General features: G+C 70.7%; 93 protein-coding genes and 1 pseudogene (1 of these 94 only partly in view). 37 read left to right on the top strand and 57 right to left on the bottom strand.

Going from position 1 to position 115343, the window contains the following annotated elements; genetic code table 11:
- Positions 1–265 precede the first annotated feature (265 nt).
- The 7 genes from CF165_RS13215 to CF165_RS13190 form a co-directional block, all read right to left on the bottom strand.
- Positions 266–538, bottom strand: a complete 273-nt coding sequence (locus CF165_RS13215) for a hypothetical protein (RefSeq protein ID WP_143268562.1) — start codon at positions 536–538, stop codon at positions 266–268.
- Positions 539–541: 3 nt separating this feature from the next.
- Entirely contained in the window at positions 542–916 is a 375-nt protein-coding gene (locus CF165_RS13210; protein WP_093947787.1) for a peptidoglycan-binding domain-containing protein, read from the bottom strand.
- Positions 917–1008: 92 nt separating this feature from the next.
- Positions 1009–2436, bottom strand: coding sequence for an LGFP repeat-containing protein (locus CF165_RS13205; RefSeq protein WP_093947786.1), 1428 nt, complete (start codon positions 2434–2436; stop codon positions 1009–1011).
- Positions 2437–2623: 187 nt separating this feature from the next.
- Positions 2624–3535 carry a LysR family transcriptional regulator gene (locus CF165_RS13200; protein ID WP_158226771.1) on the bottom strand — a complete coding sequence of 304 codons (912 nt, stop codon included), beginning with the start codon at positions 3533–3535 and terminating at the stop codon, positions 2624–2626.
- A gap of 121 nt (positions 3536–3656) precedes the next feature.
- A complete protein-coding gene (locus CF165_RS50150; protein ID WP_143268560.1) occupies positions 3657–4142 on the bottom strand; it encodes a hypothetical protein in 486 nt (161 codons plus the stop codon).
- A 21-nt stretch (positions 4143–4163) separates the two neighbouring features.
- Positions 4164–10562, bottom strand: coding sequence for an SDR family NAD(P)-dependent oxidoreductase (locus CF165_RS13195; RefSeq protein ID WP_093947784.1), 6399 nt, complete (start codon positions 10560–10562; stop codon positions 4164–4166).
- A 19-nt stretch (positions 10563–10581) separates the two neighbouring features.
- Positions 10582–12738, bottom strand: coding sequence for a DUF6351 family protein (locus CF165_RS13190; protein ID WP_093947783.1), 2157 nt, complete (start codon positions 12736–12738; stop codon positions 10582–10584).
- A 164-nt stretch (positions 12739–12902) separates the two neighbouring features.
- On the opposite strand from CF165_RS13190, the gene CF165_RS13185 reads away from it, so the two are divergent.
- Entirely contained in the window at positions 12903–13952 is a 1050-nt protein-coding gene (locus CF165_RS13185) for an LD-carboxypeptidase (protein WP_093947782.1), read from the top strand.
- Positions 13953–13982: 30 nt separating this feature from the next.
- On the opposite strand, the gene CF165_RS13180 is transcribed toward CF165_RS13185, so the two are convergent.
- A complete protein-coding gene (locus tag CF165_RS13180) occupies positions 13983–14906 on the bottom strand; it encodes an NADP-dependent oxidoreductase (protein WP_093947781.1) in 924 nt (307 codons plus the stop codon).
- Positions 14907–15011: 105 nt separating this feature from the next.
- On the bottom strand, positions 15012–15377 hold the full coding sequence (locus CF165_RS13175; RefSeq protein ID WP_093947780.1) for a MerR family transcriptional regulator: 366 nt from the start codon (positions 15375–15377) through the stop codon (positions 15012–15014).
- Positions 15378–15580: 203 nt separating this feature from the next.
- On the opposite strand from CF165_RS13175, the gene CF165_RS13170 reads away from it, so the two are divergent.
- Together CF165_RS13170 and CF165_RS13165 are read left to right on the top strand one after the other, a co-directional pair.
- Positions 15581–16186 (top strand): TetR/AcrR family transcriptional regulator, encoded by a 606-nt coding sequence (locus CF165_RS13170; protein ID WP_093947779.1) that lies wholly within the window; start codon positions 15581–15583, stop codon positions 16184–16186.
- Between the two features lie 205 nt (positions 16187–16391).
- The gene (locus tag CF165_RS13165; protein WP_093947778.1) at positions 16392–17084 is read left to right on the top strand and encodes a LuxR C-terminal-related transcriptional regulator; all 693 of its coding nucleotides are present in this window, start codon (positions 16392–16394) and stop codon (positions 17082–17084) included.
- 139 nt (positions 17085–17223) lie between these two features.
- On the opposite strand, the gene CF165_RS13160 is transcribed toward CF165_RS13165, so the two are convergent.
- Together CF165_RS13160 and CF165_RS13155 are read right to left on the bottom strand one after the other, a co-directional pair.
- The gene (locus tag CF165_RS13160; RefSeq protein ID WP_205660839.1) at positions 17224–18048 is read right to left on the bottom strand and encodes an ABC transporter permease; all 825 of its coding nucleotides are present in this window, start codon (positions 18046–18048) and stop codon (positions 17224–17226) included.
- The gene (locus CF165_RS13155) at positions 18048–19064 is read right to left on the bottom strand and encodes an ATP-binding cassette domain-containing protein (protein ID WP_093947776.1); all 1017 of its coding nucleotides are present in this window, start codon (positions 19062–19064) and stop codon (positions 18048–18050) included. The genes CF165_RS13160 and CF165_RS13155 overlap by 1 nt, the downstream gene beginning before the upstream one ends.
- Positions 19065–19305: 241 nt before the next feature.
- Between CF165_RS13155 and CF165_RS13150 the strand changes: the two genes are divergently transcribed.
- The 7 genes from CF165_RS13150 (at position 19306) to CF165_RS13120 (ending at position 39395) form a co-directional block, all read left to right on the top strand.
- The gene (locus tag CF165_RS13150) at positions 19306–24564 is read left to right on the top strand and encodes a non-ribosomal peptide synthetase (protein WP_158226770.1); all 5259 of its coding nucleotides are present in this window, start codon (positions 19306–19308) and stop codon (positions 24562–24564) included.
- On the top strand, positions 24548–31744 hold the full coding sequence (locus CF165_RS13145) for a hybrid non-ribosomal peptide synthetase/type I polyketide synthase (RefSeq protein WP_093947774.1): 7197 nt from the start codon (positions 24548–24550) through the stop codon (positions 31742–31744). The genes CF165_RS13150 and CF165_RS13145 overlap by 17 nt, the downstream gene beginning before the upstream one ends.
- Positions 31741–32898, top strand: a complete 1158-nt coding sequence (locus tag CF165_RS13140) for an acyl-CoA dehydrogenase family protein (RefSeq protein ID WP_093947773.1) — start codon at positions 31741–31743, stop codon at positions 32896–32898. Before CF165_RS13145 ends, CF165_RS13140 begins: the two co-directional genes overlap by 4 nt.
- Before the next feature lie 43 nt (positions 32899–32941).
- Positions 32942–35974, top strand: a complete 3033-nt coding sequence (locus CF165_RS13135) for a thioester reductase domain-containing protein (RefSeq protein WP_093947772.1) — start codon at positions 32942–32944, stop codon at positions 35972–35974.
- Positions 35971–37032, top strand: a complete 1062-nt coding sequence (locus tag CF165_RS13130; RefSeq protein WP_093947771.1) for a class I SAM-dependent methyltransferase — start codon at positions 35971–35973, stop codon at positions 37030–37032. Before CF165_RS13135 ends, CF165_RS13130 begins: the two co-directional genes overlap by 4 nt.
- On the top strand, positions 37029–38489 hold the full coding sequence (locus CF165_RS13125) for an amino acid adenylation domain-containing protein (RefSeq protein WP_093947770.1): 1461 nt from the start codon (positions 37029–37031) through the stop codon (positions 38487–38489). The genes CF165_RS13130 and CF165_RS13125 overlap by 4 nt, the downstream gene beginning before the upstream one ends.
- 108 nt (positions 38490–38597) lie before the next feature.
- Positions 38598–39395, top strand: a complete 798-nt coding sequence (locus CF165_RS13120) for an AfsR/SARP family transcriptional regulator (RefSeq protein WP_093947769.1) — start codon at positions 38598–38600, stop codon at positions 39393–39395.
- Here CF165_RS13120 and CF165_RS13115 read toward each other — a convergent pair.
- The 3 genes from CF165_RS13115 to CF165_RS13105 are packed head-to-tail and all read right to left on the bottom strand — an operon-like array spanning position 39359 to position 42271.
- Positions 39359–39655, bottom strand: a complete 297-nt coding sequence (locus CF165_RS13115; protein WP_093947768.1) for an acyl carrier protein — start codon at positions 39653–39655, stop codon at positions 39359–39361. The genes CF165_RS13120 and CF165_RS13115 overlap by 37 nt on opposite strands.
- Positions 39639–41144 carry an amino acid adenylation domain-containing protein gene (locus CF165_RS13110; RefSeq protein WP_240521567.1) on the bottom strand — a complete coding sequence of 502 codons (1506 nt, stop codon included), beginning with the start codon at positions 41142–41144 and terminating at the stop codon, positions 39639–39641. The genes CF165_RS13115 and CF165_RS13110 overlap by 17 nt, the downstream gene beginning before the upstream one ends.
- A complete protein-coding gene (locus tag CF165_RS13105) occupies positions 41141–42271 on the bottom strand; it encodes an acyl-CoA dehydrogenase family protein (protein WP_240521566.1) in 1131 nt (376 codons plus the stop codon). The genes CF165_RS13110 and CF165_RS13105 overlap by 4 nt, the downstream gene beginning before the upstream one ends.
- 130 nt (positions 42272–42401) lie before the next feature.
- Here CF165_RS13105 and CF165_RS13100 point away from each other — a divergent pair, with 130 nt between their 5' ends.
- Together CF165_RS13100 and CF165_RS13095 are read left to right on the top strand one after the other, a co-directional pair.
- Positions 42402–43742 (top strand): NAD(P)/FAD-dependent oxidoreductase, encoded by a 1341-nt coding sequence (locus CF165_RS13100; protein WP_093947766.1) that lies wholly within the window; start codon positions 42402–42404, stop codon positions 43740–43742.
- Positions 43743–43927: 185 nt separating this feature from the next.
- Positions 43928–44773, top strand: coding sequence for a ketoacyl-ACP synthase III family protein (locus CF165_RS13095; RefSeq protein ID WP_093947765.1), 846 nt, complete (start codon positions 43928–43930; stop codon positions 44771–44773).
- Here CF165_RS13095 and CF165_RS13090 read toward each other — a convergent pair.
- Positions 44751–45281, bottom strand: coding sequence for a class I SAM-dependent methyltransferase (locus CF165_RS13090; RefSeq protein WP_143268559.1), 531 nt, complete (start codon positions 45279–45281; stop codon positions 44751–44753). The two genes, CF165_RS13095 and CF165_RS13090, sit on opposite strands and share 23 nt — an antisense overlap.
- A gap of 199 nt (positions 45282–45480) precedes the next feature.
- Between CF165_RS13090 and CF165_RS13085 the strand changes: the two genes are divergently transcribed.
- Genes CF165_RS13085 through CF165_RS13075 form a run of 3 tightly spaced genes read left to right on the top strand, consistent with a single transcriptional unit; the run spans position 45481 to position 49565 of the window.
- A complete protein-coding gene (locus CF165_RS13085; protein WP_093947763.1) occupies positions 45481–46734 on the top strand; it encodes an NAD(P)/FAD-dependent oxidoreductase in 1254 nt (417 codons plus the stop codon).
- Positions 46731–48026, top strand: coding sequence for a cation:proton antiporter (locus CF165_RS13080; protein WP_240521565.1), 1296 nt, complete (start codon positions 46731–46733; stop codon positions 48024–48026). Before CF165_RS13085 ends, CF165_RS13080 begins: the two co-directional genes overlap by 4 nt.
- 21 nt (positions 48027–48047) lie before the next feature.
- Positions 48048–49565: an alpha/beta fold hydrolase gene (locus tag CF165_RS13075; RefSeq protein WP_158226769.1), complete on the top strand. Its 1518-nt coding sequence runs from the start codon at positions 48048–48050 to the stop codon at positions 49563–49565.
- On the opposite strand, the gene CF165_RS13070 is transcribed toward CF165_RS13075, so the two are convergent.
- Positions 49555–49806 (bottom strand): hypothetical protein, encoded by a 252-nt coding sequence (locus CF165_RS13070; RefSeq protein WP_093947761.1) that lies wholly within the window; start codon positions 49804–49806, stop codon positions 49555–49557. The two genes, CF165_RS13075 and CF165_RS13070, sit on opposite strands and share 11 nt — an antisense overlap.
- A 155-nt stretch (positions 49807–49961) precedes the next feature.
- Here CF165_RS13070 and CF165_RS13065 point away from each other — a divergent pair, with 155 nt between their 5' ends.
- Positions 49962–50393, top strand: coding sequence for a hypothetical protein (locus CF165_RS13065; RefSeq protein ID WP_093947760.1), 432 nt, complete (start codon positions 49962–49964; stop codon positions 50391–50393).
- A complete protein-coding gene (locus CF165_RS13060; RefSeq protein ID WP_093947759.1) occupies positions 50390–50713 on the top strand; it encodes a winged helix-turn-helix domain-containing protein in 324 nt (107 codons plus the stop codon). Before CF165_RS13065 ends, CF165_RS13060 begins: the two co-directional genes overlap by 4 nt.
- Positions 50714–50780: 67 nt before the next feature.
- On the opposite strand, the gene CF165_RS13055 is transcribed toward CF165_RS13060, so the two are convergent.
- The 7 genes from CF165_RS13055 to CF165_RS13025 form a co-directional block, all read right to left on the bottom strand.
- Complete coding sequence (locus CF165_RS13055; RefSeq protein WP_093947758.1) at positions 50781–51176, bottom strand: thiol-disulfide oxidoreductase DCC family protein; 396 nt, start codon at positions 51174–51176, stop codon at positions 50781–50783.
- A gap of 6 nt (positions 51177–51182) precedes the next feature.
- Positions 51183–51857, bottom strand: coding sequence for a LuxR C-terminal-related transcriptional regulator (locus CF165_RS13050; RefSeq protein ID WP_093947757.1), 675 nt, complete (start codon positions 51855–51857; stop codon positions 51183–51185).
- A 14-nt stretch (positions 51858–51871) separates the two neighbouring features.
- The gene (locus CF165_RS13045; protein ID WP_093947756.1) at positions 51872–52408 is read right to left on the bottom strand and encodes a hypothetical protein; all 537 of its coding nucleotides are present in this window, start codon (positions 52406–52408) and stop codon (positions 51872–51874) included.
- Positions 52405–53427: an alpha/beta hydrolase gene (locus CF165_RS13040; RefSeq protein WP_093947755.1), complete on the bottom strand. Its 1023-nt coding sequence runs from the start codon at positions 53425–53427 to the stop codon at positions 52405–52407. The genes CF165_RS13045 and CF165_RS13040 overlap by 4 nt, the downstream gene beginning before the upstream one ends.
- A complete protein-coding gene (locus tag CF165_RS13035; RefSeq protein ID WP_093947754.1) occupies positions 53427–55205 on the bottom strand; it encodes an ABC transporter ATP-binding protein in 1779 nt (592 codons plus the stop codon). Before CF165_RS13035 ends, CF165_RS13040 begins: the two co-directional genes overlap by 1 nt.
- A 21-nt stretch (positions 55206–55226) precedes the next feature.
- Complete coding sequence (locus CF165_RS13030) at positions 55227–56051, bottom strand: HTTM domain-containing protein (protein ID WP_093947753.1); 825 nt, start codon at positions 56049–56051, stop codon at positions 55227–55229.
- Positions 56052–56129: 78 nt separating this feature from the next.
- Positions 56130–56390 carry a hypothetical protein gene (locus tag CF165_RS13025; RefSeq protein ID WP_093947752.1) on the bottom strand — a complete coding sequence of 87 codons (261 nt, stop codon included), beginning with the start codon at positions 56388–56390 and terminating at the stop codon, positions 56130–56132.
- A gap of 277 nt (positions 56391–56667) precedes the next feature.
- On the opposite strand from CF165_RS13025, the gene CF165_RS13020 reads away from it, so the two are divergent.
- The 3 genes from CF165_RS13020 to CF165_RS13010 are packed head-to-tail and all read left to right on the top strand — an operon-like array spanning position 56668 to position 59709.
- Positions 56668–57063, top strand: a complete 396-nt coding sequence (locus CF165_RS13020; protein ID WP_093947751.1) for a hypothetical protein — start codon at positions 56668–56670, stop codon at positions 57061–57063.
- A gap of 43 nt (positions 57064–57106) precedes the next feature.
- Positions 57107–58387 (top strand): M16 family metallopeptidase, encoded by a 1281-nt coding sequence (locus CF165_RS13015; RefSeq protein WP_205660848.1) that lies wholly within the window; start codon positions 57107–57109, stop codon positions 58385–58387.
- Positions 58384–59709, top strand: a complete 1326-nt coding sequence (locus CF165_RS13010) for a M16 family metallopeptidase (protein ID WP_093947750.1) — start codon at positions 58384–58386, stop codon at positions 59707–59709. Before CF165_RS13015 ends, CF165_RS13010 begins: the two co-directional genes overlap by 4 nt.
- A gap of 26 nt (positions 59710–59735) precedes the next feature.
- On the opposite strand, the gene CF165_RS13005 is transcribed toward CF165_RS13010, so the two are convergent.
- The 5 genes from CF165_RS13005 to CF165_RS12985 form a co-directional block, all read right to left on the bottom strand.
- Positions 59736–60110, bottom strand: a complete 375-nt coding sequence (locus CF165_RS13005) for a hypothetical protein (protein ID WP_093947749.1) — start codon at positions 60108–60110, stop codon at positions 59736–59738.
- A 331-nt stretch (positions 60111–60441) separates the two neighbouring features.
- Positions 60442–61194: an ATP-binding cassette domain-containing protein gene (locus CF165_RS13000; protein WP_093947748.1), complete on the bottom strand. Its 753-nt coding sequence runs from the start codon at positions 61192–61194 to the stop codon at positions 60442–60444.
- Complete coding sequence (locus tag CF165_RS12995) at positions 61191–62168, bottom strand: ABC transporter permease (RefSeq protein ID WP_240521564.1); 978 nt, start codon at positions 62166–62168, stop codon at positions 61191–61193. The genes CF165_RS13000 and CF165_RS12995 overlap by 4 nt, the downstream gene beginning before the upstream one ends.
- Positions 62169–62173: 5 nt before the next feature.
- On the bottom strand, positions 62174–63235 hold the full coding sequence (locus CF165_RS12990; protein ID WP_093947747.1) for a sugar ABC transporter substrate-binding protein: 1062 nt from the start codon (positions 63233–63235) through the stop codon (positions 62174–62176).
- A gap of 104 nt (positions 63236–63339) precedes the next feature.
- A complete protein-coding gene (locus CF165_RS12985) occupies positions 63340–64230 on the bottom strand; it encodes a hypothetical protein (RefSeq protein WP_093947746.1) in 891 nt (296 codons plus the stop codon).
- A gap of 158 nt (positions 64231–64388) precedes the next feature.
- Between CF165_RS12985 and CF165_RS12980 the strand changes: the two genes are divergently transcribed.
- On the top strand, positions 64389–64886 hold the full coding sequence (locus CF165_RS12980; RefSeq protein WP_093947745.1) for a SigE family RNA polymerase sigma factor: 498 nt from the start codon (positions 64389–64391) through the stop codon (positions 64884–64886).
- A 32-nt stretch (positions 64887–64918) separates the two neighbouring features.
- Entirely contained in the window at positions 64919–66838 is a 1920-nt protein-coding gene (locus CF165_RS12975; protein WP_240521563.1) for a S53 family peptidase, read from the top strand.
- A gap of 9 nt (positions 66839–66847) precedes the next feature.
- On the opposite strand, the gene CF165_RS51145 is transcribed toward CF165_RS12975, so the two are convergent.
- On the bottom strand, positions 66848–67129 hold the full coding sequence (locus CF165_RS51145; protein WP_158226768.1) for a hypothetical protein: 282 nt from the start codon (positions 67127–67129) through the stop codon (positions 66848–66850).
- A 76-nt stretch (positions 67130–67205) separates the two neighbouring features.
- Between CF165_RS51145 and CF165_RS12965 the strand changes: the two genes are divergently transcribed.
- Both CF165_RS12965 and CF165_RS12960 read left to right on the top strand, forming a co-directional pair.
- Entirely contained in the window at positions 67206–67625 is a 420-nt protein-coding gene (locus tag CF165_RS12965) for a nitroreductase family deazaflavin-dependent oxidoreductase (RefSeq protein ID WP_093947742.1), read from the top strand.
- Positions 67626–67678: 53 nt separating this feature from the next.
- On the top strand, positions 67679–68167 hold the full coding sequence (locus tag CF165_RS12960) for a MarR family winged helix-turn-helix transcriptional regulator (protein WP_093947741.1): 489 nt from the start codon (positions 67679–67681) through the stop codon (positions 68165–68167).
- A gap of 31 nt (positions 68168–68198) precedes the next feature.
- Here CF165_RS12960 and CF165_RS52550 read toward each other — a convergent pair.
- The 3 genes and pseudogenes from CF165_RS52550 to CF165_RS52545 form a co-directional block, all read right to left on the bottom strand.
- Positions 68199–68332 (bottom strand): annotated as a pseudogene (locus tag CF165_RS52550) (carbohydrate ABC transporter permease); the annotation flags it as partial.
- A gap of 37 nt (positions 68333–68369) precedes the next feature.
- Positions 68370–69188 (bottom strand): helix-turn-helix domain-containing protein, encoded by an 819-nt coding sequence (locus CF165_RS12950; protein WP_093947739.1) that lies wholly within the window; start codon positions 69186–69188, stop codon positions 68370–68372.
- The gene (locus CF165_RS52545) at positions 69181–69507 is read right to left on the bottom strand and encodes a carboxymuconolactone decarboxylase family protein (protein ID WP_338023417.1); all 327 of its coding nucleotides are present in this window, start codon (positions 69505–69507) and stop codon (positions 69181–69183) included. Before CF165_RS52545 ends, CF165_RS12950 begins: the two co-directional genes overlap by 8 nt.
- A gap of 408 nt (positions 69508–69915) precedes the next feature.
- Here CF165_RS52545 and CF165_RS12940 point away from each other — a divergent pair, with 408 nt between their 5' ends.
- The gene (locus CF165_RS12940) at positions 69916–71037 is read left to right on the top strand and encodes an epoxide hydrolase family protein (RefSeq protein WP_093947875.1); all 1122 of its coding nucleotides are present in this window, start codon (positions 69916–69918) and stop codon (positions 71035–71037) included.
- A 24-nt stretch (positions 71038–71061) separates the two neighbouring features.
- Here CF165_RS12940 and CF165_RS12935 read toward each other — a convergent pair whose 3' ends face one another.
- Both CF165_RS12935 and CF165_RS12930 read right to left on the bottom strand, forming a co-directional pair.
- Entirely contained in the window at positions 71062–72192 is a 1131-nt protein-coding gene (locus tag CF165_RS12935; RefSeq protein WP_240521562.1) for an epoxide hydrolase family protein, read from the bottom strand.
- Positions 72182–72805: a TetR/AcrR family transcriptional regulator gene (locus tag CF165_RS12930; RefSeq protein ID WP_093947737.1), complete on the bottom strand. Its 624-nt coding sequence runs from the start codon at positions 72803–72805 to the stop codon at positions 72182–72184. The genes CF165_RS12935 and CF165_RS12930 overlap by 11 nt, the downstream gene beginning before the upstream one ends.
- A gap of 306 nt (positions 72806–73111) precedes the next feature.
- Between CF165_RS12930 and CF165_RS54075 the strand changes: the two genes are divergently transcribed.
- From CF165_RS54075 to CF165_RS12900, 6 genes are all read left to right on the top strand, one after another.
- Positions 73112–73318, top strand: coding sequence for a YciI family protein (locus CF165_RS54075; RefSeq protein WP_439098503.1), 207 nt, complete (start codon positions 73112–73114; stop codon positions 73316–73318).
- Entirely contained in the window at positions 73315–74547 is a 1233-nt protein-coding gene (locus CF165_RS12920; protein WP_093947736.1) for an RNA polymerase sigma factor, read from the top strand. Before CF165_RS54075 ends, CF165_RS12920 begins: the two co-directional genes overlap by 4 nt.
- Positions 74544–75413, top strand: a complete 870-nt coding sequence (locus tag CF165_RS12915) for a carboxymuconolactone decarboxylase family protein (RefSeq protein ID WP_093947735.1) — start codon at positions 74544–74546, stop codon at positions 75411–75413. Before CF165_RS12920 ends, CF165_RS12915 begins: the two co-directional genes overlap by 4 nt.
- 79 nt (positions 75414–75492) lie before the next feature.
- Positions 75493–75834, top strand: a complete 342-nt coding sequence (locus CF165_RS12910; RefSeq protein WP_093947734.1) for a VOC family protein — start codon at positions 75493–75495, stop codon at positions 75832–75834.
- A gap of 15 nt (positions 75835–75849) precedes the next feature.
- On the top strand, positions 75850–76437 hold the full coding sequence (locus tag CF165_RS12905) for an alpha/beta hydrolase (protein ID WP_093947733.1): 588 nt from the start codon (positions 75850–75852) through the stop codon (positions 76435–76437).
- 74 nt (positions 76438–76511) lie between these two features.
- On the top strand, positions 76512–78113 hold the full coding sequence (locus CF165_RS12900) for a long-chain-fatty-acid--CoA ligase (RefSeq protein ID WP_093947732.1): 1602 nt from the start codon (positions 76512–76514) through the stop codon (positions 78111–78113).
- Here the strand turns inward: CF165_RS12900 and CF165_RS12895 are convergent.
- From CF165_RS12895 to CF165_RS12865, 7 genes are all read right to left on the bottom strand, one after another.
- Positions 78085–81156: an NACHT N-terminal Helical domain 1-containing protein gene (locus tag CF165_RS12895; RefSeq protein ID WP_093947731.1), complete on the bottom strand. Its 3072-nt coding sequence runs from the start codon at positions 81154–81156 to the stop codon at positions 78085–78087. The two genes, CF165_RS12900 and CF165_RS12895, sit on opposite strands and share 29 nt — an antisense overlap.
- A gap of 78 nt (positions 81157–81234) precedes the next feature.
- Positions 81235–82065, bottom strand: a complete 831-nt coding sequence (locus tag CF165_RS12890; protein WP_093947730.1) for an LLM class flavin-dependent oxidoreductase — start codon at positions 82063–82065, stop codon at positions 81235–81237.
- Between the two features lie 85 nt (positions 82066–82150).
- Positions 82151–83128: an Lrp/AsnC family transcriptional regulator gene (locus CF165_RS12885; RefSeq protein WP_093947729.1), complete on the bottom strand. Its 978-nt coding sequence runs from the start codon at positions 83126–83128 to the stop codon at positions 82151–82153.
- Positions 83129–83486: 358 nt separating this feature from the next.
- A complete protein-coding gene (locus tag CF165_RS12880; protein ID WP_093947728.1) occupies positions 83487–84464 on the bottom strand; it encodes an alpha/beta hydrolase in 978 nt (325 codons plus the stop codon).
- Positions 84465–84477: 13 nt separating this feature from the next.
- A complete protein-coding gene (locus CF165_RS12875; RefSeq protein WP_093947727.1) occupies positions 84478–85563 on the bottom strand; it encodes a DUF1648 domain-containing protein in 1086 nt (361 codons plus the stop codon).
- The gene (locus CF165_RS12870) at positions 85560–85961 is read right to left on the bottom strand and encodes a GntR family transcriptional regulator (protein ID WP_093947726.1); all 402 of its coding nucleotides are present in this window, start codon (positions 85959–85961) and stop codon (positions 85560–85562) included. The genes CF165_RS12875 and CF165_RS12870 overlap by 4 nt, the downstream gene beginning before the upstream one ends.
- Positions 85962–86035: 74 nt before the next feature.
- Positions 86036–86473 (bottom strand): winged helix-turn-helix transcriptional regulator, encoded by a 438-nt coding sequence (locus CF165_RS12865; RefSeq protein ID WP_093947725.1) that lies wholly within the window; start codon positions 86471–86473, stop codon positions 86036–86038.
- A 98-nt stretch (positions 86474–86571) separates the two neighbouring features.
- Between CF165_RS12865 and CF165_RS12860 the strand changes: the two genes are divergently transcribed.
- Positions 86572–87429 carry an alpha/beta fold hydrolase gene (locus CF165_RS12860; protein ID WP_093947724.1) on the top strand — a complete coding sequence of 286 codons (858 nt, stop codon included), beginning with the start codon at positions 86572–86574 and terminating at the stop codon, positions 87427–87429.
- 4 nt (positions 87430–87433) lie between these two features.
- Here the strand turns inward: CF165_RS12860 and CF165_RS12855 are convergent, their stop codons facing one another.
- The 7 genes from CF165_RS12855 to CF165_RS12825 form a co-directional block, all read right to left on the bottom strand.
- On the bottom strand, positions 87434–88288 hold the full coding sequence (locus CF165_RS12855) for a dienelactone hydrolase family protein (RefSeq protein WP_240521561.1): 855 nt from the start codon (positions 88286–88288) through the stop codon (positions 87434–87436).
- Between the two features lie 97 nt (positions 88289–88385).
- Positions 88386–90347 carry an RICIN domain-containing protein gene (locus tag CF165_RS12850; RefSeq protein ID WP_093947722.1) on the bottom strand — a complete coding sequence of 654 codons (1962 nt, stop codon included), beginning with the start codon at positions 90345–90347 and terminating at the stop codon, positions 88386–88388.
- 10 nt (positions 90348–90357) lie between these two features.
- Entirely contained in the window at positions 90358–92490 is a 2133-nt protein-coding gene (locus tag CF165_RS12845; RefSeq protein ID WP_093947721.1) for a beta-galactosidase, read from the bottom strand.
- 26 nt (positions 92491–92516) lie between these two features.
- The gene (locus CF165_RS12840; RefSeq protein ID WP_167441434.1) at positions 92517–93383 is read right to left on the bottom strand and encodes a carbohydrate ABC transporter permease; all 867 of its coding nucleotides are present in this window, start codon (positions 93381–93383) and stop codon (positions 92517–92519) included.
- Positions 93380–94333 carry a carbohydrate ABC transporter permease gene (locus CF165_RS12835; protein ID WP_205660838.1) on the bottom strand — a complete coding sequence of 318 codons (954 nt, stop codon included), beginning with the start codon at positions 94331–94333 and terminating at the stop codon, positions 93380–93382. The genes CF165_RS12840 and CF165_RS12835 overlap by 4 nt, the downstream gene beginning before the upstream one ends.
- Positions 94330–95709 carry an ABC transporter substrate-binding protein gene (locus tag CF165_RS12830; protein ID WP_093947719.1) on the bottom strand — a complete coding sequence of 460 codons (1380 nt, stop codon included), beginning with the start codon at positions 95707–95709 and terminating at the stop codon, positions 94330–94332. Before CF165_RS12830 ends, CF165_RS12835 begins: the two co-directional genes overlap by 4 nt.
- Positions 95710–95808: 99 nt before the next feature.
- Entirely contained in the window at positions 95809–96882 is a 1074-nt protein-coding gene (locus tag CF165_RS12825; RefSeq protein WP_093947718.1) for a LacI family DNA-binding transcriptional regulator, read from the bottom strand.
- A 192-nt stretch (positions 96883–97074) separates the two neighbouring features.
- On the opposite strand from CF165_RS12825, the gene CF165_RS12820 reads away from it, so the two are divergent.
- From CF165_RS12820 to CF165_RS12800, 5 genes are all read left to right on the top strand, one after another.
- Entirely contained in the window at positions 97075–97446 is a 372-nt protein-coding gene (locus tag CF165_RS12820; RefSeq protein WP_205660837.1) for a GntR family transcriptional regulator, read from the top strand.
- Entirely contained in the window at positions 97443–98324 is an 882-nt protein-coding gene (locus tag CF165_RS12815; protein WP_093947717.1) for an ABC transporter ATP-binding protein, read from the top strand. The genes CF165_RS12820 and CF165_RS12815 overlap by 4 nt, the downstream gene beginning before the upstream one ends.
- Positions 98321–99016 carry a hypothetical protein gene (locus CF165_RS12810; RefSeq protein ID WP_093947716.1) on the top strand — a complete coding sequence of 232 codons (696 nt, stop codon included), beginning with the start codon at positions 98321–98323 and terminating at the stop codon, positions 99014–99016. The genes CF165_RS12815 and CF165_RS12810 overlap by 4 nt, the downstream gene beginning before the upstream one ends.
- 86 nt (positions 99017–99102) lie before the next feature.
- Positions 99103–100209 (top strand): endo-1,4-beta-xylanase XynA, encoded by a 1107-nt coding sequence (gene xynA / locus CF165_RS54070; protein WP_276209727.1) that lies wholly within the window; start codon positions 99103–99105, stop codon positions 100207–100209.
- Positions 100210–100242: 33 nt separating this feature from the next.
- A complete protein-coding gene (locus CF165_RS12800) occupies positions 100243–103896 on the top strand; it encodes a glycoside hydrolase family 3 C-terminal domain-containing protein (protein ID WP_093947715.1) in 3654 nt (1217 codons plus the stop codon).
- A gap of 75 nt (positions 103897–103971) precedes the next feature.
- Here CF165_RS12800 and CF165_RS12795 read toward each other — a convergent pair whose 3' ends face one another.
- The 9 genes from CF165_RS12795 to CF165_RS12755 form a co-directional block, all read right to left on the bottom strand.
- A complete protein-coding gene (locus CF165_RS12795; RefSeq protein ID WP_500676258.1) occupies positions 103972–104601 on the bottom strand; it encodes a glycoside hydrolase family 43 protein in 630 nt (209 codons plus the stop codon).
- Positions 104602–104801: 200 nt separating this feature from the next.
- On the bottom strand, positions 104802–107849 hold the full coding sequence (locus tag CF165_RS12790; RefSeq protein WP_093947713.1) for an RICIN domain-containing protein: 3048 nt from the start codon (positions 107847–107849) through the stop codon (positions 104802–104804).
- 226 nt (positions 107850–108075) lie between these two features.
- Entirely contained in the window at positions 108076–109158 is a 1083-nt protein-coding gene (locus CF165_RS12785) for a 3-deoxy-7-phosphoheptulonate synthase (RefSeq protein WP_093947871.1), read from the bottom strand.
- 107 nt (positions 109159–109265) lie between these two features.
- A complete protein-coding gene (gene dpgD, locus CF165_RS12780; RefSeq protein WP_093947712.1) occupies positions 109266–110075 on the bottom strand; it encodes an enoyl-CoA-hydratase DpgD in 810 nt (269 codons plus the stop codon).
- A complete protein-coding gene (gene dpgC, locus CF165_RS12775; protein ID WP_240521560.1) occupies positions 110072–111376 on the bottom strand; it encodes a (3,5-dihydroxyphenyl)acetyl-CoA 1,2-dioxygenase DpgC in 1305 nt (434 codons plus the stop codon). The genes dpgD and dpgC overlap by 4 nt, the downstream gene beginning before the upstream one ends.
- Positions 111373–112029, bottom strand: coding sequence for an enoyl-CoA-hydratase DpgB (gene dpgB / locus CF165_RS12770; RefSeq protein WP_093947710.1), 657 nt, complete (start codon positions 112027–112029; stop codon positions 111373–111375). The genes dpgC and dpgB overlap by 4 nt, the downstream gene beginning before the upstream one ends.
- Positions 112023–113123, bottom strand: coding sequence for a 3,5-dihydroxyphenylacetyl-CoA synthase DpgA (dpgA, locus tag CF165_RS12765; protein WP_093947709.1), 1101 nt, complete (start codon positions 113121–113123; stop codon positions 112023–112025). Before dpgA ends, dpgB begins: the two co-directional genes overlap by 7 nt.
- Positions 113124–113314: 191 nt before the next feature.
- Positions 113315–114673: a cation:proton antiporter gene (locus CF165_RS12760; RefSeq protein WP_093947708.1), complete on the bottom strand. Its 1359-nt coding sequence runs from the start codon at positions 114671–114673 to the stop codon at positions 113315–113317.
- A 63-nt stretch (positions 114674–114736) separates the two neighbouring features.
- Positions 114737–115343, bottom strand: the 3' portion of a protein-coding gene (locus tag CF165_RS12755; RefSeq protein ID WP_093947707.1) for an alpha-hydroxy acid oxidase. The gene runs 470 nt beyond the window's last position; 607 of the gene's 1077 nt are visible here — the last part of the coding sequence; its start codon lies beyond the right edge, outside the window — the gene reads right to left on this strand; the stop codon is at positions 114737–114739.

Below are 115343 nucleotides of genomic sequence, written 5' to 3'. Positions count from 1 at the left end.
CGGCGCAGGCCATCAGCCCGTCCGGTGCCTGGCAGATGGCGGTGGGCCGCCGCGACCGAAGGTGCCGTGGCTGCGGATCGTCTTGAATTTCAGAGAGCACAAATGGGAACGTTCCGAGTGCGCCAACAGCCCTTCTACGGTTGCCTCTCGCCGGCGAGCACGGCCAAGGACATCCCGACGACAGCGCCGATCATCGTGAACACACCCACGCGGTCAGAAGATGTGACTGTCCAAAATCGACACGCTCGCGACCGGGCAAATTGGCCTATTGCACCCGTTGCTTGAGGCTCTCCAGCTCCCGGCGCAGCCTTTCCTGCTCCTGCCGCAGCTTGGCGGCATCGTCGCCCAGGTCGTTCTCCTCGAGGCATTTGATGAGGAACCCGAGCGCCACCAGCAGCGCCGCCCACGACAGCCACATCCTGAGCGCCAGCAACGGTTCGAGCGGCGGCGCCACAGCGCCGAACGCCACCCCCGGAGTCGCGGCGATGGCGTTGCCCAGAGCGACGGCGGCACCTACCTTTTGAATTTCACAAGCCACGGCTTACTCCTCCGGAAGGTGTTCTTGGACCGACTTGTCTCCGACCGACGTGATTCCCAGGTCAGCGAGGTAGGCCTCGAGGTCGCCCTCTGCTCCGTGATTGGCGGCGAGGGAGATGGCCGGGAAGTCGGCGAGGTCGATGGAATCCTCGACGGTTGCTTCCGGGCCTTCCATGACTGCCCAGGTATCAGCGCTGACGACGCCGTCGACGGATAGCCCGACGTTCGCCTGGAGTTGCATGACAGCATCCATCGTTGTTTGACCGAAGGATCCGTCGACAGCGTCGGCAAAACACCCGACGACAGTCAGATCCTCCTGGAGCCTGGCCACCGCGGGGCCGCTGTCGCCGATTTGAAGATCTGGTTGATCGAACGGCATCTGCGATCGTCTCCTCAGAATTCAGGTATGCGCATGTCCTCGGTTCAGTCGTAATTAGCTCGGCAACCCGCCCATCAGTTACGTGACAACTCTTAGACGAAGTCGACGTCGAAGTACGCCTTGTATGATCCTCCGTCCGCTGAAAGCAGTTTGGTCGCCAGGTTGAATTCCACATCGCGTTCGCGTTGGAGTTCTGCTCGTGCGAGCTCAATGAGGGACTTGGGGGCCAAGGGGAAGACGTCGGTCCCGATCAGGTCGTCACCGGAGCCGATGGCGCTGTTGATGGCGTTGGCGATGGGGCCGGCGCCTGCATTGGCCAGGGCGAGAGCGATGCCGCTGACAGGGAGCCCGACACCGGTTGCCGCGATGGCCCCGGCGAGGCCGTTGAGGGCCAGGCGCACGCCGCCTTCGATCTGCGTCCGGTACTGGTCGGGGTTCCCCGCGTCGTGTTCCATCATCGTGACGGCGAGCGCGCCGATGCCGGCGGGCGCTCCGCTGTACAGGACCAGGAAATCCGGGTATGAGCCGCCTCCGTTGACGTCGGCGATCGACGTGGTCGTGGACTTGATTGTTTCCTGTGTTGGACCGACCGTGCTGGCGACGATGTAGGTCTCGTCCTCGGCGGAGATCTCGTCTGACTCCCCGAAACAGTTCTGGCCTCGGTAGCGGACCTGGATTCCGGCGACCTCGACAACACCGGTGTCGGGCCAGAAGTAGAGATCCCCTCGCTCGAAGGTGTTGACCTTCCCGTGGTCCGCTCGCTCGTCCAACTCGTTGCTGGTCGGGTAACCGAGGTCACTGCGAGGCCCACCCCGTTCGAGCCAATGCTGACGGATCAGGCCATGCACCTCACGGGCTCCTGTAGCCTCGGTGGCGTACATCGTGCCGTTTTGAAACTCACTGACCGTGCCGCGGCCATCGGGCACGTTCTCCGTGTCGCCCACGGGACGACCAAGCAGCCCACCGACGCCGCCGAGCCGCTGGTACTCGGCGTGGATCGGTGCGTCCACCGCGAACACCGCGTCGGGGGGCAGCTCGTGGTCCGCTGGTCGCTGCACATAGATGGCCCGGCCACCGTTCCATTCCTGCCAGTACCACCCCGATCCATGGATCGGCCCGGCAGGCTGGTCGAAGTGCGCAATCTCCAGAGCCTTCGTCGCGATGTCGTCGCGCACAACCCGCGCGGTGAGCAACCCGTCCTGCTGACCCTCGCCCCAGGCGTTGGCCAGGTCACCCGGCGGGTGCGGGTTCGGCATCGGGTCGATAGTGCCCTCGTGTTGCAGGCCTTGCGTGATACCCCGCGCGTAGCCCTTCTGGTACGCGCGGAAACGACGTGCACCCGCGACGAAGCCCTCTTTCCAGGCGTCAGACTGTGGCCCCGCCGGGAACGGCGATGGTTTGTCCGCATCATGGGTACCGAAGGCCGCCTCTCGATAGCCCGCCTCGTAGGCCTCCGCCAGATCAGGGTCGTCCGCATGTGGATTGTCGAAGTCGGTCAGGTGTTCTCTCGGCATCGCCATCGCCTTCCACCTTTGTTCATTCGCGTTTGCCGAAATGTCAGTCCGCGCAGATCAGATGGCATTGAAGTACTCGATACTAATCGCCCACAAGCAGATCAGATCAGATCATGTTCAGGAAATGGCCAATTTGAGCAAGGATCATCACCGCAACTAATAACGGCGACAATGACGGGTGCTCATCACCTCATCACGTGGTTCGGTCGGACGGTTGCAGCCAGCCCAGATCTTGCGAAAGGGCACGGGCGCCGACGATCACAGCGCGCACGTACTCGGACCGTTCACCGGCCCGCCACAGCACCGACCAGGGATAAAGAGATGTGGGCGTGGTCAGCGGCCGCCACACGATGTCGTGAGTCGTAGACACGCAGGACTCCGGGGCGCACAGCACACATCGACCCTGTGCCACCAGGTCAACTGCGGCTCGGATGCTTTCGACGGTTCCGCGATGGACCGTCGGGAGGAAGCCGACCGACCGGCACAGCTCAACCACGAAATGGTTGAACTCCGGAGCCCGTTCCTCCTCACCGAGCAGCACCGGCACGGTGGCCAGAGCCGGAACCGGCACACGGGGCAATGCGGCGAACCGGTGCTCCCGCGCGACCAGCACACCGAGCGGATCCAGCCGCACCAGCTCGAAGTCCACCTCGGCCGGGGCCAACGAGGCTCGCCCGAATCCGACGTCGAGCCGACCGTCGGCGAGCAGCTTGAACTGTTCCGGCACACCCACCTCCACCTGGTGAATCTCCAGATCGGGATGGCGCTGCTGAACCTGCTGCAGGATCTGAGGCATCGAGTCATAGCCGGCGTCGACGATGCCCACCCGCAAAGTCGGCGCCGAGACGGCGGCCCGCTGTGCCGTGATCGCGGCCCGGCTGGCGTGAGCGAGAATCTGTCGCGCCTCGACGAGAAACGCGCTGCCCGCACGGGTCAGCCGAACATGGTGGGTGGTGCGCTCCAGCAGAAGCACCCCCAGCTCCCGTTCCAACCGAGCCAGCTGCTGGCTCAACGCTGACTGGACGATGTGCTCGCGCGCCGCCGCCCGGCCAAAATGTAGTTCCTCCGCAAGAGTGACGAAGTAGCGCAGCTGCCTGAACTCCATGCCCTCCACCTCACTGGCGACGGTCGGCGACTCGGCTCCGGCCAGCCTCCCAAGCATCAACCCGTTCGTCCATATGGCGGTGTCCACCAACGGATCGTTACCGTGAGCGATCAGCTGACACCTACCCCCTCAGCGCGAGACCACTACCGCTCATTGCGGCCGGGGTTTTGGCAGTTCTGGCTGCCGCGCTCGGATTTCTCGCCTGTTCCCCAAATTTCTTGGAGATTTCCACCTGACGAACGTGCCGAGCAACACCTTGTCCGTGGTCATTTCGACTGCCCTGGACATCGGAGTAGGCCTCTGCCTGCTCGGATCTCGGACAAGATCGGCCGGAGCCGGTCTGCTGCCGGGTGTCGTGGCCACCGCGCCCACCGGCCCCATGTACGACATCAACTTCCTGATAACCGGGAAATACGGCGAGGCCGGCGCCGGCCTGTGGCTGGACCTCATCGCCACCATGATCCAGATCATCGCGGCGGCCGTAATCGTCGTCACGCTGGTCGGAAGGGGATCCGTTCGCTTCACGCTTCACGATGCCGGTTTGGTTTCCTGGCTCGTCGTGCTTCTCGGTGTCGGTGAGAGAAATCAGTGGCTGTGGAGGCTCCACTGCCTCGACTTCGCGCAGCGGCTACCCCGCTCCGGGGGAACGCCGGCGATCCATGAGGTACCGCGCCAGCTCGGCGACGGTGGGCCGGTCGAAGACGACGGTGGCCGGCAAGTCGACGCCCGACAAGCCGGTGAGCCGGGTGCGCAGCTCGATCACGGTGAGCGAATCGAACCCGAGCTCCGGGAACGGGCGGTCGTCGGCGATCACGGCGGGGTCCGGGTGGCCCAGGACCGCGGCGACCTCCGCGCGCAGCAGCTCGCGCAGCTCCGGCTCGGCCGGGTTCTCCGGCCAGCTCTCCCGTGCCGAGGCGGCACGCACGGCCGAAGCGCCGGTCGGCGGCGCCATCGACGCCGACGGGTCGAAGCGGACCGGCACCAGCACCGGTTCGGCCGAGCCGAGTGCCGCGTCGAACAGCGCGAGGCCCTGCTCGGCGGTCAGCCCCTCGACGCCGGACGCGTGGATGCGCCGCCGGGCGGTGGCCGAGATCCGGTCGCCGAGACCGGTGCCGAGCTCCCACAGCCCCCACGCCAGCGACAACGCCGGCAGCCCCGCCGCGCGGCGGCGGCACGCCACGGCGTCCAGCAGCCGGTTCGCGGCCGCGTAGTTGGCCTGCCCGGCCTTGCCGAACACGCCGGCGACCGAGGAGAACAGGACGAACGCCGTCAGCGGCAGGTGCCGGGTCACCTCGTCGAGGACCAGGGCCGCGTCCGCCTTGGGACGCAGCACGAAGTCCAGGCGTTCCGGTGTCTGGGCCGCCAGCACGCCGTCGTCGACGACGGCCGCGCTGTGCACGACTGCCGTCAACGGCGGATCGCAGCTGCCGACCAGCCGCACCACGGTGTCCCGGTCCGCGACGTCGGCCGCGACGATCCGCACGTCCGCCCCGAGTTCCCGCAGGGACGCAAGCAGTTCCTCGGCGCCGGGCGCCGCGGGCCCGCTCCGGCTCACCAGCAGGAGGTGCCGGATGCCGTGCGCGGTGACGAGGTGCCGGGCCAGCACGGCGCCGAGCGCTCCCGTCCCGCCGGTGATCAGCACGGTCCCGCCCGTGTCGATCGGCCGCTCCGGCGCCGGGGCGGCGCGCGTGATCCGCAGGACGTGCGGCACTCCGTCGCGGACGGCGATCTGCGGTTCCGCGCTGCCGCCGGCGAGGTCCGCCACCCGCGTCACCGGGAACCCCGGCTCGAGGTCGACCAGGCCGATCCGGCCCGGGTATTCCGCCGCGGCCGCGCAGCCCAGTCCCCACGCCGCCGCGGCGGCCGGGTCGGGATCGGGGCCGGTCGCGTTGCGGGTGACCAGGAGCAGCCGCTCGCCGCTGCCCTGCCAGTCGTGGAGAACGGCGAGCGCGTGACCGGCCGCCGCGCGCACGTCACCCGGCGCGATTTCGACGGTCCGCACCGGCTCCGAGGCCGCCACCGGCGGCATCGGAGTCCACTGTGGACGGTAGAGCATCGTGTCGGGGGCCGCCATCGGCCGGGTCGTCAGCGTTTCGATCCCGGCCGTCGGGTTCCCGGCTTCGTCGTACAGCGTGACCCGGACCGCGCCGACGCCGAGGCGGACGCCGTGCACCCTGGCCCGCCGCGCACCGGGCGCGTAGACCTCGACACCGCTCCAGAGGAACGGCACCCGCTGCTCGGCCGCCGGTCCCTCGGCCAGCGCGGTCGCGTGCACGGCCGCGTCCAGCAGGACCGGGTGCAGTTCGAACCGGCCCCCGACGTCCGGCGGCAGCTCGACCTCGGCGAAGAACTCCTCACCGCGCAGCCACAAGCGTTGCACGGCTTGGAAGGCGGGCCCGTAGGCGTGCGCGCGGTAGGCCTCGGCGACGTCGGCTTCCACGGCCCCGGCCGGCGGCCACTCACCATTCCAAGTGGGCGGGAGCGGGCCGCGCGGGCGCAGCTTTCCCCCGGCGTGCTTGCGCCACTGCTTCTCGTCGCGGGTCCGGGCGTAGACGTCGATCCTCGGCTCGTCCACGACGACCTGGACGTGGACGTCCTCGGTGTCCAGGCGCAGCGGGGCTTCGATCACGAGCTCCTCGACGCCCGCTCCGCCGGCGTGCAGGGCCAGCTCGGCGAACACCGTCCCGGGCACCAGCACGGATCCGCCGACGACGTGGTCGGCGAGCCACCGGTGGCGGCGGACGCCGAGCGAGCCGCCGTGCACGACCCGCGGCGAGTCGGGCGCTTCCAGCGCCGGACCGAGCACGGCGTGGTCGCCGCCGTCCTGCTCCGGGGACGGCTGGTCCAGCCAGTACCGGGTGCGCTTGAACGGGTACGTGGGCAACGGCGTGATCCGCGCGCCCGAGCCCGCGAACACCGCGGACCAGCCGACCCGGACGCCCGCCGTGTGCACCGCACCCGCCGCGGCCAGCACCCCGGTGCCCGACATCGTGGCCGGCGCGGTCGGCATGACGTCGGCGGTCAGGCGGCCGAGCACCGGCGCCGGGCCGATCTCGAGGCCGACGACCGGGCCCGGCGCCGCGGCTGTGGCGAGCGCGCCGGCGAACCGCACGGTCGAGCGGGCGTGCCGCCGCCAGTGGCCCGGCTCGATCTCGTCGACCAGTTCTCCGGTCACGCACGAGACGAGCGGGAGGGTGGGACGGTGGTACTTCAGCCCGGCGGCGACCTCGTGGAACTCGTCGAGCATCGGGTCCAGCAGCGGCGAATGGAAGGCGTGGCTGACGCGCAGGAACGTGCCGCCGCCGAATCGGTCGGCGAGCGCCTTCGTCACGGCCGCCTCCCCGGAGAGCACCACCGAACGCGGCCCGTTGACCGCGGCGACGGCCACGGCGTCGCCCACGAGCGGAGCCACGTCCGCTTCGGTGGCCTCTACGGCGATCATCACCCCGCCGCCGGGCAACGCGGCCATGAGCCGGCCGCGTGCCGCCACGAGCGTCGCCGCGTCCGCCAGCGAGAGCACGCCGGCGACGTGCGCGGCGGTGATCTCGCCGATCGAGTGTCCCATTAGGACGTCGGGGCGCAGGCCCCACGACTCGTACAACCGGTACTGCGCGACGCCGAAGGCGAACAGCGCGGCTTGCGCGTGGTCGGTGCGGTCCAGCGCTTCCCCGCCGGTGAAGGCGACGTCGCGCACGCCGCCGCCCAAGGCCTCGCACGCCTCGTCGAAGGCGTCGGCGAACACCGGGAACCGCTCGGCCAGCTCCCGGCCCATCCCGGCCCGCTGCGCGCCCTGCCCGCCGAACAGCACGGCCAGCCGGGTTCCACTTCGGACGGTCCGGCCGCGCACGCGCCCTTCGGCGACGGCTCGCAGGGCCTCCCGGTTCGCCGCGGGCACCAGCACGCGGTGCGCGAGCGGCGTCCGCCGGGCGAGGGTGTAGGCAGTGTCGGATACGTCGACGGCGTCGACGGCGTCGACGGCGTCGACGGCGTCGGGGGCCTCGGCCAGCCCGGCCGCGACGAGCCGGAGCGCATCGCCGTCCGCGGCGCTGAGCAGCCAGGGCGCCTCGGGGAACGGCCGCCGGGCCGGAGCCTCCGACGGCGGTGCCTCCTCGACGATCACGTGCGCGTTGGTGCCGCCGATCCCGAAGGCCGACACCCCCGCCCGGCGGACCCGGTCCGTGTGCGGCCACGGCCGGGCCTCCGCCAGCAGCTTCACCTCGCCGGACGCCCAGTCGACGTGCGGGCTCGGCTCGTCCGCGTGCAGCGACGCCGGCAGCTGCTCGTGCTGCAACGCCGTCACCACCTTGATCACCCCCGCGACCCCGGCGGCGGCCTGGGTGTGGCCGATGTTCGACTTCACCGAGCCGAGCCAGAGCGGCTCCCGGCGCGGGCCACGCCCGTACGCCGCCATCAGCGCGTCCGCCTCGATCGGGTCGCCCAGCGGCGTTCCCGTCCCGTGCCCTTCGACGGCGTCGACGTCCGCCGCGGTCAGCCCCGCGTCCGCGAGCGCCGCCGCGATCAGCGCCTGCTGGGCGCGTCCGCTGGGCGCGGTCAGGCCGTTCGACGCGCCGTCGGCGTTCACCGCGGTGCCGCGCAGCACGGCCAGCACCGGGTGCCCGTGCCGGCGGGCGTCGGACAGCCGTTCCAGCAGGATCACCCCGGCGCCCTCCGACCACGCCGTGCCGTCGGCTCCGGCCGCGTAGGACCGGCAGCGGCCGTCCGGGGAGAGGCCGCGCTGCCGGCTGAAGGCCAGGAAGGTCCGCGGGGTGGCCATCACCGTGGACCCGCCGGCGAGGGCGAGCGAACATTCCCCGTCACGCAGCGCCTTCACGGCCAGATGCAGCGCGACCAGCGACGACGAGCAGGCCGTGTCGACGGTCAGGGTGGGCCCGGTGAGCCCGAAGGTGTAGGAGATCCGGCCCGAGGCGACCGCGTGGGAGGAGCCGATACCCAGCCACGCCTCGAGTTCGTTGGCGGTGGTGAACCGGCTCGCGTAGTCCTCGTTCATGACGCCGACGAACACGCCCGTGTCGCTGCCGCGCAGCGTCGCGACGTCGATGCCGGCCCGCTCGAACGCCTCCCAGGACGTCTCCAGCAGCAGCCGCTGCTGCGGGTCGGTCGCCAGCGCCTCCCGCGGCGAGATGCCGAACATCCCGGCGTCGAAGTCCGCGAAACCGTCGAGGAACCCGCCGCGGCGGGTCACCGAGTGCCCGATCCGGTCCGGATCCGGGTCGTACAACCCGGCCACGTCCCAGCCGCGGTCGGCGGGGAACTCCCCCGTCGCGTCCACCCGGTCCGCCACGAGCCGCCACAGGTCCTCCGGCGAGCGCACCCCGCCGGGGAACCGGCACGCCATCGCCACGACGGCGATCGGTTCCGCGGACGGCGCCGGGCTCGCGCGTGGCGGCTCCCCCGGCCTCGCCGAGGCGAGCCGCGTCAGCTCGGCGATCACCGCGCCCGGCGTGGGGAAGTCGTAGATCAGCGAGTGCGGGACGGGCACGCCGGTCAGCGCGGTGATCCGGTGCCGGAACTGCACGCCGGCCAGTGAGGACAACCCGAGGTCGGTGAAGGGCCGGTCCCGCCACCCGTCGCCGCCGTCGTGACCGCAGAGGGTCGTCAGCTCGGCCCGCACCGCCGCGGCCAGATCCGGCTGCTTCAGGGCGTTCCGCCTCGGTTTGCCCGACGCGGTCCGCGGGATCGAGTCGACTTCGACATAGGCCACCGGCACCTTGTGCAGCGATAGCCGGCTGAGGCAGAGGCGGCGCAGTTCCTCGGCGTCGAAGCCGTCCGGCCCGGCGACCACGAACGCCACCGGCACCTGCCCGACGACGTCGTCGGGCCGGCCGGTGACGAGGACCTCCCGCACCGACGGAGACTCCTCCAGCACCGCCTCGATCTCGGTCGGGTGGACGTTCTGGCCACCGCAGACGATCACGTCGTCGACCCGGCCGTCCAGCACCAGCCGGCCGCCTTCGAACCGGCCGGCGTCACCCGTGGGGTACCAGCCGTCCCGCAGCGGCGACTCGGACTGCCCGTGGTAGCCCAGCATCAGTCCCGGGCCGCGGACCAGCACCTCCCCCGCGTCGACCCGGACCTCCATGCCGGGCACCGGGACCAGTCCCGGTTCGCCGGGGCGCTCGACCGCCACCTTTCCGCCCGTCTCGGTGCTCCCGTAGCCGTCGACGAGGGGCAGGCCGAACAGCTCCCGGGCCGCGGCGCGGGTCGCCGGCGTGCACGGCGCACCGCCGGTCAGGCACAGCCTCGGCGCGGCGACCGGGCCGTCGGCCTCCTGGCGGAGGCGCAGGTAGGTGGCAGGCACCCCGGCGAGCACGCAGCCCGGGTACGCGGCGAGCAGCTCCGGCGTGCAGCCGTCGGCGAGCCGGGTGTGGGCCCCGAGCGCGATCGTGGTGGTGAAGGCGAGCGACAGGGCGTAGGCGTGGTGGAGCGGCAGCGGCCACACCACGGTGTCACCGGCCTCGATCCCGAACACGGGGACGTAGCAGGCGGCGGTCGACCACAGCATCGCGCGCTGGGAAAGGAGAACGCCCTTCGGCCGTCCGGTGGTGCCGGAGGTGTAGAGGAGCCAAGCGGGCTCGTCCAGCCCGAGGTCGTCCCGCGGCGGTCCCGCCGCCGCCGGCGGCTCCTCGACGTAGAGAACCCGCAGGCCCGGGCGCAGCCGTTGCGCCATCTCGGCGTGCCGCGCCTCGGTGATCAGGAGCGTCGCCCCCGAGTCGCCGGCCAGGTGGGCGAGCTCGGCCTCGGTCGACCGCGCGCTCACCGGTACCCCGACGGCCGCCGCCCGCAGCACCGCCAGCAGGGCCACGACGAACTCGACCCGGTTGCCGACGTGGACCAGCACGCGATCGCCCCGGGACACGCCGAGACCCGCGGCGAAGTCCGCGCTGGCGCGGGCCAGCTCACCGTAGGTCAGCGTCCGCCGTCCGTCGGAGTAGGCAGGACGTTCGGCGGGGTGCGCGGACAACGCCGTCAGCAACGGCCGGATGAACTCGGCCCGGATTTCCTCCACTGTTCCGGGTATACCGCAATCACCGCGGCTTTGTCGGCGGGGTGGTGCCGGTCCGTTCGTCTCCGTAGCTCAGCCAGGTCCCGATCGGGGCCCGCTGCCCGACGCCCGGACGGCTGTAGTCGCACACGCCGCGGGGGAACGCCGCCCGCAGCCGCTGCCGGTCCGCCGCGGTGAAGGTGACCGGGTAGTCGCGGAAGTCCAGCGGCTTCAGCCGGCACTTCAGCACGTCGAGGGACAGGCCCTCCCCCGCGACCATCCGGGTGTCGGCCGCCACCGGGTACTGCGCGCCGCACTGGCCGCTCGCCGGGTACGTCAGCTTCTCGGTGATCCGCGACGCGGCGGAGAGGTAGCACCCGTCGCCGAGATCGCCCGGCCGGTTCGCCAGCACCTTCTGCCGGAGACTCCGGTGCGAACGGTCGGCGTCGATCGCGGTCAGCCAGCGGTCCATGGCGTCGAGCTCGTAGACACCGGCCGCGCCCGCTTCGGCCGCGGTGGCGTGGTTTTCGATGATGACCTGGTTGCCCGCCGTGCCGTTGGCCCGCAGAAGCCGTTGCCGCATCACGTAAGACCACTCGGTGGTGTGGATGTCGTTGCCGAACCCGGCGAAGTCGAGATCGGTCCGCTGGTCGATGATCGGCGTTTCCCGCAAGCCTTGCGACGCGGAGTTCACGATGTCGTCGGCGTACGCCGCGTCGAGCGCCTTCGGGTCGGCCGCGATCCGCTGCGCCACGGGCGTCCCGGTGTAGTCGAGGCCACCGATCGTGGCGTTGAGGTCCACGAACTGCGCGGCGGTGATCGTCCCGGCCTTCAGCGCGGCCAGGCCGTACTGCACGCCGGTGGTGTCCAGCGGGCTGCGCACGAACCCGGTCCGCGGGTCCCGCCCGAGCTGGTTGACCAGCTGCTCATTGGAGTTGCACTTCACCCCGCCCGGGTTGGTGACCGGATCCCACCGCGCCGCGACCGGGATGGCCGCGTTGCAGCTGCCGGTCGCGGTGGCGCGGCTGGCGAAGGTCTTGTCCCAGGAGACGCAGGTGTCGTAGCTGCCGAAGCCCGCGACCGCCTGCTTCTGCGCCGCGGTGAACGACGCGCCCGGCCCGGCGAAGTACCGCTCCAGCAAGCGGCAGTCCGACACGGGACCGCCCGTGCTCAGCGGGTCCGGGAACGAGACGCCGGGGATGATGCCGTCGACGATGCCGGGGTAGTTCTCGGCGATGTCGTACTGCTGGATCGCCCCGCCCGAGCCACCCCAGCCGATGGTGTGCGCGACCGGGCCGTAGGTCTCGACGAAGTGTTCCTTGACCATCATCGCCGCCTCGGCCGAGATGATCGGGCTGCAGTTGTTGTCGAGCACGTTCAGGGTCGACGACGCGACCGCGTAGCCCCGGGCCAGGAACAGGTCGTTGACGACCCCGCCGGTCGAGCTGCCCTGGTGGTAGCCCGCGTTGCAGCCGCCGCCGAAGGTGTAGACCAGCTTCCCGTTCCAGCTGCGGTCCGGTTCGACGGGCGACGGCGTGCCGTCGTACAGCGCCGCCATCTCGTAGACGGCGCGGTCGATCGTGCCGCGCTCGACGCGGACCACGTACGGCACCGCGTGCCCGCCGACCGTGGCCGTCGCGAGGTCCGCGGGCCGGGTCGCCGGGTCCGCCAGCGGCGCGAACGCCCCGGCGGTGGTCTTGTACTGGTAGCTCACCTGGGTCGGCGCGCCGCAGTACGGCTGCGACGCGGCGGGCAGGCCGAACGCCTGTGTCTCGCAGTAGAACGGGAGCTGCTGTGCGCCGGAGAAGACGGGCCCGGTGATCGGGTGGTTGGTGACACGCAGGTTCGCCCACTGGTCCGGGCCGCGCCCGTTCGTCCGGGCGCTCAGGTCGTTGGCACCGTCGCGCAGGCCGGTCACCAGGCCGAGCAGGCTGCCGTCCGGCTGGGCGCGGAAACTCGGGGTGACGTCGTGGCCGTTGGCGCTGACGTCGACCCGCCCGGCTCTCCGCGGCGGGACGATCTTGACCAGGACCTGTCCCCCGCTGACGAGCGCGGGCCGCGGGTTCGACACCGTCTCGATCGTCAGCCACCGCCCCGGTGGAGTGCCGGGAGCGGCCACCGCGGTCGCGGTCCCCAGCAGGAGAACGGGCGCGGTGAGGGCCGCCACCACGGTGGATGAGCGCAAAGCACGGTTGACCACCAGACACTCCGCTCGCTTGTGCATCGCGTCGTCGCGACACCGGGCAGCTGCCGGTATAGCACCTGCGGCCCGGCCGGAACAACGCCGATTTCGGGCACACGAGCACCCGCGGCCGGGTGACAAAGGGAATGCGCGCCCGCCGGTGACGTGGTGGGATCTCGAGCGTGACGCTCGATCTCGTCCATCCTCCGAAGGCCCGCCCGGGGGATCGCATCGCGGTTCTCTCGCCGTCGTTCGCGGCCGCCGGCGCCTTTCCCGAGGTGCACGAGCAGGCGATGCGCCGGCTCACCGAGGTGACCGGTCTCGTCCCGGTCGAGTACCCGACGACGCGGGAGATCGCGGCGACACCCGCGGCGCGCGCCGCGGATGTCAATGCCGCCTTCGCGGACCCGCGGATCCGCGGGATCCTCGCCGTCGTCGGCGGTGAAGATCAGATCACGGTGATTCCGCACCTGGTCGCCGACCTGGCCCGAGCGGACCCCAAGCCGTTCCTGGGTACCAGTGACAACACCAACCTGCACCACTGGCTCTGGGCAGCCGGCATCGCGAGCTTCTACGGCGGCTCGTCCCAGGTCCACCTCGGTCCGGGCCCCGCCGTGGACGACATCCACGCCCGGTCACTGCGCGCGGCCCTGGTGACCGGCGAGCGGTTGGAGATCACCGATCCGGGAGAGTCCGAGGACGTCGGCATCAACTGGGCCGATCCGCGTGCCTTGGACTCCTTCGGCGAACGCGAAGCGACCGAGCCGTGGAGCTGGCACGGGCCGGCCAGATCGGTGACCGGCCGAACCTGGGGCGGCTGCCTGGAGGTGATCGAGTGGGTCCTGACCGCGGGGCGGTTCCCGTTCCCGCCCCACGTGCTCCAGGGCGGCGTGCTCATCATCGAAACCTCCGAGGACCTCCTGCCGGCGCGCAACGTCGGGTGGATCGTCCGCTCGCTCGGCGAACGCGGAATCCTCGGCGCGGTGGAGGCGGTCCTGGTCGCCCGGCCGCCCGTTTCCGATCTCACCCGCCGACCGTCCACTCAGGACCGGTCACGGCTGCGCGCCGGGCAACGTGATGCGGTCGTCGAGGTGGTGAGCCGCTACAACCCGGACGCGGTCGTCTGCGTCGGCATTCCGTTCGGCCACACCCGGCCGCAATGGATCCTCCCGCACGGCGGCACCGTCACCGTCGACGGCACCGAACGCCGGATCTTCGCCGACTACGCGTAAGCCGCCGGCTGTTCGACCAACTGCCAGGCCTCAGGTCACCTTGATGACGACCTTGCCCGAAGCGTGACCGTTCTCGACGGTCGCGAGGGCGGCCGGGGCGTCGGACAACGGGTGGACCGCCGTGATCGCCGGTGCGAGGACCCCGTCGAGCGCCAGCCGGGCGGCCCGCTCCAGGTTCTCGCGGCCGAGGCGGCGCTCGACGATACGGCCACCGACGTCGGGCACGGACTGATCGCCCACGGCGATGACATCGCTGGGGTCCCGCGCCAGCGGCGCGACCGTCCGCAGCGAGGGGCCGCCGACCAGGTCGACGATCCCGTCGAAGCCGTCGGGAACCAGCTCACGGCACACGGCGACGACGTCTTCCGTGGTGTAGTCGACGAATCGCACCCCGACGGCCTCGGCCGGTTCACGTTTGGCGGGGCTGCCGGTGCCGACCACGTGCAGCTCGCGCGCCGCGGCCAGCCGGGCGACCGCGAGGCCGACCCCGCCCCCGACGCCGTTCACCAGGATCGTGGCGCCGGCAGGGAGACCGAGCTGGTCGAGCGCGTCCACCGCGGTCGTCCCGGCCACCGGCAGCGTCGCCGCCACGGTGGCGGACAGACCCGCCGGGATGCGCGCGGTGTTCGGCGCGGACAGCACCGTCGTCTCGGCGTAGGTGCCGCCACCGGTGAGCGCGAAGCCGAAGACCGCGTCCCCCACCTCGAGCCCGTCGACGTCCTCCCCCAGTGCGAGCACGGTTCCCGCCGCTTCCATGCCCAGCACGCGCGGGAACGGCCGCCCGCCGTCGAGCCCGGGGACCAGGCCCGCGCGCACGACGTGGTCGAGGGGGTTGACCCCGGCGACGTCGACCCGGATCAGCACCTCACCGCGGCCGGGAACGGGATCGCGGCGGTCGAAGAACTCCTGCACTTCGGGCCCGCCGTACCTGCCGAAACCCCATGCCTGTCCCATTTTCCGCGCCTTCCGGGTGACCGGCCCGGTCGTTCCGGGCTCTGCGGCCATCCTGACCGCTGACACCGGTGTCAGGGGCAACCGGCTGAGGCGCGGGTCACACTGTCAGGCCAGCTTCGCCTGGTGGCGGCTGTTGGCGCTGAGCAGCAGGTCGAGCGAGTCCCGGGTCTCGGTCAGGTGCGCGATTTCCGCGTCGATCCGGTCGCGCTCGCGCTTCATCGTCGCGAACGCGAACTCCACGACACCCGGGTCGCCGGGAGTCTCGACGCACGGCAGCACCATCGCGATCACGCGGCTGGACAAGCCCGCCTCGAACAGCTGCCGGATGAGCGACACACGCTGGACCTCGGCGTCGGAGTAGTGCCGCTGCCCGGCGTCGGAGCGGGTGCTGGTCAACAGGCCCTGCGCTTCGTAGTACCGCAGGGAGCGCGGGCTCACGCCGGTGCGCCGGGACAACTCGCCGATCCTCATACCTTAGAAGCTACGCCGGGTCCGTGACCGACAGTGGCCGGCCAGGACGGTGAGTCCGCCAGACCGCGAAGGCGGCAGGCACCGGCGGCACCCTCCCGCCAAGTTCGCGAACCGCCCGCCCGGCGCGACACCGCGATACAATCAGTACGGGGTCAAGACATGCCGTCTGAGCCTGGGTGTTTTCACGGTCGGAGAGGATTCGGATGTCTCAGGCGTGGCAGTCCGCAGTCGAGACACACAAGGCCCGGTACCGCGAGCAAATCATCGACGCCGCGATCGAACTCGTTGCCGCCGAAGGCGCCACCAAAACGTCGATGGCCAAGCTCGCGCAGCACGCGGGCGTCGGCCGGGCCACGCTGTACAAGTACTTCGCCGATGTCGAGTCGGCGCTGCTCGCCCACGTCGAACGCGAGCTCGACGAGTGCGCGGCCAGACTCGCCGCGGCCACCGCCGAGCACGCCGACCCGCTGGACCGGCTCCAGGCGTGCGTGCGCACCATGCTCGACTACTTCGCGAGCCGACGGCACCGCGTCGGCTGGGCCAGCCTGGACAAGGCCGACCTCTCCGCCGCCGCGATGGCCAAGCTGCGCACCGGGATGACCAGGCTGCACCAGCCTTTCATCGCCACGCTGGGTGAAGGAACAGCCACCCATCGCTTCCGCGGGGAACTCGACCCCCAGCGACACGGCAAGCTGATTTTCAAGATGGTGGCCAGCATGCAAGAGGACATCGCAGACGAAACGCTCACCACAACCGACGCGATGAACACCATTTGGTCGCTTATGATGCGCGGAATACTCGAACAATAAAATGGGCCCGGCCAAGCTCACGGTCGGCACACAAAAAACGCAAACCCCCTGGTCATCCGACCCTATTCAAGCAAATGACTGCTTACGCACGGTCACAATCTTAAATGTTAATCAAGTCGACCGAAACTCTTGCACACGTCAGGGAGGCAGTGATATTTTACGCCTGCGATATATCGTCACATCACTGGGGGAGGTTCAAGGAGGCATGAGCGAAGATCGTTTAGCCGGCCCGCCGCAGAATCATGCGGAACCCTCATCGGTTGCAGTCCTCGTGGAGGGGGATGTAATCCGCAGTGGGCTGACGTCGATGATCGAGTCCGCTAATTTGTACACCGTAACAGAATGGGGAAAGCTTGACTACGCAACGCACACCACCAGCGCACCCGGGCACTGCGTCCCCGACGTTGCGATCCTCGGCTGCGATGGACTGAACACCGATTGCGTACGGTTGTCGGCGGAACGTATCCGGGCGACCGGCAGCAAAGTTATCCTGCTGCTCCTCGTCCAGGACCCGGAACTGTTCGACACCGTGTCGAGAATACCGGCCAATGGATTCCTCCTTCTGCACGAAGTCACCCCAGGTTCCCTGGAGCATTCCTTGCAGGAGGTGATTGCCGGCGAAATAGTCATACCGTCCACGTTGGCCGCCCGGATGCTGCGCCGGTTGCGCGATGAGCCGAACGCGCAACGCCACGGTTTCAGCAACAGCCTCACCCCGCGCGAGCAGCAGGCTTTGCGCCTGTTGATCGACGGGTTGAGCAACAAGCAGATCGCCAAGCAACTGCGTATCTCGCAACATGGGGCCAAACGTCTCGTCGCAAATGTACTGGCCAAACTGAATTGCCCGAACAGGACGCTCGCGGTCGCGGTGGCGTTGCGTGACAACATCGTCGTCTGATCAGGCCCGGGGCGTACCGAGGAGAAGAGGCGTTCGCTGGGAGCGCTGTTGAGCAAGCAAAGGCCGAGACCTCGAATTCCACTACTGGGGAACGGCGCTCCCAACGAACCTTTTCGACTCGCCGGAGCCGTCAGCGACCTCATGACCGCGACACACGGCTTCGCAGGGCCAGCAGCGCGATGCTGAACGTCACAGCCGCGACGGCGCAGACGACCCCGACGCCCACCAGCAGCTTCTCGGCGTTCCACCCGTCGGTGAGCAACGAGCGCAGCGCGTCCAGCAGGTACGTAACCGGGTTCACGTGCGCAGCCGCGGAAAGCCATCCACTCAACCGGTCCAGCGGCATGAGGGTCGTCGTCAGGAACACGAAGGGGAAAAACAGCAGGGAACTCTGCGCGACGACTGTCGCGTTACCGCTACGCAAGGCGATGGCATACGGAAGACCGGCGAAGGCGAGCCCCCACAACGCCGCGATGGCGATGAACACCACCACCCCCAGCGGACCCGACGCGAAGCCGACCCCGAGGATGAAGCCGAGGATCACCGTCGGGACGCAAAGCATCACCACGGTCACCAGGTCGGCGACCATGAGGCCGAGCAGCAACGACAGCCGGTTCGTCGGCGCGATCAGCAGCCGGTCGAAGTAGCCGTTGTTGATGTCGTTGACCAACGACGTCGCTCTCGTCGTGCCGGTCGAGGCGATCACGATCGCCACCGGGAACTGGAAGGCCCGGAAGTCGGCGGTCCCGCCGATGTTGCCGACCTTCTCCAGGGCACCGACGAAAACAGTGAAGAAGAACAGCGGGATGAGCATCGGCGGGACCAGGGTCTCCGGCTCGCGCAGCACCTGACGCAGCGATCGGCCCGAAACGCTGACCAGGTCGCGGACGAAGCCGGCCGGCTTGCCGACCAGATCCGGTTCCGCAGGCACCGGGACACCGGCGACCGCAGCTGTCGACGTCATCATTTCCCCTTCGCGTCCGCGAGAGCGTCTTCTTGTGTTTTCTCGGACATGTGCTGGCCGGTGAGCGAAAGGAACACGTCGTCCAGCGTCGGGCGGCGCAGCACCAGGTTCGCCACGGTCACCTGGTTCTCGGCCAGCGCGATGGCGATCGGGCTGATCGCCGTCGGGCCGTGCTCGACGACCACGCTGACCTCGTCGCCGTTGACCTCGACACGCTGGGCCATCGGCAGTCCGCGCAACGCGTGCGCGGCGAGTCCGGCGTCCTTCGTCGTGGCCACGACCAGGTCCTGGCCGATCGAACGCTTGAGCTCCTCCGGGCTGCCCTCCGCGACCACCTTGCCCGCGTTGATGATGCCGACGCGCTCGGCGAGCTGGTCGGCCTCTTCCAGGTACTGCGTGGTCATGAAGATGGTGGTGCCGAGTTCGCGGTTGAGCCGGTTGACCTCGGCCCAGAGCTTGATCCGGCTGGCCGGGTCCATGCCCGTGGTCGGCTCGTCCAGGAACAGCACCCTCGGGTTGTGGATCAGCGCGATGGCCAGGTCCAGCCTGCGGCGCATGCCGCCGGAGTACGTGCCGACCCGGTCGCGCACCGCCTCGCCGAGGTCGATCAACTCGGTCAGCTCACCGACCCGCTTGTCGATCATCCTCTTGCCCAGGCCGTAGAACCGCCCCTGCAGGCGGAGCAGCTCGATGCCGGTCTGCTTGTCGTCCAGCGCGGTCGCCTGCAGCGCGACGCCGACCCGCAGCCGGACGGCGAGCTGGTCGTGCACGGTGTCGTGCCCCAGCACGCGTACGGTGCCCTCGGTGGGCGTCAGCAGGGTGCACATCATCCGGACGCAGGTGGACTTGCCGGCGCCGTTGGGGCCGAGGAACGCGTAGATCTGGCCGGGCGGCACGGCGATGTCGACGCCGTCGACCGCCCAGTTGTCCCCGAACCGTTTTCTCAGGCCGGTCGTCTGAACCGCCGGGATCTGGCCGGTCACCGCCGCGGCCGGCGCTACCGAAGTCGCTGTCATGGAAACACCTGGGCTCGTCGTGGCGTATCACGGAGGAAACGGGCGATACATACTGTCTCGCTACGAGACGATCCGTGTCAAGCCACTGTGTCTCGGGCAGACGGCTCGTGCCCATCGGAGCGCCGGCGTAGCCATTCAGGTACGCCGCCCGAGTGCCGTCCGGACCGGCCGTCCGCGCCTGTCGTCACCCCTGCGCTCGCTGAAGACTCGGCTCCTAACCGGAGGAAAGGCACCGAGGGTCATGTCCGAACGTTCCGAAAACGCCCCCACGATCGTCGACGTGCTCACTCGGAACGCCTACGACGAACCGGATCGAACCGCCTTCTCGTTCCGCGACGGGCCCGGCTCCTCGATCACCAGCTCGCTGACCACCTCGGAGCTGCACACCCGCGCCCTGGCCGTGGCCGAAGCACTGCGAGCGGTCAGCGAGCCGTACGGGCGAGTTCTCGTCCTCACCTCTTCGGCGCCCGATTGCCTCGTGGCGGTGTGTGGTTGCCTGTACGCGGGGATGTGCGCGGTACCGCTCGGTTTCTCCGCCGTCGCGAAGCAGCCCGGGACGCACGCCATGATCGCCACGGCGGGCCGTGACGCGGCGGTCTCGGCGATCCTGACCACGGCCGCGGAGGCCGCGGAAGCCCAGCGGCAGTGGGAGTCCGCGGACGGGTACCCGGTCGCGTGGATCGCCGTGGACGAGCAGGTACGGCCGTCGACGCCGGAGCCCGCGCCGATGGTGTGCCGGCCGGACGATCTCGCGATGCTGCTTTACACCTCGGGTTCGACCTCTTCCCCCAAAGGCGTGATGAACTCACACGCGAGCATTGTCGCCGGCATCGGGAAAATGGTCCGGATGACCGGGATCCCGGATCATTCCAGCGTGGTGAACTGGGTTCCGGTGCACCACGGGATCGGCCTGATCGGCCACCTGCTGCTTTCGCAGTACATCGCCGGCGACTGCACAGTGCTGCGCACCGAGGACGTGGTGGCCCGGCCGGCGAGCTGGCTGGAAACGATCTCCTCGACGGATTCCCCGGTTTACAGCGGCGGGCCGAACTTCCTCTACGACAGGTGTACCAGTCTCGTCACGGACGCGGAAACGACCGGGCTGGACCTGAGCAACTGGCACTCCGCGCTGGTCGCCGGCGAGCGGATCCGGAAGAACACCGTGGCCCGGTTCACCGGCCGGTTCGCCGCCTGCGGGCTTTCCCCGCACACGATGTTCGCGGTCTACGGCCTCACCGAGACCACGTTGCTGGTCAGCGGCAGGCGCGCCGGTGACATCGGCAGCATCACCGTCGACCGCGCCGCGCTGGAAGCCAACACCGTCCGGGTGGCGCCGGACGGCATCGAACTGGTCAGCTGCGGTGACCCGGGTCCGGCTACCACGGTCCGGATCGTCGACCCGGAAACCCGCGCCGAGGTCGCGCCGGACCAGGTCGGGGAGATCTGGGCACGGGGACCGTTCACCGCTTCCGGGTACTGGCGCCGGCCCGAGGAGACCGCGGCCGTGTTCGGCGCCTGCCTCACGAACGGCGAAGGACCGTTCGTGCGCACCGGTGACCTGGGCTTCCGCCACCAGGGCGAGATCGTCGTGTGTGGCAGGCTCAAGGAGCTGCTGATCATCCGCGGGCGCAACATCCACCCCCAGGACGTCGAGGCCACCGCGGCCGAGGCGCACCCGGCGACGAAGGCCGCGCCCGCCGCGGCGTTCGCCGTCGAAGGGGACGAGGGGGAACGTTTCGTCCTGGTCCAGGCCGTCGACACCGCCGAAGGCGCCGCGGAGATCGCCGACGAACTGCGCGCCGCGGTCACCGCCCACCACCGGGTGGACGCCGAGGTGCTCGTCGTCGACGCGGCCGCGATACCGAGGACGGGCGCGGGCAAGATCCGCCGGGGCGAGTGCCGCAAGCTCTACCTCGACGGCCACTTGCACCCGCTCGCGACGAGCGTGCCCGGCGACGTGAGCATGCCCGGCGACGTGAGCATGCCCGCGGGCGACGTCGCACCGGCAGGGGAGCTACGGGAAACCGTCACGCGGTGGATCAGGGAGGCGCTCGGCAACGGTGCGCCCGAGGACCTCGAAGCGTCCGGGGCCACGCTTGCCCGGCTCGGGCTGGACTCCTTGCGCGGCATGATGCTGCGCTATCAGCTCGAACGGGCGACGGGTGTCCGGCTCTCGTTGGACGAGCTGCTGCTCGGCAGCGCACGGAACGTGCTCGGCAAGATCCTCGCGCGGTCCGGCGGAAGCGCGGCCGCACCGGTCCCGGCCGTGTCGGTGGACACCGGGCAGCGGTACGAGCCGTTCCCGCTCACCGATCTGCAGCAGGCGTACGTCACCGGCCGCGGTGAAGCCTACGAGCTCGGCAGCGTGGCGACGCACTACTACCGTGAGTTCGATTCCGAGACCCTCGACGTCCACCGGTTCGTCGGCTCGCTGGCGAAGCTGGTGCAGCGGCACGACATGCTGCACGCCACCGTCTCCGCCGACGGGACACAGCGGGTTCTCCCGTTCCGCGAGGGCGATCCCCTGCCCGTCACCTTCGACGACCTCCGTGACCTGGACGACGCCGAGGCCGCGCGGCACCTCGAGGACACCCGCGGCGCGATGTCCCACCGGGTGCTGCCGCTCGACGGGGGTGCGCTGTTCGAGGTCAGGATCACCCGCGTCACCGACACGAAGGTCCGCGTGCACATCGGGGTCGACCTGCTGATCGCCGACGTGCGCAGCATCCAGATCTTCTACGACGACTGGGAGCAGCTGTACAACGGCAAGGAACTGCCGCCGCTGACGGGTGAGGTGGCGTTCCGCGACTACCTGATCGCGGTGGGGAAACCGGACGGGGACGCGGCCCGCGACTATTGGTTGCGGCGCATCGAGTCGATGCCCGGGGCGCCGAACCTGCCGGTCGTCGAGCGCGCGCGGACCACCGCGCCCCGGTTCCGGCGCCTGGAGTCCGAACTCGACAGTCGTTTGTGGACAGAGATCACCGAGCGGGCGGCGAAGTACGACGTCACGGCGTCGGCCGTGTTGCTGGCTGCCTACGCCGTCGTGCTGCGGACGTGGACCGGGACGAGCCGGTTCCTCGTGAACGTCCCGATGTTCAACCGGCAGCCGTTGCACGACCGGATCGACGAGGTGATCGGCGACTTCACCACGATCGTGCCGCTTTCCGTGGACGTGAGCGGGGACTGCGGGATCGCCGGGTACGCCACGCGGATTCAGCGGCAGCTGCTGTCCGACATGGACCACCGCGAGTTCAGCGGGATCGAGGTGCTGCGCGAACTGGCCCTGCGCGACGGCACGGCCACCGGAGCGATCGCTCCGGTCGTGTTCGCCAGTGGCCGCGGGCAGGGTCGCGGATACCTGACCGGCGAATGGATCGGCGAGCCGGTGTACGCGATTTCGCAGACCCCGCAGGTGTGGGTGGACAACCAGACGTACGAGAAGGACGGCGAACTGCACTTCAACTGGGACACCGTGGAGGGGTTGTTCCCGGAGGGTGTGGTCGAGGAGATGTTCGAGGCCTACTGCGGTGTCTTGACGTCCCTGGCCCAGGACGAGACCGGCTGGGAACAAGGCACCGGATCGCTGCTGCCCTCGTGGCAGCAAGACGTGATCGACCGTGTCAACGACACCACCACGCCCATCGACGTCGGACTCCTCCACGCACCACTGGTCTCCCAAGCCCTGGCCAACCCCAGCAACCCGGCGATATTCGACCACGGAACCTGGACCACCTTCGGTGAACTCCACGTCCGAGCGTGCCGCACCGCCCACACCCTCCGCTCCCACGGCGTCGGGCCGGGCCAGTGCGTCGCCGTCTCCATAGCCAAGTCCGCTGAACAGATCATCGCTGTGCTGGCCGTCCTGCTCGCCGGTGGCGCTTACGTACCGATCGACCCGGAACTACCCGAACAGCGCCGCCACCACATGGTCACCCACGCCGATGTGCGCCTGATCGTGAGCGACCAACACCTGACCTGGCCCGCCGGTACCGAGGTGGTATGTCCCGACACGGCACCGGTCGACCCCACCGAGACCGCTGCTCCGCCCGAGTCTCTCGCCGACCTCGACGACCTCGCCTACGTCATCTACACCTCCGGCTCCACCGGCCACCCCAAAGGCGTCGCCGTCAGCCATCGGGCCGCCTCCAACACCTGCCTCGACATCAACCAACGATTCGCCATCACCCCCGACGACCGTGTCTTGGCCCTTTCCTCCCTCAGTTTCGACCTCTCCGTCTGGGACATCTTCGGCGTCCTCGGCGCCGGCGCCGCTCTCGTTCTGCCCACCACCAACCGCGACCCCGCCCACTGGCACCACCTCATCACCACCCATGAGGTCACCCTCTGGAATTCTGTTCCTGCCTTGATGACCATGTACACCGACCATCTACCAACCACAACACCGCCCACCACCCTCCGGCTCATCATGCTTTCCGGTGACTGGATCCCGCTTACCCTGCCACCAAAGATCAAGGCCACCCACCCCCACACTCACATCATCAGCCTCGGTGGTGCCACCGAAGCCGCCATCTGGTCGGTTTACCACCCCATCACCGACACCACCCCCACCGACTGGCCGTCGATCCCCTACGGCACACCACTGGCCAACCAGCAACTGCACATCCTCAACGACCAGTTGCAGCCGTGCCCCATCCACACCACCGGAAACCTCTACATCTCCGGCACCGGACTCGCCACCGGCTACCACAACGACCCCGACAAAACCGCCGCCAGCTTCATCACTCACCCCCACACCGGGCAACGCCTCTACAAAACCGGCGACCTCGCCCGCCGCCACCCCGACGGAACCATCGAATTCCAAGGCCGCAACGACACCCAAGTCAAAATCAACGGCCACCGCATCGAACTCGGCGAAATCGAGGCGACCCTCAACCAACACCCCGACATCCACACCGCCATCGCCACCACCACCGGACCCTCGCACCACAAGCAAATCCACGCCTACCTCTACCCCCACCCCACCACCACCGCCCACGACGAACTCCTGGTCGCCATCCACGACCACCTCGCCAGCACCCTTCCCCCCTACATGCACCCCCACACCACCACCATCCTCACCCACCTCCCCCTCACCCCCAACGGAAAAATCAACCGCAACAACCTCCCCCACCCCACCACCACGACGTCCAGCGACCCACCGGCCGGCGCGGTGGAGAAGCGCATCCTCGCCATTGTCGAAGATGTGCTGGAAGCACGCGGGATCAGCGTGACCGCGAACTTCTTCGACATCGGGCTCGACTCGGTGGTCATGGTCAGGGTGCATCGGGTTCTCCGCGAGAAGCTCGGCCGGGACTTCCCCCTGACCGCACTGTTCGAAAACCCGAGTATGCGGCACCTGGCGGCGTACTTCGGTGGCAGCGACGAAACCGACGACGCGGTCGCCGCGACCTTCGCACGTGCCCGCCAACGGCGTGCGCCCAGACATCCACAGACCATCACGACCGACAGCGGGGACTCGCATGACTTCCATGCATGACGGCACCGAGATCGCGATCATCGGGAAGGCATGCCGGTTCCCCGGTGCGAAGGACCAGCGGCAGTACTGGGCGAACCTGCGGGCCGGCCGGGAGTCGGTGACCTTCTTCGGCAGGGACCAGCTGCTGGCCGCCGGGATCAGCCGGGACCTGGTGGACGATCCCGGCTACGTCGGCGCCTTCGGCGCCCTCGACGACATCGACCTGTTCGACGCGGGTTTCTTCGGCTACAGCGCCCGGGACGCCGCGATCCTCGACCCCCAGCAGCGCGTGTTCCTCGAGACCGCTTGGCAGGCTCTGGAAGACGCCGGCCAGCGGCTCTTCGACCCGGACGCGCACATCGGCGTCTTCGCCGGCAGCAGCATGTCGACGTACCTGCTCGCGAACCTGCTGCCCGGCCGGGCCATGGACACCTCGCCCGACGGCTTCGAAATGCTGATCGCCAACGACAAGGACTACCTGGCCAGCCGCATCAGCTACCACCTCGGCCTGAAGGGCCCGGCGGTCAGCGTGCAGTCCGCGTGCTCGACCTCGCTGGTCGCCGTCCACCTCGCCCGCCAGGCGCTGCTGTCGTACGACTGCGACATCGCGCTCGCCGGCGGGGTGACGATCCGGCTGCCGCAGTACGGTTACCGTTACCAGGAAGGCATGATCCTGTCCTCGGACGGGCACTGCCGTCCGTTCGACGCCAAGGCGAGTGGCACGGTCGGCGGCAACGGCGCCGGGATCGTGGTGTGCAAGCGGCTGGCGGACGCCATCGCCGACGGCGACCGCATCGACGCCGTGATCAAGGGCTCCGCGATCAACAACGACGGAGACCGCAAGGTCGGGTACACCGCCCCGGGCATCATCGGACAGGCCACGGTCATCGCCGCGGCACTCGGGGCGGCCGGGGTCGACCCCGGCACGATCGGCGCGATCGAGGCGCACGGCACGGGCACGGCGCTGGGCGACCCGGTGGAGATCGCCGCGCTGACCAAGGTCTTCGGCCCGCACCACGCCGGGGGCTGCCCGATCGGCTCGGTGAAGTCCAACATCGGGCACCTGGACAGCGCCGCGGGTGTCGCCGCGCTGATCAAGGCGATCCTCCAGCTGCAGCACCGGGAGATCGCGCCGAGCCTGAACTTCGAGCAGGAGAACCCGGACATCGGCTTCGACGCCACGCCGTTCTTCGTGAACACCGAGTTGCGCCCTTGGCACGCGACCGGGGTGCCGCGCCGGATCGGCGTCAGCTCGTTCGGCTTCGGTGGCACGAACGCCCACTGCGTGCTGGAAGAAGCACCCACCACAGTGGACTCCACACCCGGCAAGCCGGTGCAGGCCATCGTGCTGTCCGCCAAGTCGGCCGGCGCGCTCGAGGAGATGACCCGCCGGCTCGGGCAGGACCTCGGCGAGCTGCCGCTCGCCGACACCGCGTACACCTTGCAGACGGTTCGGACCGTGCTCCCCCACCGGCGGGTGATCGTCTGCTCGGACACCGAGGACGCGATCGAGGCCGTCGAGAGCCACGACCCGCAACGCGTGTTCAGCAGGCAGGTCCGGGACACACCGGAGGTCGCGTGGCTGTTCCCGGGACAGGGCACGCAGTACGCCGCCATGGGCCGAGGTCTCTACCGGGACGAACCCGCGTTCCGCGCGGGCGTCGACGAATGCGCGGAGCTGCTGGGCCCGCACCTCGGGCTGGACCTGCGTACCGTGCTGTACCCGGACGACGACGCCGACCGCATCCAGCGGACCGAGTTCGCGCAGCCCGCGTTGTTCACCGTCGAGTACTCACTCGCGAAGCTGCTCGAGTCGTGGTGCGGGAAACCGCGGGCGATGCTCGGGCACAGCGTCGGCGAAGTGGTCGCCGCCTGCCTCGCCGGGGTCTTCACGCTGCCGGACGCGCTGCGGATGGTGGCCGTGCGCGGCAAGCTGATGCAGCGGCAGGCGCCGGGGGCGATGCTCACGGTCACGCTGGCCGAGGACGAGCTGCGCGGCATCCTGCTTCCCGGGGTGGAGATCGCCGCGATCAACGCGCCACGGCAATGCGCCGTCGCCGGGCCGCACGAGGCGATCGACGCGTTCGCCGAGCTGCTGACGCGCCGTGGCATCGACTTCGGCAGACTGCACACGTCACACGCCTTCCACACCTCGATGATGGACACCGCGGTGGGGCCGCTGACCGAGGCGATCAACGAGATCCCGCTGTCCGCGCCGGACACGCCCTTCCTGGCCAACCGCACCGGCGACTGGATCACCCGCGATGAGGCGACCGCGCCGGCGTACTGGGCCGGGCAGGTCCGGGACACCGTGCGGTTCCACGCCTGCCTGCGGAAGCTGGCCGGCGAACCCGGCATGGTGCTGCTGGAGGTCGGGCCGGGGCACACTCTGGGCAGTCTGTCCAGAATGGACCCCGACCTGCGCGGCCACCTGCTGGTGAACACGATGCGCGCGCCCACCGAGACGCACGACGACACCCGGTTCCTGCTCGGCGCGGTCGGCCGGCTCTGGCTGACCGGCGTGGACGTCGACTGGGCCGCGATGCACGAGGGCGAACAGCGCCGTCGCCGCAGCCTCACGCCGTACCCCTTCGACCGGAAGCGGTACTGGATCGACGCACCGGCAGCCGACACCGCGGCCCGGTCCCTGGACGCCGCCATCGTGTCGACCAAGGACGAACAGCACTCCGGCGCCGAGGCCACCCTGGGATCACGGCCGGACCTGCTGACCGAGTACGCCGCGCCGGAGACCGAGACCCAGCGCCGGGTGGCCGACATCTGGCAGGACCTGATCGGCGTGTGGCCGATCGGCGTGCACGACAGCTTCATCGAGCTCGGCGGCCACTCGCTGCTGGCCACGAAGATCGTGGCCGCGGTCCGGGCCGAGTTCGAGGTGGACGTCCCCTTGCGGGACCTGATGACGGCCCCGACCGTGGCCGCCATGGCCGAGCTGGTCATCAAGGCCGGTGGCGTGCCGCGCCGGCACGGGGGCGACGAGCTGCCCGTCGCGGTCCCCGACCCGGAGTCGCGCTACGAGCCGTTCCCGCTGAGCGAGATCCAGCAGGCCCAGTGGATCGGGCGGTCGGCGAACTTCAGCGTCGGCAACGTCGCCGCGCACATCTACTGGGAGGTCGAGCACGACGGCATCGACCTCGGCCGGCTGCAGAGTTCCTTCAACCGGATCCTCGACCGGCACGACATGCTCCGGGCGATCATCACCCCGGACGGCACCCAGCGCATCCTGCCCGACACCGGGCCGTACGAGTTCGACGTGCTGGACCTGCGTGCCGTCCCGGAAGACGAGGTGGCCGCGGAACTGGCACAGGTGCGTGCGCGGATGTCGCACGAGGTACGGCCCAGTGACGTGTGGCCGTTGTTCAACATCCGGGCGGCGCTGCTGCCCCACGGCGGGACCAGGGTGTTCCTCGGGTTCGACCTGATGGTGTCCGACATGGGCAGCGTGCGGGTCATGCTCCGCGACTGGCGTGCGCTCTACGAGAACCCCGCGGCCGAGCTGACACCGCTGCGCCTCTCCTTCCGCGACTACGTGACGGCCGTCGGCCGGCTGAAGGAAACCGAGCTGTACCGGCGTTCCCTGGCGTACTGGCGGAACCGGGTGGAGGATCTCCCGCCCGCGCCGCAGCTGCCGCTGGCGACGGCGCCGGACACGATCACCGAGCCCCGGTTCGTGCCGTGCAGCCGGACACTGCCGAGCGAGCAGTGGGAGAAGATCAAGGAACGGGCCAGGAAGCACGGGGTCACCCCGTCGTCGGTGCTGCTGGCGGCGTACGCGCTGGTGCTGGGCGCGTGGAGCACCTCCGGCAAGTTCACCCTGAACGTCACCACCAACAACCGGTTCCCGGTGCACGAGGACGTCCCCGGCCTGGTCGGCGGGTTCGCGTCGTTCAACCTGGTGCCGGTCGACCTCACCGAGCACACCGGACTCGGCGAGGTCGCGGCCGCGATCCAGACGCAGAGCTGGGCGGACCTCGACCACAGGTACGTCAACGGCGTCGATGTCCTGCGTGAGCTCGCGCGGGCCCGTGGCGGCACCACCGGCTCGGTGATGCCGTTCGTGTTCACCAGCACCCTGGTCGACGAGAGCGAGAGCGAACGCTCGATGGTCGACTGGATCGGCGGGTTGACGTACGAGGTCATCCAGACGCCGCAGGTCTGGCTGGACGCGGGCGTGCTCGAGGTGTCCGACGGCCTTTACCTGAGCTGGCCCGCGGTGGAAGGGTTGTTCCCCGAGGGCGTGGTCGAGGAGATGTTCGAGGCCTACTGCGGTGTGCTGTCGTCGCTGGCCCAGGACGAGATCGGCTGGGAACAAGGCACCGGATCGCTATTGCCCTCCTGGCAGCAAGACATGATCGACCGCGTCAACGACACCACCACGCCCATCGATGTCGGACTCCTCCATGCACCGCTGGTCTCCCAGGCCTTGGCGAACCCGACTGCCCCGGCGATATTCAGCGGTGGATCCTGGACGACCTTCGGTGAGCTGTATCTACGAGCCTGCCGCACCGCCCACACCCTCCGCTCCCACGGCGTCGGTCCGGGCCAATGCGTCGCCGTCTCCATAGCCAAGTCCGCTGAACAAATCATCGCTGTGCTGGCCATCCTCCTCGCCGGCGGCGCCTACGTACCAATCGACCCAGAACTACCCGAACAACGCCGCCACCACATGACCACCCACGCCGATGTACGACTGATCGTGACCAACCAACACCTGACCTGGCCCGCCGGTACCGAGATGGTACGTCCCGACACGGCACCGATCGACCCCACCGAGACCGCTGCTCCGCCCGAGTCTCTCGCCAACCTCGACGACCTCGCCTACGTCATCTACACCTCCGGCTCCACCGGCCAACCCAAAGGCGTCGCCGTCAGCCATCGGGCCGCCTCCAACACCTGCCTCGACATCAACCAACGATTCACCATCACCCCCGACGACCGTGCCCTGGCCCTCTCCTCCCTCAGCTTCGACCTCTCCGTCTGGGACATCTTCGGCGTCCTCGGCACCGGCGCCAGCCTCATCCTCCCCAACACCAACCGCGACCCCGCCCACTGGCACCACCTCATCACCACCCACGAGATCACCCTCTGGAACTCCGTCCCCGCCCTCATGACCATGTACACCGATTACCTGCCACCCACGGCACCACCGACCTCACTCCGTCTCGTCATGCTTTCCGGCGACTGGATCCCCCTCACCCTGCCGCCAAAGATCCAGGCCACCCATCCCCATGCCCGGATCATCAGTCTCGGCGGCGCCACCGAAGCCGCCATCTGGTCGGTTTACCACCCCATCACCGACGCGACCCCCACCGACTGGCCCTCCATCCCCTACGGCACACCACTGGCCAACCAGCAACTGCACATCCTCAACGACCAGTTGCAGCCCTGCCCCATCCACACCACCGGGCACCTCTACATCTCCGGCACCGGGCTTGCCTCCGGTTATCACAACGACCCGGAGAAAACCACCGCCAGTTTCTTCACCCATCCCGATACCGGAAACCGCCTCTACAAGACCGGCGACCTCGCCCGCCGCCATCCCGACGGAACCATCGAATTCCAGGGCCGCAGCGACACCCAGGTCAAAGTGAACGGCCACCGCATCGAACTCGGTGAGATCGAAACCATCCTCAACCAACACCCCGAGATCCACACCGCCATCACCACGACCACCGGACCCTCGCACCACAAGCAGATCCACGCCTACCTCTACCCCCACCCCGAAACCACGGTCCCCCACGACCAGCTCCTCGCAAGCATCCAGGACCACCTCGCCACCGCCCTTCCCCCCTACATGCACCCCCACACCACCACCGTCCTCACCCACCTCCCCCTCACCCCCAACGGAAAAATCAACCGCAACAACCTTCCCCACCCCACTGCGACAACGTCCACATCGGACGATGACCGGCCGGTGAGCGAGCTGGCGGTCCGGCTGGCCGAGATCGCGGCCGAGGTGATCGGGGTCGCCCGGATCGACCCCCGCGCCAGCTTCTTCGAAGCCGGCGGGGACTCGATCGCGGCGGTGCGGATCGCGGCCCGTGCCGTCGAAGAGGGGATGAAGGTGGTGCACGGTGACCTGTTCGAGGCCGAGACCATCGCCGACGCGGCCGCGCTCATCGAGGCTCGTGGTGCGAACGCGGACAGCCAGGAGCAGGAGGTGCCGCCGACCGCGGCGCAGCTCCGCCTGCTCGACGGCACGCACGGTGACGTGAACTGGGTGGAGACCCGGGTGGCGAACGACTTCACCGTCTGTGCCGAGTGGATCGACACGTTGCTGCGGAAGCATCCCGCGCTGCGGGCCGGTTTCGCACAGGATGGGGCGGTCTGGACGCAGCGGATCGGACCGGTCCGCCCGCAGGACACCTACGTACCGCGGATCGAGCTGGACTTCCTTCCGGCGGACCGGCAGCGCGACGCGATGCGGCAGATGATCACCGAGATGCGCGCGGAGATGAACCCGCGTGAAGGTCGTCTCGTGAAGTTCGCGTTGTTCGACCTCGACGCCGGCCGCCACCTGGTGTGCCTGGCCCACGACCTGGTGGCCGACTCCCGCAGCTGGGGTGTGCTGCTCGGCGAGCTGGCGGCGCTGGCCGGGGACGTCCCGGCCGCGGAAACCGGCCGCACCCGGGTGGAGCTGAGCCCGGAGGAGACCACCGCGATCCTGACCGCCGCGGCCGAGGCGTACCGGATGTCCGCCGAGGAAGTGGTTCTCGCCGCCGTGCTCGACCTGGTCGACGGTCCGGTCCAGTTCGAACATTGCCGGCGTGGGCGGGCCGATGGGCCGGTCGGCGCGTTCGGCGCGACAGCCGAGATCCGGGCCGACGCCGGGGACCTGGCCGCGGTCAAACGCGCCTACCGCGCGGCGACGTCGGGGCAGCCCACCGGGCCGGCGGACGTCCTCGTGCGGTCCCTCGGCGTCATCGGGACGGCAACGATCCCGTGGCCGCACTGGGAGCCCAGCGGACTTCCCCGCACCGAGGTGACGTGGGCGGTCGTCGACGGCGGCCTGGTCACCGAGTGGACCGGGAACGCGGCGTCGATGGCCGGCCGGTTCGCGGACGCGGTCCGCCGGGTCGGCGAACACAGCCGGCACGCGGAGATCCACGTCGACGCGGGCGACTTCCCCCTGGCCGACGTGGACGACGACGACCTGGCCGCGTTGTTCGAGGAGTACCGATGAACAGTCCCCTCGAACCCGACCCGGCCTGGCGAGCGAAGATCCGCGACTTCGCGCAGCGCGCCGTCGCACCCTTGGTGTCCAAAATGGATGCCGAGGAACGCATCGACGACGGCTTGGTCGCGTCCCTGTTCGCCGAAGGCCTGATGGGGGTGGAAATCCCGGAGGCCTACGGCGGCGCGGGCCGTGACCTGCTGTCCTCGGCCGTGGTGATCGAAGAGCTCGCCCGGGTCGATCCCGGTGTCGCGGTGTTCGTTGACGTCCAGAACGCGCTCGTGGTCAGCGCGTTGTCGCGGCACGGCGACGGTGACCAGAAACGCCGGTACCTGCCGCGGCTGGCCACCTCGGCGGTCGGTGCCTACGCACTGTCCGAAGAGGAGTCGGGCAGCGACGCTTTCGCGATGGGCACCGAGGCCACCGCGGACGGCACCGGGTTCCGCATCACCGGGCGCAAGCACTGGACGACCAACGCCGCCGAGGCGAGCCTGTTCGTGGTGTTCGCGAAAGTGGGCGACGGCGGTGTCGGAACGTTCCTCGTCGACGCGGACACGCCCGGGCTCCGGGTCGGCGAGCGCGCCTCCAAGCTCGGCATCCGGGCAAGCTCGACGTGTGCCGTCGAGTTCGACGACGTGCCGGTGGGCGCGGAGGACGTCCTCGGCGGGGTGCACGACGGGCGCACCAACGCGATCGAGACGCTCAACATCGGCAAGATCGGTATCGCCGCGCAGATGATCGGGCTCGCGCAGGGAGCGCTGGACGCGGCGTTCGGCTACGCCCGTCGGCGCCGCCAGTTCGGCGAACCGATCATCTCGTTCCAGGGCGTGCGGTTCCCGCTGGCCAGGCTGGCCGCCGAGCTGGACGCTGCCCGGACGTACCTGTACCACACGATCGCGGTGCTGGACACGCTGCCGTTCGCGAAAAGGCTCACCGCCACGGCGACCGCGAAGTTCCTGGCCGCCGAGGTCGCCGAGCGGGCCGCCTCGCAGGCCGTCGAAACCCTGGGCGGCAACGGGTACAGCACGGCCTTTCCGGTGGAGAAGTTCTACCGGGACACGAAGATCGGCAAGATCTACGAGGGCACCACGAACATGCAGCTCCGGGCCATCGCCGCCGGCCACCTCGGCACCGACGAGCGGGAAGGCGTGTCGCCATGGTGAACCGCGGCCCCGGAAACCCCTACGACTTACGGAGCACGAGCCGGTGAGCGCACGTGATATCGAGGACGTCTACGACCTGACCCCGCTGCAGCACGGGATGCTCTTCGAGAACCTGTACGCGCCGGGCGAGGGGACCTACGTCGAGCAGTCCGTGCTGGAGTTCGGCGGCTCGCTCGACAGGGACGCCTACTGGCGTGCGTGGCAGCACGTCGTGGACCGGCAAGCGGCGCTGCGCACCACGTTCCACTGGAACGACATCAAGAAGCCCGTGCAGACCGTGCACCGCGGGATAACGCTGCCGCGCACCGAACTGGACCTGCGGAGGCTCGGCGAGGCCGAGCGGCGGCACCGGATCCAGGACTACCTGCGTCCGGTGCGCGTCAAGGGGTTCGACCTGGAAGCCCGGCCGCCGATGGACCTGTGCCTGGGCGTCGCCGACGACCGGCAGTACCAGCTGCTCAGCGTGCACCACCTGATCCTGGACGGGTGGTCGGTCGGGATCATCCTCGCCGAGTTCATGCGCGCCTACCGGGACTACCACGAGGGCCGGGACCCGGAACTGCCACGCGCCGGGCGCTACCGGGACTACGTGGCCCGGTGGCAGCAGCCGGACAGCACCGGGTCCGAACAGTACTGGCGGACCGAGCTGGCCGGGTACGTCCCGCCCGCACCGCTCGACCTCGGGACTCCCCCGGCCGCCGACCAGGGCGAAGTCCCGTACGAGGGGGCGGATCTCGACCTGGCCGACCTGGCCGGCGACATCCGGGCCTTCACCCGCGAGCACCGCCTGACCGCGAACACCCTGGTCCACGGGGCGTGGTCGCTGGTGCTGTCCCGCTGCCTCCACACCGACGACCTGACCGTGGGGACGACGTTCGCCCACCGGCCGCAGGACGTGCCCGCCGTGGAGTCGATCGTGGGCTGCCTGGTCGGCACGTTCCCGATCCGCACGGCGGTCCGGCCCGGCCGGCCGGTGCTGGACTACCTGGCGCGCATCCAGGATTCCGTGCTGTCGGCGCACGAGCACGCCGGGAACAGCCTGGTGGACATCCACCGCTGGAGCCCGCTGCCGCCGTCGGAGCGCCTCTTCGAAAGCCTGGTCACGTACCAGAACATCCCGATCCCGGAGTTCTCGCTGCCGGGCGAGGACGTGACGATCCGCGGCTACACGGTGGACACCCGGCCGCAGTTGCCGCTGGTGCTGATGGTGATGCCCGGCAGCACCATGCCGATGCGGCTGGTGCACGACCGGCGGCGGTTCAGCGCGCACCAGGCCGACCTGCTGCTGCGCCGGGTGCGCGAGACGCTGCGGGCGATCGTCGGTACGGGCCGTGGCACGACACTCGGCGAGATCGACGTCCGGACCGGCGACGAACGGCGGCACACGGAACGGGCCTGCGCCGACACGGTCAACCTGGACCTGCTCGCCGCCGCGGACCCCCGGGTGGCCGGGCTGCTGCGGGCGGCGCCGGGACGGCCGCTGCGGCTCGTGGACCAGCAGGGGCGCGAGGTTCCGCTCGGCGCACCCGGCCTGGTCGAGGTCGGCGGCACGCCTTCCGGCGTGTGGGCCAGGGTGACCGACCACGACGACATCGAGTACCTCGGTGACCGCGCCCGGCCCGCGGTCCCCGTCCGCGCCGGGGCACCGGACGACGAGCCGGGCACGCCGACCGAGAAGTCGATCGCCGCGCTCATGGCCGGCATCCTCGGCGTCGACCGGATCGGCGCCACCGACAACCTCCTCGAACTGGGCCTGCACTCGCTGCTCGGCACCCGCGCGATCAACCAGGTCAGGGACGCCTGGAACACCACGGTCACCCTGCACACGCTGTTCGAGCACCCGACCGTACGAGACCTCGCGAAACTGGTCGAGGCCGGCGGCGAGACGCAGCCCGCGCCCCGCGGGCACCAGGACCTCCGGACGGACGTCACCCTGGACGAGTCGATCACCGGCACCGGGCCCGGCGCCTGGACCGCGTCCCCCCACCGGGTGCTGCTCACCGGGGCCACCGGGTACCTCGGCACGTTCCTGCTCGACCGGCTGCTGCGCACGACCGCCGCCACCGTCACCTGCCTGGTGCGGGACAAGACGGCGGACGACGGGCTGGCGCGCCTGCGCGACACCCTCCGCTCTGCCGGGCTGTGGCGCGACGAGTACCACGGCCGGGTCACCGCGGTGTGCGGGAACCTCGGCAAGCCGCTGCTCGGGCTGGCCGAGGCGGACTTCGCCGCACTGGGCGAGGACGTGGCCGAGATCTACCACGCGGGCGCGAGCCTGAACATCCTGCCGAGCTACCGGCGCCTGCGGCCGACGAACGTCGGCGGGACCCGGGAGGTGCTCCGGCTCGCCGCGACCGGCCGGACCAAGCCGGTGCACTACCCGTCGTTCGCCGGGCTCACCGAGCACCCCGATCCGGCGGTCGCCGGCCGTGAACTGCCGCTGGGCGAGAACCCGCCGGACGTCCGCAACGGCTATCTGGCGACGAAATGGGTGGCCGAGCGGATGCTGGACCTGGCCAACGAGCGAGGCGTCCCGACCGTGGTCTACCGCGCCACCAGGCTGATGGGCGCGACGTCGCCCGCCTACTGGAAACCGGCCGACGCCACGAGCGAGATCGTGCGGGCGTGCACGTACCTGGGTCTGGTGCCCGACTCGGACGTCCCCATGCCCGCGTCCCCGGTCGACTACGTCGCGGACGCGATCACGGCGTTGGCGCGCCGGCGGGAGTCCCTCGGCGGGCACTACCACCTCGTCGCGCCGAAACCGTTCAGCTTCCGCGTACTGGGCGAGGCGATGACGCTCGCCGGGCACGACGTGCGGCCGGTGGACATCGACACCTGGTACTCCGAACTCGTCCGCCGGTCCGCGGCGGACCGGGACTCGCGCTGGGACCTGGTGCTCGCCGTGGTCGGTGCCTGGAAGCGGCACGTGGCGGAAGGCTGGCGGGAACCGGGCTACGACACGTCGCTGGCCACTTCGGCGCTGGCCGGTGCGGTGGTCTGCGGCCCGGTCGACGCGGAGTACCTCCGCGGCGCGCTGACGGCCTTCGCCACGGTGGGGGCGGACGGGAGATGACCACGGCCGCCGAGCACGTCCGGTCCTGGGAAGCGCTCTACGACGAGCTCTACACCGGGTCGCTGACGGCCGACCCGGACACCCGGTTCGCCGGCTGGACCAGCAGCTACACCGGTGAGCCGATCCCGCTCGCGGAAATGCGGGAGTGGCGGGACGCCACGGTTCGGCGGATCGGCGCGCTGAACCCCCGGCGCGTGCTGGAGATCGGCGTGGGCAGCGGGCTGGTGCTGACCGAACTGGCCGGGCGTTGCGACACGTACTGGGGCGTCGACGCGTCCGGTGCCGCGATCGACTGGCTGGAGGACACCCTCGACGACGACATCGCCGACCGTGTCGTGTTGCGGCAGGGCGCCGCGCACGAGCTCGGCGACCTGCCCGAGCTGTTCTTCGACACGGTGATCCTGAACTCCGTCGTGCAGTACTTCCCCGGCCTCGGCTACCTGCGCGAGGTCCTCGACGGGGTGTTCCGGCTGCTCGCGCCCGGCGGCGCGGTGTTCGTCGGCGACGTCCGCAACGCACGGACCCAGCGGTGCCTGCTGGCCGCCGTCGCGGTCGCGAAGGGCGGCGACCGCGCGACCCTGGAACGGTTGCTGCGGCTGGAAAAGGAACTGCTCGTCGACCCGGGTTTCTTCACCGGCCTGCCGTACGGCGCGGACGTCCGCCTCAAGAACGCCGGGTACCACAACGAACTGAGCAGGCACCGGTACGACGTCATCCTGACCGAGGCGCCGCGGCCGGAGCACCCGGTCGCACGCCGGTTGGCGTGGGGCGTCGACGTCACCGGGACCACCGAGCTGGCCGGCCACCTCGTCGAGGCGGGCGGCCGCGGGCTCGCCGTCACCGGGATCCCGAACCTGCGGCTCACCGGTGAGCTCGCCGTGCTCGCGGAACTGGAGTCCCGGCCGCCCCCGCCGCCGGGCACCGACCCGGCCGAGACGTCCGCGCTGGGCGCGCGGCTCGGCTACCGGGCCGTCCTCACCTGGTCCGAAACGGACGGGTGCTTCGACGTGCTGTTCACCCAGGAATCCGGCGTACCGCAGGGAGCCCCGACACCATGACGCTCTACGAGAGGTTCGCGGCGCAGGCCGCCCTCGACCCCGGCCAGGTCGCCGTGGTCGACAGTGAACTGTCCCTGAGCTACGACGAGCTGCGCGCCGCCGCGGAAGACCTGCGCGACCGCCTCGCCGCCGCGGGCGCGCGGCCCGGGGACCTGATCGGGTTGCGCATGCCCCGCGGGGTGGCCGTCGCGGTCGGGATCCTGGGCATCCTCGCGCACGGATGTGCCTACGTGCCACTGGACCCGGCGTATCCGGCCGCCCGCCGGGAGCTGATCGCCGAGGACGCGGGCGTGACCGTGGTCGTCACGGCGGAGCGGGGCACCCGGCGGCCGGACGTGGTCGTCACCGGCCCTCGGACCGTCCGGCACGAAACCCCGCCGGATGTCGCCTACGTGATCTACACGTCCGGCTCGAGCGGCCGTCCCAAGGGGGTCTTCGTCGGCAACGAACACGTCCTGGCGTTGCTGGACGCCGGCCACAAGGTCTTCGACTTCGACGCGACGGACGTCTGGTCGGTGTTCTGCGGGTACGGGTTCGACGTCAGCGTGTGGGAGCTGTGGGGTGCCCTGCTCAACGGCGGCACCGCCGTGATGATCTCCCACGAGACCGCGACCGACCCGCGCGCGTTCGTCGACGTCCTCCGGGCCGAGGGCGTGACCGTGCTCAACCAGGTGCCGACCGCGTTCGACTACCTGCTGGCCGAACTGGCGGCACGGGGCGAGCGGCTGCCCGCGCTGCGGTACGTGATGTTCTCCGGTGAGGCGATCCACCCGCCCGCCATCCGGCGCTGGTACGACCTGGCCGTGGCACCTGGGGCGACGCTGGTCAACATGTACGGCATCACCGAGACGACCGTGCACGCCACCTGGCACGTGCTGGCGCCGGACGCCGGGGACGGGCGGCCGGGCACGACCCCGATCGGAGTGCCGTTGCCACACCTGGAGATCACCGTGGTGGACGAGGACCTGCGGCCGGTGCCCGCCGGCACGCCGGGCGAGATGCTCGTCTCCGGTTCCGGGGTCAGCCACGGTTATCTCGGCCGCGAGGACCTCACGGCGGAGCGCTTCTCCGTCCGCGACGGGGTGCGAACGTTCCGCAGTGGTGACTGGGCGGTCCGGGACGCCGCAGGCGACCTGCACTACATCGGCCGCAAGGACCGCCAGGTGCAGATCCGCGGGTTCCGGGTCGAGCTGGGCGAGGTGGAGGCCGCGATCGCCCGGCACCCGCTGGTGGCCCAGTGCGCGGTGACCGTGGCCGCGAACCGGCACGGCGAACCGCTGCTCACCGCGCACTACACCCGGTGCGGCGACGCGGAGATCACCGGTGAGCAGCTCCGCACGTTCGCCACCGGCGTGCTGCCGCCGCAGATGGTGCCGATGGCGTTCCGCGCGCACCGGTCCATGCCGGCCACCCCGAACGGGAAGATCGACCTGGCCGCGTTGGACAGCACGTCCTGACCCATGCGGCCACGGCCGCACGCTACCCAGACGGCTATGCCGTGCGGTGCCCGATCAGCGGCCCACTCCAGCATGGCGGAACCACGATCGCGAGACGAGACTCACACCATGCGCTTCGAAGTCCTCGGCCCGTTACGCCTGGCCGACCGCAACCGCGTCACCGTCGTGGGGCCGCCGAGGGTCCAGGCGGTGCTCGCCGTGCTGTTGATCCGTGCGGGTGAGCTGGTCACGCGGGACCAGCTGATCGCGGAGATCTGGGCCGACGACCCGCCCCGCCGGGCCACCGCGGCCCTGCAGGTCTACGTCTCGCAGCTGCGCAAGATCCTCGCGGCCGCGGGGTTCCCGGCGGGCACCGTGGTCACCCACCAGGCCGGCTACGTGCTCCACAAGGGCGCCCACGAGTGCGACGCGGACATCGTGCTCCGCCTGGCCGCGAACGGCCGGGTCCTGTCGCGGCACCGCCGGTACCCGGAGGCGATCGGCGCGCTGGAGGGTGCGCTGTCCCTGTGGCACGGCCCGGTCCTCGGCGGCCTGCGCGCCGGGCACCTCGTCGACGGGTTCGTCACCCGGCTCGAGGAGACCCGGATGGCGTGCCTGGAAACGCTGATCGACTGCCGGCTCGCCAGCGGGCTGCACCGGGAGCTGGTCGGGCCGCTGCACTCCATCGTCGCCGAGCACCCGACCCGGGAGACCTTCCACCGCCAGCTCATGATCGCGTTGTACCGCTCGGACCGGCAGGCGGACGCGCTGAACGTCTACCACCTCGCCCGCAAGACTCTGGACGACCAGCTCGGCGTCCGCCCGGGCCGGATGCTGCAGCGGGTTCAGCAGGCGATCCTCCGAGCGGACGACGAGCTGCTCGCGACCTGTCACGCCGGCGGCAGCGAGTGGACGGAGTCGGCGTAGTCCGGCGCGGGTTCGCCCAGTTCCCGCACGAGCGTCGCGATACCGCCGACGGTGCCGAAGTTCTTGGCGCTCAGGTGCTGGAAGGGCACGATCACGCCGAGCTGCTCGCGGATGAAGGTCAGCAGGATGGCGACTTTCAGCGAGTCCAGGATCCCCCACTGCAGCAGCGGGGTGTCCGCGCCGAGTTCTCCCTCGGGGTCGCCGTCCAGGAACTTGTGCCGGATGAACTCGACGAGCTGCTGCTCAACGTCCGCCTGCATGCTGTGCCCCTCTCATACTGTGCTCCTCTCCTACCGCGCTGCCTTCCCGCGATGCGCGGACGAGCGCGGTCCGATCGATTTTTCCGTTGCCGGTACGGGGAAGCGCGGACACCGGGTGCACCTCGCCCGGGATCATGTAGGTCGGCAGCCGCTCCGCGCAGTGGCGTTTGATCGCCAGCACTCCGGTCCGGGCGCCGGGACGGAGTACGACGAACGCCTCCAGCCGCGCTTCGAGCGCCTGGCCACCGACCACGACGGCCGCCTCGGCGACCGCGGGGTGGGTGTGCAGCGCGGCTTCGACGTCGCCCAGTTCGACCCGGTGTCCCCGCACCTTGGCCATCGCGTCGCGCCTGCCGACGTACTCGAACGAACCGTCGTCCCGGGCCGTCACCAGATCGCCGGTGGCGTACGGGCCCTGGTGCGGTTCCCTGCCCCAGTAGCCGCGCATCACCGACGGGCCGCTCACGTACAGCTCCCCCGGCTCACCCGGCGGTGCGACCGTCCACACGGTGTCGCCACTGGCCGCGGTGCCGATCGGCACCGGCCGGTCCCGCAGCAGGTCCTCGGCACGGACCTCGTGCGCGGTGCACACGTTGGTCTCGGTGGGGCCGTAGAGGTTCAGCAGCCGCGCGCGGGTCCAGCCCGCGAGTTCACGCAGTGCGCCGATCGGGAAGACCTCACCGGCGAACAGCACGGCCCGCAGCGACGGCGGCGCCGGCCGGTCGAGCAGGCCGCCTTCGCGCAGCATCAACATCAGCGCCGAAGGAACCGAGTACCACACGGTGATCTCCCGCTGCCGCAGGAAATCGGCCAGCTGCACGGGGGCGTAGGCGAGTTCCGCGCCGACCAGGTGGACGACGGCACCGGTGCACAGCGCCCCGTACAGGTCGAGCACGGAGAGGTCGAAACTGAACGGCGCGTGGTTGGCGAGCCGGTCGCCCGGTCCGATCGCCAGCGTCTCGATCGCCCATCGCACGAAGGCGAAGGCGTTGGCGTGGCTGAGGCACACGCCTTTCGGGTCACCGGTCGAGCCGGACGTGTAGAGGATGAACGCGAGGTCGTCCCGGCCGGTCTCGACGGGCGGCGGTACGGCGGCGGGAAGCGGCTCGCCGAGGTCGACGAACACGGTCGGGGCCTCGAGCCAGGGCCTGATCTCCCGCGCGCGTTCCGGGGTCGTGCACACCACGCGTGGGGTGCAGTCTCGCGCCACCTTCGCCGCGCGGCGCGCGGGAGACGTGCTGTCCAAGGGGACGTAGACCGCGCCGACGCGCAGGGCCGCCTGCATCGCGGTCACGACGGCACAGGACTTGGCGGCCCAGATGAGGACCCGGTCCCCCGGGCGCACCCCGGCCGCGGCGAGGTGCGCGGCCATGGCGTCCGCCCGCCGGTCGAGCTCGGCGTAGGTCAGCGAGCCGTCGGGCCCGGTGACGGCCGGCCGGTCGGGATAGCGGCGGGCCGCGGCCCGCACCGCTTCGTGCAGTCGAGTCACAGGCCCATCTCCCGCGTCAGAATCTCCTTCTGCATCTCCGTCGTGCCGGAGAAGATCGCCGCCGGGACGGCGTCCCGCAGCTGGGCCTCGACGCCGCCCTCGGTCAGGTACCCGGCGCCTCCGAAGACGCGCACGGCGTCCAGGCCGTTCGCGATCGCGGCCTCGGCCACGGCCACCTTCGACACGGCCGCCGCGGCCCGGTGGTCCCGGCCCCCGTCCAGCAGCCAGCACGCGCGGTGGACCAGCAGCCGCGCGGCCTCCAGGCGCACCCGCATGTCCGCGATCCGGTGGGACACCGCCTGGAAGCCGGCGATCGCCCGGCCGAACTGACGGCGGGTTCTGGCGTGCTCGACGCACTGGCGCAGCTGGCGGGCCAGCACCCCGAGGTAGAGCCCGAACAGGCAGGCCCGCTCCCAGCCCATCGAGTGCTGGAAGATCATCGAGCCCTGGCCGTCCTCGCCGAGCCGGTACCGGGCCGGCACCCGGCACCCGGTGAACTCCACCGAGCTCGCCGGGCAGCCCCACAGGCCCATTTTCGGCAGCGGGCCGCCGACCTTCAGGCCCGGCAGGTCGCGCGGGACCGCGAACGCGCTGATCCCGAGGAAACCCGCGGCGGGGTCGGTGACCGCGTAGGTGACGAACACGTCCGCGACCGGGCCGTTGCTGGCGAAGGACTTCACGCCGTCGAGGACGTAGCCGCCGTCCACCGGCGTGGCCGTGGTGGTAAGCGCGCCGACGTCGGAACCGGCCTCCGGTTCGGTCATCGCGTTCGCCCCGATCAGCGTCCCGTCCGCGAGGCCGGGCAGGAGCTCGTCGAGGAGACTCTGGCACGCGAAGTCCCTGACGGGCACGGCACAGGCGAGCAAGTGGGCGGCGACGCCGAACACCAGGCCGGTGTCCGTGCACGCGTCACCGAACGCTTCCAGGCACAGTGCGACGTCGAGCGCACCGAGACCGCCGCCGCCCGAGGTGGCCGGCAGGCACAACCCGGTCAGCCCGAGCGCCGCGGCGGCCGACCACTCGTCCCGGGAATAGTGCGCGTCCGGCGAGTTCCTGGCCACGCCGGGCAGGCGCAACCGCACCGCGGTGCGCAGCGCGTCGATCCGCTTCTGCTGCTCGGAAGTCACGTCGAAGTCCATAACGGAACCCATCGGACCGGCCACGGCCAACAGATCGGCAAAGAACCGCCAAAGGCCGTGGTCGGGCGTTTTAGCGGGTCGTCAGCGTGTCCTTGGCGCCGCCCGAAGACTGGGACACATGCAAGCCAACTTCGATGTCGCCGTCGTCGGCGGTGGTCCGGCCGGCTCGACGGCGGCCGCGTATCTCGCCCAAGCCGGCCTTTCCGTCCTGTTGCTGGAAAGCGAGATCTTCCCCCGACCGCACGTCGGCGAGTCCCTGGTGCCCGCGGCCACGCCACCGCTCGTCGAGACCGGCGCGATCACCGCCGTCGACGCCGCCGGCTTCCCGCGGAAGTACGGTGCCGCCTGGACCACCGCGCACTCGGTCAACCTGCCCAACAACGGCTTCGCCGGGCTCAGCCACAACCTGCCCGCGGTGGTGCAGTTCGTGGAACGCGACCAGGAGGGCGTCGACCGCGACTACACCTACCACGTCGACCGCGGCAAGTTCGACCTCATCCTGCTGAAGAACGCCGAGGAACGCGGCGCGCGGGTGATCTGCGGCGCACGCGTGCTGAAGGTGGACTTCGACGACCCGGAGCAGGTCACCCTGAACTGCCGGATCGCCGGCGAGAGCGTGGACTTCACCGCCGGCATGGTCGTCGACGCCTCCGGGCGGCACACCCTGCTCGGCAAGCAGCTGAAGACGAAGGTCCCGGACCCGGTGTTCAACCAGTACGCCCTGCACGCGTGGTTCGAGGACTTCGACCGCAGCGCGTTCGTCACCGAGGACCACGAGCTGGACTTCATCTTCGTGCACTGGCTGGCCATGCGGGACTCCTGGGTCTGGCAGATCCCGATCACCGACACCATCACCAGCTTCGGTGTCGTGACGCAGAAGAAGAACTTCAGCTCGGCCGGCTCTTCACCGGACGAGCTGTTCTGGGACTTCGTGGACACCCGGCCGGAGCTGTCGAAGGCGCTGCGCAAGGCCCGCCAGGTCCGCCCGTTCAAGGCCGAAGGCGACTACAGCTACCGGATGACAGAGATCGCGGGCGACCGGTTCGTGCTGATCGGCGACGCCGCGCGGTTCGTGGACCCGATCTTCTCCAGCGGGGTGAGCGTCGCGATGAACAGCGCGCGCCTCGTCTCGCGGGACATCATCGCCGCCCACCGGGCCGGTCGCGGCTACGGCCGGGCCAGCTTCGCCGGCTACGAGGAGAAGCTGAAGAAGGCGGTCGGGTACTGGTACGAGTTCATCGCCATCTTCTACCGGCTCAACGTGCTCTTCACCGCGTTCGTGAAGGACCCGCGCTACCGCATCGACGTGCTGCGGATGCTGCAGGGCGACGTCTACGACGGTGAACCGCCGAAGGCGCTGGAGGACATGCGGAACATCCTGCGGGCGGTGGAGAACGACCCGGACCACGTCTGGCACCCGTACCTCGGTGGTGTCTGGGCAGGGCCGGTGACATCCTGAAACCGCGGTCGGTCTTCGTCCGGGGAATCGGCGTCCTCCTGCCCGACGGCCGGATCAACGCGGACGACGCGGTCGCGGCCGGGCTGTGCGACGCCGACCAGATCGCCTACAGCGGCCTGGTCAGCGTCGCCGCCGGGGACGGCACGAGCGGGGTCGACCTCGCGGTCGGCGCGGGCCGGCGAGCGTTGTCCGACGCGGGCCTCGGACCGGGCGACGTCGGCCTCCTCGTGCACGCGACGATGCTCCCGGAAGGCCCGGACGGCTGGTCGCCCGCCGGTTACGTGCTCCGCGAACTCGGCTGCGGGCCACGGCCGGGGCACGAGGTCCGGCAGGGCTGCAACGGCATGTTCGCCGCGCTGGAACTGGCCGCCGGGTGGCTCGCGATGGCCGGCTCGCCGGCCACGGCGCTGCTCACCACGGCGCTGCGCGGCGAAAGCCCGCTCATGGACCGGTGGCGCAGCGCGGGTTTCGGGATGTACACCGGTGACGCCGGTTGCGCGCTGGTGCTCGGCCGGGACCACGGCCTGGCCCGGGTGGACGCGGTCTGCTCGACCACGTTCCCCGAGCTGGAAGGGCTGCACCGCGGCGGTACGCCGCCGTCGGAGGAGACCGCGGGCCACGGGCTGGTCGACGTCGCCACCCGGTCCGCCGAGTTCGTGGCCGATGCCGGCTACGACCCGCTGGACCTCCGGCGGATGTTCGCTTCGATGTACTTCTCGGTCGCCCAGCGGGCGTTGGCCGAAGCCGGCACCGACACGAGCGAGCTGGCCAGGGTCATCTTCGTCAACGCGGGTGCCCCGGCCGTCGACGCGGGCATCATGCAGCCGCTCGGCCTGCCGATGGCTCTGTCCACTTGGGACTTCGGCCGCACGGTCGGCCACCTCGGCGCGTGCGACCAGGTCGTGTCCCTGCACCACCTGCTGGCCACGCGCCGGCTTTCCGCCGGGGACCGGGTGCTGATGGTCGGCGGGACACAGGGCTACAACGCGGCGAGCGCCGTCCTGACCATCACCGGCGACCCGGCACGCTGATCCTCGCGCAGCCGAACACCAGCGACGGCAGGACCCGCATCCACAGGAACTTCCGCTGGTACGTCCACTCCGGGGCGACGGCCTCGACAGCGGCGCGCAGACCGGCGAAGTCGGCGGAACGCAGGTGGTAGACGAAGATCGAGCCGCCGGGACGGACGACCCGCCGCAGCTCCCGCACCGCGGCCGGGAGCGCGTTCCAGTGGTGGAGGCTCATGGTGGCGACCACGACGTCGAACATGCCCTGCTCGTACGGCAGCCGGGCGGCCTCTCCCACCGCGAACCGGACCCGGTCGGAGAGGCCACGCCGGTGGGCCAGACCGGTGGCGTAGGTGACCATTTCGGGCACCGGGTCCACCCCGGACACCCGAAGATCAGCGCGGGACCGGGCGATCCGCAGCGCCAGTGTGCCGGGGCCGCAGCCGATGTCCAGCACCGCACCCGACTCCGGCGCCGCCGCCCGGACGTGCGCGGCCGCGCGTGCGTGCAGACCACTGAAGGGAACGCTCATCTGCCGCCGGTAAGCGGGCGGGTCGTGGTACAGGTGCGACACCCCACAGTTCTACCGCACGGACGGTCGCGCCTTCGGCACCGTAGCCGCCCGGCTACCCCGACCGCGCAGCTCGAGTGGGCTGGTTGGGGATTTCTGCGCGCCCCCGGCCCGGATGAGGATGCATCGAAGGCGATGAACCTGCGACGGAGGGCTTGGGATGGCTGAGGAATTCGACGTGCTGGTGGTGGGCGGCGGACCTGCCGGATCCACCACCGCCGGGCTGCTCGCCCAGCGCGGGCACCGGGTGCTGGTGCTCGAACGGGAACGCTTCCCCCGCTACCACATCGGCGAGTCGCTGATCACGGGGATGCTTTCGGTGTTCGACGAGCTCGGCGTCCGGGAACGGATCGAACGGGCGGGCTTCCCGCGCAAGAACGGGCTCAGCATCGTCTGGGGCGCGAACCGCGATCTGTGGAACGTCGACTTCGCCGAGATCGACGGCCCGTACGACTACTCGTACCACGTGCGGCGCGCCGAGTTCGACGAGATCCTGCTCGACCACGCCCGGCAGCTCGGCGTCACCGTCGTCGAAGAGGCGACCGTCAAGGAGCCGATCCTCGACGCCGGCCGCGTCACCGGGGTCCGTTACGAGTGCGGGGGCGAGGACGTCGAGGCGACCGCGCCGCTCGTGATCGACGCGTCCGGCCAGTCCCGGGTGCTGTCCCGGCGGCTGACCACCGTCGAGTGGGCCGACGACCTGCGCAACATCGCCTACTGGACGTACTTCGAGAACACCGCGGACCTGCCCGCGGGCCAGCTCGGCAACATCCTGGTCGAGCGGGTCACGCACGGCTGGTTCTGGGCGATCCCGGTGGACGACGCGACCAGGAGGCTCAGCGTCGGGTACGTGACCCCGACCGCGAGCCTGGTCTCCGGCGGCCCGTCCATCGGTGAGCTGTACGACGCGGGTGTCGCGGAAAGCAAGCAGCTCAGGCTGTTGCTCGCCGGCGCCACCCGGGTGGGTGACTACCGGTCCACCCGGGACTGGTCCTACCGCGGCCGGGCGGTCACCGGACCCGGCTGGCTGTCCACCGGCGACGCCAGCGGGTTCATCGACCCGTTGTTCTCCGGTGGCGTGTGCCTGGCCGTACTGGGCGCCGACGCGGCGGCGGCCGCCGCCGATACGGCCCTGCGCCGGCCCGACCTCGCCGGCCGCGCGATGCGCGCCTACGACGCGGGCATCGACAACATGGTGTCCAGCTTCCTCGACTACGTGCGGTTCTTCTACGACCCGACCCGTGATCGCGAGGACTACTTCCAGCAGGCGCGGTCCATGGCCGACTTCAACGAGCGCTACCCCCACGCGCGCGCCGCGTTCGTCGCGGTGATCTCCGGCCGGCTGGCCATGTCCGAGCTGTTCCGGATCCCCGGGGTGGACGACACCGCGCTGGCCGGGAGCATCGAGACGTGAGGATCGCGCCGGCGGTGGCCACCTCGCTGCCGCCCCCCATCGCCGCCGACTCGCTGTGGTTGTTCCTGCTGCAGGCCGGTGTCCTGCTCACGCTGGCGCTGCTGCTGGGCAGGCTCGCGGTGCGCTTCGGCCTGCCGCCGCTCGTGGGCGAGCTGCTCGCCGGGATCGTGCTCGGCCCGTCGGTCCTGGGCGCCGCGGCGCCCTCGGTCACGTCGTGGCTCTTCCCGCCGGACGCCCAGCAGGCCCACCTGCTGGACTCGGTCGCGCAGGTCGGGGTCGTGCTGCTGGTCGGGCTCACCGGGTTCTCCCTCGACCTCGGACAGCTCCGCCGCCAGATCAAGCCGGCCATCGGGGTGAGCGTGGGCGGGGTGCTGGTCCCGGTCGGCGGCGGGGTGCTCACCGGGTACCTGATGCCGGCCTCGGTCGTGCCCGCCGGGGTGGACCGCGTGGTGTTCGCGCTGTTCGTCGGCGTGGCCATGGGGGTCAGCGCGATCCCGGTGATCGCCAAGACCCTGACCGACATGGACCTGGTGCACACCAGGGTCGGCAGGCTGATCCTGACCGCCGGGGTGTTCGACGACGCGATCGGCTGGCTGCTGCTGTCGATCGTGTCCGCCATGGCGGTGACCGGCGTCCACCCGGGTCCGGTGCTGCTGTCGCTCGGTCAGCTCGCCGGGTTCCTGCTGGCCGCCGCGCTGGTGGCCCGGCCGCTGGTGCGGCTGGCGCTGAACCGGGCCAACCGCTCGAGCGGGCCGGGGCCGTTGATCGTCACGGTGGCCGCCGTGGTCCTGCTGGGCGCCGCGGCCGGCCAGGCGCTGCGGCTGGAGGCCGTGTTCGGCGCGTTCGTCGCGGGCGTGGTCGTGGGCAGCTGCCCCGGCTTCGACCGGACGCGGCTGGAGCCGTTGCGGATCATGGTGATCTCCGTGCTGGCCCCGCTCTTCCTGGCCACCGTCGGCCTGCGGGTCAACCTCGCCGACCTGATGAACGGACCCGCACTGGCGCTGGCCGGGGTGGTCCTCCTGATCGCGGTGGCGAGCAAGTTCGGCGGCGGCTACGCCGGTGGCCGCGTGGGCGGGCTGGGCCACTGGGACGCGCTGTCGGTCGGTGCCGGGCTCAACGCGCGCGGTGTCGTCGGCATCATCGTGGCTTCGGTCGGCCGCGGCCTCGGCCTGCTCACGCCCGGCATGTACGCCACCGTGTTGCTCCTGGCCATCACCACCTCGCTGATGGCGCCGGTGGTGCTGCGGTGGACCACCCGGCGCGCGGGCACCCGGCTCGCCCCGGTCGGCTGACTATCCATTGTGGAGGAAACTGTGAAGAGAACGGCGGCCGTCGTCACGGCCGTGCTCGTGGCCGGTCTGGCGCCCGCGGTTCCGGCCGCGGCGCGGACCGGGCTGTCCTGGACGCCCTGCGCGGAACCGTCCCTGGCCCAGCTGGGCCTGGAATGCGCCACCCTCGCCGTCCCGGTGGACCACACCCGGCCGCGCGGCCGGAAGATCACGCTCGCGCTGAGCCGCAAGAAAGCCGTGCGCTCCCAGGGCGTGCTCGTGGTCAACCCCGGCGGGCCGGGGATCACCGGGCGGTCGGTGGCCGGCACGGTCGCCGGCGTCATGCCGGCGGACCTCGCCGCGTCGTACGACATCGTCGGCATCGACCCCCGCGGGGTCGGTGCCAGTGATCCGTCGTTGAGCTGCGACGAGGGGTACTTCACCCCGCCGTGGCCGGACCCGGTCCCGGCGAATCCCGGGCAGGAGCTGCGGCTGGCGGCGCGCCCGCTCGGGTACGCGCTGAAGTGCGCGGCCCGCTACGGCTGGCTGCTGCCGCACATGAGCAGCGAGGACAGCGCCCGCGACCTCGACGACGTGCGGCAGGCACTGGGGCAGCGGACGATCGACTTCCTGGGCTACGGCTACGGAACGTACGTCGGCGCGGTGTACGGCACCCTGTTCCCCGGGAAGCTGCGCCGGGCGGTGTTCGACAGCGTCGCGCGGCCGGACGCCGACTGGTACCGGCACTACGTCGAGCAGGAGGACCCCGGCTTCGACGCCCGGGCGAAGGACTTCTTCGCCTGGATCGCCGGCCAGGACGCCGGCTACCACCTGGGCACCACGGCCGAAGCCGTTTCCGCGGCGTACTACGGCGCCCGGAGCGCGGTGCGCGACAAGCCCGCGGCCGGGGTGGTCGGCCCGTTCGAGTTCGAAGCGACGTTCCACAACGTGGCCTGGGAAAGCCGGCTGTGGCCGTTCCTGGCCGGCACGCTGGCCGCCTACCGGCGGAACGGCGACGAACAGGCCCTGCTGACCGCGTACCAGGCTCTCGCGGCGCACCACGGCGACAACGACTACGCGGCGTTCACCGCGGTGCAGTGCGCCGACACGAACTGGCCACGTGACTGGAGCCGGTGGCACGCGGACGCCTCCCGGCTGCACGCGACCGCGCCCTTCGCCACCTGGAACAACACCTGGTACCTGGCGCCGTGCGCGTTCTGGCCGCCGTTCCCCAGGCACGCGGTCACCATCACCGGGACGGGCCTGCCGCCGGCGCTCATCGTGCACGCGACCGACGACATCGCGCTGGCCTACCGGGACGCCCGGCGGCTGCACGCGACGGTGCCGGGTTCGCGGCTGGTCACCGAGCAGGGCGGCCTGGATCCGGCGGTGTCCTTCCTGCGCGCCGACCCCTGCGTCGACGCCGAGGTGACCGCGTACCTCGCCGCGGGCACGCTGCCCGCCGCGGACGTCAGCTGCGCTGCGGACCAGGGGCGGAAAGCGAACGGAAGGTTCTCCCTGGGGGTGGGAGAACCTTCCTCATTCAGGTGGCTCAGGCGCTGACCTCGGTACGGCGGAACTGGATCAGGTCGTTGCCGCTCATGGCCTCAATCCCGGCGCCGGACGCCTCGGCGGAGGCCTCCTCGGAGGGCCCGAACGCCTTCGCCACGTAGTAGCCGATGCCGAACGCGGCGAAGCCCGCGGTGACCACGGGGGTGCACACGACGGGCTGCTCCGGGGTGACTTCCTGGAGCGGCACCATGCTTCCGGCCAGCTTCTCGGCGGCGAGTTCAATGCGGTTCATGTCATTTCCTTTCGCTCGGGCGAGCTTTCCCCATAAATCTAGGGCGGCCCGACCGGGCGGACATCCACAAATCTGCGGATTCAGACCACTTGAAAAGTCTTCAAGCGTGTGGCACGCTGACCTCAGCGAGCCCTTCTCACGAGAAAGGAACGTCCATGAACGGCACTGCAGACGGACCGCTCGACCACGACGCCGCCGCGAGCAGGATCACCCAGGTGGAGAACCGGGTGGGCCGCACGAAGCGAATCTACGTCGGCAGCGTCGTCCTGCTCGGCGTCATCACGCTGGCTTACTTCGCCGTGGTCGGCGGGATCCCCCGGGCGGTCGTGAAACCGTACGATTCCCTGCTCGTCCTGTTCCCGGTGGCACTGTTCTTCGTGGTCGTGGGCATCCGCCGCGCCAGCACGTCGGCGCGGGGCGTGCTGCGGGTCGAACAATGGCTGCTGGCCGGGTACATCGTGGCCATGGTGGTCGCCGGCGCGCTCGAGATCTTCGTGTTCAGGCAGGGCACGGTCGCCGCGGCGCTGCCCGGCCTGCTGCCGGCCGCGGTCTGCTTCGCCGCCGCCGGGGTGCTCGGCAAGAAATGAACGAGCCACACCCGCGCCGCAAGCTCGACGAAGTCATCCATTCCCCGGTGCGGCTGTCGGTCATGGCGGTACTGGCCACGACCAGCGAAGCGGACTTCAGGTACGTGAAGGACATCGTCGAGGTGAGCGATTCGCTGCTGTCCAAGCACGTCGCCGTCCTCAATACCGCCGGTTACGTCCGAATCGTCAAGGGAGTCGCGGAGAACCGGCCGGTGACGTGGCTCAGTCTCACCGAAACCGGGGCCGAGGCGTACCGGGAATACGTCCGGACGCTGAACCGGATCATCGGCGGCAAGGAGGCACCGGGCGATGCGCGCTGAACGGAAATGGGAATCCGGCCGGTGCCCGGCTACGGGGAGCTCGGACACCGGCCGGCAGTTCGGGAACTCACGAAACGATCCGGATGGCGCAGGCTTCGGTACCGCCCGGCATGCGGTGCCGGTTACGCGCGACGAGCCGGTAGACCGGTCCGGCGGCCCACCGCAGCGGGACGGCGCCGAGCGCGCGGCCGGCCAGCCGCCAGCCGGTTTTCCGGCTGGTCCTCAGCAGCCGCGCCAAGGCCGCCGGACCGCCGCAGACCGGGCCGGCGAGCGGGAACCACAGCACCTCGTACCGGGCCCGTGCCACGGTGGTGCCGTAGGCGGCGAGGTCGAGCTGCTGGTAGCGAATGGCCTCGGCCGCCGGTGCGGCCCTGGCGAACAGCCACAGCACGCTGCGCGTGCAGAAACCGCAGTCACCGTCGAAGACGAGCAGCGGCAGTTCCTCGGGACGTCGGTAGCTCACATCTTCTCATTCCGTCGCGGTGGGCAGGAGGTACTCGGTGGCGAGCAGACCGTCCCGGTAGGCGTTCGCCACCGCCTCGGTCCGGTTGCGGGCGCGGAGTTTGCGCAGGATGCTCAGCACGTGGCTGCGGGCCGTCGCCTCCGAAATGAACAGCTTCTTGGCGATCTCGGAGTTCGGCAGCCCGACGGCCATCACCCGGAGCACCTCGAGCTCCCGCGGTGTCAGCCGGTGACCGCCACGCCGCCGTCCGGCCTGCGCGGTGACTGTGAACAGCCGTTCGCCCAACGACGTCAGGAACGGCGCCGGCACGAACGGGTGGCCGGCCGCCACCGCGCGCACGGCGGTGAGCAGTTCCTCGACCGGGCTGTCGGGCAGCACGATGCCGCGCGCGCCGGCCTGGAGGACGGAACGGACCTTCGCGACGGTGGCCGACTCGACCACCACGATCAGCGTGTTGCGCTCGTCGAGCCCGGCTAAGGCCCGCGCGGCCGCCGCGATGTCCGGTTCGGACAGTTCGGCGTACAGCAGCGTGGTCATCGGCCGTCCGGCCTTCGCCAGCAGGCAAAGGTGGTCGACGGAGCCGACCACCTCCACCGTCTCGATGTCCGGTGCGACGGACAGCAGCTTCTTGAGGTCGGCGGCGTCGACGGTGAACGACCCCGCCAGGACCAGTCTGATCATCGCGGACTACCGCTTCACGACAGCGGGTGCAGATTGGACAGAAACAGCATCATCGGTTCCTCGGTCTCGTCATAGCCCGCCGACGCCGCGATCAGGAACTGCGTCCGCTTCGCGTCGGGGTCGTGCTTCTCCTGGTAGGTCAGGTAGTTGAGCAGCGTCAGGTACGAGATCGAAAGCTGGATGTCCTCCTTCTTGCGATCCGCCTCCTTGGAGAAACCGATGATGCCGACCACCGAGTCGCCGAGCACCTTCTCCGCACGTCTGTTGGCGTACCAGACGAAGTGCCGCGGCACCCGTTGCTCGACCGGCAGGATCTCGCGCCACTCGGTCACCGAGTCGTCGGGCAGCTCGTCCCGGAACAGCAGGTGGTAGTCGTGCATACCCGGCCGCGGCGCGAAGAACCGCCAGTCCGGCACCACCGCGCCGGACGGGTCGTACCGGCGCGCACCGGGGAACTTGCGGAACGGGTCCTGGCTCAGTGCGGTCGCGACGAACCACGAACCCAGCAAACCACCCACCACCATCCGGGCCACCCGGCCGGAACCGTTCATCGTCCACTCCCAGTTTGCGTCGGTTCGGAGTCCATCCGGCCGCCGGCACGGGCGGCCCGCACGACGTCCGCGACGGCTTCGGTGACGTACTTCGCAAATTGTTCCCGCATGATCAGGCCGAGGTGGCTGGCTCCGGAGACGACCAGCCGCCTGCTGTTGGCGGACAACGCGGCCAGGTCGTCCTGCAGCTCGTTGTGCACGGGGTCGCTCCGGCTGACCTCGCCGGCGGTGAGCACCGCCAGCGGGAGGTCCGCGGGCAGCTTCGCGTCGCGTACCTTGTCGTTGACGTCGGTGAGCCAGCTGCGCAGCTCCTCACCGGTGGTCCGCCACGTGCGGCGGGTCAGCATCCGCGCGCACGCGGCCGCCCGCGCCGCCGACGGCAGATACTCCACATCGGACACGACGTACCGCTTGGACAGCCGGTTCACGCCGAAAGTCGCGAGCACGGTCGAGTCCTGGATGGTCGCCTTCATCAGCGGCAGGCCGAGCGCCTGCCGGGCCGACCGGACCAGCTGCTCGGGGTGGCTGGCGTCGACCAGCACCACACCGGCGGTCAGCTCGGGGTGCCGCTGCGCGAAGTGGCGCACGAGCAGGCCACCGAACGAATGCCCGACCAGCACGTACGGCGGCTTCGCGCCGGAGACCTCGAGGACCGTCTCCAGTTCGGCGAGCATCTCGTCGGCGGTCCGCGGCCGGGGACCGCGCTCGCTCCAGCCGAGCCCCGCCCGGTCGTAGGCGACGGCCGGGGCGTCCCGGGCGATCTCCGGCTGGATCCACGACCACACCTCCAACGGGCACGACATGCCGCTCTCGAACACGACCGTGGGCCCGTCGCCTGCCAATCCCTCGGTCCGGACGTGCAACCGGTAGCCCCCGACGTCGACCCGCTCACCGAGGCCGGGGACGGTCTCGTCCTCCCGCCGGGTCGTCCGCCACTGGTAGGCGACGCCCGCGGCCGGCGTGGCGAGTGCCGCCAGGACACCGGCGCCGGCACAGAGCTTGAAGACTGTCGGTTTCATCAGATCCTCCCAGCGAGTTCGGTACCGGTGGCCGCGTCCGGGTCCCAGTCGTCCGTCCCGCCCAGCTGCGTGTGCACCAGGCGCTGGTAGAGCTCGTTCGTGGCGAGCAGTGACTCGTGATCGCCCACGGCCTGCAGCCTGCCGTCGTCGACGACGAGGATCCGGTCGGCGGCGACGACGGTGGCCATCCGGTGGGCGATGGCCACCACCGCGCAGTCCGTGGACGCCGCGGCGATCGAGTTGCCGAGCGCGATCTCGGCTTCGGTGTCCAGCTGCGACGTGGCCTCGTCCAGGAGCAGGACGTCCGGGCGCAGCAACAACATCCGGGCGATGGCGAGCCGCTGGCGTTCGCCGCCGGAGATCGCCGTGCCCGCCTCGCCGACCTCGGTGTCCAGACCGTTGTCCAAGCTGTCGATCCAGCAGCGCAGGTTGGCCTTGTCGATCGCGTCCGCGATCTGCTCCTCGGTCGCGTCCGGTTTCGCGAAGACCAGGTTCTCGCGGATGGTGCCGTCGACCACCGGAGCGTCCTGCTCGACGTAGCCGACGCGGCCGCGGAGCGCGCGCAACGGCAGGTCACGGATGTCCTGGCCGGCCAGCAGGATCCGGCCCGAGTCGACGTCCCACAGCCGCTCGGCCAGCGCGAAGATCGTCGACTTCCCGGCGCCGGACGGGCCGACGACGGCCACGAACCCCCGGCGCGGAATGTCGAACGTCAGTCCACGTACGGTCGGCGAACCAGGCTGATAGCCGAAGGTGACGTGGTCGAAGGACAACGCGGGGTCGGTCATCGGCACCACGTCGGCGGCGCCGCCGGCCTCCTCCGGTTCCGCCGCCAGCGCGTCCACCCGGATCATCGCCGCGAGCCCGAGCTGGATCTGCGCGAGTGCGCTGAACAGGCTGATCAGCGGGGCGATGAGGTAGAGCAGGTACAGCAGGTAGGACGAGAAGTGCGCGGTGTCCATCGCGCCGCCCACGAGCCGGAAGGCGCCGACGGTGAACACGGCGGCGAACGCGGCCTGGATGCCGAGGTTCATGATCGGGGCCATCAGCGACTCGAGCCGGACGCCGCGCATGCCGATGCCGTAGGCGTCGGTGGCGAACTGCCCGATCCGGGTTTCCTCCCGGTCCTCGGCGCGGCTGAGCTTGACCGTGCGGATCGCGCCGATCGCTCGTTGCAGGGCGCCCGCGAAGGCGCCGACCCGCTCCCGGGTCTCCACCCCGACGGCGCGGACCCGCCTGGCGACCGCCATCGTGGCCAGGCCGGCCAGCAGCAGAACCCCCAAGGTGGACACCGTGAGCACCGGGTCGATGATGGTCATCAGGACGACCGAGCCGACCACCATCAGCGTGCTCACCACGAGGTTCAGCAGTCCCTGCATCAACGACGTCTTGAGCAGGTCGGTGTCCGCGACGGCGACGCTGAACAGGTCGCCGCGCTGGCGCCGGAGGTGCAGCCCGAGCGGTGCCCGCAGCAACGAGCGCACGACCCGGCGACGCGAGTCGAGGACGAGCGTCGCGCCGGCCCGGCCGAGCAGGTAGACCTCGACCCCGCCGAGGACCAGATCGGTCACGAAGAGAGCCGCCAGCAACAGCGCGGGCACGGTGGCCGGCGCGCCGGCCGTGATCTTGCCGACCAGTGAGCCGATCACCATCGGCTGCGCGAGGGCGAGTCCGCTGCTGAACACGCCGAGCACCACCGCGACGGACAAGCCGCCGCGGTACGGCTTGATGAGACTTGACAACCGGCGGTAGACGCCGGTGGCCGCGGGACCGGTCATGGCGAGCCTCGTTTCGGTGGGTCAGCTCTTGCGGAAACTGCGAGAGTGGTGCATGACGGCCGGGTACGTGCCGCAGAAGGCCCACAGGAACCGGTTGAGGCCCATGAACGCGGCGTTGCCGGCGTGGAACGCCGCGCCGGTGGCCAGGGTGGCGACCGCGGCCTTCTTGCCGCCGAGCAAGGCGAGCGGGAACGACATCTCGCCGACGATCGTGCCCCAGCCGCCGGCCTTGGCCAGCAGCGGGAACTTCTTGAACAGCCGGCCGACGTGCCGCTGACCGTAGGTGTGGGTGCGGAAGACCCCAGTCATCGCGCTGCCGTCCCGCCAGTACGGCGAGACGGCCTTCGCCGCGCCGGCGGCCACGTAGGACAACACCGACTGGGCGGCGATGAACATCGTGCAGAGCTCTTTCGCCTTGCGATCGTGGGGGAACAGCTTGCTCACCGTCAGCGCGGCGTACACCAGCATGTTCATGTGGTCGGTGCCGTCGGTGCCGTAGCTGTTGCGGATGTGCAGCAGCCAGTTGGTGATGGCGAGGTACGCGACCGCGGCGGTCCGCACGGCGGGCGTGGCCCGCGGTGCGACCAGTGCCGAGGCCGCGGCCAGGCGGATGCCGATCAGGCACTGGATGCCCGGCGGCTTGAACAGCGGGTTGAGCACGTCAGCGGATTTCTTCGACGTCCAGCGGTACTTGGTCCGCCCGACCTGCCAGCTCAGCAGACCGGACTCCTCGAAGTGCTTGGGACGCATCAGGTACTCGAGTGACCCGAGCGCGATGCCCGCTGCGGTGATCACCTCCGTCTGCCGGAGGACCTTGTCGACCTGCGAAGTGTCCGGCTGCGCCATGTGTTCCCCCAAGATTCGTTGCGAGGCGGATGCCGGAAGCGCGTACACCCTTCCGGCATCCGCTTGCCCTGCCTGTACTTACGCGACGGCGGCGTCTTGCCGCGCCTGCAGCAGCTCGCTGACCGACATCTCGCGGATGTCGGTCATGCGGATGCCGTCGCCGCTCTCGTCGATGCAGCCGTGCCGCGCGCACTGCACGTAGCCGACGGCCGCGCCGCCGGCGAACCCGGCAACCGTGACGGTCACCAGGACCGGCGTCAACACCGGCGCGGCGATCTCGTGGTTGATTTCGAGCGCCTCGAGGGTCGACTTGGCGGCAGCACACTCGATTCGGTTCATGGTCAGCTCCTTCGGCTATCCGGGTAATTGCCGAGCCCGACACTATTGCCTCCCGATTCGGTGAGCATCCACCAGAATGCGGACGCCGACCTGCCCGGTAGCGTTACCCAATCTCATTGTCCGGATAAGGCTCTTGAGGACGCTCGAGGTGGCTACCGTGACGTAGCCACCTGGCTAGGCCCGACTGGGAGGCCGATAGCGGTTGGCGTCCCGGAGCCGGCTTGCGGAATCGTGTCGCTGTCAACGGCTCGCATTCTTTCCGACGGAGGGCACCACCATGCGCAAACTGGTTTTGCTGGCGGCGATCATCTCGACGGTGTTGTTCACGGGCGGGATCGCGGACGCGGCACCACGGAACTGGTCGGCCTCCTACCGGAACGGAACGGCCGCCGGTACCGCGCACTACGAGCGGACCAGCAGCTTCTCGGGCAATCTGGTCGTGGACGGCACGCTGACCGTGAAGAGCGCCGACTGCTACTACGTCCTGCTGATCGTGTCGCACGACCTGATGCCCGTCGCCCACCAGTCGCCGCAGCAGTGCGGACCCGGAAGCATCCCGATCAGCCTGTCCGACAGCACTTTTTCCATAACCTGGAGCGCGGCCCTGAGCGTGTGCCAGGCCGGCGCGCGCCCGGTCTGCGGGCAACAGGTCGACGTGACCGTCTACAGCTGACGGTCCGGTGACTTCGAAGGACGGGAAGACGATGCCGGAACCCCTGATCGGTGCCCGACTCGAACGGTTCGCCCTGCCGAACGGGCTGCGCGTCGTGCTCGCGCCCGACCCGGCGGTTCCGGTCGCCGCCGTCGCCGTGCTGTACGACGTCGGGATCCGCTCGGAACCACCGGGCCGCACGGGTTTCGCGCACCTCTTCGAACACCTGATGTTCCAGGGCTCGGCGAAGGTGCCGAAACTCGCACACGCCCGGTACGTGCAGACTTCCGGCGGTTCGTTCAACGGGTCGACCCACCTCGACTACACCGTCTACCACGAGACGCTGCCCGGCAACGCCCTCGAGCGCGGGCTCTTCCTCGAGGCCGACCGGATGCGGGGGCCCAGGATCACCGAGGCGAACCTGCGCAACCAGGTCGACGTGGTCGCCGAGGAGATCAACACCAACGTCACCAACCGTGCCTACGGCGGTTTCCCCTGGCTGCACCTGCCACCGCTGTTGTTCGACAGTTTCGCCAACACCCACGACGGGTACGGCTCGCAGGTCGACCTCGAGTCGGCGACCGTCGCCGAGGCCGAGGCCTTCTTCGAGCGGTACTACGCCCCGGCCAACGCGGTGTTGTGCGTGGCCGGGGGGATCGACGTCGGCGAGACCGTCGAGCTGGTCACCCGGCATTTCGGCGACGTGCCCGCCCGGGCCGTGCCCGTGCGGCCCGACTTCGCCGAGCCACCGCTCACCGGACCGCGACGCGGCGAGTCGCACGACCGCCTGGCCCCGCTGCCCGCGTTCGCGGCCGGCTGGCGGGTTCCCGACCCGATCGGTGAACTCGACGCGTACCTCGCGCACCACCTGCTCGCCGACCTGCTCGCCGGCGGGGAACCCGCTCGGCTGGTCCGGCGGCTGGTGACCGACGAGAACCTCGTCACCGACGTGTCCGCCGGGCTCGGCCTGATGGGGGACGCGTTGGCCGTGCGTGGCCCGGGGGCCTTCGTGGTCTCCGGCTTCCTGCCGCCCGGTGGTGACGTGGACAAGGTCGTCCGGGTCGTCGACGAGGAGCTGGCGCGCATCGCGGCCGACGGTCCCGACGAAGACGAGCTGACCAGGTTGCGGACGATGGCACGGAGCCGGCTGCTGCGCGAACTGGATCCGTTGATCGGCCGGGCGAAACTGCTCGGGGTGTTCGAACAGCAACGCGGGGACGCCGGCCTGCTCGCGGGGCTGGCCACCAGGTACGCGTCCATCACCGCCGACGAGATCGCCGCCGCCGCCGCGGCGCTGTGCGGCCGGCACCGCGCCTTGGCCGAAATCCTGCCAGGACGGGCATGATGACCGTAGAACTGTCCGGAACAGACGTTCCCGCGCTGCAGCCGCGCCGCGAGCTTTCCCTGCCGGAGTCGGCCGAGACGACCTTGCCGAACGGGTTGACCGTGCTGGCGGTGCGCCGCCGCTCAGTGCCCCTGGTCGAGCTGCGGCTGCGGATTCCGCTGGTGGAAGTCGATCCCGCGGGCGCGGCCCTGCTCGCCGAATCGCTGTGCGCCGCGACCACTTCCACCTCCGCCGTCGAGCTCACCCGGCGGATCCAGCGGATGGGCGGGACGCTGACCGCCGGCGTCGACGCCGATCGCCTGCTGGTCGTCGGCAGCGCGCTGGCGGCGCACCTGGGTGACCTGCTCGGCATCCTCGGCGAGGTCCTCACCGGTGCGTGCTACCCCGAGGCCGAAGTCGCCCAGCGGGCGGCCAGGCTGGCGGGCATGCTCCGGATCGTCACCGCGCAGCCCGCCCATCGCGCGCTCGAGGCGTTGAACCGGAGGTTGTACGGCGAGCACGTCTACGGGCGGCCGAGCCCGTCCCCGGAAGAGGTGCTTTCGGTGACCTCCGAGGATCTGCTCGCCCTGCACGCGGATCGGGTGCGGGCCACGTCGGCCTGCCTGGTGCTGGTCGGCGACATCGATCCGGACCAAGCGCTGCGGGCGGCCGGGAACGCACTGTCCGGACTGGCCGGTGGCGAGGTGCCCCGGCGGCACCGGCCGTTGGCCGACGACCGGGCCACCGAGGCGATCGAGGTGCTGGACGCGCCCGGCGCGGTCCAGTCCTCGGTGCGTCTCGCGCTGCCGTGCGCCGGTTTCGGCGCACCGGACCTCGCCGCGGTCGATCTGGCGAACGTCATCTTCGGCGGCATCTTCTCCTCCCGGCTCGCGTCCAACATCAGGGAGCACAAGGGCTACACGTATTCCGCGAAGTCCACATTGGTCTTCCCGCAGGCGGGCGCCGCGATCGCGGTCATTGCCGACGTCGCCACCGCCGTCACCGCGCCCGCCGTGCTGGAGATCCGCTACGAACTCGGGCGGATGGCCTGTACCTCGGTGACCACGGCCGAGGTCGACCAGGCGCGCGAATACCTGTTCGGGGTGCAGCGGCTCGGGATGGCCACGCAGTCCGGGCTGGCGAACCTGGTTTCCGAACTGGCCGCGCACGGCCTGCGGCTGGACTGGCTGACCGTTCATTCCGAGCGCCTCGCCGAAGCCGGTGTGGCGGAGGTGAACGAGGCCGCGGCGCGGTACCTCGCACCGGCCCGCGCGGTCACGGTCGTGGTCGGCGACGCCGCCAAGGTGACGAGCCGGCTCACGACGCTCATGCCGGTCGTCTGAACGGGCCGGCGCACGGGCGGCCGGCGTCAGCTGCGCACGACGATGGTGACCTGGAAGTGCCCCGCTTTCCGGGACGCGGACAGGGTTCCGCTGCCCGACCGGTCGGATTGGTACACCGCGGTGGTGACCGCGCCGGCGACGGCGGGTCCCTGGGTCTCCTTCAGCACGCCCCCGCTCACCGAAACCGATTTCCACGGATCCGCCTTGGTGCCGTGCAGGGTGACCGTCAGCGGCGCCTTGCGGCCCATGCAGATCGTTTTTCCGTCGTCCCGCTCGGTGATCCGCGGTTTGGCGACCGAGGTCGAGCATTTCTTCGTCCCGCCACCGGACCGGGACGGCATCGGTTTGCAGGCCGGCACAAGCACCATGGTCAGCAGGGTCACGGCCGTCAGCACGCGCATTTCGAACCCCTTTCTGCAGAACCTTCATTGTGGCACCGGTCAACGCCGCATGGAGCACCTCTCCGGGGTACCAATCCGGCTATACCCGGACGACCGGAAGGGATTCAAGTCCGGTCGACGAGACGGCAGCCAGGTCCGGTGTTCCGGCCGAGACCCACCCGGCCTGTCCAGGCCCGGCGAGTCGGCCGGAGCCCGGATCGCGCTCACCGCGGACAGCGTCCGCACCTCCGGCGTGGAGGTCTACGGCGTCGGCAAGGGCAGCGAACCGACCTGCGCGGCAGGCGGCTCGTCGTCACCCCATGAGACCGCGACACGGCGGGCACGTCGCGCTTCACGGTTCGCCGAGGTGGTACTCCGCGTTCACCAGGTCGAGGAGCTCGGCCACCGAGGTTTCCGCGGCCGGGCGGTCGAAGGTGATCTCGCCGTGCTGCAGCAGGTTCACCCGGTCACAGATGTCGATCACCTGCCCGTAGTTGTGGGCGATGAGGATGATCGCGATGTCGCCGCGGCGTTTCAGCTCCTGCAGCAGGCGCAGGATCAGCGCGCTTTCCTTGGCGCCCATCGCGGCGAGCGGCTCGTCGAGCAGGAGCAGCTTCGCCTTCGAATACACCGAGCGGGCGATCGCGATCGCCTGGCGCTGGCCGCCGGACAGCATGCCCACTTCGGCGGTCACCGACGGGATGTCGATGCCGATCGAGTCCAGCGCCTCCCGGGCACGGTGCTTCATTTCGCGGCGCCGCAGGAACGGGATCGGGCGGTGGGTCAGCTCGCGGTTCAGGTGCAGGTTCAGGTACACCGGCAGGTCGTCGACCATCGCCAGGTCCTGGAACACCGTCTCGATGCCCAGCGACCTCGCGTGCACGACGGATTTCAGCGTGGCCGGCTCGCCTTCGAACAGGATGCGGCCGCCGTCCGGCTGGTGGTAGCCGGTCAGGATCTTGATCAGTGTCGACTTGCCGGCACCGTTGTCCCCGATGAGCCCGAGGACTTCCCCGCGCCGCACGTGCAGGGTGATGTCGGCGAGCGCGTCGACCGGGCCGAAGCTCTTGCTGACGCCTTCGACCCGGATGACGTCGGCGGTCACGTCAGCTCCCGGGATCCGGCGCGTTTGCGCACCACGATCAGCGTCACGTTCAGCACCATCGCGACCAGGATGGCGGCGCCGAGGACCACGTTGAACGCGTTCGCGCTGACGCCGGTCAGGTTGAACCCGTCGAACACGATGCCGAGCAGCAGCGCGCCGAGGAACGCGCCGACCACCGTGCCGGACCCGCCGAGCAACGCCGTGCCGCCGATCACGGCCGAGGCCACCGCGAAGAACATCGTCGTGAACCCTCCGTTGGTCGGGTCGTACGAGCCGACCCGGGTGCCCTGCAGGATGCCGGCCAGCCCGGCCAAGGTGCTGGTGATCGCGAAGTTGACCACCTTCACCCGGTTGACCGGGATGCCGGACTCCGCGGCGCCGACCGGGTTTCCGCCGGTGGCTTGGGTGTGCACGCCGAACCGGGTCGCCGAGAGCACCACCTGCATGACGACGACCGCCCCGGCCGCCCACAGGAACTCCGTCCAGCGCGACCCGCCGAACACGTCGACCACCCAGCTGTCCTTCGGCGCCCCGACCGGGCGGGCGTTCGAGATGATCAGGACCAGGCCCTGCAACAGGAACGCCATGCCCAGGGTGGTGATGAACGACGGGATGTTCAGCAGGGTCCGGATCAGCCCGTTCACCAGCCCGACCAGGGTGCTCACCACGATCGCGCCGAGCAGCGCGAGCCACAGCGGCCAGCCGTTGACGAAGAACAGCGTCAGCATGAACGGCGCGAGGGTGAACACGAACCCGGCCGAGAGGTCGATTTCGCCGCAGATCAGCAGCATCACCTGCCCCGCGGCGATGATCGCCCACGGGGCGACGTACTGGGCGATCGTCTGGTAGTTGTCCAGGGAGTTGAACGCGTCACTGGTCGCCGTGAAGTAGATCCCGGCGGCGATCGTGACCAGCAGGATGCTGAGTTCCTTGACCCGCGTCACGCCGAGCAGCAGCGATCTCAACGACATCATCCCCGCTACCGGCTCGGCACCGACGCGGGCGGCAGCGGGATCGCGCCCGGCATCCCGATGACGTCCTTGTTGTCGCCGCCCTCGAACCGGCTGTGGGCGGTCGCGTACGGGCCGACGTTCTCCTTGGTGACGAACGTGAGGCCGGTGTCGGTGGCCGGCGGCGCGACCAGCGTGCCGGACAGCCGGAACAGGTACAGGTAGAGCACGGACAGGAACCCCTGCAGGTACGGGGACTGGTCGATGGTGAAGTCGAGCGCGCCGCCCTTGACTCCGGCGACCGTGTCGTCGAGCAGGTCGAACCCGCCGGCGCCGACCTTGCCCGACAGGCCGCGGTCGGCGATCAGCTTCGCGCACGCCGCGGTGCTGCCGGCGTCGACCGCGTAGATCCCCTTCGCTCCGGTGTTCCCGGTGTACGCGGCGGTCATCGCGTTCAGCTCGCCCGCCTGCTCGGCCCCGGTGTTCACCGACTGGACGCGCACGCCGGGCGCGGCCTGCTTCAGCGCGTCGGTGATGCCGTCCAGCCGCGGCTGGACGTTGTTGCCGCCCGGCTGCGAGATGCCGACCAGGATGTCCCCGGAGGTGATCTTCTGCGCGATGCGCTGTCCCATCCGGAACCCGGACAGGTACAGGTCCTGGCCGACGTAGGTGAGCGGGTAGTTGCCTGCCGCGCTGGCGTTGTAGGCGATCACCGGGATGCCCTGGCCCAGCGCCCGCTTGGTGAGCTCGACGAAGGCGTGGTCGTCGGTCAGCGCGACGGCGATCCCGTCGACCTTGCTGTTGATCGCGGTCTCCATGGCGCTCGCCATCTGGGCGACGTTGCCGTTTTCCGAGCCGGTCCACTGTGGCTCGGGCACGCCGAGCAGCGATGCGGCGTCGGCGAGCCCGGACCGCGTCGGCACGAAGAAGGAGTTGGTGGTGACGTGGTTGACGAACACGAACCGCCACCCCGGATTGCCCGGGAACGGCCCGGAACGCCCGCCGTTCTGAGCCTGCTGGACGCCGGTGCACGCGGCCAGCGCGGCGCTCGCGGCCACCATGCCGCCGCCCGCGCCGAGGTACTTCAACACCGTTCTCCGGGAACTCGAGCCTGTTTCGGACATCATCGGAGTGACCCCCATTCAGCCGCTTTTATCGAATTCATCGAAATCGAACATTCGTGGTGCATCCGTGCTCACCGGTTGAGCCGGACGGAGTTCATCAAGGCCGACGCGGCCTGTTCCTGGGCGGACGAGCTGTCGACTTCGATGGTGTACGCCCCGAGCGTCCGGAACCGGTGCACGGGAAGCGGCTCTTCGGGAATGGCGCCGTCCTCCGGCTGGGCGGTCCTGCCGGCCGGCGACACAGTCAGGGAGAAACACCGGTTGTCGAGCGGGGCCTTCCTCGCCTCGGGGTCGGGGCAGAGCACCAGGGTGTTGCTCTCGGGCTCACTGGTGAACGTGTCGACCTTCTGTCCCGCGGGGATCTGCAGAGACTCCAGCGGAGAGCTGATCACCGGCGGAGCAGCGCGGATCTTCGTGAGCAGGGCAAGCGTTTCCGCGGGCGCCATCGGCTTCGTGGTCGTCACCCGGATCCATCGGCCCGGTCCGTCCTGCCACGCGACCGACTGCGGGTCCCGAATCTTCTTGGCATCCGACGGTTTCGCCGCGAGCGCGCTGCGCGGCGCGGCGCCGTCACGAACTTCGATCTCGAACGCGTAGCGATGTCCCTGCCCGTAGTGCACGGTGGCGAAATGCGGCTGGACGGCCCAGAACATCAGGTCCCAGGAACCGTCCTCGAGGCTCACCGCCGGCGCGGCGGGCGGCACCTGCTCGGCGACCGAAAACTCGGTCACCGAGGCGGGCGGGGCGTTCACGCGCGACGCCGGCGGCGCCGTCGCGGTGCCCCGGCCCAGCATCGCGACGGCGCCCACACCGAGCGCGGCCACGGCGAGCGTCACCGCGGCGACGCTCGCGATGCGGCGGCGCCGGAGCCGGCGGGTGGCGGCGGCGAGAACGTCACCGGGATCGGGCGCCAAGGACTCCTGTGCGCGCAGGGTGCGGCGCAACTCGTCGAGGTCGGTCATCACACTCTCCTCTGCCCCGGGCCGTTGCCCACGGGGGAACCCTTCGAACTGCACACAATTAAGATGCCGCTGCTCCGCAATCTGTTGCGGTGGAGCCCACCGGGAATTTTTCCGGCCTCGGCGCAACAGCTTGCCGGGGTACGGGCATCTAATGTGATGTGCACTTCGAAGAGTTCGCGCGTGCGGAGCTGCCCGAATTGGTGCGGTTCGCGGCCGTCTTGACCGGCGACCGCGAACTGGCGCAGGACGTGGTGCAAGACGCGCTGGTGCGCGCGCACCAGCAGTGGCGCCGGGTGGCAGCGGCCGACCGGCCGGATCTCTACCTGCGGAAAATGGTGGTCAACGGCTATCTCTCGTGGCGCCGCCGCTGGTACCAGCGCTCGGTGAGGACCACCCCCGACGTCCCGGCGTTCGCCGAAACTGCCGCCCCCGACCACGCGGACCGGATCGTCGACGCCGACCGGCTCGCCCACCTGCTGGCCGCCCTCTCGCGGTCGCAGCGGGCCGCGATCGTCCTGCGCTTCTACGAAGACCTCGACGACGGCGAGATCGCCGAAGTACTCGGGTGCGCGACCGGAACCGTGCGCAGCCACATTTCCCGGGGGCTCGGCGCCCTCCGCGTCCAGATCGCGGACGGCAAGCAGGTCGCGTGCTGACCGCCCCGAAGACCTCGAGGGAAGGACAGCCGGTGCGGAGCCGACGACAGAGCAGGACCTTGCTGGTCAGCGTCCTGGTCGCGACCGTGGTCATGCCCGCCGCGCCGGCGTTCGCGAACCCGCCGGAACGGGTACCGGTTCGCTGGCTGGAGGGCACCCGGTCCACCCACGTCGTCCACGACGGGACCGACACCGGGCCGGCCGATCCGGCAGCCCAGGTCACCGCCCAGGTGTTCCTCGCGGGCGACACCTGGCGACTGGCCGACTACGCACGCGCGGTGTCGGACCCGCGTGATCCCCGCTACGGCCACTACCTGACCCCCGAGCAGACACGCACCCGCTTCGGGCCGGCGCAGCACCGCATCGACGCGGTCAGCGAGTGGCTGCGCGGCACCGGCCTCTCGATCGTCAGCACCGACTCGCGGGCCGTCGTCGCCCGTGGCACGGTCGCCCAGGCGGCCGAGGCGTTCGGCACCCGCTTCCGCAACTACACCCTTTACGGCATCCCGTTCCGGGCGGCGGCGGATCCGGTCACCGTGCCCGCGGCGGTCGGCCAGGACGTCCTGACCGTCACCGGACTCACCGTCGCGACCGGCCCCCCGCGTCCGGCTCTCGGAACCGGGTCCCGCAAGGCCTCCCGCGCCGCCGTGGGAGGTGCGGTGCCCACCAGCCCCTGCCCGGACCACTACGGTGACACCCCGGCCACCGACCTCCCGCTCGCCTACGGGCATCCCGCGCAATGGGCGCCGTGCGGGTACACGCCGCGGCAGGTGCGCGACGCCTACGGGATCACCGGGACCGGCCTCACCGGCAAGGGCGTGACGATCGGGATCATCAGCATCGGCAACGAGATCAACGCGCTGCCGGACGCCAACCGCTTCGCGACCGAGCACGGCGAGCCGCCGTTCGCCCCCGGCCAGTTCACCGCCTACGTCCCGGCCGACGCCCCGCCCGAGGAGGGCAGTGGCGAGTTCGCCATGGACGTCCAGGCCGCCCACGCGATCGCCCCCGAGGCCAACGTCGCCTTCGTGGTGGGTTCCCGTGCCCGCTACGGCGACGACGTGCTGGACTCGATCGTCCAGATCGTCGACCGGCGCCTCGCCGACGTCGTGTCCGGCTCGGTCGGCGTCGGCGCGACCCCCGGCGAGGCCCCGGACGCCATCGGGGCGTACGAACGTGCGTTCCAGGAAGCCGCGGTCGAGGGCATCACGGTCACCTTCGCCAGTGGCGACTCCGGCGGAGGCGGCATCGACGGCGGCCGAGTCGTCGACTACCCCCCGTCCAGCCCGTGGGTGACCGCGGTGGGCGGCACCACGCTGGCGATCGGGCCCGGCAACTCCTACCGGTGGGAGATCGGCTGGGCGACCGACGAAGTGCCCCTCTCCGGTGACGGCACGTCGTGGGAAGCGGCGCTGCCCGGCTATCAGGGCAAGGCCTCCGGCGGCGGAACCAGCACCGTGTTCCGGCAGCCGTTCTACCAGCGGGGCGTGGTGCCCGCCTCATTCGCCGGGTCACCGGCGATGCGCACCCTCCCGGACGTCGCCGCCCTGGCGGATCCCGATCTGTGCCTGCTCGTCGGCGAAACCGAGTACAACGTCGACGACAGCCTGTCCTACCAGGTGAGCAACGGAGGTGGGACGAGCCTGTCCTCACCCGCCTTCGCCGGGGTCGAAGCGCTCCTGGTCCAGGAACACGGCCCCATCGGCTTCGCGAACCCGGCCCTCTACGCCCGGCCCCGGTCGGCCTATCACGCCATTGGCGACAATCCCGCCGGGACGCCGGACACAGTGGCGTTCGCGGTCGTGAAGTACGGGTACGTCGACCTGATCACCCCGGGGCAATACGCGGACTCGAACCTGGTCTACGCCCCCGGCTACAACACGGCCACCGGCCTGGGCTCACCGACCAGGCAGCTGATCGAGTCCTTCCGCCGGCACCCTCGAGGCAGCTGAGCAACCGCGTCACCACGGAGAAACCCCGGTCGCGTCGAGGAAGGCGCCAGTGGGTTCCGCCGCGGTGAACCGTGCGGCCCGGACGATCGGCGTGGCGCCGGTCACGGCGGAAAGGATCAGGCCGAGGGCGCCCAGTATCTCCAGCACGCCGATCGCATGCGGAGCGCGGCGCATCCTCGGCCAAGGCTGCGCCGCGACGGACTCCGCTCTGCTGTTCGAGCAAATATCGACATCCTCCTTGGAGCGCCGCTCAACGAACCCGATCGAGCGACCTTCTACGGCGGCGACCACCGCGGGTACACCGACTACCCGGCGCTCGGCGCAGTCGCGAAGTAACGTGATCGATCACCGACCGAAGGATGGAACCATGTCCGCTGCTGCCGACTGGAACGCTCAGACGATCGCCGAGTTCCGCGCCAACCACGGCCGCGTCGGCGGCCAGTTCGAAGGTGCCCCGCTGCTCCTGCTGCACACGATCGGCGCACGCACCGGCGCGAGCCGGGTCAACCCGATGATGTACCTGCCCGACGGCGACCGGTACCTGGTCTTCGCGTCCAAGGCGGGCTCCGACCACAACCCCGACTGGTACCACAACCTCCTGGCCCACCCCGACGTCCGGATCGAGGTCGGCGACGAGGTCCTCGACGTCCACGCCACCGAACTGACCGGTGCCGAGCGGGACGAGAAGTACGCCCGGCAGGCCGAGCTGTACCCCGGTTTCGCCGACTACGAAAAGAAAACCGAGCGGGTCATCCCCGTCGTCGCCCTCACGCCGGCAGCCGGGTGAGATCGACCGGGTAAGTTGCTGTCCGGACCACCGAGCCCGCGAGGAGACTGACGATGGCCGGACAGGACGACGGCGTCGCGATCGGCGAACCCGGCGCGGCGGCGTCCGGCCGCGTCAGCCACGCCATCTTCCGGGTCGCGCGGTTGCACCGCATGCTCGCCGGCCTGCTCCTGCGCCGGACCGGCCTCTACCCCGGCCAGGAGCTGGTCATGATGCACCTGTGGGACGTCGGCCCGCAGCGGCAGGCGGACCTCGTCAAGGTGCTCGACTCCGACGCCGCGACCATGACCCGGACGGTGCAGCGGCTCGAACGGGCCGGGTTCGTGCGCCGGACGCCGTCCCCGACCGACCGGCGGGCCGTGATCGTGGAATCGACGACCGCGGGGCACGCCCTGCGGAGCCAGGTCGAGAGCATCTGGCAGGACTTGGAAGACCTGACGACAGGTGCGTTGGATCCCGCCCGCCGTGCGGAGCTCCTCGAACTCCTCACGGCGGTGGAACGCACCCTGATCGGCGCGGTGGAAGAGACTCACGCCGGCTGACGCCGCGGGCCTCGATGACGTCCCGCCGCTCCTTGCCGAACCCGGCGGTGAGGCCGGTGACGAGGTAACGCCGGCCCAGGACGTACAGCGCCAGTACCGGAATCGTGGACAGGATGACGGCGGCGAGCACCGCGGGATGTTGACCCGGAACTGGCCCTGGAAGGCCGTCGTAGACCGCGACGGTGACCACCGCCGAAGTGACCTACCTCGTCGCGTGAGGACGGACCGGCCCGGCCAGTTCTCGGGCGTGCTCCCGGGTTTCGTCGTTCATCGGGAAGAAGCATTCGATGCGCAGCTCCTGCAGGGTCACGTCCTGCGGTGTGCCCAGCGTCGTCACCGTGGAGAAGTAGTCGAACCGCCTGCCGCCACGCTCGTACCGGATCGGGACGATCGGGAGGACGGGGGTCGTCGCGTCCACCACCCGCAGGTGCGCCGGCACGTCCGGGTAGTCCAGCACCTCGTCGAGGATCTGCTGCGCGCGCTCGTCCAGGACACCACCGATCGCCTCGCGCCGAGCACGCCGCACCAACGCCTCGGCGACTTCCGGCCAGTTCGTCACGTGTGGTCGCGCGCCGTCCGGGTGGAACATCCGGCGAAGCACGTTCGGCGGCCCCGGTGGGCTCGCCGGCTGTCCGCCCCGGAGGAAGGCGAAGAACCGGCGGGCGGCGGTGTTGGTGTGCCGGATGTCCCAGCTGCGGTCCATCACCAGCGCCGGGAACGGTTCCTGCTGGGCGAGAATCGTCTCCAGTGCGTCCCGCACCGCGGCCAGGGCCGGTGCGTCCAATGCGGACTCCGGGTATTCCGGTGCGAAGCCGGCACTGAGCAGCAAGGTGTTGCGCTCGCGCAAGGGGACGTCGAGGACCTCCGCGAGCTTCAGCACCATGGCACGGCTCGGGTTCGCCCGTCCCGTTTCGACGAAGCTCAGGTGACGGACCGACACGGCGGCCTCGGCGGCCAGCGCCAGCTGGCTCAGCCGCCGGGTACCGCGCCAGTGTTTCAGCAGGAGACCGACGTCAGGCACCCGCCGGGTATCCCGTCTTCCAGGCGTGCGGCACCACCGCGTCCTCCAGCGGCGGACCGGCGAGGTTGGCCGTGTAGTTCGTCATCGCCGAGATCGCCACGCCGGTGATCACTTCGAAGACCTGTTCTTCGGTGAAGCCCGCCGCCTTGAACGCGGCCACCTCCGCGTCCTCGACGTGCCCCTGCTTCCCGATCAACGACCGGGTGAACGCCGACAGCGCCGCCATCCGCTGATCCGCGGGGACCTCGCCCCGGCGGATCGCCTCGACCACGGCCGGCTCGACGCCGTCCTGCAGCGCCTCAAGCGTGTGGAACGCCACGGCCCACGCACTGCGGTTGGCGACCGCGTTGGACAGCAGCAGGACCTGCCGCTCGTCCGGGCCGAACGTCCCCCCCGCCCCGGAAGTGACCGAAAGCGGAAAAGAAGGTGTTGATCAGCGGCGGCGAGTTCGCCATGAGGCCGGCCGCGGCGGGCACGAACCCGAAAGCGCCTTCGAGAGCCTTGAGCGGCTCCTTCGCGCCTTCGTCCGCGGTGTCTGCGGTGTGGAGCTGGTGAACGGTCATGTTCTCGAGTTTGCCGGGCCGGGCGCGGCGATCCAATTCCCTCGGAGGTAAACATCACCGGGCGCCGCACGGAGGACGACGACCATCCGGTGCCGGGTCATGGCGATATCCTGTTCATGATCGTGCCGGTGCCGGAAACGCGTTCCGTCGGAGGGAGGCTCGCTGTGGCCGCCGAGCCGTTCGAGGTCAGCATCACCGAAGCCGAGATCGCGGACCTGCGTGACCGGTTGCGCCGGACGCGGTGGCCCGAGCCGGAGCCGGTGGACGACTGGTCACAGGGGATCCCGCTGGCTTACACGCGGGAACTCTGCCGCAGCTGGGCCGAGGACTACGACTTCGGGTTCGCCGAGCGGCTGAACGCCTTCCCGCAGTACCGCGACACCATCGACGGGCTCGGTATCCACTTCCTGCACGTCCGCTCGCCGGAGCCGGACGCGTTCCCGCTGGTGCTCACGCACGGGTGGCCGGGTTCGGTGCTCGAGTTCCTCGAGGTCATCGGCCCGCTGACCGACCCGCGCGCGCACGGCGGGAACCCGGCGGACGCGTTCCACGTGGTCGCGCCGTCGTTGCCCGGGTACGGCTGGAGTGACAAGCCGGCGACGACCGGGTGGGGCATCACCCGCATCGCTCGGGCCTGGGACACGTTGATGGTCTCGCTGGGTTACGAGCGGTACGGCGCGCAGGGCGGTGACTGGGGTTCGGCCGTGTCCGGCGCGCTCGGCGAGGTGGCGCCCGGGCGGGTCGCCGGTGTGCACCTGAACCTGGGGTCCGTGGCAGCGGGCACGTTCGGCGACCCGACACCGTCCGAGCTGGCGAACCTCGAAGCCGAGAAGGAGTTCCAGCGCACCGGCCGGGGGTACTCGGCGATCCAGGCGACCCGGCCGCAGACGCTCGGCTACGGCCTCACCGACTCCCCGGCGGGCCAGGCCGCCTGGATCGCCGAAAAGTTCTGGGCCTGGACGGACAACGACGGCCATCCCGAGGACGCGGTGACGCGGCAGACGATCCTCGACGAGATCTCGGTCTACTGGTTCACCGCCTCGGCCACGTCGTCGGCGCGCCTGTACTGGGAAAGCTTCGCCCACTTCCGGGACAAGGTCACCGCACCGTCCGGGCTCTCGGTCTACCCGCGCGACATAACCCGGCCGTCGCGGCGGGAGGCCGAGCTGCGGTTCACCGACCTGCGCTGGTTCGAGCAGCTGCCGCGAGGAGGACACTTCGCCGCCCTGGAGCAGCCGGAGTCGCTCGTCGAGCAGGTGCGCGGGTTCTTCCGCCTCTTCCGCTGACGGGCCGGCTCGAAGCGCCGATCTTCACCGCAGTTCCCGGAAGAATTCGGTGACGTCCCCGGCGAGCAGTTCGGGTTCCTCGTAGGCGGCGAAGTGGCCACCGCGGGGCATCGTGGTGTACCTCGTCACGTTGTAGGTGCGCTCCGCCCAGCTGCGCGGCGGCTGGGCGAGGTCGGCTGGGAACAGGGCGACGGCGGTCGGCACCTCGACCCGCTCGACCCGGCGGGTCAGATTCTCGCGGTACTCGTAGTACGGCCGGAACGACGTCGAAATGGTGTTGGTGAACCAGTAGAGCGACGCCTGCGTCAGCAGGAAGTCGTCGCTGAACCGCGAGGACACGTCGCCTCCGCAGTCGCTCCACGCGCGGTACTTCTCGAGGATCCAGGCGAGCAGCCCGGCCGGCGAGTCGGCCAGGCCGTAGGCCAGGGTGACCGGCCGGGTGCTCTGCTGGTGCTGGTAGGCGCCTTCCTGCGCCGACCAGGTCGCCACCGAATCGAGGTACGCCCGTTCCTGCGCGGTGAGGCTCTCGTCGTCGTAGGCGACCGGACCGGCGACGGCCATCAGGTGAATGCCGGCCAGGGCGTCGGGATGGGCTTCGGCCAGCCGGGAGGTGATGCCCGCGCCGAGGTCTCCGCCGTGCGCCGCGTACCGGGTGAAGCCCAGTTCCTCGCGCATGAGCAGGTGCCACAGTTCGTGGGTCTGCACGGGATCGGCGAGCGAAGGACGTTGCGGGGAGAAGGCGAAGCCGGGCAGCGACGGGACGATGACGGTGAACGAGTCCGCCGCGGAACCGCCGTGCTTCGACGGCGTGGCCAGCCGCTGGGCGAAGCCGGTCAGCTCCAGGAACGAGCTGGGCCACCCGTTGGTCAGGACGATCGGCAGGGCGTCCGGGGCTTCGCCGTCGAAACGCAGGTAGTGCACCGGCGTCCCGGCGATGTCCGCGACACGGTGGGGCAGTGCGTTGATGGCGGCTTCGTGGGCACGCCAGTCGTAGCCGGACGCCCAGTGGGCGACCAGTCGCCGCAGCTCGACGGGATCGGTTCCCGCCGCCCAGCCGGCCACCGGCCACGGAGCCGGCCACCGCGTGCCGGCCAGGCGGGTTCGCAGCTCGCCCAGTTCGGCATCGGTGACCGCGAGCACGGGCCTATCGGACATGGTTTTCTCCTTGCGTTCGCGGAAATCCGGCCTCACCGGACAGCTCGACGGCCTTGGCGACGGCCGCCCGTGCCGCCTCCCTGGACCGCGGTCCGGTCGCCAGCAGTGCGTGCATGATCATCCCTTCGAGCAGCGCATCCAGTCGGGCGGCGTCGGCCGCGCCGACGAAGCGGGCCAGCACCTCCTGGCTGCTCCTCGTCCACGCCTCGGCCAGAACGCGGAGCCCGGGGTCGCGCAACGCCGCCAGGTGCAGCTCGAAACCGAGCACCGCACTGCGCTGCCGGGCAGGACTCGCGTGGACGAGGTCGACCAGCGCCTCGACGAACTCCTCGCGGGTTCCGACGCCGTCGAAGAGCGCCTCGAACACCGCGGTCTGCAGCTCGACGAAGCGGGTGAAGGCCTGCGCTCGCAGCTCGGCCAGGCCGGCGAAGTGGTAGGTGACCGAACCGAGCGGCACATCGGCCCGTGCGGCGACCTGCCGATGCGTCATCCCGGCCATCCCCTGCTCGACCAGGACATCCAGCGCAGCGTCGAGAATGCGGACCCTGCGGTCGGGATCGTGCCGGCGGGGTCGCCGGCCGGTGTCCTGGGCCCGCGGTCCGGGGAGGGTCATAAGAACAAATGTACACAACGCCGTCCGCGACCCGGCCGGGCGAGTTTCGGGAAGCTCGAGGCTGCCTGTCGAGTTACGGTCGGCCTGTTCGTCATCCTCTTCGACGGAACCCCGCGGCCCGAGCTGGAGGACACGTGCAGTACATGCTGCTGATCTACAACTGCGACCGCCCCGAACCCGGCGACCCGCGCTTCCCCGAGGCCTTGGCCGCCGTGAACGCCTTCGCCGAGGAGTGCCGGCGGCGGGGCGCGTTCGTTCGTCGCCGGGCACCCGCTGCAAGGCGAGCACACCGCGACCACGGTGGCCGTGCGCGAGGGCAAAACGCTGATCACGGACGGGCCGTTCCTCGAGACCCACGAGCACCTCGGCGGCGCCTACGTGCTGGACTGCGCCACCCTCGACGAGGCGCTCGAGCTGGCCGCGCTGTGCCCGATGGCCGCGGACGGCACCATCGAAGTCCGCCCGATCGCCGGCGTCCCCGACCTCGACCACCGGGCCTCGACCGGCGCATGAGCGCCGCACCGGTCCTGCAGGAGGCCTACCGCGAGCACCGGTCCCGGATGCTCGCCGCGCTCGTCCGCGTCCTGGGCGACTTCGAGCTCGCCGAGGACGCGCTGCAGGACGCCTGCGCGCTCGCCCTGCGCAAGTGGGACGACGCGGTGCCGGACGACCCGGTCGCCTGGCTGCTGACCACGGCCCGCAACAGCGCGATCGACCGGCTCCGCCGCGCCCGGCGCGGTCAGGAGAAGCTCGCCCGGCTCGAGCCGCCGGAGGTGACGACCACGGACCTCCGCGAAGACAGCCTGCTCGGCCTCGGGGACGAGCGGCTGAGCCTCATCTTCACCTGCTGCCATCCCGCCCTCGCCGAGGAAGCCCGCGTCGCACTGACGCTGCAGGCGGTCGCCGGAATGACCGCCGGGCAGATCGCCCGCACCTTCGTCGTCGCCGAACCCGCGCTGGCCCAGCGCCTGGTCCGGGCCAAGCGCAAGATCCGTGACGCGCGGATCGGCCTCGACGTCCCCGGCGACCACCTCCTGCCCGAACGGCTCTCCGGCGTCCTCGCGGTCGTCTACCTCGTCTTCACCCAGGGCTACACCGCCGGGCCGGACCGGCCGGAGTTCCGCGAACTGCAACAGGAAGCGATCCGGCTCGCCAAGCTCGTCGCGACCCTCATGCCCGACGAACCGGAAGCACTCGGCCTGGCCGCCTTGCTGCTCCTGCAGGACTCGCGCGCCGCCGCCCGCTACGACGCGGACGGTGACGTCGTCCTGCTGGAGAACCAGGACCGATCGCGGTGGGACCGCGCCGAGATCGCCGAAGCGGTCGGGCTGCTGGACCGCGCGCTGCGGCTCGGCGCGCCCGGGCCGTACCAGCTGCAGGCCACCATCGCCGTGCTGCACGCCCAAGCACCCTCGGCCGACCGGACGGACTGGGCGGGCATCGCCGGTCTCTACGGCCGGCTGCTGGAGCTGTCCCCGTCCCCGGTGGTCGCGCTGAACCACGCCGTCGCCGTCGCCATGGCCACCACCCCGGCCGACGGGCTGGCGCTGATCGACCGGATCGGCGGCCTCGACCACTACCACCTGCTGCACGCCGCCCGCGCCGACCTCCTGCGCCGCCTCGGCCGCACCCCCGAAGCCGCGGCCGCGTACCGGCGCGCCCATGACCTGGCCACCAAGCCCGCCGACCGGCGCTACCTCGCCGGCCGGCTGCGCGCCCTCGACACCTTGGAGAACCGATGAGGCTGTCCGTTCTCGACCACGGTCACCGCCGCCGCGCGAAGGCCTTCTTCGCGCTCACGTCCAAGATGTCGGGCGTAGCCACTCCCGACATCGTGAAGCTGCTGCTCTACCGGCCCGGGCTCTTCGCCCGTCCCTTGCTGGCCCTGACCGCCGACGCGATGCGCGGCCCGTCCTCCTGGACCGCCGCCGAACGCGAGTACCTCGCCATGTCCACCGCGAAGGTGCACCAGTGCCCGTTCTGCGCGGTCACCCACGCCGAGCTCGTCCGGATCGCCGCCACCGGCGAGATCGACCCGGACGACCCCGGCTCCGCGCGTCCGGAGCTGGCGGCCGTCCGCGCGTTCCTGGGGAACGTCAGCCAGGACCCCGGCCACGTCGACGCCGCCGTCGTGGCCGGCCTGCCCCGCCCCGCCGTGATCGAGGCGCTCCGGGTGAACCTCGTGTGGAACATCGTCAACCGCCTCGCCAACGCGTTCGGCTTCGTCCTGCGCGACGGCCAGCTCGAGAGCGGAACCCGTTCCCTGCACCGGTTCGGCTACCGCTTCCCCGGCTTCCTGATCGCCGAAGGCCGCTACAACGACCTCGGCGACGCCGCGCAAAACCTGCGCCACGCCGTGCTGGAAGCCCCCGGCACTACGGACAAAGCAACCCGCTCGGCCGCCCTGCTGGGCGGCGAGCTGCCGGATCCGCTGAAGTCCTACGCCGCGAACGTCCGCGGCGCGTCCCACAAGATCACCGACGCCGACCTCGACGAGCTCAAGGCGGCCGGCTACAGCGACGACGCGATCTTCGAGGTGACCGCCGCCGCGGCGATCGGAGCGGCCCTGCGCAGCTACGACGCCGGCCGGGCAGCCATCGGGACGTGAATCCGCCGGACGGCGTCGAGACGGGCCGCCACCGTTCGTCCTCGAGGTGAGCAACTCCTCATCACCGGAAGGACTGATCATGCCCGGACAGATCGACTGGCTGGAAATCCCCGCCGCCGACACCGCCAAGGCCCGCGCCTTCTACGGCGGCCTGTTCGCCTGGCGCACCGACGAGTTCGGCGGCGACTACCACGTGATCGCCCACGGCCCGGCCGGCGCGATCACCCCGGCCGAGGCCGGCTTCACCCATCCACGGGTCTACTTCGGCACCGACGACATCGAGGCCTCGGTCGAGCGGCTGCGCGAACTCGGCGGCCGCAGCGAGGACGTCCAGGCGGTCCCGGGCGTCGGCCGGATCGCCCACTGCCACGACGATCAGGGGACGCCGTTCAGCCTCTTCGAACCCGCACCCGGAAGCTGAGCGCGCGGTAAGACGGTGGCCCCGGCTCCGGATCTGCCCGGCGACGCATCGGCCACGTTCACCGACTACGCCGACACGGTGATCGAAGCCGTCGGCGACCGGAAGTACCTGATCGTCGTCGGCCACTCGTTCGGCGGGTACACCGCACCGCTGGTCGCCGACCGGCTCGCGGCCGATCTGCTGGTCCTGGTGGCCGCCATGATCCCCGCGCCCGGCGAATCGCCCGACGAGTGGAGACGCGACACCGGATACGCCGAGGCAGTGCGGGCGCGGGCGGCCCGCGACGGTGGCCGGACCGGCAACGCCGACCCGTACGTCACCTTCCTCCACGACGTACCGCGTGCGCTCGCGGAAGAGGCGATGCGCAGGGAGCGGGCACACCCCTCGCCCGCCGGGCGGAACGAGCCGTGGCCACTGGACGCGTGGCCTGACGTCCCGACCCGGTTCGCGCTGTGCCGCGAGGACCGCTGCTTCCCGCCGGACTTCCTCCGCGGGCTGGCGGCCGAACGGCTCGGCCTCGTCCCGGACGAGATCACCGCGGGCCACTGCGTCGCGCTCAGCCGCCCCACGGAGCTGGCCAGCCTCCTCGAGAGCTACCGATGACACGGGTGGACCGTCAGGCGGGCACCGTGCTAAAAATAGAACGTGTTTCAGTTTCAAGGGCCGGGAGGTACCGGGTGAACGTCCCCACGGTGACCGAGCTCCTGCTGGCCCGCGCCGAGGACGAGCGGCCCGGCCTGCGGTTCGAGGAGGAGACGTATTCGTGGGCCGAGCACGTCCGGGCTTCGGCACGCCGCGCGGGCGACCTCCGGCAAACGTTGCGGTGGGACGAACCGCCGCATGTCGGCATCCTGGCCGACAACGTACCGGCGTTCTCCGTCCTTTTGGGCGCCTGCGCGTTCGCCGGGGCGGTGCTGGTCGGGCTCAACCCCACCCGGCGCGGCGAAGCCCTCGCACGGGACATCCGGCTCGCCGACTGCCAGTTCGTGCTCGCCGAGCGGAAGTACCGGCCCCTGCTGGAGGGGCTGGACCTCGGCGGGATCGGCGTGCGGGACCTGGAGTCGTGGCCGTCGGCGAACGCGCCGATCGAGCCCGTCCCCGCGTCGGCCGACGACCTGCTGATGCTGATCTTCACCTCCGGCACCAGCGGCGACCCGAAGGCCGTGCGCTGCACCCACGGCAAGATCGCCTTTCCCGGCGCGATGCTCGCCGAGCGCTTCCGGCTGTCCGCATCGGACACGGTGTACGTCACGATGCCGATGTTCCACTCCAACGCGATCATGGCCGGCTGGGCGGTCGGGCTCGCGGCCGGTGCCGGCATCGCCCTGCGCCGCCGGTTCTCCGCTTCCGGCTTCCTCCCCGACGTGCGGAAGTTCGGCGCGACCTACGCCAACTACGTCGGCAAACCGCTGTCCTACGTCCTCGCCACTCCCCCACGTCCGGACGACGCGGACAACCCCCTGCGCCTCGTCTACGGGAACGAAGGAGCGAACGCCGACCTGACCGCGTTCGAGGAACGCTTCGGCTGCAAGGTCATCGACGCGTTCGGCTCCACCGAAGGCGGAGTGGGGTTCGCCCGCACCGACGACACCCCGCCCGGCTCGATCGGCAGGCCCGCCGGCGACGTGACGATCCTGCACCCGCACACCGGCCGGCCCTGCCCACCGGCCGAATTCGACGCCGACGGCCACCTGATCAACGCCGAGGAAGCCGTCGGCGAACTGGTCAACACCGCGGGCGCCGGCTGGTTCGCCGGGTACTACCGCGACCCCGAAGCCGACGCGGAACGGCTGCGCGACGGCCGGTTCCACACCGGCGACCTCGCCTACGCCGACACCGACGGATTCTGCTACTTCGCCGGGCGGCTCGGCGACTGGCTCCGCGTCGACGGCGAGAACCTCGGCACCGCGCCGATCGAGCGGATCCTGCTGCGGCACCCCGCGATCACCGACACCGCCGTCTACGCGGTGCCCGACCCGGTGACCGGAGACCAGGTGATGGCCGCCATCGTCACCGGCGGCACGCCCCTGGAACCCGCCGAGTTCGGCCGTTTCCTCGCCGGCCAGCCCGATCTCGGGCCCAAACAGGTACCCAAGTACGTGCGCACGGTCCGGGAACTCCCGCGGACATCGACGTTCAAGGTCCTCAAGCGGCGGCTTTCCGCCGAAGGCCTGAACTGCCCCGACGTGCTCTGGGAGCGCACCGGGCGGGACATCGCCTATCGGACGGTCCGGACGCCGACGCGCACGGTCACTTCGGCCGGAAGCGGTTCACATTGACGACGGGCACGACCCCTTGGGAAGACAAGATGGAGATCTCGTTGTGGTCCAGCGGACTCACATCCAGCTCTCCGCAGTCCACGAGGCCGAGGTTTTCGACACCCGAATCGCGCAGCGGGCTCAAATCGGTGGCCGTGGCCCTGCCCAAGGTGAGGTTCTTGAGCCGGGGAAACCGCGCGAGCACCTTCCGCAGGTTTTCGGTGCTGTCGACGCCCTTCGCGTAGATGCTGCCCACTTTCTCCGGGCAGGCCACTTCGTCCATCCAGTCCTGGACCGGGTTGTGCAGCAGGAAGATCATGCGCAGGTCCGGCATGGCGCGCAAGAACCTGAAGTCGCGCACGTTTCCGGCGTTGACCAGGTGAATCCGCCACAACTGCGTCAGCTCCGCCAGGAAATCGAGCGAAGACGGCCATCCCGTGGTGAAGTTGACGAAAAGCTCTTCGAGTCTGGTCAGCTTCGCGAGCCCGGGCAGCGTTTCGGGGGCGATGTCCCCGAGCAGGGTGAGCTCCTTCAGCTGGCGCGCCTCGGAAAGTGCCCGGATCTCGTCGGCCACCGGCCCGTGCTTCCAGAGGTTCACCCGGCACGAGCGCAGGTGGCGGAGCAGGTGCAGAAAGGGAACCGCGGCGGCGAACTCGACCTCGACCTTCTTGTACATCGGCTTCGCCGGCGATATGAGCGGAGCGTCGGCCAGCACGTTGCGGGCGTAGCTCTCCGGGTCGAAGTACTTCCACGCCCGGACGAGTTCCTCCTGCACGCCCACTCGCGGGTCCGGTGCGTAACGTGCCAGCTTCTCCAGCGCGCGGGGGCCGTTGACCAGCGACGCGGTTCGCACGCAGGCCGCGGCCCTGGCAGGGGACAGCTCTTCGACGGAATCCGGCAGGTAGTCCAGGACCGCCTCGCCCACCGTGGCCAGGGAGCGACTTTCGCGGACACTGCGGGGCGGGACCAGGCTCCTGATGCAGTCGTCGACGCGGGACAGCACCTCCGGGGGTGCCAGGATCGCGGTCTCCTTGCAGGCCGCCGCCAGCAGTTTCAGCTGCCGGGCCACCTTCGGGCTCGCTTTCGCGGCTTCGTCGAGGATGCCGTTCAGCAGCCTGCCCCGTTGTTCCTCCGAACCCTGGGCACACGCCATCAGCACGGTTTCCCGCCACAGGTCGGACTTCCCGTGGCGGACCAGGAGGTCGATGCTGTCCCGGCCCACCGCTTCCTGCGCCGCGAGGAACTCCTGGAACGTCCGGTGGATGAAGTCGATCCGGCCCTGCACCGGCTGCCGGATCACGCCGCTGCGTTCCACCAGGTGGTCCAGGAGCACCTCCGCGCTCTCCCGCACGTTCGGCATGCCGCGCAGCCGCTCCCGCATCCGGCCGAGTGCCTGCTCACGGCTCATCTCCGAGCGGCCGTTCTCGTTCAGCCACCACGCCAGGCCCCGCAGGAGCACCAGCTTCTCGCCTGCCGAGACCTGGACCTCGGCGGGCACGTTCCGATCGGCGTCCCGGCGTTCCAGCAGCATCTCCAGTGCCGCCGTGTACAGCGCCACCCGGTCGCGGGGCAGCCGCGCGCGGCGGTCCAGGTTGAGGGCGCAGAGCATCGCGCACAGCAGGGGGCTCCTGGCCAGCGCCCGCAAGTGGGTCCTGGCCTGCAGCTGGGCCAGCAGTGCCCGCTGGTGCTCCCGGACCTGGTCCGGGCGGCACGGCAGCAGCGCGGGGTCGGGCGCCGAGTCGAGCAGCGCGTCGTGCCAGCGGCGGAGGAACACCTGGACGTCGGCCGAGGTCATCGGTTCCAGGACCACCGAACGGAAACCCTCACGCACCAGCCACCTCGACGTCACCGCCGTGGGGCGGGAGGTGACGACGACCCGCAGCGACGGGTAGGCGGCCAGCAGGTTCGCCAGCCACTGCCGGACCAGCGGGCGCCGCTGGGCGACCAGCTCGTCCACCCCGTCGACCAGCAGCAGCGAGGTGCCCGACTCGAACTGCCGGTGGACCCATTCCGGCGGGAACGGGCCGAACTGCGGTGAACTGGCCTGGGTGAGCAGCTCGTCGCCGCGCGGCAGGGGCCGGTCGGCGAAGTCGCGCAGCTTGACCAGGAACGGCACGCACGCGTTCCAGTCGGCGAGCGTGTCGGTGAAGGCGGCCTGCACGGCGTTGACCGCCAGCCACCGCAGCAGCGTCGACTTCCCGGCGCCCGCCTCGCCGCGCACGACGGTCAGCCGGCTGCCACCCAGCGCCGGCTCGACCCTCAGGTTCTCGGCGGAGCGCGAACCACCCGCGCCTTCGATGAGCCAGTCGGTCACCGGCTTCGCCCGGGTCCCGGGGCCGCGTCCGGCGTCGGTCGTCACGGTCAGGCTCAGGTAGGCGACGCTGAGCGTGGTCCTGGGCTCGTAGCTGTGGGTGGTCAGGCCGATCACTTCGAGCTGGTCGCAGGCCTGGCGAACCCGCTCGAGGTACCGGCGGCGGAACCGCTCGTCCAGGTCCGCGCCCGCCGGGGCGTCCAGGCTGCGGGCGGGCACGCGTTCGAGCAGCTCGGTCAGGCCGCCGAGCACCGTCCGCAACCGGGTGAGATTCTCGACCGCGACCGCGGCGTCGAACTCCGGGAGTTCCCGGACCAGGTGCACGAGGACGACGCACGCCCGGTCCAGCGCCACCTCGTAGAGCCCGGCGGCGCGCTCCGACAACCCGACCAGCTCGACCGGTTTCTGCTTGCGCACCAGCGAAGCCAGCGCCGCCGGGTCGACATCGACGTCGAACAACGCGTCGTCGGACAGGTCGACGTCCTCGAGCGCGTCCGACACCGCCTCGTAGGCGGCCTCCCGCTCGTGGTCCGGCAGCCCGTGCGCGGCGCCGGCCAACCCGGGCGCCAGCTGGTCGGCGACGTCGTCCTCGATCCGCACGAGCGCGTCGAGCACGTCCCGTTCGGCGCGCCGCATCGGGAACCGCGCGCGGACGAGCTTGGCGAGGTCGCGCCCACGCCGGCTCGCGGCCTTCTTGTCGGCGAACCACGAGAGGGCGACTTGCCTGGCCACCGCCTGCCCGATCTTCAGCAACGCGCTTTCCGTGATCGTGGCGCCCCCTCGTGGTCGGAACGGTCAGGAATTCACGGCGAACGGCCTCGCGGAAAAAGCCTAGCCGACCACGTCGGCGAGCCGGTCGACTTGGTCGGTGTCGGGTGACCAGCAGTAGAACATCACCTCGTCGGCGCCGAGCGCCGTGAACTCCGCCACCGCCGCGCGGATGGCCGCGGGGGTGGTCAGCAGACGCTCCGCGGTGTCGGCGGCGAGGTCGGCGTCGAACGCGTAGTAGCCGAGGATCTGGTCCCGTGCTTCGTCCACTGTGGACTCAGGGCCGAGCGCGACGGTCACCTGCCCGACCAGCCGTGGCCGTCCCGGCCGCCCGGCACGGGTCCAGGCCGTTTCGACGTGCTCGACCTGCCGTCCCGCCAGGGGAAGCGGGGCCGCGCAGAGGAATCCGTCGCCGAAGCGGGCCACGCGGTCGAGGGCCGGTCCGGCGAAGCCGCCGATCAGCACCTCGGGGCCGCCGTCGCGGGCGGGGGCCGGGCCGATCGGGCCGCCGGACCAGATGTCCTTCATGATCTTCAGCTGCTCGTCGAACCGGCGTCCGCGGGTGCGCAGGTCCACGCCGACGAGGTCGAATTCGTCCGCGCGGCCGCCCACGCCGAGCCCGAGCGTGAACCGCCCGCCGGAGAGCCGGTCGAGGGTGGCGGCCTGCTTCGCGAGCAGCGCGGGTTCACGCAGCGGGGCGAGCAGAACCTCGGTCTGCAGCCGGATCCGGCGGGTCGCGCCGGCGAGCGTGGCGAGGGTGACGAGCGGCTCGGGGTTGTCCCAGATGAGCCGGTCGGCCAGGCCCAGGGTGGTGAACGGGCCGTCGTCGGCGCGCTGTGCCCAGTCGAGCAGCGCTTCGGGGCGGGCGACGGGCAGGCCGATGCCTACGGACATGCGAACTTTCCTTTCGGGCGGGGGCTATCGGCCCACTTTCGCCACGTCGGCCGGGCGAACCCCAGGAAAGTCGTGATCCTCGGCGTTATTTTCCGGCTTTCCCCGGTTGGATGGCGATTTCCGACTGCTTGACCGTGCGCATCATCGGTGCGGTCTCCACCGCGGACACCCCGGGCAGGGCGGCCAGCGGACCGGTCAAGTAGGTGTAGAGCGCGTGCGGGTTGCGGCACTGGACGGTGACGTACAGGTTGGACGGCCCGGTCGTGGCCGCGGCGAAACTCACCTCGGTGTGCCCGGCGAGGGCCGCGCCGGCGGCCGCGAGGTGACGGGGAGCCACCGACAGCCAGAGCGACGCGGTGGTGCGCATCCCCATCAGTGCGGGCGCGAAGTCGACGTCGAAGTACAGCACGCCCGCCCGGCGCAGCTCGGCGAGCCGCCGCCGGACCGTCGTCTGCGAGCAGCCGGTGGCCTTGGCCAGCTCGCGGAAGCCGATCCGGCCGTCGCGGCCCAGCTCGGCCAGCAGGGCCCGGTCGCCGTCGGTCAGCTCGACCGGCTCGTCCGGCGACGCCGTGGCGGCCTCCGCCGGCCGGAGCCGCTCGACCTGGTCCGGCGTGAGCGGACCGGCCTTGGTCAGCGGGCTGGTGGGCCCGCCGAAGAAGACGTGCACGACGCAGTGCGCGCTGACGCGGGTCACCGGCGACGTGCGGGGCAGGCGCGCGAGCACCGACGACGTGGCCGCCTCCGCCGGGGTGCGCACCATGCAGCCGATTTCCGCGCCGCCGGAAGCGACGTGCACCCACGACGTCTCGGGCCGGGCCGCCAGCACCTGCGCCAGCCGGTCGGCCGTGCCCGGCGCGCACCCGACCCGGACGAGCCAGGTCTCCTCCCCGACGGCCTCCGCCAGGGTGAGCCCCACGACGTGGACGGTGCCGGCGGCACGCAGGGCCTGGTACCGCCGCGCCACGGTCTGGTCCGACACCCCGAGCACCTCGGCGACCCGGCTGAACGCCACCCGCCCGTCGATCTGCAACGCCTGCAGCAGCCCCAGCTCCACGGAGTCCACCCGGCCACGGTAACGGCCGCAACGACGAGCACCCGGCGAAGTTCCGGCGAAGTTGCGTGCCCGGACACCCACCTGCGCTCGCCCGGCTCGGCCCCTTGACCGCTGGTCGCCGAGGGCGGCCGTGGTTCCGAAGGTCGTGAATGAGTCATTGGGGACCTCTGACGTCCTGAATGAGTCATTCAGGACACGGGCCGGCAGCTCGCAACCCGGCTTTCACCACGGAACCCCGCGGCCACGATCGACTTTGCCGGAACCCCTGCGACCCGCGGGGGCGCCCCCCGTTTTCCACGCTACCGGCAGGCACCGACAGAAATGCTGCTTTCCGCGCTGCGAAAGGCAAGCGACCATCCGGCACGGGTCAGCGGGACCAGTACCTCGCCCACTGGTGCAGCGCCGCGAGGAAACCCGGCGCCAGTGGCTGGTCGTCGACGGGGCTGCCGGCCGGGTGCAGGAAGTGGTCGATCCCGTCCAGGGTGGCCAGGTGCTCTCCGCGCAGCGCGCGCAGCAACGGCGGCAAGGTGTCACACGGGACGTTGGCGTCGGCGGTCCCGCACGTCACCAGCACCCGCGTCCCGGCAGGCACGTGGCGGGCCACGTCCGGTGGGTAGATCGCGTCGTCGGGGCGCAGGTAGATGCTCTGGGCGGCGAGTGTGCGGAACAGCGGGACCAGCGCCGGCAGCATGCCGTCGGTACTGGTGGGCCGTCCGGCGCGGAAGTCCGCGATCCAGGCGGCGACCAGGTCCTTCTGGACACGGGCCTGATCCGGCGGCAGGGCGGCGTCGAGCTGCGCACCGACCTGCAGCTGGATCAAGTCGAGGATCCGCAGGTCCTGGGGCGCGACGAGCGCCAACCCGGCCGGCCGCGGCCGCACGGACGTGGCGACGAGCAGCGCGTTCATGCCGCCCTCGCTGTGGCCGGCCACGAGCATCGCGAACGGATTCGTCTCCGGCTGCGCCCGCAGAGTCTCATACGCGGCATCGGCTTGGCGGATGAAGACGCTGTAGCCGCTGCCGGCGGGCGGCAGGGTGGGAGCCGGCCCGCTGCCGTACTTGTCGAACCGGAACGTCATGACGCCGTCCCGGCCCAGCGCGTCCGCCATGAGCGCCAACGTGCCGGGGTGGATGCCGGCCTGGTTGCCGTTCCGGTCGGTGGGCCCGCTGCCGGGCAGCAGCAACGCGGCCGCGAGCCGGTCGCCGGGGCGGTGCGCGGGCACGTGCAGGGTGCCGTGGGCGGCGATTCCGCCGGACTGGAAGGTGAGCTCCCGATCGGTGGCCGGGATGCCGCCGGCCGGTGAAACGGTCGCGGCGATCAGGGCCGCGACCAGCAGGCTGTGCATGGGAATCCCTTCTTCAGTGCAGGAGGTAGGGCAGGAAGATGCCGAGCAGGACGAGCGCGGCGGTCAGCCCGAGGCAGGTGATCAGCGCGGTGCGGTTGCCGACGTTGACGGTCCAGCCGACGCCGAACCGGCGGGCCACGAACCACGACGGGTCGGCCGCGTTGCGGTAGAGCACGCCACCGATCCAGTTGCCGTCGTCGTCCCGGTGGGACAGTCCGGTGTGCTCGTCGGGCTCACGGTCCCGGTTGCGCCCCGCCACGATCGCCACGAGGATCGCCACGCCGGCGGCGACCGGCCCGAGGGTCAGCGGCAGCAGGAACCCGGCGTCCGGCGAGGCGTCCCACGTCGCCCAGGCCGCGGCGAACAGGCCGGCGTCGAACAGCGTGGCCAGCGCGATGAGCGCCTTTCCCAGCCGGGTCACGAACTTCCGGTGCGCCCGGACGGACGCGGCGGGCCGTGCCGGGTCCACGTCGGCCGGGCCGCGGAACACCAGGACACCCACGACGCAGAGGATCACCGTCAGGGCGGCCTGGATGAACACGATCTGGAAAGCGCTTCCCACGGACTTGGGCGCGAACCGGTCCGCGGTGCCGCCGGAGAAGTGCACCGGCAGGGTGTCCGGCAGGTCCGGGTAGCGGATCACACCGGCGACGACCGTCGCGGCCACGACGAGCACCGGCAGCAGCAGCCACGCCCACGGGAACCGGGGCGGGTCGCTGCGCAGCGAGGTGTCGGCGGTGACGCCCTGGCGGACACCCTCGTACCAGTTCTGCTGACGCTTGGCGGCCGTGATCACCCGGTTGGCCCGGAAGTACAGCAGGTACCAGACGATCACCATCGCCAGCACGGCCACGGGGAGCAGCGCGATCCCGGCCGTCAGGATCAGGCCCACGCCGGCCAGGGCGATGACCACGCCGGCGAGCAGCACCGCGGTCCGGAACCGGGCGGTTTCCCGCCGCACCAAGGGATCCTCGATCCGGTCGTCCGGGACCCGCACGCCGAACCGCACACTCCGGGCGGACAGCACCGGCGTCAGCCAGGCCAGGTAGCTCAGCAGCGCCATCAGCACCAGGTTCGCCACAACACCGGTCGTGGTCACGATGCCTCATCCCCTTGTCGCTCGTCTTGCTCGCCGAAGTCCGCGAGCAGGGCGCGGCACGTCGCCAGCACCTCGTCCGCGGGCAGCCCCTTGGCGACCGCCTCGGCGAGCAACGTGCGTGCCCGCACCGACCAGCCGGCCGCGAACGCGTCGTCCGCCGCGGCCGGGTCGACCACCGCCCCGGACTTCCGGTTCAGGCGCACGAAACCCTGCTGCCGCAACAGGTCGTACGCCTTGTTGACCGTGTGGAAGTTGATGCCGAAGTCCGCCGCGAGCTGCCGCGTGGACGGCAGCGACTCGCCGCCGGTCAAGGTGCCCGCCGCGATGCCCTCCACGATGCGGTCCCGCAGCTGCTGGTAGATCGGCACGTCGCCGGACAGGTCGAGGCTGATGAGCACGTGACCGCCTTCCTTGGCCAGCTGTTCTAGTAGTTATAGAACACCGCGACAAGGTTTGGCAAGAACGCCGGCGGTCAGCTCTCGGTCGGACGTGCGCCCTGGCCGGAAGCCGGTTCGTCGGCGAGACGGTTGTTGCGGTCGATCTCCGGCATGTGGGTCTCGGCCCAGTCCCGCAGGGCCGCGAGCGGTGTTTCGAGGGACAGGCCGAGTGCGGTGAGCCGGTAGTGGACCGCGGGCGGCACGGTCGGTTCCACGCGGCGCGCGACCAGGCCGTCGCGGACCAGGCTCTGCAGCGTGACGGACAGCATCTTCTGGGAGATCCCCGGGATCCGGCGGCGCAGTTCGGCGAACCGGAGCTCGCCGGGAGCGGCCTCGGCCAGCACCTTGACCGTCATCGACGTCCACTTGGTGCCGACGCGGTCGAGCAGCTGGCGCGTGGGGCAGAGCGGGTCCAGCAGGTCACCGCGCCGGCCGGGCCGCCGCTCACGACCACCGGGAGCCGACGTGGTCACCTGGAGCTCACCACCTGAACGAAAAGTGCCGTCTTGGGTGGTCCAGGCTAGTTCCCTACGGTGACCACGTCACCCATCGCCACCCCCTGGAGCCCTCCGTGCCCGAGCTGCGCCGTGTCCCCGTCAACGATGTCGAGCTGAACGTCGCCCTCGCCGGCGCGGGTCCGGCCGTCCTGCTGCTGCACGGTTTCCCGCACACGTGGGAACTGTGGACGGACGTCATGGCCGAGCTGGCGGCGGACCACCGCGTCATCGCGCCGGACCTGCGCGGGTTCGGCGCGAGCGGCCGGGCCGCCTCCGGGTACGACGCGGGCACCCTTGCCGAGGACGCCGAGGCGCTGCTCACCGCGCTCGGCGAGTCCTCGGCCGCGGTGGCGGGCATCGACGCGGGTGCCGCGCCGGCGTTCCTCCTGGCTTTGCGCCGCCCCGGGCTCGTCCGGCGCCTGGTCGTCATGGAGTCCGTGCTGGGCGGGCTGCCCGGCGCCGAAGAGTTCCTCGCCGGCGGGCCGCCGTGGTGGTTCGGCTTTCACGCCGCCGCGCCCGGCCTCGCCGAAACCGTGCTGGAGGGCCATGAGGACGCCTACATCGACTGGTTCCTGCGCGCCGGCACGCTCGGCGACGGCGTGCGCCCGGCGATCCGGGACGCCTTCGTCCGTGCCTACACCGGCCGCGAGGCCCTGCGCTGCGCGTTCTCGTACTACCGGGCCCTGCCCGAGAGCGCGGCCCAGCTCGAGCGGGCGGTCAGCACCGCCCGCCTGACCGTGCCGACGATGGCACTGGGGGCCAAGCCCGTCGGGGCGGCACTCGGCCGCCAGCTCCGGCCGATCGCCGACGATCTCACCGAGCACGTCCTCGAGGACTGCGGCCACATCATCCCGCTGCACCGCCCGCACGCCCTGCTCGCGCTGCTGCGCCCCTTCCTGGACGGCGACGGCGTGCCCGCCCGGCTGCCCTGACTGTCTACAGTGGACAGGTGCTGCGGTACATCGAGATGCCCGTGGCGTCCGCCACCGTCGGGCACAGGAACCTCTCATAGCGCGTGTCCTGGTCGAGGGACAGCTTCAGCCACGGGATCAGCGTGCGCATCTCGACCGTGTTCGGCCGGGTTGCGAACAGGTGGTCCACGCCGGTGATCTGCACGTAGGCCTTCTTCAGGGCCGCCGGCAGGGTGGCCCACAGCTTGTCGAGGTACGCCGGGGTGACGACCGGGTCGCGCTGGCCGGCGATGAACATCGTCGGCACCTGGTCGCCGGACAGGTCGAGGTTGCCCACCGGGGAGCCGGGCGCCAGCCCGACCGCGGACTTCAGCGACGGGCGCCGCAGCGCCGCGAGAAGCGCCCCCGCGCCGCCCGCCGAATGACCGATGACGCCCAGCCTGCTCGCGTCCACCCGGGTGCGCACCGGGCTCTTCTGCGTCAGGTAGTCCAGCGCCGCGAGCAGCTGCGTGGCGCGGGCGTCGGCGCTGTCGGTCCGGCTGTTGGTCTCGATGCCGATGACGACGAAGCCGAAGGACGCCAGCCGCGGGCCCATCCACGCCTCTTCGTTGGCGAACAAGGCGGAGTAGCCGGGCACGATCGCGACCGCGCCCCACGTGCCGAGGCGGGTGTCGGTCGGGTAGTAGACGTACCCGCCGTTGAACCCGTTGCCGGGCGGGACTTTCGCCTGCGCCGTCGCGAACGGCCCGTACGGTGCCGCCACGCTCGTGAGGGTGGGATCCGGCCCCCGCTGGTACGGGTTGGCCGCGGCGGCCGCCGGGGCGACCAGGCCCAGGACCGCCACGGCCGTGGTCACGGCTCGGGAGAGAACGCGTCGCATTGCCTTACCTCCTCGGGTGAACGCGACGGGCGGAAGCCGGTCGCGTTCACCCGAGCGTCCTGCCACCGGTGCGAACGCCACAACTCACCGCTGAAAGTTACAGACGGCGGACCGTCCAGAACTGGTCGGGCGTGTCCAGTTCCGTCCAGGAAACCGCCTTCGCCAGGTTCGACGGCGAACCGTTCGTGATCGTGACGAACCGTCCGCTGCCCACGTTCTCGATCAGCGTCCGGTCCCCGCTCGAGACCAGGGTCCAGACCTGCTGGGGGTTGCCGGTGTCGACGGCCGTTTGGGTGATCGCTTCACTGCCCGCCGGATGCGTGTCGGTGAGCGCCAGACCCGACTTCGCGTTGACGATCCGGTAACCGCCGCCCGCCGCGACGAAGTGCCACAGGTGCCACGGCTGGTTCGCGTACCACCACTGGTCGGCCTGCGTGCCCGGTGCCGTGGACCCGGCCGAGATCTCCAGGTACCTGCCCAGCTGGTTCTGGATCGTGAAGTCGCCGTCCGTGAGGTCCGGCGGCGCGGTCTGGTGCAGCGTCCACCGCTGGTTGCGGCCGTCGGTGTCCGACCACTGCGCCATCGGCGCCCCCGGCGAAGCGGACCAGGCGAAGTCCTCCAGGAGCTTGCCGCTCTTGCGGTTCACGAGTTCGAAGGTCCCGTCCGTCTGCTGCGCGACGGCCCACTCCTGGGTCGCCGAGCCCGGCGAAGGCGTGCGCACCTCAAGCCGCGCGCCGTCCACTGTGGACCCACCGACGACCGACAGGACCCGGCCCGCGTTGGCCACCGTGAAGTACCCGCTCGGCCGGCGGTCGAGCACCCACGCCGCGGCGCCGCTCTGCTGGACAGCCGACGTGCGGTCGACGCCGAGGTTCAGGCCGGAGTGGTCGTTCGTCAGCGTGTACGTCGCGCCCGTGGAAATGCCCGGCGCGACGTGGTCGAGGGCGAACTCGACGGTGTTGAGGTAGTTGCTGTCGTGGTACCCGCCGGTGACGGACATGACCGTGTTGCCGTCCGGCATCACCATCAGGCCGCGGCTGTACCCACCGGGCGCGTTGGACGCCTGCGACCGCCACTGCGTGGGGTCACCGCCCGCGGTGTTGACGGCGAGCGCGGTCTGGCCGCCGTCGCTGACCACGATCGTGCCCTGCGGCCCGCCCGCGGGCGTCCAGACGACGAACGGCTGGCAGCACGGCTTGCTGCCGTCGTCGAGGATGATCTGGTGGTCGTCGGCCTGGAGGAACTTCTCCGGGTCGGTCGCGATGCGGTAGTAGACCGGGCAGCTGCCCTGCGGGGCCCCGCAGTACTCGTAGGTCATGATCCACCGCCCGCCGGGCAGCTGCGCGACCGTCGCCATGCCGGGCCGGGCGGACTGCGCGGGGTAGGCGACGTCGTCGACGACCGGCCCCCACGTCCGGCCGTTCGTGGTGACCTGGTGGACGAGCTTCTGCGAGTGCTTCGCGTTGTCGCGCTGGTCGGAGTAGTACACGACGAGCTTGCCGTCGTGCATCAGCAGCACCGGTTCCCACACCGGCGTGTTCGGGTCCTGCACCTTGGCCGGCCCGCCCTTGGCCACCGAGCTGAGCAGCTTCCACGTCTTCCCGATGTCCGTGCTGGCGTAGAGCAGGATTTCGGTGGAGCTCATGTCCGACGGCACCGACAGCCCCGAGACGAGCAGGGTGCCCGCCGGGAGCGTGCCGAGCTGCGCCGGGAGTTCGTAGATCTCCGGGTTCCAGCGCATGCCATAGCCGTTGACCGTATCGGTGACCTGCGAGACGGACGTCCAGTTCTTCCCGGCGTCGCTGCTGCGGTACACCGGGAACACGGGGGCGCCCGCGTTCCGGTAGACCTCGAACGTCGAGACCAGCGTCCCGTTGGCTTCGCCGTTGTGGTGCAGGGTGATCGACCGCGCGTACATGACACCGGGGTTGACGTACCCCGCCGCGGCCGCCGGCTTGAAGATCGTCGTCGGGCCGCTCGTCCGCGCGGTCGCCGCCGGGCTCACGCCCAGCAGTGCCGCGACGACGACGAGCAGCACCACCTTGAAGGATCGGGCCATCGGTACCTCGCTACTTCTTCGCAGGGGGACGTTCGACGAAGACGCGGACGTCCCACGGGCCGAGGCTCAGGGCCATCCCCGTCGGCACGCTCGTGCCGTCGAGCAGGTCGGACAGCGGCGCGGGCGCGGTCACGTGGGTGGGGTTCCAGCTCCAGTTGTGGACGACGTGCACCCGGCGGCCGTCGGGCGCGGTCCCGGTGGTCGCGGTCACGGACTCCGGCAGGTTCGGCCACGCGTGCGCCGGCAACGGCACCAGCCAGCGGGCCAGCGCCCGGCCGGACGCGGCGTCCGGGACCGTGCCGACGCAGGTGACCCGGCCGGCCCCCTCCTGCCGGGTCGTGACGGCCGGCCAGCGGCCGAAGTGCGGGTGGTCGTACTCGGCGAGCACTTGCGCGTCGAGGACCGTCAGGCCGTCGACCCAGCGCGTCGCCGCCGCGTCCGCCGGCAGTTCCAGGGGGCTGCCCGGAACCGGCTTGAGCGGGACGTCCTCGCCGAGGTTGCTGAACTCGTCGTACCAGACGCCGGCGGCGTCGACGAGCCGCCCGGGCGCCGGTTCGTGCCGCGCCCGCCCTTCGTGGTCGGCGTAGGCGGTCCGGGGGCCGAGGACGAGGTGCCCGCCTGCGCGGGCGTAGGCGGCCAGCCAGTCCACCGTGCTGTCCGCGGCCAGGTAGAGCGCGGGGACGACCAGGACGGGGTGACGTCGGGCGGCATCTTCGGGCGCGACACCTTCTCGTTCCCCGCGCGGATCGTGTAGCTGTCTGATGTGGACGATCCGGACCTGACGCCCCGCGTCGAAGGCGCCCCGGTAGAACGGGTCGAAGAACCGGTGGTACGACGTGGCGTCCGGCTCACCGTCCGGTGTGGACAGTGCGGGGTACTTCTGCATCAGCCACTTGCTCGGCGTCGAGTAGACCATCGTGATGTCCGCGTCCGGCTCGAGCCCGGCGACCGTGGCGCCGGCCAGCTCGAACTCCTCGCCGAGGCGGGCCAGTTCGGCGTAGGTGCGGCCGGGCCGTCCGCTGTGCGGCAGGATGCCGCCCCAGTAGGTCTCGGCGCCGAAGTGCAGCGTGTGCCAGTGCCAGTACTCGATCATCCGGGCCCCGCGCGCGACGAGCGCCCAGGCGGCCTGCCGCCACTGGCCGTCGAACGCGGGCCGGTTGTCCCAGGTCTGGCCGATGTGCATCGCGTTCGTCTCGGTGACCAGGAACGGGGCCTGGCGCGAGGAGAACATCCAGTCCGCGGTCTGGTACAGCGCCCAGACGCCGGTGGTCTTCCACTTCTGCTCGTGGCCCGCCGGGGCCGGGTCCGGCAGCGCGAGCCCGTCCTGCATGACGTAGTACGGGTTGCCCGAGGCGATGTCGAGGCTGTCGGTGAGCTCGTCGTCCTCGACCGCCGGCCGCGTGTAGGAGATGCAGGTGGTGACGAACTGCCCGGGACGCGCGTACCCGCGCACGATTTCGGCCTGCCAGGCGATGAACTCGGTGGTCTGGCGGGCCTGGAACTCCCGCCAGGCGACGTCGTACTGCGGCTGGACGTTGCCGTCCGGGGTCCACAGGTCGGCCCACGTCGAGAGCCGGTGCGACCAGTAGACCAGGCCCCACTCGCGGTTGAGCGTCTCGACGTCGCCGTACTTCGCGCGCAGGTGGTCGACGAACCGCTGGAAGACGCCGTGGTTGTGGAACAGCTCCAGCCCCGGCTCGTTGTCCACCTGGAAGCCGATGACCGCCGGGTGTTCCGCGTAGCGGGCGAGGATCTTGTGGATCACCCGCTCGGCGTGGAACCGGAACGCCGGGTGGGTGAAGTCGACCTCCTGGCGGGCGCCCCAGCCGATCCGCTGCCCGGTGGCCCGTTCGCCGGTGATCTCCGGGTACTGCCGGGCCAGCCACGGCGGGACGGCATAGGTCGGCGTCCCGAGCACCACGGAGATCCCGCGCTCGTGGGCGCCGTCGAGGACCGGCTGCAGCCAGTCCACGTCGAACCGGCCGTTTTCGGGCTCCCAGGTGGACCAGACCGACTCGCCGACGCGGATGACGCTGAACTTCGCCTCGGCCATCAGGTCGAGGTCGGTCTTGAGCCGCTCGTAGGGCTGGTACTCGTGGTAGTACGCGGCACCGAACAGGACACGGGCGGGCAGGTCCGCCATGGTGCAACCTCCAGGAAGGATCGATGTCACTGCTTGACGGCGCCGGCGGCGAGCCCGCTCTGCCAGTACCGCTGCAGGAACAGGAAAGCCACGACGAGCGGGATGATCGAGAGCAGGGAGCCGGTCAGGACCAGCGGCAGCATCTCGCCACTCGCGCCGGCGCCGCCGTTCTGGGCCTGCTCCGCCCAGAAGGCGAGCCCGAGGGTGACCGGGTACAGGCGCTGGTCGTTGAGCATGATCAGCGGCAGGAAGTAGTTGTTCCAGGTGGCGACCAGCGTGAAGAGCACGACGGTGACCAGCCCCGGGGCCAGCATCCGCAACCCGATCCGGAAGAAGATCCGCGCCTCCCCCGCGCCGTCGATCCGGGCGGCCTCGATGATGCTGTCCGGGACGGCGTCCTGGGCGTAGATCCGCATCAGGTAGAGCCCGAACGGGTTGACCAGCGACGGCAGGATCACCGCCCACGGCGTGTTGACCAGGCCCACCTGGGAGAACAAAAGGTAGGTCGGGATCGCCAGCGCCGTCGCGGGCACCATCACCGCGCCGAGCACGAGGTTGAACCCGGCGCCGTGGCCGCGGAAGCGGTACTTCGCGAACCCGTACCCGGCGGCCGCGGCGAGCAGCGCGGCGCCGAGCGCGCTGACCACGGCGTAGCCGATCGTGTTCAGCAGCCAGCGCAGGAAGATCCCGTCCTCGTGCGTCAGCGTGTCCCCGATGTTGGTGAACAGCTGTGGCACCTTGGAGAACCACAGCCCGAACGACGTGAACAGGTCCTGCGTGCTCTTCGTCGAGGCGACGACGAGCCAGAACAGCGGCAGCAGGAAGTAGGCCAGCGCGGCGAGCATGGCGACGGTCAGCGGGACGTTGCGACGGCGGGCCGGTCGGTGGGTCATGCCGCGGCCCTCCGGCTCCGGCGGTTGGCGGTGATCAGGATCGTGTACGAGATGACGACGATGACCAGGCCCAGCAGGAACGACACGGTGGCCGCGTAGTTGACCTGCTGGCCGGTGAAGGCCAGCGAGTACGCGTACAGGTTCGCCGTGTACCCGCTGTCGATGACGTTGGGCGCGATGGTCTTCAGCAGCTTCGGCTCGTTGAACAGCTGGAAGCTGCCGATCACGGAGAACAGCAAGGTCAGCAGCAGCGCCGGGCGCAGGGCCGGGAGCTTGATCGACCAGGCCGTGCGCCAGGCGCCGGCACCGTCCACTTCGGCCGCTTCGTACAGCTCGGCCGGAATGGTCCGCAGGGCGGCGTAGAGGATGATCATGTTGTACCCGACGAACTCCCACGTCACGACGTTCGCGAGGCTGCCGAGCATCCAGCTGTCGGTGAGGAACTTCGGCACCGGCAGGCCGAAGAACCGGCTCAGCTGCGCGAACGGCCCGTAATCCTGGCCGTAGAGGTAGCCCCACATCAGCGTCGCGACCACGCTGGGCACGGCGTACGGGACGAAGACGCCCAGCCGGACCACGCGCGAGAGCCACATCAGGCCGCTGTCGAGCGCGAGCGCGAACAGCAGCGCCAGCAGCAGCATCACCGGCACCTGGATCACGAAGAACGTCGCCACCCGCAGCACGCCCCGGAGGAACTGGGGGTCGGCGACGGCCTTGACGTAGTTGTCCAGCCCGACGAAGACCGTGCCGCCGATCAGCTTGTGCTGGAAGAAGCTGAGATAGGCGGCGTAGCCGAGCGGGGTGACGAAGAACAGCACGAACAGGACGAGGAACGGGGCGACGAACCACGGCCCGGCGGAACGGTGCTTCCGCCGCGGCCGGATCCGGTCGATCCGGTCCATTGAGGACGGTTTGGCGGCAGCGCTCGCGGTGACGGTCATCGCGCTCATCCGCCTTGGACCGTGAAGCCCTGGTTCTTGGCGAACGTCGTGATCCGCGTCTGCCACTGGTCGAGCGCGGCAACCGTGTCGGTCTTGTCGGCCAGCGACTTGCCGACGGTCTCGGTCCAGTCGGTCACCGCCTGGTCGAGGAACGGCGGCCACTGGAACGACGGGGAAACGGTGTCCCCGATCGCGCTGAAGACTTCGTTGACCTTCTGGCCGCCGTAGAACGCCGGCGCGTCGCCGGTGAAGGACGGGTCGGCGAGCAGCGCCTTGGTCGCCGGGAAGAAGAACTGCTTGGTGGTGAACATCTTCGTGGTGCCGGGGTCGGTGTTGAGGAACTGCGCGAACATCGCCGCCGCGATCGGGTTCTTCGTGCTCTTCAGGACCGCGGTCGTCGAGCCGCCCCAGTTGCCGGAGCTCGGCTTGGCCGCGTCCCACTGCGGGAGCGGCGCGGCCCGCCATTTGCCCGCGGTGGCCTTGGCCGAGCCGGACAGGAACGCCGGTCCCCACGCCGCGGTGATCCACGTGGCGTACTTGCCGTTGTTGAGCGAGGCGTACCAGGAGTCGGTGAAGTCCGTCTCGGTCCCGATGACGCCTTCCTTGGCCAGCCCGCCCCAGTAGCCGGCGAGCTTCTTGGCCGGGGCACTATTGACGGCGACCGTGATGTCGCTCTTGCCGGACAGCGCATACGGCTTGTCCCCGGCCTGCCACAGCAGGCCGTGCCAGGCCGCGGCCTGGTTCGCGGCGAGGTTGGTCAGGTAGACGTCCGGCGCGGCGGCGTGCAGTTTCCGCGCCGCGGCCGCGAACTCGTCCCACGTCTTCGGCACGGTGATGCCGTACTGATCGAAGATGTCCTGGCGGTACAGCAGGCCCATCGGGCCGGTGTCCTGCGGGATCGCGAAGACCTCGCCGTTCGGCCCGCTGACCTGGGCCCACGTCCAGTCGACGAACTTGGCCTTCAGCGCATCGGCGCCATACGGCCGCAGGTCGAGCAGGCTGTCCAGGACCGTGAAGGTCGGGAGGTACTGGAACTCGACCTGCGCCACGTCGGGCGCGCCGGTGCCGGCCTGCAGCGCGGTCCGCAGTTTCGTGTACTGCGGCGTCCCCTGGCCGGCGTTCTGCACCTTGACCTTGATCGCCGGGTACTTCTGCTGGAACAGGGCGACCTCCTGCTCGATTTCCGGGGCCCAGCTCCAGAAGACCAGTTCGGTGGGCGTCGACATCGCTTTGTCGATGTCGGCCTGGCTCACCCGTTCGGCGGCGGGTGCGGCGCTTCCCCCACTGCCGGTGCACGCGGCCAGTGCGGCGCCGAGCGACACCGCGCCGGCGGCGGCGAGGAAGGTCCGGCGGCTGAGGGCGCGGTTCGGGACGAGTTCGGGCATGACGGAACTCCAGGTGGATGAGCACGGCGTGCCGGACACGCCGCGAAATCGAGCGAAGGCGGGGAAACGGTGGAGGGGAGCCGGGCGGTCGGCCCGGGTTCACTCCCGAGCGGGAATCGCGGTCCGCTCGTGCCCGGAGGTCGTCCGGGACCGCGGCGGGGCGGTGGAGGAGCGGACGAGGATTTCGATCGGCGGCTGCCCGGGATCGAGATCGCCCGCTCGCGGCTGTTCGATGGCGTGCACGAGCAGGCGCAGTCCCGTGGAAGCCATCTCGTCGAACGGCTGCCGCACGGTGGTCAGCGGCGGGGTCACGTAGGCGGAGATGGGGGTGTCGTCGAAGCCGACGACGCTGACGTCCCCGGGAACCCGCTTGCCCGCGTCGAGCAGCGCGCGGATCAGCCCGATGGCCATGTCGTCGTTGGCCGCGAAGACCGCGGTGACGTCGTCGCCGGCCAGCGCCTTCCCGGCGGCGTGGCCCGACCGGGCCGACCAGTCCCCGTCGACGACCGGCGGCTCCACCGCGCCGCGGGCCCGCAGCGCCTTGCGCCAGCCCTCGGCGCGGTCCCGGGCCGCGTACCACCGCCGCGGCCCCGCGATGTGGTGGACGGTTTCGTGCCCGAGGTCGAGCAGGTGGTCCGTGGCGAGCCGGGCCAGCTCTTCCGAGACCACCCCCGCGGTGATGATCCGCGGGGCGTCCAGCGACGGCGGGGCCCCGAACACCAGGACCGGGACGTCGACCTGCAGGGAAAGCGGTCCCTCGTCGATCGGCTCGGAGAGGACGATCCCGTCGACACCCTGCTCGAGCAGCGACTCGACGGCGCCGGCGACACCCGACGGGTCGCCCTCGAGTGTGCTGACCACGCGCAGCGCGTAACCGGCGTTCTGCACCGCCCGCTCGATGCCCACGAGCAGGGACGCGGGTCCGTAGAGCCCCGTCCCGAGCGTCACCACCCCGATCGACCGGGTGCGGCCGGACGCCAGCGCCCTGGCCGCGTTGTTGGGCCGGTAGCCGATCTCCTCCGCCGCGGCCTGCACGCGGCGGCGCACGTCGGCGGACACGTACTGCTCGTTGTTGAAGACGCGGGAAACGGTCTTCTGCGAGACGCCGGCGGCCAAGGCCACGTCCTTGCTGCTGGGTGCGGACGTGTTCCCGCTCCGGCTCGATCGCGTCATTGCTTCTCCCGGTCCTCGCTCGCCCGGCGTCATGCCTGGTGAGCCGTGTGACTGCGCTGACATGTCTACGCAGTCACAACCCCGCCCGTCAAGACCCCGACGAGATAACGAATCGGCTCACGCTTGACAAGTACTCCTCCGAGCCTCCATGGTTCATTACATGAGTAATGAACCGACGAACCGCACCGCGCGGTGGTCGGCGTGAAGGACGACGGGCGGCCGCTGTTCCTCCGGATCGCCGAGCAGATCGAGAACTCGATCGTCGACGGGAGCCTGGCCGCGGACACGCAGGTGCCCTCCACCAACGAGCTCGCGGCCTTTCACCGGATCAACCCGGCGACCGCGGCCAAGGGCATCAACCAGCTAGTCGCCGACGGGATCCTCTACAAGAGACGAGGCATCGGCATGTTCGTCGCCACGGATGCGCGCGCGCAGCTGCTCGATCGGCGGCGCCGGGACTTCGCGCGGCAGTACGTCGCCCCGCTGATGGCGGAGGCGGGCAAGCTCGGCATGGACGCCGAGGAGATCAAGAAGCTGATCGACGTCTGGGAGCCGCAGCGATGAACGTGGTGCGCACGACCGGGGTGACCAAGCGCTTCGGCGCCCTCGCCGCCCTCGACGGGGTGAGCCTGGAGCTCGCCGAGAACTCCATCCACGGCCTGCTGGGGCGCAACGGCGCCGGCAAGACCACCCTGATGAAGATCCTCACCGGGCAGGACTTCGCGACGAGCGGCACGGTGGAGGTCTTCGGGCAGCACCCGTGCGAGAACGCCGGTGTGCTTTCGCGGGTCTGCTTCGTCAAGGAAAGCCAGCACTACCCGGAAAAGTTCCGGGTGAAGCACGCGCTGCGGGCCGCGGAACTGTGCTACCCGAACTGGGACGGCTCCTACGCCGCGGCGCTGCTGGCGGACTTCGCCGTCCCGGCCGGTCGGCTGCTCCGCAAGCTCTCGCGCGGCCAGCTTTCGGCCGTCGGCGTGATCATCGGGCTGGCTTCGCGGGCGCCGCTGACCTTGTTCGACGAGCCGTACCTCGGTCTCGACGCCGTCGCGCGCCAGCTGTTCTACGACCGGCTGCTCGCCGACTACGCCGAACACCCGCGCACGATCGTGCTCTCCACGCACCTGATCGACGAGGTCGGCGACCTCATCGACCACGTCGTGCTGCTCGACCGCGGCCAGGTGCTCATCGACGCCGACGCCGAGTCGCTGCGGGGCGAGGCCGTCGCGGTCACCGGGCCCGCCGACGCCGTCGAGCGCTTCGCCGCCGGATACGAAGAACTGCACCGCGAACGGATCGGAAGCTCGCTGCGCGTCACCCTCACCGGCGCGCCGGACCGGGCCGGCCCCGGGCTGGACTTCGAGCCGGTTTCCCTGCAGCAGCTGGTCGTCCGCACCACCCAACGCCACGGCGGGCCGGTCGCCGCCGGAAAGGAACCCCGATGACACGCGTGCTCGACGTCGCGCGCATCCAGCTGGTCAACTGGCCGGCCCTGCTCGCCTACCCGCTGGCCATCGTGGTCGCGATGCCCCTGCTGGGCCTGGGCATCGACCTCGCCAACGGCGAGGCCGCCACCGGACCGCACGAGATCTTCCTCCTGCCGGTGCTCTGCGGGATGGCCGCACCCGCGCACCTGCAGACCATGACCCAGGTCTTCCCCTTCACCCTCGGGCTGGGGGTGACGCGCCGGAAGTTCGCCGCGGCGACGGCACTGGTCGTCACGGCACAGGCGCTGCTGCTGGCGTTGGTGCTGGTGGCGTTCGACGCCGTCGAGCGGCTGACCGGCGGCTGGGGCCGGGAAGCCCGGATCTTCGGGCTCGGCGCCCTGCGCCAGGACGGCCCGCTCACGCAGTGGGCGGCCTACACCGGGCCGATCGTCGCCACGTCGGCGATCTTCGTGCTGGCGGGCGTGGTTTTCCAGCGCTGGCGGCAAACCGGGATCTACCTCGCGGTCATCGGCGGCGCCGCGGTGCTGGCCGGAATGAAGGTCCTCGTGACGGCCCAGCACTGGTGGCCCCCGATCGCGGGTTTCCTCGGCGACCAGCCGTCGCTCACGCTGTTCGCCGCCATTCCGCTCGTGCTCGCGCTGGCGTTCGGCGGCGCGGCCTGGCTGATGCTCCGCCGCGCGACGACTTGACGGGCGCCTGAAAGTTTCACACGGTTGTTGGACTCCGGGGAACGGTGACGCAAGAATCTCCTTCAGCCAAGGCGAAGGAGAGGCACGTGCGTCCTGTCCATTCCAAGCGTCGCGGCGGAGCCCGGCGCCTGATCCGCGTCGCCCGTGCCGTCGTGCTTTCCGCGGTGCTCACGCTCGCGGCGGTCGTCCTGCCCGGCACCGCCCACGCCGCCGGGACGATCTGTTCGAGCCAGACCGGCAACAGCAACGGTTACTACTTCTCGTTCTGGACCGCCGGCGGCGGATCCGCCTGCATGACCCTCGGTTCCGGGGGCAACTACAGCACGAGCTGGAGCAACGTCAACAACTTCGTCGCCGGCACCGGCTGGGCCAACGGCAGCCGCATGGCGGTGAACTACTCCGGTTCCTTCAACCCCTCCGGCAACAGCTACCTGTCGCTCTACGGCTGGACGTCCAACCCGCTCGTCGAGTACTACATCGTCGACAACTGGGGCAGCTACCGGCCGACCGGGACCTACAAGGGCACCGTGACCAGCGACGGCGGCACCTACGACATCTACGAAACGACCCGCTACAACGCGCCCTCCGTCGAAGGGAACAAGACCTTCAACCAGTACTGGAGCGTGCGGCAGCAGCGCCGGACCGGCGGCACCATCACCACCGGCAACCACTTCGACGCGTGGGCCCGCGCCGGCATGCCGCTCGGCAGCTTCAGCTACTACATGATCCTCGCGACCGAGGGCTACCAGAGCAGCGGCAACTCGAACATCGTCCTCGGTGGGGGCAGCGACAACGGCACGACGGGCGCCCTGCGCGCGGCGGGCGCGGGCAAGTGCCTCGACGTGCCGAACTCCTCGACGACGCCGGGCGCGCAGCTGCAGATCTACTCCTGCTGGGGTGGCGCCAACCAGACCTGGACCCGGACCTCGTCGGGTCAGCTGACCGCCACCATGAACGGCACCACCCTCTGCCTGGACGCCTACAACAAGCAGACCAGCCCCGGCACCAAGGTCGAGACGTGGTCCTGCAACGGCGGTACCAACCAGCAGTGGACCGTCAATTCGAACGGCACCGTCACCGGAGTCCAATCAGGACTCTGCCTCGAGGTGACCGGTGGTTCCACGGCCGACGGCGCGCTCGTCGACCTCGGCACCTGCAACGGACAGAGCAACCAGCGCTGGACCCTCGGGTAAGACGGCCGGCACCACCGACACCACGGAGATCCGATGTCCTTGCTCCTCCGGCGGCGGGCACGCCTCGCCGCCGCTGCCCTGCTCGCCGCCACGACGACCGCGGCCACGCTCGTCCCGGCCGCGTGGGCGGCCCCGCCGCCTTCGGCCGCGCTGCCGGTCTACCGCGACACGCACTACAGCTTCGCCGAACGGGCCGCGGACCTCGTCTCGCGCATGACGCTCGGCGAAAAGGTGCTGCAGCTGCGCACCAACAGCGCGCCGGCCATTCCGCGGCTGGGCGTGCAGCAGTACACGTACTGGAGTGAGGGCCAGCACGGGCTCAACACGCTCGGCGCGAACACCGACCACGGCACGGCGACCGGCGGGGTGCACGCCACCAGCTTCCCGACCAACCTGGCGAGCTCGATGTCCTGGGACGCGGGCCTGATCCACCAGGAGACCACGGCGATCTCCGACGAGGCCCGCGGCATGCTGGACAAGTCGCTGTGGGGCGTGGCGCAGAACAACATCGGCCCGGACAAGAACAACTACGGGTCGCTGACCTACTGGGCGCCGACGGTGAACCTGGACCGCGACCCGCGGTGGGGCCGCACCGACGAAGGGTTCGGCGAAGACCCTTACTTCGTCTCGAAGATGGCCGGCGCGTTCGTGAACGGCTACCAGGGCCAGACCGCCTCCGGCCGGCCGACGACGCCCTACCTCAAGGTCGCGGCCACGGCCAAGCACTACGCGCTCAACAACGTCGAGAACGACCGGCACGCGGACTCCTCGGACACCACCGAGGCCAACCTCCGCGACTACTACACCGCGCAGTTCCGGCACCTGATCCAGGACGCGCACGTGTCCGGCCTGATGACGTCGTACAACGCGATCAACGGCACGCCGTCGCCCGCCGACACGTACACGGCGAACGAGCTGGCCCAGCGTACCTACGGCTTCGACGGCTACACCACGTCCGACTGCGGCGCGGTCGGCGACGTCTACGCGCCGGGCAGCCACAACTGGGCGCCACCGGGCTGGACCACGGCCACCGCCAACGCCGGAACGCAGTGGACGAACACCGCGACCGGGCAGCAGGTCTCCGGCGCCGCCGGTGGCCAGGCGTACGCGCTGCGCGCGGGCACCCAGCTCAACTGCACCGGCACGGAAGCCACCGTGGCCAACATCCAGGAGGCCATCAAGGCCGGGGTGCTGTCCGAGGGCGTGCTCGACAACGCGCTGGTGCACGTGTTCACGACGCGCATGCAGACCGGCGAGTTCGACCCGCCGGACCGGGTCGCCTACACGAAGATCACCAAGGACGTCATCCAGAGCGCCGAGCACCAGGCACTGGCCGAGAAGGTCGCCGCCAACTCGCTGGTCCTGCTGAAGAACGACGCGGTCCCCGGCACCGCCGCGCCGCTGCTGCCCGCCGACCCGGCGAAGCTCGGCTCCGTGGTCGTCGTCGGCGACCTCGCGGGCAAGGTCACCCTCGGCGGCTACTCCGGCGAACCCGCGCTGCAGGTGAACGCGGTCCAGGGCATCACGACCGCGGTCAAGGCGGCCAACCCGGCCGCCACGGTCACGTTCGACGCGTGCGGCACCTCCACCGGCACGACGACGGCGGCGACCTGCTCGGCGGAGACGCTCTCCGCGATCAAGACCGCCGATCTGGTCGTGGTGGTCGCCGGGACGGACGGGAACGTGGCCACCGAGGGCCGGGACCGCACGAGCATCGCCATGCCGGGCAACTACGACTCCCTGCTCGACCAGGTCAAGGCGGCCGGCAACCCGCGGACCGCGCTGGCCGTCCAGTCCGGCGGCGCCGTTTCCCTCGCCCACGCCAAGGACGGTTTCCCGGGCATCGTGTTCAGCGGCTACAACGGGGAAAGCCAGGGCACCGCGCTGGCCGACGTCCTGTTCGGCAAGCAGAACCCCAGCGGGCACCTGAACTTCACCTGGTACGCCGACGACACGCAGCTGCCGGACATGAAGAACTACGGGCTGACGCCGTCGCAGACCGGCGGCCTCGGCCGCACCTACCAGTACTTCACCGGCACACCGGCGTACCCGTTCGGGTACGGCCTGTCCTACACGAAGTTCGCCTACTCGCACGTGCACGCCGACACCAGGAGCGTCGACGCCGACGGGCGGGTGACCGTGCACGTGGACGTGACCAACACCGGCAGCACGCCCGGTGCCACCGTCGCCCAGCTCTACGCCGCCACGGCGTTCGGCGTGCCCGGGGTGGAGCTGCCGCGCCAGCGCCTGGCCGGCTTCGAGAAGACGGGCGTGCTGGCGCCCGGACGGACCCAGCACCTGGCCATCCCGGTGCGGATCGGCGACCTGGCGTTCTGGGACGAGGGCAAGCACCGCGAGGTCGTCTACAACGGTGCCTACCGGTTCGGGGTGGGTGCCGACGCCGGCCACCTCGCCGGCACCGCCACGGTGGCCGTCACCGGAACCGTCAAGCCGAAGACCCAGTACGTGACCGTGCAGCCCGGCCAGGTGGTGTTCGCACCGGGCCAGACCCTCGACCTGACCGCCAAGAACCCCTGGATCGCCGACGACACCGCCCAGGCCGCGCAGCACGTGCCGGCCGACCGCGTCGTCGAGGCCGTGAACAACGACCAGTCCTTTGTGGACCTGGGGCGCAAACGGGTCGGCTACCGCAGCAGCGACCCGCGCGTGGCCCAGGTGAGCCGGACCGGCAAGGTGACCATGGTGGCGCCCGGCGTCGCGACCATCAGCGTCACGGTCGACGGGGTCACCGGCACCACGCCCGTGGTCGTCGAGCAACCGTTCTCGCTCAGCGCACCGGCGCAGGTGCAGGCGGGCACGACCTACCCCGTCACCACCACGCTGCCGAACCCGGCCGGGGCCCGGCCGTTGCGGGACGTGACGATGACGCTGTCCGTGCCCAGCGGCTGGACCGTGAAGGCCACCTCGCCGGCCACCTTCCCGGTCGTGCCGGCCGGCCGGACCGTCAGCACCACCTGGGAGGTCGGCGTCCCGGCCTCGGCGCAACCCGGAAAGTTCGACGTGTCGGCGCAGGCCACGTTCACCTCGGTGAACGGGCCGGGGAACTCGGTGGACGCGACCACCGTGCTGCTGCCGCATCCGCCGTACCCGTCGTTCCCCGCGGCGTACAACAACGTGGGCATCAGCGACGACGCCACGCCCGGCGCGGGCAACTTCGACGGCGGCAACGCCAGCTTCTCCGCGCAGGCACTGGCCGCCGCGACGCCCAGCCTCACGCCGGGGGCGACGTTCACCCACGACGGGCTGACGTTCACCTGGCCGGACGCGCAGCCCGGCAGCCCGGACAACGTGGTCGCCGGCGGGGCGGGCGGCGGCCAGACCATCGCGATCTCCGGCTCCGGGCACACTCTCGGCCTGATCGGCGCCGGCGACTACGGCAGCCCGAGCGGCACCGCGACGGTGACCTACACCGACGGCACCACCGAGTCCCACACCGTCAGCTTCGCGGACTGGTGGGCCAACGCGGCGACCGGCGGCGACATTCTCACCACCCTCCCGTACCTCAACAACAGCAACGGACGGCTGGACCAGCGGGTGAGCCTGTACTACGCGCCGATACCGCTGCAGCCGGGCAAGACGGTGAAGTACGTGACGCTGCCGGACGTCAGCGACGGCGCGCCGATGGGCACGGCGGCGATGCACATCTTCACCCTGGCCATCGGCTGAGGTCGTGAGTGGCAAGGCGGGTGAGAACCCGCCTTGCCACTCACGACCCCCACGGCGCCGGTGGGCTTCAGTCCGTCAAGGCCGGGAGGCCGCGGCCAGCCGCTGGTACTCGGCCCGCGTCACCGGCAGGACCGTGCCGTGCCGGGGCTTGCCGGGCAGCTGCGCGTCCGCCACCGGCTGCCAGTCGCCCGAAGCCAGGTCCGTGGTCTCGAACGGTTTGTAGCCCTTGCCGCCGTACTCGTCGATGAACAGGTACCACCGCTTCCCGGTGTTCGACCGGAACACCAGCGGGCCTTCGCCGCCGACGATCGCGCCCTGGCCGACGCACTCCTTCACCAGGTCGTAGCTGCGGCTGGTGAGCACCTTGGACTTCTCCTCGGTGATGTACCGGCCGCACGGCGTCGAGCCACCGCCGCCGGGGCCCCGGTCGTCCTGGGAGAACCGGTAGTACTCGCCGTCGTGCCGGATCACCGTGGAGTCGATCACCGAATGCCCCGGGTCGAACCACGGCTTCGGCTCGCTGAACGTCCGGAAGTCGCGGGTGGTCGCGGACATGATCCGGTTGTACGACGTCGTGGTGTGACCGGGGTCGTCGGCCGGGTAGATCGTGGACGCCCAGAACACCACGTACGCGCCGCGCATGGGGTCGTAGAACGCCTCCGGCGCCCAGACGTTGCCCGCCGTCTCCGGCGCGACCTGGACCAGGAGCAGGTCTACCTCGCCCTGAGCCAGGGCAACGACCCGCTGCGGTGGCGGGAACCCGGCGGCTACCCGGCGGGTGGGCTCCCGCCGGGCCGGCCGGAGCCACCAGTCCCCCGGCGATCAGCAGTGCCGAAACGATGGTCCGGAACCCGCGCATGCGTTCCCTCCTCGGTCCGCATTTTCGTCCATTGTGGACAAGACGGTCAGGCCGGGACCAGCTGCCACTGCTGGTTCGCGCCGCCCGTGGCGTTCCACTGCACGACCTTCGCCCCGTCGCCGGTGTCAAAGCCGTACACGTCCGCCACCAGCCCGCTGTCGTGGCTGACGATCGTGTAGTAGCCGTCCCCGGTGGACCGCAGGTACCACTGCTGGTTGGTGGCACCGGTGGCGGTCCACTGCTGCAGCTGCAGCCCCACCGTGGTGGAGAAGGCGTTGACGTCGAGCGCCTTGCCGGTGCCGGTGTTGCGCAGGGTGTACCCGCCTCCGACGGCGCCGAGCGTCCAGGCGGCGGCACCGCTTTGCTGGACCACCGGCGCGCCGTCGGCCGCCGACCCGCCCGCCACGGCGAGCGGTTTTCCGCTGTTGCGGTTGATGATCCGGTAGTTCGTGCCGGCCACGGGCTGGTCGGTGACCTCGAACCGGTCGACGGTGACCCAGTCGTGCGCCGCCCCGGTCCGCTGCGTGCCGGTGACCCGTACGCGGATCGTGTGCTTGCCGGACACCAGCCGGGGACTCGTCCACACCGCGACGTCGCCCGTGCGCGCCGCGGAGTACTCGTCGACGAGCGTCTCGGCGCCGCCGTCGACGGACACGCCCGCGATGCCGTGCTCGGGGGCCGTGACGGCGCGCAGCGTGACTCCGGTGCCGGTGAAGCCGAACGTCGCCGTGTCACCCGTGACGTCGCTGTAGGAGTTGGTTCCGGCGTACGTGCCCGGCTCGCCGGTCGCGTGCCCCCAGCTGCCGCTGTAGGTCACCGCGGTGCTCGCATCGTCCACAGTGGACGTCGGCGAGCCGAGGCCGAAGAACTGGACGTTGTCGCTGAACGTCGTGCTGCCCGACTTCGTCGTGGTCAGCTGCAGGTACACCCGCGTGCCACTGGCCGGGGTGGTGAACGAAACGGGACGCGTGACGCGGGAGCCGAGCGGAATGGTGAGGTTCTCGGTGCCGGAGGCGACGACCGGGCCGTCCGGCCGGTCGAGCCGGGCCGTCCAGGAGAAGCCGACGGCGGTGCCGCCGAGGTCGTCGTTGAACACGGTGACGTTCCGGGTCACGGCGCTGGTGTACGGGTAGGAGTCCGCCGACTGCGCGAGCGGGAAGGTGCCGTTCGCGTCGGACGCACCGGAAGCCGCCCAGTAGGGCAGGTCGATCGCGGCGACCGGGTTGAACGCGGCCTGGATGCGCTGGATCTGCGGGTTGCTCCACGGGTCGGCCAGGTTGTCCGCGCCGTAGATCGGGTGGCCGCCCTCCTCCGGGGTGAAGTCGGTGGTCCGCACCCCGGGCACGAACCCGGTCCAGCCGGACAGCAGCGTGTAGGGCCGCAGGTCGGCGGCGTCCTTGCCGCGCTTGGCCGCCGTGGCCGTGGCGAACCACTCGAAGCCCTGCTTGGTGTTGCACGCCGGCCAGATGAACTCGCCCTCGCCATCCGGCCTGCCGGTCACCGGCTGCAGGCGGTCGCCGTACTTGCCCAGGCCGTCGAGGTAGTGCCCGAAAGTGGCGAAGTTGGCGTACGTGATGCCCGGGTAGGGGTTCGCCGGCTGCCCCGGACCCGAGTCGACGCTGATCGGCCGGGTGCCGTCGGCGCCGTTCATCGCGGCGTAGAGGTCCTTCTCGAACTGCTCGGAGTCGAAGCCGGACAGGTCCGGTTCGTTGGACTGGCTCCAGCGGACGACGGCGGCGTGGTTGCGGTCGCGCAGGGTCAGCGCGCGGACGTGGTCCACCATGTTGTCGTGCCCGGCGACGAAGTCCTGCAGGCCGTTCGAGCCGCGGATGCCGGACTCGTCGATGATCATCAGGCCCAGCTCATCGGCGACGTCGAGCATGTACGGGCTGGCCGGCTCCTGGTGGACGCGGACCACGTTGTAGTTGAGCCGCTGGTAGTTGTCGACCGCCTGCGGCCAGCCGCCGTTGCCCGCCGAAGGCGGCAGGAAGCCGGGCAGGGTGTCGTAGGCGTCGCCCTTGCCGCCGTTGTCGATCCGGTCGAAGTCGGCGCCCTGCAGGTTGTCGCCGCGCAGGTTCACGCGCACGCCGTTGAGGTAGTAGTACTCGCCGTTCTGGGTGCTTTCCCGGAAGCCGAACCGGTAGCTCGCGTCACTGGTGTGGCCGTCGTCGGTCGCCGCGTGCACCGAGAGCCGGTGCAGCTGCGCCCGGTAACCCGCCCGGTAGGGCACGTTCGGCCACCAGTAGGAGGCGGCACCGGCCGTCCACGCGACCGGGCCGACGGTGACCGTCGCCGTCGAGTGCGCGGCCACCGTGACCGTCCGGCCCGGCAACGCCGGATAGCTGAAGGAAGCGCCGTTGTCGGAGGCGAGCGCACCGGTCAGCGTCACCGACCGCGCGCTGCCGGAGGTGTTGGCCACCGACACGTCGTAGCTGAGCGTCTGGTTCGCCACGGACGGGCGGACGAACGTGTCGCTGACGTACACGGCCGGGTACACCCGCAGGGTCGCGGACCGGTAGATGCCCTGCGGAACCGCCTCCGACCACTCGGCGGCGTCGGGCACGACGTACTTGCCGTTCGCCGGGTTCTTCAGCGCCCCACGGCCTTTCACGTCGACGCTGATCGTGTGCGTGGTGCCGGGCGCGGCGTAGGCGCTGATGTCGAAGTTCGAGGGCGTGAAGGCGGTGGTCCGGGTGGCCACCACCCGGCCGTCGACCGACAGCGTCGCCTGGTGGTTCACCGCGCCGAACTCGATCCACGCCGACTGCGGCTGCCCGGAGTCCGGCACGGTGACCGTGCGGGAGTACACCGCCTCCGACACGTCGGTGAAGCCCTGCTTGTACCACCCGCCGCCGGGCACGGTGATCGACGTGGCCGCCTTTCCGGCCGGGGTGAAGCTCCACTGACCGGCGAGGTCCACCGAGGCGAGCGCGGCGTTGCCCGCGGCGACGCCGTCGGGGGCCGGTGCCGTGGCGGCCGTCGAAGGTGTCGACGCCGTGGCGGCCGGCGGCACCGCCACCGCGGCGGCGGTCACCATCGCGGCGGCCATCGACAATTTCGTGAAGCGACGGAACGGCGAACTGGGCTGACGCATGGGACCGGTCCCCTCTTCGATGACGGGCGAGCGGAATGTTAGCGCTCACATTCGGCGGGGGGAAGAGGTCGTTCAGCATCACTGAGAGCGACCCCGCACGGTCCACAGCCGGGCCGATGGGCGGGGCTTCGGCAATGCTCGGCCGCGCCCACTGTCCACTGAGTACAGGTGACGGATGCGAGACCCCTGCGAACCCGGGCGTCCCGGCTCGCCCGAGGTCCACGGCTCAGCGCGTGCCGAGCCTTCGCCGGGCGGCGGCCGCCGCCGCGAGGCCGTGGAGGACCGTCCGGGTGGTGGGGACGTCGATGCAGGCGTCGGTGATGGACTGGCCGTAGGTCAGCGGCCGGCCCGGCTGGAGGTCCTGGCGGCCGGCGCGGAGGTTGGACTCGAGCATGACTCCGACGATGCCGTGCCGTCCGCTCTCGACCTGGCCGGCGATCTCGGCCGCGACGGCGGGCTGGCGGTGGTGGTCCTTGCGGCTGTTGTCGTGGCTGGCGTCGATCACCACCCGGCCGGGCAGGCCCGCCGCCTCCAGCGCGGTCAGTGCCTTGTGGACGGACGCGGCGTCGTGGTTGGGCGCGGTGTCACCGCCGCGCAGGACGACGTGGCAGTCCGGGTTGCCCGCCGTGTGCAGGATGGCGGGCAGGCCGCCGGGGTCGACGCCGGGCAGGACGTGGCGTGCCGCGGCTGCCCGGATCGCGTCGATGGCGACGGTGATGTCGCCGTCGCGGCGGTTCTTGAAGCCGACGGGCATGGACAGGCCGCTGGCGAGCATGCGGTGGTTCTGGCTTTCCACCGTGCGGGCGCCGATGGCGCCCCACGAGACCGTGTCGGCGAAGTACGCGGGAATGGTGGTGTCCAGCCATTCGCACGCCGCGGGCAGGCCGCGTTCGGCGAGCTCCAGCAGGAGGTGCCGGGCGGTGCGCAGCCCGTGGTTGACGTCGCCGGTGCCGTCGAGGTGGGGGTCGTTGATGAGCCCCTTCCAGCCGCCGATGGTCCGGGGTTTCTCGAAGTACACGCGCATGACGACCAGCAGGTCGTCGGCGACCTCGCCGGCGAGCGCGGCGAGGTGGCCGGCGTAGTCGAGCGCCGCGGCGGGGTCGTGGATGGAGCACGGCCCGGTGATCACGAGCAGCCGGTCGTCCGTGCCGTCGAGGACGCGGACGACGGTCTCGCGGCCCTTTCGCACCGTCTCGGCCGCGGTGGCGCTGAGCGGCATTTCGTGGTGCAGCAGGGCCGGGGTGACCAGCGGGACGATCCGGTCGATGCGCTGGTTGTCGAGCTCGATCGTGGCGACGGTGTGGGTCATCGCGGCCACCCCAGCCCGGCCGTGGCCCGGCTCCCTCGCGCCGTCACAGCGAATATCGTCACCGACATCTCCGCACCATCCTCACTCGAAACCACCGAACAGCCGAGTCAGCTCGGCCGGTACTCCCCGGTCCAGACCGGGTCCCGTTTCGCGGCGAAGGCTCGGGGGCCCTCGATCGCGTCCTCGCTCCGCCGGCGGCGCTCTTCCCACGTGTAGGCGGCGGTGAACGCCTCCTCCAGGGGGAGGTCGAGCGACCGCAGGGCGGCCTCCTTGATCGCGCGGACGGACAGCGGTGCGGCGCGCACGAGGCTGTCGGTCCATTCCGCGACGCACCGGTCCAGTTCTTCGGGCGGCACGACTTCGTTCACCAGCCCGTACTTCAGCGCCGTCGCGGCGTCCATCCGGCGCCCGGTCAGCAGGTACCCCATCGCCACCTTCTGCGGCAGTTGCCGGGGCAGCCGGAACACCCCGCCCGCCCCGGGGATCAGGCCGAGGCGGACCTCCGGCAACGCGAACACCGCGTCGTCGGAGGCGATGACGATGTCGCAGGCGAGCACCAGCTCGAAGCCGCCGCCCAGGGCGTAGCCGTGCACCCGGGCGACCACCGGCTTGGACAGGGTGAACCGGTCGGTCAGCCGGGGATGCCCCGGCTGGCCCCGGCTGCCGAACGTTGTGGCCTGCGCACCCGCCTCGTTCAGCCGCGCGCGTTCCTTGAGGTCCTGGCCGACGGAGAACGCGCGCGTCCCCGCGCCGGTCAGCACCACCACCCGGACGTCGTCGTCGGCCTCGGTGTCGTCCCAGATCCCGGCGAGCTCCTCGTGCGTCCGCCGGTCCATGGCGTTCAGCACGTCGGGCCGGTCCAGCGTCACGTAGGCGACGTGGTCCTTCTTCTCGTACCGCACCCGGTCGCCGCTCATGCCGAGCCCGCCGCGAACCGGCCGACCTTGCCGATCACGTCTTCGCCGTAGATCCGCAGCGCCTGCTGCAGGGCGAATTCGGCCATGTACCGCCGGAACTGCCCGGGCGGTTCCTCGGCCAGGTTCAGCATGCGCCGGTTGGCCAGCACCGCCTCCCCGTCCAGGCGGGCCAGCGCGGCATCGATCGCCGCGTCCATCTCCGCCGGCGGGACAACTTCGTCCACAATGGACCGCGCGTCCGGTTCGTCCGCCCGGATCCGGCGGTCGCCGAGGATCACCTGCCGGGCCACGCGGGGCCCGGTGAACCGCGAGAGCCGGAAGTTCGAGGCGCCGGGGATGATCCCCTCCTTCGCCGCGGGCAGGCTGAAGTAGGCGTCGGACGCGGCCAGCACGTGGTCGAAGACGAGCAGGAGCTGCGCCCCGCCGCCGATGGCGAAGGAGTCGACGGCCGCGATCCACGGCTTGTCCGTCAGCCGCGAATGCCACGAGCCGTCCGTGACCACACCGCGGACGATCTTGTGGATGTAGCCCAGTTCCCGCCGCAGCAGGAAATCGACCAGCGGGATGCCGCCCGAGCTCAGCTTCTTGAGGTTGATCCCCGCGCAGAACACCCGGCGCCCCCGGTAGCGGGGATGGCTCATCTCCCCGCCCCGCACCAGCCCCACCCGCACGGCCGGGTCGAGCAGCGCCAGGTCGACCGCGGTCTCCATGTCGTCGACCTGCTGGGCGTCCTCGGCGTTGAGGCAGTCGTCCCGGCACAGGGTCAGGTACGCGACGCCGTCCCGGCGTTCCAGCCGGACCGCCTCCATCTGCACCACGCCGGACTCGGCGAACCCCGGGAGCAGCTTCAGCGCCCTCGGCGTCGGCTGGAGCATGGCGTCGAGCAGGTGCGGGCCGGCCTGCGCCGCCCGCAGGATGCCGCGCAGGAAGATGCCCTGGTCGATCTCCCGGCCGTCCTTCTCCGCCTGCGGCCGCGCGCGCTCGGCCGCCATCTGCTCGTCCGTGGGCACCAGGCCGGGAAAGGTCCGGGCGGCGGCCCGGACGAGTTCGTCGATGCGCAGGGACCGGGACCGGCCGTCGGTGAGTTCGTCGTAGATCGCTTCGGCGTGTGCCGCCACGTAGTCCGCGCGCAGCGCCCGGATCCCGTCCAGCGCTGAAGCCGCGGCATCGCGCTGCTCACGAGTCCGGGCGGGCGGCGGCGGGAGTTCGGCGAGCAGGTCGTCGACGCGGCCGGCTGCCTCCGCCAGGGCCGGGCGGTCGAGCCGCGGCCGCGGCGGAGACGTCATGGGTGCGGCCGTCACGACGCGGTTTCCCTTCGCAGGGCCCGGTCCGCCGCGGCGAGGTGGGCGCCCAGGGCGTCTTCGAAAGCGGTCGAGCCGGCTTCGAACACCAGCTGGCGGCGGATCGCCAGCTCCTTGCCGTCCACGGCACCGGCCGTCCCGGTGAGGGCCGCCAGCGCCGCCGCCGGGTCCGCCGAGACCTCGTCGACCAGGTTCAGGGCCAGCGCGCGATCGGAGTCGATCGGGGCGCCGAGCAGGACCGCCCGCCGGATGCCGGCCGCCCCGGCGTGCCGGGTGAGCCGGTGCACGGTCATCCCGGGCCAGGGCGCGCCGCCGGCCCCGGCGAGCAGCAGCCGGGTGCCCGGGGCGGCGATCCGGACGTCGGCCGCGAGGAGGACGTCCAGCGCCGTTCCGGCGCAGTCGCCCGCCGCCACCGCGACCGTGAGCCTGCCGAGCCGCTCGAACCGGCGCACCACCCGTTCCCACTTGGAGACCAGGCCGACCGTCACGCCCGCCGCCCAGCCGGCGGGCGGGGCACCCGAGACGTGGACGGTGACCGGGCCGGGTTCCCGGTGGTCTTCCGCGAAGTCGCAGAGGGCCGCCAGTTCCTCGACCGACGCGGCCGACAGGGGTCGCGCGCCGTCGAGCCGGAGCACCAGTTCACCGTTCACCATTGGATCAGCGCCATTTCGATTGTGGACCCGGGTCCCATGGTCATCAGGACGCCGTAGTCTCCGGGCCGGGTGACGCCTTCTTCGGCGAGCCGTTCGTAGGAGAAGAGGAAGGAGCCGCTGGAAAGGTTCCCGTAGTCACGGAGAACCCCGGTGGTGTGGCGGACGTCGTGGCGGCTGAGGCCGAGGTTGACGACGACGGAGTCGATCACCTTCTTGCCACCGGAATGCACCAGCCAATGACCGATGTCGCTGCGCCGCAGGCCCGTGCCGGACAGCAGCCGGTCCGCGACGATCTCCGCGTGCGCCCCGACCACGTACGGAATCTGCGGGTCGAGGAAGAAGCTGAACCGGTCCTGGTCGCGGTCCCAGTCGTAGCGCATGGCGTCGAGCGCGTCGGTGATGATGTAGCTCGCGAACTTCAGGATCCGCGGGCCGGGCACGCGCCCGTCACCGGAAACCACGGCGAGCGCGGCGGACCCGTCGCCGAAGAGGCTGTTGACGACCGCGGTCCGCATGGTGCCGTCCAGGGCGTAGGCCGCGGAACACGCCTCACTGCACAGGACGACGCCGAGTTCACCCGGGTGCGCCGCGGACCAGCCCGCGACGACGTTGAGCGCGTTCAGGCCGGCGTTGCACCCCATGCCCACGATGTCCGAACGGCTGCAGTGCGGGTCGATGCCCAGTTCACGGATGACCAGCGCGCTGAGGCCGGGCGTCAGGAACCCGGTCGAGGTGACGCAGCACAGGTGACGCAGGTCCGAAAGCGTCGCTCCCGCCGACTTCAGGCAGGCCTCGAGGGCCCGGCAGCCCATGTCGACGGCGATCTCCTTGTGCTTGTCGAGGAGGTCGCCCTGCGGTTCGGACGCGCGTCCCCCACCGGGACTTTCCGGGGGAAGCGTGAGAAAACGCCGGTCGATCGCGCTGTTCAGGAACACCGAGCGGATCTTGGGATCCTCGACGTCGAGGATTTCGAGCAGCTCGGTCTGGGAGTAGGAGGTGGCGGACACGGCGGTCCCCACGCCGGCGACCCTGGTGATCTCGGTGAGCCCGGTGAGAACGGAAAGGTCCTCGGCCGGTGCGACGGCGACAGTCATCGGTACATCCACCCCCAGGTTCTGAGCTTGCTTCGCAGGAGCTGCTTGACTTGCGACACGGCCATTGCTTTCACCTTTCGAGTTCCAGCCGTCGAAAATGGTCATCCACCAAACGAAAGTAACCTCGGGCGATCTCGGCGGCCAGCTCGTCCAAGGCCGCCCGAGGTCACGAAATCGGTACGGGAAAGCCGTCAGGGAACCTGCTCGTTCTGGTTCGCCGCCGGCGGCGAGGTCCACGCCCGGTGCTCGGTCTCGCGGACCTGCTCCTCGGCAGTTTGCTCCACTTTGGACATCGCGAACCGCAGGATCGGTGCCGCCATCAGGGAAGTGACGATCGCGACGAGGATGATGATCGTGTAGACCTCCACGCTGAGGATACCCAGCCGCAGGCCGACCATGGCCACCACGACCTGGATGACTCCCCGCGCGTTCAGCCCGGCGCCGAGCGCCAGCCCTTCCCATTTGTTCAGGCCGCTCAGCCGCGCGCCGGCGAACGCGCCGGCGAACTTGCCCGCGATGGCCAGGGCGAGCACCGCCAGCCCGGTGAGCAGGACGACCGGGTGGGTCAGCGCGGTGAGGTCCATCCGCAACCCGGCCGTGGCGAAGAAGAGGGGGGCGAGTCCCGACAGGACGACCGTGCGCAGGGGGGCGAGCTTGGCCGGATCCACCTTGCCCGCCGTCCCGAGCAGGATGCCGCAGAGGAACGCGCCGAAGACCGCCTCCAGCCCGAGAGCCTGCGTACCGGCCGCGGCGAGGAAGATCAGGACCACGGCGGTCGCGACGGTGAGCCCGGGGCCGTCGGACCTGGCCGCGACGCGGAGCACGCCCCGGGCCAGCGGACGGCCGAGGGTGCAGCAGAAGGCGATGATGGCGACCAGGTAGGCCAGCGAGGTCAGCACGGTGCCGGCGGAGACCGCGTTGACGGCCATCGCGCTGACGACGGACAGCATGAACCAGCCGAAGACGTCGTCGATCATCCCGGCGGTGAGCGTGAGCTGCCCGATGTTGCGGTGCAGCAGTTTCATGTCGATGAGTGTCTTGGCGATGACCGGGATGGCGCTGACGCACAGGGCCACGCCCAGGAACATCGCGAAGACGGTGACGTCGGTGCCCTCCGGGACGAGCACCTTCGGCAGCAGGTAACCCGCCCCGATACCGAGGCCGAGCGGAAGGACCAGGCCGCCGATGCTGACCCCGGCCGCGGTGAGGCCGCGCTTGCGGGCCAGCCCCATGTCCATCTGCACGCCGGTGAGGCCGACCAGCAGCAGGACGCCGACCTGGCCGACGGCGTCGAGCAGGTGGTACTGCTCGGTGGCGGCCGGGAACAGCCAGCTGTGCAGGCCCGGCGCCGCCCAGCCCAGCAGCGACGGACCGAGGATCACCCCGACGAACAGCTCACCGACGACCGCGGGCATCCCGAACCGGCCGGCCAGCCGCCCGAAGACGACGGCGAGCAGGAGCAGCAGGCCGACCTGCAGCAGGAAGACCAGGAGACTGTGCGCGGCGATCGGGGCGACCGGCGCGCTCGCCGCGGCAAAGGTGTGCAGCATTTTCCTCCTTCGGGAAAGGACTTCGTACGGGCGGGCGGATCGAACGGGCCGGGCGCGCGGAAATCAGCCGTACCGGGGAACCCTCGTGCCCAGCCGGCCGGCCGCGCTCACCGAGCCGCAGCCCGCCAGGCCCAGCGCGTTCCGGAGCTCGGCGGCGAGCAGGTCGAACACCTGCCGGACACCCTCCTGGCCCGCCGCGGCCAGCCCCCACATCACGGGCCGCCCGACCAGCACGCCCGACGCGCCCAGCGCGGCCGCCTTGAGGATGTCCCCGCCGGTCCGGATTCCGCCGTCCAGCAGCACTTCGCAGCGGCCGGCGACCTCGGCGGCGATTTCGCCCAGCACCTCGATCCCGGGTACGGCGCCGTCCAACTGACGACCTCCGTGGTTGGACACCACGATCCCGTCGGCCCCGGCCTCGACGGCACGGCGGGCGTCCTCGGCGGCGAGGATTCCCTTGAGCACCACCGGAAGGTCCGTGTGCGCGCGGACCGCCTCGACCGACTCCCAGGTGGCCGGGGCGAACTCGCGCGCGGTGTGGTCGGCCACGGCCGAGGCCCCGCGCGTCCGGCGGTGCGCGGCCGCTCCGGCGTCGAAGTTGGCCGCTGTCACCGACTCCGGCAGTGCGAAGCCGTTGCGCATGTCCCGCCACCGCCGTCCCATCCACGGC

This window comes from Amycolatopsis vastitatis (genome assembly GCF_002234595.1).
Lineage (GTDB): Bacteria > Actinomycetota > Actinomycetes > Mycobacteriales > Pseudonocardiaceae > Amycolatopsis > Amycolatopsis vastitatis.
This window is presented reverse-complemented; position numbering and strand designations above follow the sequence as displayed.

Excerpts from the sequence above, each read along its gene's own strand:
- CF165_RS13210 (WP_093947787.1), bottom strand. The coding sequence starts at position 916 with ATGCCGTTCGATCAACCAGATCTTCAAATCGGCGACAGCGGCCCCGCG.
- CF165_RS13205 (WP_093947786.1), bottom strand. The coding sequence starts at position 2,436 with ATGGCGATGCCGAGAGAACACCTGACCGACTTCGACAATCCACATGCG.
- CF165_RS13200 (WP_158226771.1), bottom strand. The coding sequence starts at position 3,535 with ATGGAGTTCAGGCAGCTGCGCTACTTCGTCACTCTTGCGGAGGAACTA.
- CF165_RS13180 (WP_093947781.1), bottom strand. The coding sequence starts at position 14,906 with ATGGGACAGGCATGGGGTTTCGGCAGGTACGGCGGGCCCGAAGTGCAG.
- CF165_RS13175 (WP_093947780.1), bottom strand. The coding sequence starts at position 15,377 with ATGAGGATCGGCGAGTTGTCCCGGCGCACCGGCGTGAGCCCGCGCTCC.
- CF165_RS13170 (WP_093947779.1), top strand. The coding sequence starts at position 15,581 with ATGTCTCAGGCGTGGCAGTCCGCAGTCGAGACACACAAGGCCCGGTAC.
- CF165_RS13165 (WP_093947778.1), top strand. The coding sequence starts at position 16,392 with ATGAGCGAAGATCGTTTAGCCGGCCCGCCGCAGAATCATGCGGAACCC.
- CF165_RS13160 (WP_205660839.1), bottom strand. The coding sequence starts at position 18,048 with ATGACGTCGACAGCTGCGGTCGCCGGTGTCCCGGTGCCTGCGGAACCG.
- CF165_RS13155 (WP_093947776.1), bottom strand. The coding sequence starts at position 19,064 with ATGACAGCGACTTCGGTAGCGCCGGCCGCGGCGGTGACCGGCCAGATC.
- CF165_RS13150 (WP_158226770.1), top strand. The coding sequence starts at position 19,306 with ATGTCCGAACGTTCCGAAAACGCCCCCACGATCGTCGACGTGCTCACT.
- CF165_RS13145 (WP_093947774.1), top strand. The coding sequence starts at position 24,548 with ATGACTTCCATGCATGACGGCACCGAGATCGCGATCATCGGGAAGGCA.
- CF165_RS13140 (WP_093947773.1), top strand. The coding sequence starts at position 31,741 with ATGAACAGTCCCCTCGAACCCGACCCGGCCTGGCGAGCGAAGATCCGC.
- CF165_RS13130 (WP_093947771.1), top strand. The coding sequence starts at position 35,971 with ATGACCACGGCCGCCGAGCACGTCCGGTCCTGGGAAGCGCTCTACGAC.
- CF165_RS13125 (WP_093947770.1), top strand. The coding sequence starts at position 37,029 with ATGACGCTCTACGAGAGGTTCGCGGCGCAGGCCGCCCTCGACCCCGGC.
- CF165_RS13120 (WP_093947769.1), top strand. The coding sequence starts at position 38,598 with ATGCGCTTCGAAGTCCTCGGCCCGTTACGCCTGGCCGACCGCAACCGC.
- CF165_RS13115 (WP_093947768.1), bottom strand. The coding sequence starts at position 39,655 with ATGCAGGCGGACGTTGAGCAGCAGCTCGTCGAGTTCATCCGGCACAAG.
- CF165_RS13100 (WP_093947766.1), top strand. The coding sequence starts at position 42,402 with ATGCAAGCCAACTTCGATGTCGCCGTCGTCGGCGGTGGTCCGGCCGGC.
- CF165_RS13090 (WP_143268559.1), bottom strand. The coding sequence starts at position 45,281 with ATGAGCGTTCCCTTCAGTGGTCTGCACGCACGCGCGGCCGCGCACGTC.
- CF165_RS13085 (WP_093947763.1), top strand. The coding sequence starts at position 45,481 with ATGGCTGAGGAATTCGACGTGCTGGTGGTGGGCGGCGGACCTGCCGGA.
- CF165_RS13070 (WP_093947761.1), bottom strand. The coding sequence starts at position 49,806 with ATGAACCGCATTGAACTCGCCGCCGAGAAGCTGGCCGGAAGCATGGTG.
- CF165_RS13065 (WP_093947760.1), top strand. The coding sequence starts at position 49,962 with ATGAACGGCACTGCAGACGGACCGCTCGACCACGACGCCGCCGCGAGC.
- CF165_RS13060 (WP_093947759.1), top strand. The coding sequence starts at position 50,390 with ATGAACGAGCCACACCCGCGCCGCAAGCTCGACGAAGTCATCCATTCC.
- CF165_RS13050 (WP_093947757.1), bottom strand. The coding sequence starts at position 51,857 with ATGATCAGACTGGTCCTGGCGGGGTCGTTCACCGTCGACGCCGCCGAC.
- CF165_RS13045 (WP_093947756.1), bottom strand. The coding sequence starts at position 52,408 with ATGAACGGTTCCGGCCGGGTGGCCCGGATGGTGGTGGGTGGTTTGCTG.
- CF165_RS13040 (WP_093947755.1), bottom strand. The coding sequence starts at position 53,427 with ATGAAACCGACAGTCTTCAAGCTCTGTGCCGGCGCCGGTGTCCTGGCG.
- CF165_RS13035 (WP_093947754.1), bottom strand. The coding sequence starts at position 55,205 with ATGACCGGTCCCGCGGCCACCGGCGTCTACCGCCGGTTGTCAAGTCTC.
- CF165_RS13030 (WP_093947753.1), bottom strand. The coding sequence starts at position 56,051 with ATGGCGCAGCCGGACACTTCGCAGGTCGACAAGGTCCTCCGGCAGACG.
- CF165_RS13025 (WP_093947752.1), bottom strand. The coding sequence starts at position 56,390 with ATGAACCGAATCGAGTGTGCTGCCGCCAAGTCGACCCTCGAGGCGCTC.
- CF165_RS13020 (WP_093947751.1), top strand. The coding sequence starts at position 56,668 with ATGCGCAAACTGGTTTTGCTGGCGGCGATCATCTCGACGGTGTTGTTC.
- CF165_RS13010 (WP_093947750.1), top strand. The coding sequence starts at position 58,384 with ATGATGACCGTAGAACTGTCCGGAACAGACGTTCCCGCGCTGCAGCCG.
- CF165_RS13005 (WP_093947749.1), bottom strand. The coding sequence starts at position 60,110 with ATGCGCGTGCTGACGGCCGTGACCCTGCTGACCATGGTGCTTGTGCCG.
- CF165_RS12995 (WP_240521564.1), bottom strand. The coding sequence starts at position 62,168 with ATGATGTCGTTGAGATCGCTGCTGCTCGGCGTGACGCGGGTCAAGGAA.
- CF165_RS12985 (WP_093947746.1), bottom strand. The coding sequence starts at position 64,230 with ATGACCGACCTCGACGAGTTGCGCCGCACCCTGCGCGCACAGGAGTCC.
- CF165_RS12965 (WP_093947742.1), top strand. The coding sequence starts at position 67,206 with ATGTCCGCTGCTGCCGACTGGAACGCTCAGACGATCGCCGAGTTCCGC.
- CF165_RS12960 (WP_093947741.1), top strand. The coding sequence starts at position 67,679 with ATGGCCGGACAGGACGACGGCGTCGCGATCGGCGAACCCGGCGCGGCG.
- CF165_RS12935 (WP_240521562.1), bottom strand. The coding sequence starts at position 72,192 with ATGTCCGATAGGCCCGTGCTCGCGGTCACCGATGCCGAACTGGGCGAG.
- CF165_RS12930 (WP_093947737.1), bottom strand. The coding sequence starts at position 72,805 with ATGACCCTCCCCGGACCGCGGGCCCAGGACACCGGCCGGCGACCCCGC.
- CF165_RS12920 (WP_093947736.1), top strand. The coding sequence starts at position 73,315 with ATGAGCGCCGCACCGGTCCTGCAGGAGGCCTACCGCGAGCACCGGTCC.
- CF165_RS12915 (WP_093947735.1), top strand. The coding sequence starts at position 74,544 with ATGAGGCTGTCCGTTCTCGACCACGGTCACCGCCGCCGCGCGAAGGCC.
- CF165_RS12910 (WP_093947734.1), top strand. The coding sequence starts at position 75,493 with ATGCCCGGACAGATCGACTGGCTGGAAATCCCCGCCGCCGACACCGCC.
- CF165_RS12890 (WP_093947730.1), bottom strand. The coding sequence starts at position 82,065 with ATGTCCGTAGGCATCGGCCTGCCCGTCGCCCGCCCCGAAGCGCTGCTC.
- CF165_RS12880 (WP_093947728.1), bottom strand. The coding sequence starts at position 84,464 with ATGCACAGCCTGCTGGTCGCGGCCCTGATCGCCGCGACCGTTTCACCG.
- CF165_RS12855 (WP_240521561.1), bottom strand. The coding sequence starts at position 88,288 with ATGCGACGCGTTCTCTCCCGAGCCGTGACCACGGCCGTGGCGGTCCTG.
- CF165_RS12850 (WP_093947722.1), bottom strand. The coding sequence starts at position 90,347 with ATGGCCCGATCCTTCAAGGTGGTGCTGCTCGTCGTCGTCGCGGCACTG.
- CF165_RS12845 (WP_093947721.1), bottom strand. The coding sequence starts at position 92,490 with ATGGCGGACCTGCCCGCCCGTGTCCTGTTCGGTGCCGCGTACTACCAC.
- CF165_RS12840 (WP_167441434.1), bottom strand. The coding sequence starts at position 93,383 with ATGACCCACCGACCGGCCCGCCGTCGCAACGTCCCGCTGACCGTCGCC.
- CF165_RS12835 (WP_205660838.1), bottom strand. The coding sequence starts at position 94,333 with ATGAGCGCGATGACCGTCACCGCGAGCGCTGCCGCCAAACCGTCCTCA.
- CF165_RS12830 (WP_093947719.1), bottom strand. The coding sequence starts at position 95,709 with ATGCCCGAACTCGTCCCGAACCGCGCCCTCAGCCGCCGGACCTTCCTC.
- CF165_RS12825 (WP_093947718.1), bottom strand. The coding sequence starts at position 96,882 with ATGACGCGATCGAGCCGGAGCGGGAACACGTCCGCACCCAGCAGCAAG.
- CF165_RS12815 (WP_093947717.1), top strand. The coding sequence starts at position 97,443 with ATGAACGTGGTGCGCACGACCGGGGTGACCAAGCGCTTCGGCGCCCTC.
- CF165_RS12810 (WP_093947716.1), top strand. The coding sequence starts at position 98,321 with ATGACACGCGTGCTCGACGTCGCGCGCATCCAGCTGGTCAACTGGCCG.
- CF165_RS12800 (WP_093947715.1), top strand. The coding sequence starts at position 100,243 with ATGTCCTTGCTCCTCCGGCGGCGGGCACGCCTCGCCGCCGCTGCCCTG.
- CF165_RS12790 (WP_093947713.1), bottom strand. The coding sequence starts at position 107,849 with ATGCGTCAGCCCAGTTCGCCGTTCCGTCGCTTCACGAAATTGTCGATG.
- CF165_RS12785 (WP_093947871.1), bottom strand. The coding sequence starts at position 109,158 with ATGACCCACACCGTCGCCACGATCGAGCTCGACAACCAGCGCATCGAC.
- dpgD (WP_093947712.1), bottom strand. The coding sequence starts at position 110,075 with ATGAGCGGCGACCGGGTGCGGTACGAGAAGAAGGACCACGTCGCCTAC.
- dpgB (WP_093947710.1), bottom strand. The coding sequence starts at position 112,029 with ATGGTGAACGGTGAACTGGTGCTCCGGCTCGACGGCGCGCGACCCCTG.
- dpgA (WP_093947709.1), bottom strand. The coding sequence starts at position 113,123 with ATGACTGTCGCCGTCGCACCGGCCGAGGACCTTTCCGTTCTCACCGGG.
- CF165_RS12760 (WP_093947708.1), bottom strand. The coding sequence starts at position 114,673 with ATGCTGCACACCTTTGCCGCGGCGAGCGCGCCGGTCGCCCCGATCGCC.